The sequence below is a fragment of the Pseudomonas sp. efr-133-TYG-103a genome, assembly GCF_030209235.1.
Classification (GTDB): domain Bacteria; phylum Pseudomonadota; class Gammaproteobacteria; order Pseudomonadales; family Pseudomonadaceae; genus Aquipseudomonas.
The window spans coordinates 1-114879 of record NZ_JARVSK010000015.1; the positions used below are offsets into that span (position 1 = coordinate 1).

At 61.5% G+C, this 114879-nt stretch carries 100 protein-coding genes and 2 pseudogenes (1 of these 102 only partly in view); 54 read left to right on the top strand and 48 right to left on the bottom strand.

Annotated features, from left to right (window positions below; translation table 11 throughout):
* The first annotated feature begins 177 nt into the window (after positions 1 to 177).
* Entirely contained in the window at positions 178 to 1062 is an 885-nt protein-coding gene (rhtA, locus tag QRN36_RS13100) for a threonine/homoserine exporter RhtA (protein ID WP_285424525.1), read from the top strand.
* Between the two features lie 181 nt (positions 1063 to 1243).
* Positions 1244 to 1534 (top strand): hypothetical protein, encoded by a 291-nt coding sequence (locus QRN36_RS13105; RefSeq protein WP_093469841.1) that lies wholly within the window; start codon positions 1244 to 1246, stop codon positions 1532 to 1534.
* A 62-nt stretch (positions 1535 to 1596) separates the two neighbouring features.
* Here the strand turns inward: QRN36_RS13105 and QRN36_RS13110 are convergent, their stop codons facing one another.
* Positions 1597 to 3405, bottom strand: a complete 1809-nt coding sequence (locus QRN36_RS13110) for an aminopeptidase P family protein (RefSeq protein ID WP_285424423.1) — start codon at positions 3403 to 3405, stop codon at positions 1597 to 1599.
* Positions 3406 to 4289: 884 nt separating this feature from the next.
* On the opposite strand from QRN36_RS13110, the gene QRN36_RS13115 reads away from it, so the two are divergent.
* From QRN36_RS13115 to QRN36_RS13190, 16 genes are all read left to right on the top strand, one after another.
* Positions 4290 to 5084 carry a hypothetical protein gene (locus tag QRN36_RS13115; RefSeq protein ID WP_285424424.1) on the top strand — a complete coding sequence of 265 codons (795 nt, stop codon included), beginning with the start codon at positions 4290 to 4292 and terminating at the stop codon, positions 5082 to 5084.
* 84 nt (positions 5085 to 5168) lie between these two features.
* Positions 5169 to 6290 (top strand): DegT/DnrJ/EryC1/StrS aminotransferase family protein, encoded by a 1122-nt coding sequence (locus QRN36_RS13120; RefSeq protein ID WP_285424425.1) that lies wholly within the window; start codon positions 5169 to 5171, stop codon positions 6288 to 6290.
* 45 nt (positions 6291 to 6335) lie between these two features.
* Positions 6336 to 7850 carry a lipopolysaccharide biosynthesis protein gene (locus tag QRN36_RS13125; protein ID WP_285424426.1) on the top strand — a complete coding sequence of 505 codons (1515 nt, stop codon included), beginning with the start codon at positions 6336 to 6338 and terminating at the stop codon, positions 7848 to 7850.
* 3 nt (positions 7851 to 7853) lie between these two features.
* The gene (locus tag QRN36_RS13130; protein ID WP_285424427.1) at positions 7854 to 8783 is read left to right on the top strand and encodes a glycosyltransferase family A protein; all 930 of its coding nucleotides are present in this window, start codon (positions 7854 to 7856) and stop codon (positions 8781 to 8783) included.
* Entirely contained in the window at positions 8773 to 9225 is a 453-nt protein-coding gene (locus tag QRN36_RS13135) for a low molecular weight protein-tyrosine-phosphatase (protein ID WP_093469859.1), read from the top strand. The genes QRN36_RS13130 and QRN36_RS13135 overlap by 11 nt, the downstream gene beginning before the upstream one ends.
* Positions 9226 to 11445, top strand: coding sequence for a polysaccharide biosynthesis tyrosine autokinase (locus tag QRN36_RS13140; RefSeq protein ID WP_093469862.1), 2220 nt, complete (start codon positions 9226 to 9228; stop codon positions 11443 to 11445).
* 27 nt (positions 11446 to 11472) lie between these two features.
* On the top strand, positions 11473 to 12273 hold the full coding sequence (locus QRN36_RS13145) for a WbqC family protein (RefSeq protein WP_285424428.1): 801 nt from the start codon (positions 11473 to 11475) through the stop codon (positions 12271 to 12273).
* A gap of 6 nt (positions 12274 to 12279) precedes the next feature.
* Positions 12280 to 12804, top strand: coding sequence for a transcription/translation regulatory transformer protein RfaH (gene rfaH / locus QRN36_RS13150; protein WP_093469981.1), 525 nt, complete (start codon positions 12280 to 12282; stop codon positions 12802 to 12804).
* A gap of 146 nt (positions 12805 to 12950) precedes the next feature.
* A complete protein-coding gene (locus QRN36_RS13155; RefSeq protein WP_093469873.1) occupies positions 12951 to 13952 on the top strand; it encodes a glycosyltransferase in 1002 nt (333 codons plus the stop codon).
* A complete protein-coding gene (locus QRN36_RS13160) occupies positions 13949 to 15202 on the top strand; it encodes a glycosyltransferase family 4 protein (protein ID WP_285424429.1) in 1254 nt (417 codons plus the stop codon). The genes QRN36_RS13155 and QRN36_RS13160 overlap by 4 nt, the downstream gene beginning before the upstream one ends.
* 101 nt (positions 15203 to 15303) lie before the next feature.
* Positions 15304 to 16626 (top strand): hypothetical protein, encoded by a 1323-nt coding sequence (locus QRN36_RS13165; RefSeq protein ID WP_285424430.1) that lies wholly within the window; start codon positions 15304 to 15306, stop codon positions 16624 to 16626.
* A 104-nt stretch (positions 16627 to 16730) separates the two neighbouring features.
* Positions 16731 to 17852, top strand: coding sequence for a glycosyltransferase family 1 protein (locus QRN36_RS13170; protein WP_285424431.1), 1122 nt, complete (start codon positions 16731 to 16733; stop codon positions 17850 to 17852).
* Positions 17853 to 17861: 9 nt separating this feature from the next.
* Positions 17862 to 18902, top strand: coding sequence for an acyltransferase (locus tag QRN36_RS13175; protein WP_285424432.1), 1041 nt, complete (start codon positions 17862 to 17864; stop codon positions 18900 to 18902).
* Between the two features lie 99 nt (positions 18903 to 19001).
* A complete protein-coding gene (locus tag QRN36_RS13180; protein ID WP_285424433.1) occupies positions 19002 to 20225 on the top strand; it encodes a glycosyltransferase family 4 protein in 1224 nt (407 codons plus the stop codon).
* A gap of 13 nt (positions 20226 to 20238) precedes the next feature.
* A complete protein-coding gene (locus tag QRN36_RS13185) occupies positions 20239 to 21651 on the top strand; it encodes an undecaprenyl-phosphate glucose phosphotransferase (protein WP_285424434.1) in 1413 nt (470 codons plus the stop codon).
* A 161-nt stretch (positions 21652 to 21812) separates the two neighbouring features.
* Entirely contained in the window at positions 21813 to 22895 is a 1083-nt protein-coding gene (locus QRN36_RS13190; RefSeq protein WP_093469893.1) for a polysaccharide biosynthesis/export family protein, read from the top strand.
* A gap of 15 nt (positions 22896 to 22910) precedes the next feature.
* Here the strand turns inward: QRN36_RS13190 and QRN36_RS13195 are convergent, their stop codons facing one another.
* Entirely contained in the window at positions 22911 to 23183 is a 273-nt protein-coding gene (locus QRN36_RS13195) for a hypothetical protein (RefSeq protein WP_285424435.1), read from the bottom strand.
* A gap of 108 nt (positions 23184 to 23291) precedes the next feature.
* Here QRN36_RS13195 and ssuE point away from each other — a divergent pair, with 108 nt between their 5' ends.
* The gene (ssuE, locus tag QRN36_RS13200) at positions 23292 to 23873 is read left to right on the top strand and encodes an NADPH-dependent FMN reductase (RefSeq protein ID WP_285424436.1); all 582 of its coding nucleotides are present in this window, start codon (positions 23292 to 23294) and stop codon (positions 23871 to 23873) included.
* Between the two features lie 96 nt (positions 23874 to 23969).
* Here ssuE and QRN36_RS13205 read toward each other — a convergent pair whose 3' ends face one another.
* The 3 genes from QRN36_RS13205 to QRN36_RS13215 form a co-directional block, all read right to left on the bottom strand.
* On the bottom strand, positions 23970 to 24245 hold the full coding sequence (locus QRN36_RS13205; protein ID WP_285424437.1) for a hypothetical protein: 276 nt from the start codon (positions 24243 to 24245) through the stop codon (positions 23970 to 23972).
* A gap of 203 nt (positions 24246 to 24448) precedes the next feature.
* Positions 24449 to 25819, bottom strand: a complete 1371-nt coding sequence (locus QRN36_RS13210) for a gluconate:H+ symporter (protein ID WP_285424438.1) — start codon at positions 25817 to 25819, stop codon at positions 24449 to 24451.
* A gap of 338 nt (positions 25820 to 26157) precedes the next feature.
* Positions 26158 to 27042 carry a LysR family transcriptional regulator gene (locus QRN36_RS13215; RefSeq protein ID WP_093469907.1) on the bottom strand — a complete coding sequence of 295 codons (885 nt, stop codon included), beginning with the start codon at positions 27040 to 27042 and terminating at the stop codon, positions 26158 to 26160.
* 247 nt (positions 27043 to 27289) lie between these two features.
* Here QRN36_RS13215 and QRN36_RS13220 point away from each other — a divergent pair, with 247 nt between their 5' ends.
* From QRN36_RS13220 to QRN36_RS13230, 3 genes are all read left to right on the top strand, one after another.
* Positions 27290 to 27991 (top strand): CoA transferase subunit A, encoded by a 702-nt coding sequence (locus tag QRN36_RS13220; RefSeq protein ID WP_285424439.1) that lies wholly within the window; start codon positions 27290 to 27292, stop codon positions 27989 to 27991.
* Positions 27992 to 28135: 144 nt separating this feature from the next.
* Positions 28136 to 28792 carry a CoA transferase subunit B gene (locus QRN36_RS13225; protein WP_285424440.1) on the top strand — a complete coding sequence of 219 codons (657 nt, stop codon included), beginning with the start codon at positions 28136 to 28138 and terminating at the stop codon, positions 28790 to 28792.
* Positions 28793 to 29079: 287 nt separating this feature from the next.
* On the top strand, positions 29080 to 30498 hold the full coding sequence (locus QRN36_RS13230) for a TIGR00366 family protein (RefSeq protein WP_285424441.1): 1419 nt from the start codon (positions 29080 to 29082) through the stop codon (positions 30496 to 30498).
* A gap of 51 nt (positions 30499 to 30549) precedes the next feature.
* Here the strand turns inward: QRN36_RS13230 and QRN36_RS13235 are convergent, their stop codons facing one another.
* Entirely contained in the window at positions 30550 to 31038 is a 489-nt protein-coding gene (locus tag QRN36_RS13235) for a MarR family winged helix-turn-helix transcriptional regulator (protein ID WP_285424442.1), read from the bottom strand.
* A 150-nt stretch (positions 31039 to 31188) separates the two neighbouring features.
* On the opposite strand from QRN36_RS13235, the gene QRN36_RS13240 reads away from it, so the two are divergent.
* Positions 31189 to 32760: an MFS transporter gene (locus tag QRN36_RS13240; RefSeq protein ID WP_285424443.1), complete on the top strand. Its 1572-nt coding sequence runs from the start codon at positions 31189 to 31191 to the stop codon at positions 32758 to 32760.
* Here QRN36_RS13240 and QRN36_RS13245 read toward each other — a convergent pair.
* Both QRN36_RS13245 and QRN36_RS13250 read right to left on the bottom strand, forming a co-directional pair.
* Positions 32748 to 33074, bottom strand: coding sequence for an antibiotic biosynthesis monooxygenase (locus QRN36_RS13245; RefSeq protein ID WP_285424444.1), 327 nt, complete (start codon positions 33072 to 33074; stop codon positions 32748 to 32750). The two genes, QRN36_RS13240 and QRN36_RS13245, sit on opposite strands and share 13 nt — an antisense overlap.
* Positions 33071 to 33802: a CTP synthase gene (locus tag QRN36_RS13250; protein WP_285424445.1), complete on the bottom strand. Its 732-nt coding sequence runs from the start codon at positions 33800 to 33802 to the stop codon at positions 33071 to 33073. The genes QRN36_RS13245 and QRN36_RS13250 overlap by 4 nt, the downstream gene beginning before the upstream one ends.
* A gap of 104 nt (positions 33803 to 33906) precedes the next feature.
* On the opposite strand from QRN36_RS13250, the gene QRN36_RS13255 reads away from it, so the two are divergent.
* The gene (locus QRN36_RS13255; RefSeq protein WP_285424526.1) at positions 33907 to 34776 is read left to right on the top strand and encodes a LysR family transcriptional regulator; all 870 of its coding nucleotides are present in this window, start codon (positions 33907 to 33909) and stop codon (positions 34774 to 34776) included.
* A 49-nt stretch (positions 34777 to 34825) separates the two neighbouring features.
* On the opposite strand, the gene QRN36_RS13260 is transcribed toward QRN36_RS13255, so the two are convergent.
* The 4 genes from QRN36_RS13260 to QRN36_RS13275 all read right to left on the bottom strand — a co-directional run bounded on the left by QRN36_RS13260 (position 34826) and on the right by QRN36_RS13275 (position 38415).
* Positions 34826 to 35731, bottom strand: a complete 906-nt coding sequence (locus QRN36_RS13260; protein WP_285424446.1) for an AraC family transcriptional regulator — start codon at positions 35729 to 35731, stop codon at positions 34826 to 34828.
* Positions 35732 to 35827: 96 nt separating this feature from the next.
* Entirely contained in the window at positions 35828 to 36517 is a 690-nt protein-coding gene (locus QRN36_RS13265) for a fumarylacetoacetate hydrolase family protein (RefSeq protein ID WP_285424447.1), read from the bottom strand.
* Between the two features lie 141 nt (positions 36518 to 36658).
* Positions 36659 to 37423, bottom strand: coding sequence for an SDR family oxidoreductase (locus QRN36_RS13270; protein WP_285424448.1), 765 nt, complete (start codon positions 37421 to 37423; stop codon positions 36659 to 36661).
* Between the two features lie 59 nt (positions 37424 to 37482).
* The gene (locus QRN36_RS13275; protein ID WP_285424449.1) at positions 37483 to 38415 is read right to left on the bottom strand and encodes a 2-hydroxyacid dehydrogenase; all 933 of its coding nucleotides are present in this window, start codon (positions 38413 to 38415) and stop codon (positions 37483 to 37485) included.
* Positions 38416 to 38854: 439 nt separating this feature from the next.
* Between QRN36_RS13275 and QRN36_RS13280 the strand changes: the two genes are divergently transcribed.
* The gene (locus QRN36_RS13280; RefSeq protein ID WP_285424450.1) at positions 38855 to 39994 is read left to right on the top strand and encodes a glycerophosphodiester phosphodiesterase; all 1140 of its coding nucleotides are present in this window, start codon (positions 38855 to 38857) and stop codon (positions 39992 to 39994) included.
* 111 nt (positions 39995 to 40105) lie between these two features.
* On the opposite strand, the gene pyrF is transcribed toward QRN36_RS13280, so the two are convergent.
* The gene (pyrF, locus tag QRN36_RS13285; RefSeq protein WP_177182243.1) at positions 40106 to 40804 is read right to left on the bottom strand and encodes an orotidine-5'-phosphate decarboxylase; all 699 of its coding nucleotides are present in this window, start codon (positions 40802 to 40804) and stop codon (positions 40106 to 40108) included.
* A gap of 442 nt (positions 40805 to 41246) precedes the next feature.
* Between pyrF and eat the strand changes: the two genes are divergently transcribed.
* Together eat and QRN36_RS13295 are read left to right on the top strand one after the other, a co-directional pair.
* On the top strand, positions 41247 to 42611 hold the full coding sequence (gene eat / locus QRN36_RS13290) for an ethanolamine permease (RefSeq protein ID WP_093469952.1): 1365 nt from the start codon (positions 41247 to 41249) through the stop codon (positions 42609 to 42611).
* Between the two features lie 172 nt (positions 42612 to 42783).
* The gene (locus QRN36_RS13295; RefSeq protein WP_093469957.1) at positions 42784 to 42951 is read left to right on the top strand and encodes a DUF2897 family protein; all 168 of its coding nucleotides are present in this window, start codon (positions 42784 to 42786) and stop codon (positions 42949 to 42951) included.
* Between the two features lie 119 nt (positions 42952 to 43070).
* Here QRN36_RS13295 and QRN36_RS13300 read toward each other — a convergent pair whose 3' ends face one another.
* On the bottom strand, positions 43071 to 43901 hold the full coding sequence (locus QRN36_RS13300; protein WP_285424451.1) for an ABC transporter substrate-binding protein: 831 nt from the start codon (positions 43899 to 43901) through the stop codon (positions 43071 to 43073).
* Positions 43902 to 43990: 89 nt separating this feature from the next.
* Positions 43991 to 44623: a TetR/AcrR family transcriptional regulator gene (locus QRN36_RS13305; protein WP_285424452.1), complete on the bottom strand. Its 633-nt coding sequence runs from the start codon at positions 44621 to 44623 to the stop codon at positions 43991 to 43993.
* A 304-nt stretch (positions 44624 to 44927) separates the two neighbouring features.
* Here QRN36_RS13305 and QRN36_RS13310 point away from each other — a divergent pair, with 304 nt between their 5' ends.
* Together QRN36_RS13310 and QRN36_RS13315 are read left to right on the top strand one after the other, a co-directional pair.
* Entirely contained in the window at positions 44928 to 45470 is a 543-nt protein-coding gene (locus QRN36_RS13310) for an exonuclease domain-containing protein (RefSeq protein WP_285424453.1), read from the top strand.
* An 88-nt stretch (positions 45471 to 45558) separates the two neighbouring features.
* Positions 45559 to 45846 (top strand): pyrimidine/purine nucleoside phosphorylase, encoded by a 288-nt coding sequence (locus QRN36_RS13315; RefSeq protein ID WP_285424454.1) that lies wholly within the window; start codon positions 45559 to 45561, stop codon positions 45844 to 45846.
* 228 nt (positions 45847 to 46074) lie between these two features.
* Here the strand turns inward: QRN36_RS13315 and QRN36_RS13320 are convergent, their stop codons facing one another.
* Positions 46075 to 47853: an ABC transporter transmembrane domain-containing protein gene (locus QRN36_RS13320; RefSeq protein WP_285424455.1), complete on the bottom strand. Its 1779-nt coding sequence runs from the start codon at positions 47851 to 47853 to the stop codon at positions 46075 to 46077.
* Positions 47854 to 48176: 323 nt separating this feature from the next.
* Between QRN36_RS13320 and QRN36_RS13325 the strand changes: the two genes are divergently transcribed.
* Positions 48177 to 48350, top strand: coding sequence for a PA1571 family protein (locus QRN36_RS13325; RefSeq protein ID WP_177182088.1), 174 nt, complete (start codon positions 48177 to 48179; stop codon positions 48348 to 48350).
* Between the two features lie 81 nt (positions 48351 to 48431).
* Here the strand turns inward: QRN36_RS13325 and pdxB are convergent, their stop codons facing one another.
* Positions 48432 to 49574: a 4-phosphoerythronate dehydrogenase PdxB gene (gene pdxB / locus QRN36_RS13330; protein WP_285424456.1), complete on the bottom strand. Its 1143-nt coding sequence runs from the start codon at positions 49572 to 49574 to the stop codon at positions 48432 to 48434.
* 75 nt (positions 49575 to 49649) lie between these two features.
* On the bottom strand, positions 49650 to 49904 hold the full coding sequence (gene tusA, locus QRN36_RS13335) for a sulfurtransferase TusA (RefSeq protein WP_285424457.1): 255 nt from the start codon (positions 49902 to 49904) through the stop codon (positions 49650 to 49652).
* Between the two features lie 206 nt (positions 49905 to 50110).
* Here tusA and QRN36_RS13340 point away from each other — a divergent pair, with 206 nt between their 5' ends.
* From QRN36_RS13340 to QRN36_RS13365, 6 genes are read left to right on the top strand one after another with little or no spacing between them, the layout of a single operon-like run.
* Positions 50111 to 53053, top strand: a complete 2943-nt coding sequence (locus QRN36_RS13340; protein ID WP_285424458.1) for a monovalent cation/H+ antiporter subunit A — start codon at positions 50111 to 50113, stop codon at positions 53051 to 53053.
* Positions 53053 to 53397, top strand: coding sequence for a Na+/H+ antiporter subunit C (locus QRN36_RS13345; protein WP_081568723.1), 345 nt, complete (start codon positions 53053 to 53055; stop codon positions 53395 to 53397). The genes QRN36_RS13340 and QRN36_RS13345 overlap by 1 nt, the downstream gene beginning before the upstream one ends.
* A complete protein-coding gene (locus QRN36_RS13350; RefSeq protein WP_285424459.1) occupies positions 53394 to 55073 on the top strand; it encodes a monovalent cation/H+ antiporter subunit D in 1680 nt (559 codons plus the stop codon). The genes QRN36_RS13345 and QRN36_RS13350 overlap by 4 nt, the downstream gene beginning before the upstream one ends.
* A complete protein-coding gene (locus tag QRN36_RS13355) occupies positions 55070 to 55558 on the top strand; it encodes a Na+/H+ antiporter subunit E (RefSeq protein ID WP_285424460.1) in 489 nt (162 codons plus the stop codon). Before QRN36_RS13350 ends, QRN36_RS13355 begins: the two co-directional genes overlap by 4 nt.
* Positions 55555 to 55833, top strand: coding sequence for a K+/H+ antiporter subunit F (locus QRN36_RS13360; RefSeq protein WP_093460244.1), 279 nt, complete (start codon positions 55555 to 55557; stop codon positions 55831 to 55833). The genes QRN36_RS13355 and QRN36_RS13360 overlap by 4 nt, the downstream gene beginning before the upstream one ends.
* Positions 55830 to 56195 carry a Na+/H+ antiporter subunit G gene (locus QRN36_RS13365; RefSeq protein WP_285424461.1) on the top strand — a complete coding sequence of 122 codons (366 nt, stop codon included), beginning with the start codon at positions 55830 to 55832 and terminating at the stop codon, positions 56193 to 56195. Before QRN36_RS13360 ends, QRN36_RS13365 begins: the two co-directional genes overlap by 4 nt.
* A 64-nt stretch (positions 56196 to 56259) precedes the next feature.
* On the opposite strand, the gene QRN36_RS13370 is transcribed toward QRN36_RS13365, so the two are convergent.
* A complete protein-coding gene (locus QRN36_RS13370) occupies positions 56260 to 56727 on the bottom strand; it encodes a hypothetical protein (protein WP_285424462.1) in 468 nt (155 codons plus the stop codon).
* Between the two features lie 348 nt (positions 56728 to 57075).
* On the opposite strand from QRN36_RS13370, the gene QRN36_RS13375 reads away from it, so the two are divergent.
* On the top strand, positions 57076 to 57312 hold the full coding sequence (locus QRN36_RS13375; RefSeq protein ID WP_285424463.1) for a DUF2789 domain-containing protein: 237 nt from the start codon (positions 57076 to 57078) through the stop codon (positions 57310 to 57312).
* 27 nt (positions 57313 to 57339) lie between these two features.
* Here QRN36_RS13375 and QRN36_RS13380 read toward each other — a convergent pair whose 3' ends face one another.
* The 14 genes from QRN36_RS13380 to iolC all read right to left on the bottom strand — a co-directional run bounded on the left by QRN36_RS13380 (position 57340) and on the right by iolC (position 74652).
* The gene (locus tag QRN36_RS13380; protein ID WP_285424464.1) at positions 57340 to 57528 is read right to left on the bottom strand and encodes a hypothetical protein; all 189 of its coding nucleotides are present in this window, start codon (positions 57526 to 57528) and stop codon (positions 57340 to 57342) included.
* 120 nt (positions 57529 to 57648) lie between these two features.
* Positions 57649 to 59118, bottom strand: coding sequence for a DUF2235 domain-containing protein (locus QRN36_RS13385; RefSeq protein WP_285424465.1), 1470 nt, complete (start codon positions 59116 to 59118; stop codon positions 57649 to 57651).
* 265 nt (positions 59119 to 59383) lie between these two features.
* Positions 59384 to 61006, bottom strand: a complete 1623-nt coding sequence (locus tag QRN36_RS13390) for a methyl-accepting chemotaxis protein (RefSeq protein ID WP_373568744.1) — start codon at positions 61004 to 61006, stop codon at positions 59384 to 59386.
* A 158-nt stretch (positions 61007 to 61164) separates the two neighbouring features.
* Entirely contained in the window at positions 61165 to 61569 is a 405-nt protein-coding gene (locus tag QRN36_RS13395; RefSeq protein ID WP_093460262.1) for a TraR/DksA C4-type zinc finger protein, read from the bottom strand.
* Positions 61570 to 61889: 320 nt separating this feature from the next.
* Complete coding sequence (locus tag QRN36_RS13400; RefSeq protein WP_093462452.1) at positions 61890 to 62912, bottom strand: ABC transporter permease; 1023 nt, start codon at positions 62910 to 62912, stop codon at positions 61890 to 61892.
* Positions 62913 to 62979: 67 nt separating this feature from the next.
* Positions 62980 to 64548 (bottom strand): sugar ABC transporter ATP-binding protein, encoded by a 1569-nt coding sequence (locus tag QRN36_RS13405; RefSeq protein ID WP_285424466.1) that lies wholly within the window; start codon positions 64546 to 64548, stop codon positions 62980 to 62982.
* Positions 64549 to 64631: 83 nt separating this feature from the next.
* Positions 64632 to 65561 (bottom strand): sugar ABC transporter substrate-binding protein, encoded by a 930-nt coding sequence (locus tag QRN36_RS13410; RefSeq protein WP_285424467.1) that lies wholly within the window; start codon positions 65559 to 65561, stop codon positions 64632 to 64634.
* 58 nt (positions 65562 to 65619) lie between these two features.
* A complete protein-coding gene (locus tag QRN36_RS13415; protein WP_285424468.1) occupies positions 65620 to 65859 on the bottom strand; it encodes a hypothetical protein in 240 nt (79 codons plus the stop codon).
* Between the two features lie 265 nt (positions 65860 to 66124).
* Entirely contained in the window at positions 66125 to 67144 is a 1020-nt protein-coding gene (locus QRN36_RS13420; protein ID WP_285424469.1) for a Gfo/Idh/MocA family oxidoreductase, read from the bottom strand.
* A gap of 161 nt (positions 67145 to 67305) precedes the next feature.
* Positions 67306 to 69237 carry a 3D-(3,5/4)-trihydroxycyclohexane-1,2-dione acylhydrolase (decyclizing) gene (gene iolD / locus QRN36_RS13425; RefSeq protein WP_285424470.1) on the bottom strand — a complete coding sequence of 644 codons (1932 nt, stop codon included), beginning with the start codon at positions 69235 to 69237 and terminating at the stop codon, positions 67306 to 67308.
* Between the two features lie 170 nt (positions 69238 to 69407).
* On the bottom strand, positions 69408 to 70907 hold the full coding sequence (locus QRN36_RS13430) for a CoA-acylating methylmalonate-semialdehyde dehydrogenase (protein ID WP_285424471.1): 1500 nt from the start codon (positions 70905 to 70907) through the stop codon (positions 69408 to 69410).
* Between the two features lie 22 nt (positions 70908 to 70929).
* Positions 70930 to 71739: a 5-deoxy-glucuronate isomerase gene (gene iolB / locus QRN36_RS13435; RefSeq protein WP_285424472.1), complete on the bottom strand. Its 810-nt coding sequence runs from the start codon at positions 71737 to 71739 to the stop codon at positions 70930 to 70932.
* A gap of 2 nt (positions 71740 to 71741) precedes the next feature.
* Positions 71742 to 72662 carry a myo-inosose-2 dehydratase gene (gene iolE / locus QRN36_RS13440; RefSeq protein WP_285424474.1) on the bottom strand — a complete coding sequence of 307 codons (921 nt, stop codon included), beginning with the start codon at positions 72660 to 72662 and terminating at the stop codon, positions 71742 to 71744.
* A 52-nt stretch (positions 72663 to 72714) separates the two neighbouring features.
* Positions 72715 to 74652, bottom strand: coding sequence for a 5-dehydro-2-deoxygluconokinase (gene iolC, locus QRN36_RS13445; RefSeq protein ID WP_285424475.1), 1938 nt, complete (start codon positions 74650 to 74652; stop codon positions 72715 to 72717).
* A gap of 233 nt (positions 74653 to 74885) precedes the next feature.
* Between iolC and QRN36_RS13450 the strand changes: the two genes are divergently transcribed.
* The 3 genes and pseudogenes from QRN36_RS13450 to QRN36_RS27580 form a co-directional block, all read left to right on the top strand.
* Positions 74886 to 75809: a MurR/RpiR family transcriptional regulator gene (locus QRN36_RS13450; RefSeq protein WP_285424476.1), complete on the top strand. Its 924-nt coding sequence runs from the start codon at positions 74886 to 74888 to the stop codon at positions 75807 to 75809.
* A gap of 320 nt (positions 75810 to 76129) precedes the next feature.
* A pseudogene (locus QRN36_RS27575) lies at positions 76130 to 76813 on the top strand (PAS domain-containing protein); the annotation flags it as partial.
* A gap of 105 nt (positions 76814 to 76918) precedes the next feature.
* Positions 76919 to 77350: pseudogene (locus tag QRN36_RS27580) on the top strand (methyl-accepting chemotaxis protein); the annotation flags it as partial.
* Between the two features lie 349 nt (positions 77351 to 77699).
* On the opposite strand, the gene QRN36_RS13460 reads toward QRN36_RS27580, so the two are convergent.
* The 6 genes from QRN36_RS13460 to QRN36_RS13485 all read right to left on the bottom strand — a co-directional run bounded on the left by QRN36_RS13460 (position 77700) and on the right by QRN36_RS13485 (position 83768).
* Positions 77700 to 78707, bottom strand: a complete 1008-nt coding sequence (locus QRN36_RS13460; protein ID WP_285424478.1) for a lysylphosphatidylglycerol synthase domain-containing protein — start codon at positions 78705 to 78707, stop codon at positions 77700 to 77702.
* Positions 78704 to 79954 (bottom strand): cardiolipin synthase ClsB, encoded by a 1251-nt coding sequence (gene clsB / locus QRN36_RS13465; protein WP_285424479.1) that lies wholly within the window; start codon positions 79952 to 79954, stop codon positions 78704 to 78706. The genes QRN36_RS13460 and clsB overlap by 4 nt, the downstream gene beginning before the upstream one ends.
* Positions 79951 to 80745: an endonuclease/exonuclease/phosphatase family protein gene (locus QRN36_RS13470; RefSeq protein WP_373568745.1), complete on the bottom strand. Its 795-nt coding sequence runs from the start codon at positions 80743 to 80745 to the stop codon at positions 79951 to 79953. Before QRN36_RS13470 ends, clsB begins: the two co-directional genes overlap by 4 nt.
* Positions 80742 to 81659, bottom strand: a complete 918-nt coding sequence (locus QRN36_RS13475) for a DUF72 domain-containing protein (protein WP_285424480.1) — start codon at positions 81657 to 81659, stop codon at positions 80742 to 80744. Before QRN36_RS13475 ends, QRN36_RS13470 begins: the two co-directional genes overlap by 4 nt.
* Positions 81660 to 81797: 138 nt before the next feature.
* Positions 81798 to 82985, bottom strand: coding sequence for a hypothetical protein (locus QRN36_RS13480; RefSeq protein WP_285424481.1), 1188 nt, complete (start codon positions 82983 to 82985; stop codon positions 81798 to 81800).
* A 42-nt stretch (positions 82986 to 83027) separates the two neighbouring features.
* The gene (locus tag QRN36_RS13485; protein ID WP_285424482.1) at positions 83028 to 83768 is read right to left on the bottom strand and encodes an SDR family NAD(P)-dependent oxidoreductase; all 741 of its coding nucleotides are present in this window, start codon (positions 83766 to 83768) and stop codon (positions 83028 to 83030) included.
* 734 nt (positions 83769 to 84502) lie between these two features.
* Between QRN36_RS13485 and QRN36_RS13490 the strand changes: the two genes are divergently transcribed.
* The gene (locus QRN36_RS13490) at positions 84503 to 84985 is read left to right on the top strand and encodes a cytochrome b (RefSeq protein ID WP_373568746.1); all 483 of its coding nucleotides are present in this window, start codon (positions 84503 to 84505) and stop codon (positions 84983 to 84985) included.
* A gap of 18 nt (positions 84986 to 85003) precedes the next feature.
* Here the strand turns inward: QRN36_RS13490 and QRN36_RS13495 are convergent, their stop codons facing one another.
* The 3 genes from QRN36_RS13495 to QRN36_RS13505 form a co-directional block, all read right to left on the bottom strand.
* Positions 85004 to 86113, bottom strand: coding sequence for an HlyD family secretion protein (locus tag QRN36_RS13495; protein WP_373568747.1), 1110 nt, complete (start codon positions 86111 to 86113; stop codon positions 85004 to 85006).
* Positions 86114 to 86205: 92 nt separating this feature from the next.
* A complete protein-coding gene (locus QRN36_RS13500) occupies positions 86206 to 87885 on the bottom strand; it encodes an MFS transporter (protein ID WP_285424485.1) in 1680 nt (559 codons plus the stop codon).
* Positions 87886 to 88157: 272 nt separating this feature from the next.
* A complete protein-coding gene (locus QRN36_RS13505) occupies positions 88158 to 89333 on the bottom strand; it encodes an XdhC family protein (RefSeq protein WP_285424486.1) in 1176 nt (391 codons plus the stop codon).
* A 377-nt stretch (positions 89334 to 89710) separates the two neighbouring features.
* Between QRN36_RS13505 and QRN36_RS13510 the strand changes: the two genes are divergently transcribed.
* From QRN36_RS13510 to QRN36_RS13525, 4 genes are all read left to right on the top strand, one after another.
* Positions 89711 to 90067: a DUF427 domain-containing protein gene (locus QRN36_RS13510; RefSeq protein WP_285424487.1), complete on the top strand. Its 357-nt coding sequence runs from the start codon at positions 89711 to 89713 to the stop codon at positions 90065 to 90067.
* A 170-nt stretch (positions 90068 to 90237) separates the two neighbouring features.
* On the top strand, positions 90238 to 92385 hold the full coding sequence (gene egtB, locus QRN36_RS13515; protein WP_285424488.1) for an ergothioneine biosynthesis protein EgtB: 2148 nt from the start codon (positions 90238 to 90240) through the stop codon (positions 92383 to 92385).
* Between the two features lie 378 nt (positions 92386 to 92763).
* On the top strand, positions 92764 to 93858 hold the full coding sequence (locus tag QRN36_RS13520; RefSeq protein ID WP_285424489.1) for an enoyl-CoA hydratase/isomerase family protein: 1095 nt from the start codon (positions 92764 to 92766) through the stop codon (positions 93856 to 93858).
* A 3-nt stretch (positions 93859 to 93861) separates the two neighbouring features.
* Entirely contained in the window at positions 93862 to 95013 is a 1152-nt protein-coding gene (locus QRN36_RS13525; protein ID WP_285424490.1) for an acyl-CoA dehydrogenase family protein, read from the top strand.
* Here QRN36_RS13525 and QRN36_RS13530 read toward each other — a convergent pair.
* Positions 95001 to 100334, bottom strand: coding sequence for a dermonecrotic toxin domain-containing protein (locus tag QRN36_RS13530; protein WP_285424491.1), 5334 nt, complete (start codon positions 100332 to 100334; stop codon positions 95001 to 95003). The genes QRN36_RS13525 and QRN36_RS13530 overlap by 13 nt on opposite strands.
* A 166-nt stretch (positions 100335 to 100500) precedes the next feature.
* Entirely contained in the window at positions 100501 to 101067 is a 567-nt protein-coding gene (locus QRN36_RS13535; RefSeq protein ID WP_285424492.1) for an NADPH-dependent FMN reductase, read from the bottom strand.
* A 315-nt stretch (positions 101068 to 101382) separates the two neighbouring features.
* On the opposite strand from QRN36_RS13535, the gene QRN36_RS13540 reads away from it, so the two are divergent.
* On the top strand, positions 101383 to 101595 hold the full coding sequence (locus tag QRN36_RS13540; protein ID WP_093462469.1) for a hypothetical protein: 213 nt from the start codon (positions 101383 to 101385) through the stop codon (positions 101593 to 101595).
* 54 nt (positions 101596 to 101649) lie between these two features.
* On the opposite strand, the gene QRN36_RS13545 is transcribed toward QRN36_RS13540, so the two are convergent.
* From QRN36_RS13545 to QRN36_RS13560, 4 genes are all read right to left on the bottom strand, one after another.
* Positions 101650 to 102216 carry a GNAT family N-acetyltransferase gene (locus tag QRN36_RS13545; protein WP_285424493.1) on the bottom strand — a complete coding sequence of 189 codons (567 nt, stop codon included), beginning with the start codon at positions 102214 to 102216 and terminating at the stop codon, positions 101650 to 101652.
* A 76-nt stretch (positions 102217 to 102292) separates the two neighbouring features.
* Positions 102293 to 103036, bottom strand: a complete 744-nt coding sequence (gene dnaQ, locus QRN36_RS13550) for a DNA polymerase III subunit epsilon (RefSeq protein ID WP_285424529.1) — start codon at positions 103034 to 103036, stop codon at positions 102293 to 102295.
* Positions 103037 to 103290: 254 nt separating this feature from the next.
* Complete coding sequence (gene rnhA, locus QRN36_RS13555; RefSeq protein ID WP_285424494.1) at positions 103291 to 103743, bottom strand: ribonuclease HI; 453 nt, start codon at positions 103741 to 103743, stop codon at positions 103291 to 103293.
* Positions 103744 to 103785: 42 nt separating this feature from the next.
* Positions 103786 to 104544 (bottom strand): class I SAM-dependent methyltransferase, encoded by a 759-nt coding sequence (locus QRN36_RS13560; RefSeq protein ID WP_093460343.1) that lies wholly within the window; start codon positions 104542 to 104544, stop codon positions 103786 to 103788.
* Positions 104545 to 104655: 111 nt separating this feature from the next.
* Between QRN36_RS13560 and gloB the strand changes: the two genes are divergently transcribed.
* The 8 genes from gloB to fabI form a co-directional block, all read left to right on the top strand.
* A complete protein-coding gene (gloB, locus tag QRN36_RS13565; RefSeq protein ID WP_285424495.1) occupies positions 104656 to 105435 on the top strand; it encodes a hydroxyacylglutathione hydrolase in 780 nt (259 codons plus the stop codon).
* A gap of 99 nt (positions 105436 to 105534) precedes the next feature.
* A complete protein-coding gene (locus tag QRN36_RS13570) occupies positions 105535 to 107151 on the top strand; it encodes a LysM peptidoglycan-binding domain-containing protein (protein ID WP_285424496.1) in 1617 nt (538 codons plus the stop codon).
* 222 nt (positions 107152 to 107373) lie between these two features.
* Positions 107374 to 109203, top strand: coding sequence for an extracellular solute-binding protein (locus tag QRN36_RS13575; protein ID WP_285424497.1), 1830 nt, complete (start codon positions 107374 to 107376; stop codon positions 109201 to 109203).
* Positions 109200 to 111080 carry an extracellular solute-binding protein gene (locus QRN36_RS13580; RefSeq protein WP_285424498.1) on the top strand — a complete coding sequence of 627 codons (1881 nt, stop codon included), beginning with the start codon at positions 109200 to 109202 and terminating at the stop codon, positions 111078 to 111080. The genes QRN36_RS13575 and QRN36_RS13580 overlap by 4 nt, the downstream gene beginning before the upstream one ends.
* Position 111081: 1 nt before the next feature.
* Complete coding sequence (locus QRN36_RS13585; protein WP_093460355.1) at positions 111082 to 112155, top strand: microcin C ABC transporter permease YejB; 1074 nt, start codon at positions 111082 to 111084, stop codon at positions 112153 to 112155.
* A 1-nt stretch (position 112156) separates the two neighbouring features.
* Positions 112157 to 113176: an ABC transporter permease gene (locus tag QRN36_RS13590; protein ID WP_285424499.1), complete on the top strand. Its 1020-nt coding sequence runs from the start codon at positions 112157 to 112159 to the stop codon at positions 113174 to 113176.
* Position 113177: 1 nt separating this feature from the next.
* Entirely contained in the window at positions 113178 to 114788 is a 1611-nt protein-coding gene (locus tag QRN36_RS13595) for an ABC transporter ATP-binding protein (RefSeq protein ID WP_285424500.1), read from the top strand.
* Positions 114789 to 114806: 18 nt separating this feature from the next.
* On the top strand, positions 114807 to 114879 hold the 5' end (the start) of the coding sequence (gene fabI, locus QRN36_RS13600) for an enoyl-ACP reductase FabI (protein ID WP_285424501.1). It continues 722 nt past the right edge of the window; only the first 73 of its 795 coding nucleotides appear in the window; it begins with the start codon at positions 114807 to 114809; its stop codon lies beyond the right edge, outside the window.

Here is a 114879-nt window from a genome sequence, read left to right on the forward strand (position 1 = left end):
GTTTCGTCTGCGCCGGAAGTGGGGCGAATTATAGAGACATTGAGAGGGGCGTCAAGCACTAATTTCAAAATCGACGGGAATAAGATTATTGAGCACTATATTGCTCATTCCTCCATTCTTCAGCATCATGCGCGTCGCTTCCCGACTTCCCCCTTCTGTACGGATTACCACAAAGCAATGAATGCAAAACAACGCAGCCTGAGTTCGATCGTTTTGCCGGTCGGCATGCTGCTTATCGCCATGACGTCGGTACAGACCGGTGCATCACTGGCCAAGTCGCTGTTTCAACTGATTGGCGCCCAAGGAACGACGACACTGCGGCTGACGTTCGCAAGCGTGTTGATGGTCCTGATTCTGCGTCCATGGCGCACCACGTTCACCGCCAGCTCACTGCGCACAGTGCTTATATACGGGATCGCGCTCGGTGGCATGAATTTCCTCTTCTATATGGCTATCCGCACGATTCCGCTGGGCATTGGTGTTGCGCTGGAGTTCACCGGCCCTCTGGCGGTCGCGCTGTATCACTCTCGCAAAGCGACTGATTTCATATGGATCGCCTTGGCGGTTACGGGCCTGGCGCTGCTCATCCCGATCGGACAGGCAGGCGGGCTGGATATGACCGGCGCTCTTTATGCACTGGGGGCCGGGGTCTGCTGGGCGGCCTATATTCTGTTCGGACAGAAAGCCGGCGCAGATCATGGCGTGCAGACGGCTGCCCTTGGCGTCGTGATCGCCGCGATCGTGATGGCGCCCATCGGGGCGACCTACGCTGGCAGCGCCCTGCTCGACCCTACGCTGATTCCGGTCGCACTCGGCGTTGCTTTACTGTCCACCGCGCTGCCTTACACGCTGGAAATGATCGCTCTCACGCGCATGCCCGTTCGGACATTCGGCACGTTAATGAGCATGGAGCCCGCGGTCGGCGCACTTTCCGGGATGATGTTTTTGCATGAAAGCCTGTCGCTGACCCAGTGGCTGGCCATCGGCGCGATCATCGTTGCATCGGTAGGCGCCACCCTGACGACCCGCCCTGAACCGGTCACGCTGGTTCCCGCAGACTAGCCTGTTTTTCATTCGTTACACGATGTCACTAGCATTTGTAACGCCATTGCGCCATGTTTACGCCTGTACGCCTCTCCATTATGAAGCCTCACCAGGAACGGACGCGATTGTCAGGCTTTGGGCATGTGAGCGAATTCAGGCTAGAGACTGAACGGAATTCCCCGCTCAGGTAAGGAAGTGAATGAAGTACTTTTTGATCATCTTGGCAGCGCTGGCTGTCGCGGGCTGTGCGGCTACGTCTAAACCGGTCAAGGGCAAGCGAGGCATTCACATCAACTGTTCCGGCCTGTCTTCCTCGTGGAGCCAGTGCTACGACATGGCGACCAATTCCTGCGAATCCAAGCAATACCGCGTGATTGCCAAATCCGGCGACGCAGCCGAAGACCCGGGCGAATACCCGCTGGGACTCAACCCCGCCGGATACACCAGCCGCAGCATGATCATCATCTGCAAGAAACCGGCGAAGCCCTGAGCCTTGAGCCCTTCATAGGCTGACAGCACCACCGCCGGGAAGGCGGTGGTGAACGACCAGGATCAGACAGCCGTTGTACGAAGGTTCAGCCAGTCAAGCGCGACGCCTTCGAGCAGTGGCGACAGACGCTTCCTGACTTCTGCGTGGTAATCATTCAGCCAGTCACGCTCTTCTGCAGTGAGCAGGTCAATTTCCAGGCAGCGCGTGTCGATCGGGCAGAGGGTCAGGGTTTCGAACTTGAGGAATTCGCCGAACTCGGTTTTCCCCGCCGGCTGGTTGATCACCAGATTCTCGATGCGCACGCCCCACTGCCCCGGACGATAGGTACCCGGCTCGATGGACGTGATCATGCCCGGCAGCATCGCGGTTTGCGGTGTCGCCGGTGCCTGATAGGCGATGACTTGCGGCCCTTCGTGCACGTTCAGGAAATAACCGACGCCATGGCCGGTGCCGTGACCGTAGTTGACGCCCTCGGCCCAGATCGGCGCGCGCGCAATGGCGTCCAGCAGAGGCGACAGAATGCCTCGCGGAAAATGCGCCCGCGACAAGGCGATCACACCCTTGAGCACCCGCGTGCAGTCGCGTTTTTGCTCTGGCGCAGGATTCCCGATCGGGACCATGCGTGTGATGTCGGTGGTGCCGCCCAGGTACTGGCCGCCGGAATCGATGAGCAACAGCCCGTCGCCCTCGATCTGCGCGTGTTCCTGCTCGGTGGCGCGGTAGTGAGGCATCGCACCGTTGCCATTGAAGCCGGCGATGGTGGCGAAACTCTGGGAAATGTAGTCAGGCCGGCGGGCGCGAGCCGCGCTGAGTTTTTCATCAATCGTCAGTTCACTGACCGGCTCGTGGCCCAGCGCGGAGTCCAGCCAGGCGAAGAATTCGCACAACGCTGCACCGTCCTGTTCCATGGCCTTGCGTATGTGCTGCGCATCGGCCTCGCTTTTCTGCGACTTGAACAAGGTGGTGGGATTAAGGCCCTCGACCAGCGTGACCTCGCTGTCCAGATAATCGAGCAAACCGCAGGTAACCCGTGCAGGATCCACCAAAAGCCGGGCATCACGAGGGACTTCGCGCAAGGCAGCGCCGATGCGGGTGTATTCATGCAGCGTGATGCCGTCGTCTTCGAGCACCTTGCGCAGCTGCGGATCGACTTTGTCCGACGCGACGAAAAGGTTGACGCTGTCGGGCCCGATCAACGCGAAGGCAATGAACACTGGGTTGTAGGAAACGTCTGCGCCGCGCAGGTTAAACAGCCAGGCGATGTCATCCAGGGTTGCGAGAAAATGCCAGTCCGCGCCTTTCTCGCTCAACGCCGTGCGCAGGCGACTCAGTCGCTCACTGCGAAGCTCGGTGGCCTGAGGTGCGACGTGCTCATAAACAGGCTGGTTTGGCAGTTGCGGGCGGTCGTCCCATAACTGTGTCAGCAGGTCGAGATCGGTACGCAATCTTGCGCCACGGGCGTAGAGGTTGCTCGCCAATGTGCGGGACGATGCAACGGCCAGCACCGCACCGTCCACTGCGACCACCGAATCGGTCTTCGCCTGCTCGGCGAGCCATTCCAGCGGGCCGCCCTGCCCCGGCTGCAGTTTGACCAGCTCGATGCCGCTGCCAGCGAGTTCTTTGCTGGCCTGCTCCCAGTAACGACTGTCGGCCCAGACGCCTGCGAAATCCTGGGTGACGATCAGGGTGCCGACCGAACCGTGGAAGCCCGACATCCACTGCCGACCTTGCCAGTAACCTGGCAGGTATTCCGAGAGATGAGGATCGGCCGAGGGCACCAGCCAGGCGTCGATGCCTTCACGACTCATCAGCTCACGTGCCTGCGCCAGGCGTTGCGCCACCACTCCAGTGGGTTTGGACTGCGTATTCATTGAATCTCCTGCTGACCCGAAATATTTGCGTCGCACGGCCCCGATAATGGAGCAGGCATGAAGGCTGAGCAACCGCAGCGACGCAACCCGGGATGTCACGACTGCGCTCCCCGACCATTGACTCAATGGAAAGTTTACGACCTGGTCATGAATATTAAATAAATACGGACGGTTTATATCAATCTGCAACATTCATATGAACCACGGTTAAGTTTTCAATTCCCCGGCTATTACGCCTGCCCGAATTAAGACAACTAACGCCCTCGCCAACCGTTCAATTATTGAACGCCATAATTTTGTTACTCCCCTGTCGCGTCCGACTTCTGACGTTAGAAAAATGCCTCCCAAGCCCTTTTTCGACGCTGCCGGCGCCGCCAGGCACCCCGCGGAAAAACGTCATTTAGCTGTGCGAGCACTCCGCTGGATTTTTGACTGCTTTAAAAATCAACTAGTTACGATTGCATTCGGCCCGCTTATCAAAAACTTAACAGAATGTTGGCGAAATAATTTGACAGGAACTGCGCCGCCGTCGATATATAGGCGTGTCCAATGTTTTCCCGTTTTATCAGCGCAGCCAAAGAGCCGCGTGCGGAAGACATTTCGACTTCATCACGTTGTACCTGCCAAAGAAGTTAATGACCTGAACGGTGTGTTTCCTGCGCCGGTGGGCACTTCTTGGGTTCAAGAAATGTTTTTCGAATTGCTGAAAGTGCTCGGCGGGGCGGTAGCTTTGCCCAACGGTTTTCAACGCTCGGTTCCCGGGCGCATGACCGACGAGCATCACCCTTCTGGATACAACGGCAGGATCTGCAGATTCGGGCGGTAGCGTGTCTGGCGCCCGATACCCGGCTGCAACGGTCCACTTGATGCGAGGACGCAACGCAATGCCTTTATCTTTCGACATGGATGAGCAGCTGGCCCGACGCCTGGCTGACGAAATCGATACCAACGGCTTTGCGAAGATGACCGGCGCAGTCAGCGGGTCTGACTTGCAGCAGTTGCGGCTGTGGACCGATGAGCAGGCGCGCAAGCACCACGGCGAATATTTCGCCTACCACGGCGAGGCCAGTCTGGGCGACAGCTTGCTGGCCAGCTACTGGAGCGACCCCCAGTTCAAGGCGCTGCTCGGCCGCCTTTATAAGCATGCCGCCCGACGTGATGCCGCCAGTGAGCGGATCTTCCCGGTGCTGCGTTGCGTACAGGGCAATCAAGGCAAGCGCGAGTCCAATAGCTTCCATTACGACGCGAGCCTGGTCACTGCGCTGATTCCCGTGTTCATCCCCACCGAGGGCGAGGAGCGTGGCGATCTGATGCTCTTCCCCAACATTCGGCGCGTGCGCGCCTGGGTGTTGTTCAACGTGATCGAGAAGGCCTTGCTGCAAAACAAGATCACCCGCAGCTGGATCATCAAGGGCATGCAACGCAACTGGCTCAAGCCTTATGTGCTGCGTCTGGAGCCCGGCAACGTTTACTTCTTCTGGGGCTACCGCACCCTGCACGCCAACCAGGCATGCAGCCCGGGCCTGAAGCGCGCCACGGCATTGTTCCATTTCGGTGACCCGCACACCGGCAGCCTGGCGACACGCCTGATTCTCAGAATCAACCAGAGCCGGGCGCGCCGAATGAGCAACAAGGCGGGCAACCCGCCGCCCGCTTCGACGCCCACGCACACCGATTGAGCCGCTGCACGATGCTGCACCTCACTGCTTCGCATGCCCCTGCCGTGAAAGCTCTCAAGCATTACATCAGAAACGGAGACTTCGATGATCAACGTAACCAAGACTTACCTGGGCGATATCGACAAGTTCAAGACGTACGTCGAAGGCATCTATGCGCGTGGCTGGCTGACCAACCACGGGCCACTGGTGTGTGAGCTGGAGCAACGGCTCAAGGATTATCTGGGGGTCAAGCATGTGATCCTCACCAACAACGGCACGCTGGCGCTTCAAGTCGCATATCGCGCACTGGGCCTGAGCGGCAGCGCGGTCACCACGCCATTCAGCTTCGTAGCTACCAGCAGCTCGTTGCAATGGGAAGGCATCCGCCCCATCTTCGCCGACATCGACGCGCAGACCTGGAACATTTCACCGGAGCACATTGAGAGCCGCATTGTTTCCGACACCACGGCCATCGTCGGCACCCACGTGTTCGGCAATCCCTGTGCGGTCGAGCGCATCGAAGAGATCGCGCGTCGGCGCAATCTGAAAGTCGTGTACGACGGCGCCCATGCCTTCGCCGTGCGCCATGCCGGTCAGTCAGTGCTGAACTGGGGCGACATCAGCACATTGAGCTTCCACGCGACCAAGTTGTTTCACACCATCGAAGGTGGCGCGATCATCACCAACGATGACGAACTGGCGCGTCGTGTTCACCTGTTGTGCAACTTCGGCATCGTCGACGTCGACAAGATCGACGGCATCGGCATCAATGCCAAGCTCAACGAATTCTCCGCTGCGATGGGTCTGTGCATCCTCGACGATATCGAGAACATTCTTCAGCAGCGCGCGGAAATCGCCCAACGCTACACCACTCGCCTGAACGACTACGTCGACCTGCAGAAAGCGGAAAACGACAGTCAGCTCAACAACAGTTATTACCCGATCGCGCTGAGCGACGAACAACAGCTGCTGCGTCTGCGTTCGGCGCTGAACACCAACGGGATCAATCCTCGGCGTTATTTTTACCCGTCGCTGGACACCCTCGAATACCTGCAACCGCAGGCGGCGCAAACCGCTTCGCGCTCATTGAGCGAACGCGTGCTGTGCCTGCCGATTTATCCGGGCCTGCTGCCGGAAGATCAGGAACGCGTGATCAACACGGTGATCGCCGAATGCGCCACGACCCGCATGCCATACCGCGTACCGTCGCTGGCCCAGGTCATCTGACGGCCGACTGCACTTACGCTCACGTTCTGGCGAAAAGGACATCCCATGCAGACCAAGCGCTCAGTCATACGCAACACTGCGTTGAGCTATGCCGGCCAGGCCTACACGCTGCTGATCGGGATTCTGATCATGCCGTTTTACCTTGGCCATATGGGCGCCGAGGCATACGGCCTGATCGGGTTCTTCTCGGTGGTCCAGGCCTGGCTGCAACTGCTGGACGCAGGACTGTCGCCAAGCCTGGTGCGGGCCGTCGCGCACCAGCAGGGCAGCGACCGACTGGACCGTTATTCGGGACGGTTGCTGCGTTCGTTCGAGATCATTTTTCTGCCGTTGGCCGCGCTGTGCTGCATCGCGATGTACGTGGGCAGCCAATGGATCGCCGTGCACTGGCTCAACGCCAAAGAGCTGTCGACCCAGACGCTGGTCGAGTGCATCGGCCTGATGGGCATCGTGATCGCGTTGCGGCTGTACTCGACGCTGTATAAAAGCGGCATTCAAGGGCTGGAACAGCATGCCTGGCTGAACATCGCCAACGTGCTCATCGCCACGCTGCGCTACTTCGGTGGATTGGTGCTGGTCAGCACGATCTCCAACGATCCGGTGACGTTCTTCCAGTTTCAGGTGCTGGTCGGCGTGGTCGAAACAGCGCTCTTCGCGGCCCGCGCCTATCAACAGATGCCGACGCCGTCCTGGCTGACAGGCTTCGACTGGCATCTGGTCAAGCCGATCATACCGTTTGCGGTGAGCATGTCCGGCACCGCGGTGCTGTGGATCGTGCTGACACAGATCGACAAAGTCCTGCTCTCCGAGCTGCTGCCGCTCAATGAATACGGCTACTTCTCGCTGGTGGCCCTGATCACCACCGGGATCATGATGTTGAGCAACCCGCTGGCGCAGACGTTGCTGCCGCGCCTGACGGTGCTGATGGCCGAAGGTCGTCGCGACGAAATGCACACGCTGTTTCTGGCGGCCAACCGGTTCGTCTGCACGTTCATGTTTCCGCTGGCCGCGCTGATTGCCCTGCACCCGCATGACATGGTGTTCGCCTGGTCGGGGGATGAGTCGGCCGCCGCCTGGAGCCGTTCGATTCTGCCCTGGTATTCGCTGGGCAGCGCAATCATGGCCGTCAGTGCGTTTCAGTTCTATCTGCAGTACGCCTACGGGCAGATGCGCCTGCATGTCTGGTACAGCGTCGTGTCGGCGCTGATCACGGTGCCGGTGATGTTCCTGGCGATTCGCGAGTCCGGTGCATTGGGCGCGGCACTGGCCTGGTTCGTGCTGCGGGCCGTGTCCTTCGCCATCTGGCCGATGATCGTGCATCAGCGACTGGCGCCGGGCATTCACGGCCAATGGCTGCGCGACATCCTGCGCATCTGCGTGATGACCGCCGTGGGGCTGGCGATCAGCGAGCCGGTCATGCGCCTGATCGCCAACGAAAACCGCTTCAACCTGTTTATGGGTCTGGCCGTCAGCGGCCTGATCACGCTGATGGTGGTAGCAGCAAGCTACAAGCCACTGGTGACGAAAATTTCCGTCTTGTTCAGCAAAGCGAGTACTTGAGCCATGGATGCCAACAGCAAAAACACGAGCGACGCGCCGGCTGCCGCGCCCTTGGTCAGCATCGTCTGCCCAGCCTACAACCAGGAAGCCTACGTCACTCAGACGCTGGAAGGTTTCCTGATGCAGCAAACGACCTTCGACTTCGAAATCCTGGTCAACGACGACGCCTCGACCGATGGCACCGCCCGCATCATTGCCGATTACGTCAAACGCTACCCGACGCTGATCCGCCCCTTCTATCACGAGACGAACCAGTACTCGCAAGGCAATCCGTCGGTGCCGCGTCTGTTCGGCGAAGCCCGCGGCCGCTACATCGCTTACTGCGAAGCCGACGATTACTGGACCGATCCGCGCAAACTGCAGATCCAGGTGGACTTCCTCGAAAGCCACCCCGATTACGTGCTGACTTATCACGACGCCATCCCGTTCGATACCAATGGCCAGTATCCGATTCAGCTGCAAGGCAAGCTGCGGGGCGATGCCACCGCCCTCGAGCTGCAGAAAGCGCGGCCGATCTCGACCCTGACGACGGTGTTCCGCAATGTCTTCGACACCTTGCCCAAGGAGTTGCAGGCGGCGCCGCTCAATGACTTGGTCTGGTGGTCGCTGCTGGGCGCCTACGGCAAAGGCAAGTTCATGGGTGAGATCAAGCCTGCGGCCTACCGCCTGCACCCCGGCGGCGTGTTTTCGATGCGCTCGAACAAACGCAAATTGCACATGGCGCTGCAGACCTCGGGCGCCCTGGCCAACTACTACAACCGGCTGGGCAATCAGGAGCTGTACGAACACTTCCTGATGGAGCTGGTGGAGTATTCGCTGTCGGCCATCACGCCCAAACGCAAGATGCAGACGCTGCTGGCGGTCGGGCAGAACTTCAGCGCCAACATCAGCAAAAGACTGATGACTCCCTTGCGTAAAGGTCATGTTCAGTAACGTGCTGGTGGTCTGCGTCGGCAACATCTGTCGCAGCCCCATGGCCGAAGCCATGTTCCGCCAACGCGCGATCGACACAGGCGTGACGTTCTCCTCAGCCGGGACCCACGCCATGCTCAGTTCGACCATGGACCCACTGGCGCAGGCCGTGTTGCAAGTCAACGGCGTGCCCGCCCACAAGCATCGAAGCCGACAGATCGACCGGCAGATGCTCCACGACGCAGATCTGATTCTGCTCATGGAGCATCGCCAGGCCCAAAGCGTGCTCAAGCTGGCGCCCGAAGTGCGCGGCAAGACGTTTCTGATCGGCAAATGGCAACAAGAGCTGGAAATCGCCGATCCCTACCGGCGCCCGAAACTAGCCTTTGAACAGACCTACGAGCAGCTCTCGCGTTGCGTCGACGACTGGCTTCCTTATCTTCAGTCAGGAGATCCAAGATAAATGACCGCTATGAACCGTACTTCCCTGGACGAGGTCCAGGACTCCCGGATCGATTTGGCAACTATCTTGCGCACACTTTTCGATCACAAAGGATTGATTGCATCGATCGTCGGCCTCTGCGTCCTGCTCGGACTGACCTACGCGATCCTCGCCACGCCGATCTATCAGGCCAACGCGATGATCCAGATCGAACCCAAGAAAATCGGCATTGAGGGCCGCACCGAGATCAGCACCAAACCGCTGTCGGTGTCTCAGGCCACCACTGAAATCGAGCTGATCAAATCCCGCGCCGTGCTGGGCAAGGTCGTCGATGACCTCAAGCTCTATATCGTGCAGAAGCCCAAGTACATTCCGGGCATCGGGCCTTTCATGGCGCGCCGCTTCAAGCCCGAACGCGAGGGCGCCCAGGCTGAGCCGCTGTTCGGTCTGAACAGCTTCGCGTGGGGTGGAGAGAAGATCGACATCTTCCAGCTGGAAGTGCCTGACGCACTGCTCGGCGAGAAGCTGACGATGGTCGTCGACAAGCCCGGCAGCTTCAGCCTGTACGACGAAGATCACAACAAACTGCTCAGCGGCCCGGTCGGTGAAACCGTCGAAGGCAGTGGCGTGAAGATTCAGGTCGCCGCCCTCAACGGTCGCCCGGGGACCGAGTTCATCGTGACCCGTCAACGCACGTTGACTGCCGCGCTGGAATATCAGGACCGCCTGAAAATCATGGAAGCCGGCAAGGACTCGGGGATCGTCTACCTGTCGATTCAGGACGCTGACCCGATCCTCGCCAAACGCATCCTCAACGAAGTCAGCCGCCTGTACGTGCGTCAGAACGTTGAGCGCAGCTCGGCCGAAGCCGCGCAGCGCCTTGAGTTCCTGCGCTCGCAATTGCCCGCCGTGCGCAAGCAGTTGGAACAGTCGGAAATTGCGCTGAACAACTTCCAGATGGGCGCCAAATCGGTCGACCTGAGCGTGGAGACCAAATCGGTGCTCGACCAGGTGGTCAAGCTGGAAGGCACGCTGTCGGACCTGAAGATGAAGCGCGTCGACGTCGAGCGCCTGTATACGCCGGAACACCCGACCTACCGCGGCCTGATGGCGCAGATCGGTCAGGTCGAAGCGCAGAAGGCGGCGTTGCTGAAGAAAATCGAAGCCTTGCCCGCCACGCAACAAGAGCTGCTGCGTCTGAACCGAGACATGCAGGTGACCTCGCAGACTTACACCCTGTTGCTGGACAAGAGTCAGGAGCAGGACATTCTTCGCGCCGGCAGCATCGGCAACGTGCGCATCATCGACAACGCGGACGCCAATGTCGAAGAACCGGTCAAGCCGATGAAAAAAATCATCGTGCTGGTGGCGGCGCTGGTGGGTCTGCTGTTGGCGGTTGCCACTGTGTTCGTGCGCCAGGCGTTCTATCGCGGCGTCGACAACCCTGAAGTCATCGAAAACCTCGGCATGCCGGTCTATGCCTCGCTGCCTTATTCGCGCCATCAGGAACGCATGGACAAAGCGGTCGCGCAGAACCGCTCGGCGAACAAGGAACCTCGCCTGCTGAGTGTCAGCGCGCCGACGGAACTGGCCATCGAGTCATTGCGCAGCCTGCGCACCAGCCTGCATTTCGCCATGCTCGAAGCGCGCAACAACGTGCTGATGATCTCAAGCCCGACGCCGGGCGTGGGCAAGTCGTTCGTCTCCAGCAACCTGGCGGTGATCATTGCCCAGACCGGCAAGCGCGTGCTGTTGATCGACGCCGACATGCGCAAGGGTTATCTGCACAAGATGTTCAACCTGACGCCCAAGCACGGCCTGTCCGACACGCTGGCGGCGCGCCTGACCAGCAAGGAAGTGATCAACCACACCGAAGTGCGCAACCTGGATTTCATTTCCTGCGGTTTCGCGGCGCCAAACCCGTCGGAGCTGTTGATGCACGACAACTTCAACAAGCTGATCTCCGATCTTTCGCCGCTGTACGACCTGGTGATCGTCGACACCCCACCGATTCTGGCGGTGACCGACGCGACGCTGGTGGGCCGCCAGTCCGGCACCTGTTTGCTGGTGACCCGCTTCGGCCTGAGCACGGCCAAGGAAATCGAAGCCTGCAAACGCCGCCTGATGCACAACGGCATCGTGATCAAAGGGGCGATTTTCAACGGCGTACTGCGCAAGGCTTCGACCGCCGACTACGACTGCGCAGCGTATGGATACGACTACACCACGGTTCGCAAGTAAACCTGTTCCGAAGTAAAGGAGACTTAAATGGCCAGGACCATCGCAGTGATGCAACCTTATTTATTTCCGTACCTGGGCTACTTCCAGCTCATCGCGGCCGCAGACGTCTTCGTCCTGGGAGACGATCTGCAATATGTGCGGTCGGGCTGGGTCAACCGCAACCGCATTCTGCAGAACAACGAAGCTCGGCTGATCACCTTTCCCCTGAAGAAAGACCGCTTCCAGCTGCAAATCAATCAGCGGCAATTGTGCGATCACTTCAGTGACGAGGCCGAAAAACTGATCCGGCTGATCGCCGAGTGTTACGAGCAAGCGCCCTACTTCGCTCAGGTCATGCCTCTGATCGAGCGGCTGATCCGTTTTCCGCAACAGAACATCGCGCTGTACGCCGAGCATGCGATTCGCGAATTGTGTGCTTATCTACACATCGTCACACCGATCATGCGCAGTTCGGACCTGATTCTCGGCAACCCCGTCGACAAGCAGGAGCGCATCATCCGCATCGCGCACACGTTCGAGGCGACGACGTTCATCACGCCAGAAGGCGGTTCGGTGGTCTACGACCGCGATCACTTTGCGCGCAACCGGCTGCTGATCAGGTTTTTCCGGATGGATCCGGTGGAGTATCGGCAGTTCAGGCAACCTTTCGTCGCGAACTTATCGATTATCGACGTACTGATGTTCAACTGCGTCGAGCAGGTGCAGCAGATGCTGACCGAGTATCAGCTGGACAAGCATCCGCCGCAGACCGAACCCGGCGCGATGTGCAGGATGGCGCAATACCCTGACGTTGTTTCAACTCTGTCAAACCGGATTGCAGTGGAGTAAATGGACATGCCTCAAGCCGCCAGCCTTTCAACCAACCCAGCGCGTTGGTACCTGATCCAGACCAAACCCCGTCAGGAAGCCCGCGCCCAGGAGCATCTGCAACGTCAGTTCTTCGAGTGCTACCGCCCGGTCAAGCACGGCGAGAAGAAACGCGGTTCGCGAGCCCCCGCCGAAGAGGAGCTGTTCCCTGGCTACCTGTTCATTCGCATGGACCAGACCAGCGACAACTGGTATCCGATCCGTTCCACCCGTGGCGTTGCCCGCATCGTGACGTTTGGCGGCCTGCCGATTCCGGTCAAGGACGAGTTGATCGAGCAGATTCGCGAACGCTTGCTCGCGCCACCCGCGAAAGTCGAGTTCCAGCAAGGCGAAGCGGTGCGCATCACCGCAGACGGGTTCAACGAAGTCGAGGCGATCTTCCTGGCGTGCGACGGTGATGAACGCGCCGTGATTCTGCTCAACCTGCTGCACCGCGAACAGAAAGTGACCTTGCCGGTCAGCAGCCTGACGCGGATGGAAGCGCGGGTCTGATCCGGGATTCACCGCGCTCCAACGGTAGGAGCGCCACCCCGGTCGCTCCTGCAAGGGCCCGCCGTTACGCTCCCCTGATCCACCCAACCTGACTTCCCAAGGCTGACGCTTTCAGCCTCTTGAACCCTCTTTGCCCGGAACTCACCATGACCCCTAAAACGACTCTGGTGACGCTCACCTATGGTGACCGTTTCAACTACCTGCACACGCTGGTCAGCCGTTCGCTGGAAAGCCCGCTGATCGATCGCGTGATCATTGTCAGCAACGCGTCCACGTCGCCGCTGGACACCCTGCGCCGCACCTGGCCGGACCAGGTCAGTGTCATCTACATGCACGAGAACACCGGGTCGGCACGCGGTTATTCGGTGGGTATCCAGGCGGCGCTGGATGCCGGCGCCGAGCACATCTGGCTGATGGACGACGACAATGCGCCGACCATCAATGCCATCGCCACGCTGCATCAGGTGCTCGATGAGCGCAAACGCCTCGACGGCGAAGACAAGGCCGCGGTATTGGGCTTTCGTCCGACCCATCAGGCCGACATCGCAGCCGGTGTGCCCGAGCGTTTCGCCATTCAACGGCGGTCGAGTTTCTTCGGTTTCCACATCGCGCAGCTGCCTTACAAGATCTGGCGTCGCCTGCCGTGGGGCGCGCCGCAGAGCCCGCACAGCAAACTGCCGATGGTGCAGCTGCCGTTCGCCACTTACGGCGGCTTGCTGGCCCATCGCAACCTGTACCGGCGCATCGGCCTGCCGCTGGACGCACTGATGCTCTACGCCGACGACAGCGAGTACACCTGGCGCATCACGGCCGGTGGCGGACGGATTTTCCTGGTCCCCGACGCGTTGCTCGACGATCTGGAAAACTCGTGGAACATCAAGGCGCGCACCAACAATATCTACGAAAGCTTCCTGTTGGGCGGTTCTGATCTGCGTGCCTATTACGGCGCGCGCAATCAGGCCTGGTTCGACAAGAACATCTGGGCCAACTCCTCGCTGCTGTACAGCCTCAACCGCTGGGTGTTCTTCCGCCTGCTCAGGCTCATCGCCAAGCGGCGCGGCGCCGAAGAGCGTCTGGGTCTGATCGAAAAAGCCATCCGTGACGGTGAGTCCGGCGTACTGGGTCTGAATCAGTCGTATCCATTATGAAAATACTGTTCATCAGCAGCCTGTACTCACCCCACGTCGGCGGCGGCGCGGAAATCATCCTTCAGCGCACCGTCGAAGGGCTGCAGCAACGCGGCTGTCAGGTCAGCGTGCTGGTGACCGGTCCTGACGCGGGCCTGGCCGTCGACAGCGTCAACGGTGTCAAGGTCTACCGCGCTGGTCTGCATAACTTCTACTGGCAGTTCAGCGCCCAGCGCCCCGGCCGTCTGGCGCGCCTGGGCTGGCACCTGCGTGACCGCTACAACGGCGCGATGCGCAGCTACGTCAAGGAGGTGATCAACGACGAACAACCGCAACTGGTCGTCTGCCACAACCTGGCAGGCTGGTCGGTGTCGGTGTGGGACGAAATCACCGCCGCAGGCCTGCCGATCGTTCAGGTGCTGCACGACATGTACCTGATGTGCCCCAGCAGCAACATGTTCAAGCGCGGCCAGTGCTGCCAGCAGCAATGCGGCACCTGCCAGTCCTTTCGCAAGAACCATGATGCCCGCTCGGCTCAGGTATCGGCCGTGGTCGGGGTCAGCCAGTTCATCCTCGACAAGCTGCAAAAGCGTGGCTATTTCAGCGCCGCGAAAAATTACGTGGTGCACAACGCCAGCCCCTACACGCCGGTTCACAACGCGCCGTACAAGCAGCGCCAGCGCGATCCTGCGCTGAAGAAGGCGCCGTTGCGCTTCGGCTACATGGGCACGTTGTCCCAGCAGAAAGGCGTGCGCTGGCTGATCGAGCAGTTCCAGCGTCTGCCGTTCGACGCCACGCTGCAGATCGCAGGACGCGGACAGGCTGAAGACGAGGCCGCATTCAAGGCACTGGCCACCTCACCGAACATCCGTTTCGTGGGTTACCAGAAGCCCGAGGCGTTCTACAGCCAGATCGACGTGGCCGTCGTGCCGTCGGTGTGGAACGAGCCGTTCGGCATGGTCGCGGTCGAGGCCTGCGCCCATTCGGTCCCGGTGATCGCCAGCCGCATGGGTGGCCTGCCGGAAATCATTCAGGACCCGCTCAATGGTCTGCTGTGCAGCCCCGATGACCCGGATTCACTGGGCCACGCCATGCTCAGGTTGCATCAGCAGCCGGAGTTGCTGGCCCGCCTGAGCGGTCAGGCGCGGGTGAGCGTCGCGGCGCTGCTGGACCTGGAACTGATGCTCGACAGTTACGAAAGCATCTTCGCCCAGACAGTGCTGGACAACTTTGCCCAGCGCGACCAGAACGTCATGCCGCATCCCGTCTGAAGATGGCCGGCATGCCTGGACGCGATGCCACACCGATACCCGACGGCCCGAGACCTACCTGAGCAAGCGCTCCGGACCGTGCCTCTTCATTGAGACGAACCATGCCCATCAAACACCTGACAAGGTTACGACGACCATTGACGGTCCTGTTGCTGGGCTCATTCATCAGTTGCTCCGCTATTGCCGACGAAACATTCATCATCGGGGTCGACACGCACCTGATGAATAAAAACACCACCTCGGCAAAAGCCCTGCAATTGCTCGAAGCGGCGGGCGTAGATTCGGTTCGCGATGACGCCTACTGGTCCAGCGCCGAGCCCCGACGAGGGGTCATGAGGATTGAACCGGCCTGGCAGGCCTATTTGAGCAAAGCGCAAGAGCATCATTTGCGGCCCTTGCTGGTGCTCGGCTACGGCAACCCGTTTTATGACAACTACGCCAAGCCACGAAAACCCTCGGTGCGCGATGCTTACGGCAACTATGCAAGCTTCGTCACCCGGCAACTCACCGACAGCGTGGATTTCTACGAAATATGGAACGAGTGGGACAAGGAAAACCCTGTCGATCCGGCCTTCGCCAAGGACTACAGCGTATTGATCGAAGAGACGTCCCGGCGCATTCGTACCAATCAGCGGCCGATGGTGATCCTGGCCGGTGCCGTCACCAGCCAGGGGATGGACCTGGGGTTTGCCGACCGGCTGGTGGAGTCGGGGATTCTCAATCATGTCGACGGCCTGTCGCTGCACCCGTATGTGCACTGCCGCTCCGACGAGCGTAACACGCCGGAGAACTGGATCGCCTGGCTGCGACGGATCAGCGAAGACCTCAAGGACAAGAGCAGAAACAAAAGCCCGGTGCCGCTGTACTTGACGGAAATGGGCTGGCCGAGCAACGACGGACGTTGCGGCGGCGATGAAAAAACCCAGGCGGCGTTTCTGGCACGAAGCTTCTTTCTGGTCCAGACGATGCCCAATATCAAGGGCATGTGGTGGAACGGCCTGCTCAATGACGGCCCCGACGACAGCGACCCGGAACAGAATTTCGGTCTGCTCAATCAGGACCTGAGCATCAAACAGGCATATCTGACGCTCAAGGCCATCAGCCCTACCTTGCATCAATACCGTTACGACGCCGAAAAGAGCCGGGAAATCGACTCGCAATACCTGCTGCGTTTCGCCAAGGGTTCAGAGCAGATCATCGTTGCCTGGACTGCCGGCCTGCCCCGATCGATCAAGGTCGAAGCCAGCAGCGTGCTGCACGGCAACGTGCAATACCTGGACACCCGTCAGCCGCAAAGCGGCGTGGTCGACAGCGGCATCCCGTGGAATTGCAACGAGGGGCGTTGCTCGGCACAAGTGCCGATCGACGATTTCCCGAAAATAATCAGCCTGGGCACCCGCCCGGCATTGTTCGCCTTGCCCTGATCTCGCTTCACCGATTTGCGGTCCGCAGCATAGAGCACCGGTTCATTCGCCGTGCTCCCGGACCTTGTGCACGAGCCCTTCACCTCTTCAACAGGTCGACCACAATGATTGTGATCAATGCACGCTTTCTTACTCAGGAACTGCGCGGCGTTCAGCGCTTCGCGGAACAGACCTGTCTGGCGCTCAGGCAACTGCGGGACGATGTGGTATTCGTCGCGCCGCATGGCATCAAAATGCACGACACGGCGCGCGTCCTGGACGTGCAATGCATCGGCCGGAACAGCGGCCATCTGTGGGAACAAGTGGACCTGCCGCTGTACCTGCGTCGCCACGGCAACCCGCTGCTGGTGTCACTGTGCAGCACCGCACCGTTGTTCTACGGCAACCAGATCGCCACCCATCACGACGTCACGTACGTCCGTCACCCGGAAAGCTACACCCGCACCTTTCGCCTGCTGTATCGGACCATGACGCCGATCATGCTGTCGCGGATCAAGGCGCTGATCACGGTCAGCAACTTCTCCAGAGGCGAAATCGCGCAGTTCTACAACTACCCGGAAAAGAAGATCTTCGTGGTGCCGAACGCCGTGAGCGAGGCGTTTCAGCCCGGACCGCCGCTCAAGGATAAACAGGACTATCTGCTGGCGGTGTCCTCGCCCAGCGCGCACAAGAACTTCAGCCGGATGATTCAGGCGTTCCTGATGCTGCGCAATCACGATGATCTGCAGTTACACATCGTCGGCGGCGCCAGCGACATCTTTTCCGACGACAACCTGCAACGCCTGGCCAGTCGCGATCCGCGTATCCGCTTCCTCGGACGTCTGAGCGATGAACAGTTGATCAGCGAATACCAGGGCGCCACCGCGTTCGTGTTCCCATCGCTTTACGAAGGATTCGGCATCCCGCCCCTTGAAGCGCAAGCCTGTGGTTGCCCGGTTCTGGCGGCCAACGCGGCCTCGATTCCCGAAGTGCTGCAAGCCAGCGCCCTGTATTTCGATCCGCTGGACGTCAGCCACATGGCCGCCGCCATGGAACGCATTCTCACGGATCTGCCGCTGCGCCAGTCACTGCGTCGCCGAGGCCTGAACAACGTGACGCGGTTCTCCTGGGATGAATCGGCACGTCGTGTTTCCCAGCGCATCGATGCCTTGCTGAGCCAGTCTCGCGACCGCCGCAGCAGTACGAGCAGTGACGCTCTGCGTCGTGAATCTTCCAGCAAGCTTTGAGGCACGCCCATGAATCGCCTGGCTTATCTCGATGCGCTACGCGGCATCGCCGCCTTGTTGGTGGTGTTCACCCATTTGTTCGTGCCGGTCGTTGGCCACGTCTGGGTGTTCGACAACCTGATCGATCCCGGAAAACTGGGCGTGCTGTGGTTTTTCATGATCAGCGGCGTGGTGATTCCGTACAGCCTCAAGCCGGTTGCGGACGGCGCCCAGCGGTTTCTGATCTCGCGCTTCATGCGCTTGTACCCGGCCTACTGGCTTTCACTTTTACTGTTTGTATTGATGCTCAAACTCAGCGGGGCGACGTTGCCGTCCTGGCCGCAGATCGTGGCGAACCTGACGATGGTGCAGGCGGCACTGGGCTTTGATGATGTCGTCGGGCTGTACTGGACGCTGTTCATCGAGCTGGTGTTCTACGCACTGTGCCTGGCGCTTTTTCTGGCCGGCAAGCTGTACGACCTGGTGTTTCGCGCGCGCTGCTCGCTGGCGTTTCTGCTGCTGGGCCTGGCGATGGCCGCGGTGCGCGAAGTGACCGAACGCAAGCTGCCGGTGGCCTTGCCGCTGGCCTTGTCGCTGATGTTTTTCGGCTCAGTCTGGCGCCAGTGGCTGCTCGCCGAACACAGCCCGACGCTGACCCGACAGCTGAAGAGGCTGCTGATCGCGTTCGCGGTGTTGCTGCCGCCGACCTTGATCATGGCTTACAACAAAGACATGGGCACCGGGGAAACCTGGGGCCGCTATTGCTTCACCTACGCCGTGGCCATCAGCAGTTTTCTGTTGCTGACCCGCAGCGTGCGCCTGGACCACCCCGCGCTGGTGTGGTTGGGCGCGGTGAGTTACTCGCTGTACCTGCTGCACCCGTCGATGGGCATGCTCAGTGAATTACTGCTGGGCAAGACCGGAGCGTCGGCGCTGGTGATCGCGCTGTGCGCCACGCTGTTGACACTGGGCGCCGCTCACCTGTGCTTTCGCTATATCGAACATCCCTTCATCCAGCTTGGAAAACGCCTCAACAATCGCAAAGCCAAGACGCAGCCGATCAGCGTCTGAAGTAGCGCCTGCGCAAATGGAAAGGCTTTGAGAACACCCCTGCGAGCTTCGCTCGATGTGCCGGGTTTCCTTCAGCCGTTAATGCAGAGAAGAATTCCAATGAAAATAGCAATCGTCCACGACTGGCTGGTGACGTATGCCGGTGCCGAAAGGGTTTTGGCATCGTTGATCAAAATCTGGCCCGAGGCGGATCTGTTCTCCGTCATCGACTTCCTCAGCGATCAGGACCGCGCGCAACTGGGCGGCAAGGTCGCCAAGACCACCTTCATTCAGCGCCTGCCCAAGGCACGCACCAAATATCAGCGCTACCTGCCCCTGATGCCGATGGCCATCGAGCAACTGGATCTTTCCGGTTACGACCTGATCATCAGCAGCAGCCACGCCGTGGCCAAAGGCGTGCTGTGCGGGCCTGACCAACTGCACATCAGCTACGTGCATTCGCCGATCCGCTATGCCTGGGACTTGCAGCATCAATACCTCAAAGAGGCCAACATGAGCATGGGCCTCAAAGGCAAGGTCGCGCGGATGATCCTGCACTACATGCGCATGTGGGATCAGCGCACCGCCGCCGGCGTCGATGACTTCATCGCCAACTCGCACTTCATCGGCGCGCGCATCACCAAGTCTTATCGTCGCGAGTCCACCGTCATCTATCCACCTGTGGACACCCGCGGCTTCACCCTGCAGGAAGACAAGCAGGACTACTACTTCACGGCCTCGCGCATGGTCCCGTACAAGCGCATGCCGATGATCATCGAAGCCTTCGCAGCCATGCCGGACAAGCGTCTGGTGGTGGTCGGCGAAGGCCCCGAAATGGAAAAGGCCAAAGCCGTCGCCGCCCATGCGCCGAATGTCACGCTGCTGGGCTTTCAGCCGTTCGCGGTGCTGCAGCAGCACATGAGCAACGCCAAGGCGTTCGTGTTCGCGGCCGAAGAAGACTTCGGCATCAGCCCGGTGGAAGCGCAAGCCTGCGGCACGCCGGTCATTGCCTTCGGCAAGGGTGGCGTGCTGGAGACCGTCTGCGGCCTGGACCACCCGCAACCGACCGGCGTGTTCTATCCCGAACAGACCGTGCCCTCGCTGATGGCCGCCGTCGAGACCTTCGAGGCCAACCGCTCGCGCATCACCGCCCAGGCGTGCCGGGCCAATGCCGAACGGTTCAGCGAAGCGCGCTTCGAGCTCGAAATGCGCCAGTTCGTCGAAGTGCGCCTGACTGCGGCGCGCCAGACCCGTCACCCGGTGCCGATCCGGACCATTCAGATCAGCCCCGCGCTGGTCGCCAACGAACTCTCCGCCCGCGTTGTTCCGATCAAATCCGTCTGAGCGAGCCTTGAACATGAGCACACCATTACGCGGCATCCTGCACGCTCATCAGTCATCGCTGTCCGTTGCCCATCGCCTGCTCGATCTGGCGGTCATCGCCGTTGGCGGTTATGGCATCAACGTGTTGACCGGCGTGCCGATGGGCACTGAAGCCTGGATGCAGATCCTGCTGGCGACCGTGGCGTTTCACTGGCTGGCGGAATACCACCAGTTGTACGGCTCCTGGCGCGGGGAACGCATCCTGCGCGAGGTGCTGAAGGTGGCCAATTACTGGGGCCTGGCGTTCGTCCTGCTGTTGTTCGTCGATTACATGCTGCTGCAACCGGACGACCTCGCCAATGACAGTCAGATGGCATGGTTCGCCACGGTGCTGGTCGGGCTGTGCGGGTATCGGCTGGCGATTCGCAGCCTGCTTCATGCGCTGCGCAGCCACGGTTTCAACACCCGCCGCGTGGCGGTGGTGGGCACCGGGCACTGCGGCGAGCGTCTGGCGATGTCGATCGAAAGCGCGCCGTGGATGGGTCTGAATCTGCTGGGCTTTTACGACGAGTCGCCGGAGCAGATGGACCTGGCGCGCATCGGTCGGCGCATTCCGGTGCTCGGCGATCTGGATCAACTGATTCAGGACGCCCGCGACGGCAAGATCGACAAGGTCTACATCACCCTCACGCTGGGCGCCCAGGCCCGGTTGCAGGAACTGATCAAAGGCCTGAGCGACACCACGGCGTCGGTGTACGTGATCCCGGATGTGTTCATGTTCGAGTTGTTGCATGCGCGCAGCGAAAGCATCAACGGCTTGCCCAGCATCAGCATTTTCGACTCGCCCATGGACGGCGCCTGGAGCATGGTCAAACGCATCGAAGACATCGTGCTGTCGAGCATGATCCTGACCATGATCGCCCTGCCGCTGACGCTCATCGCCTTGGCGATCAAGTTCACTTCGCCCGGCCCGGTGCTGTTCCGACAGCGTCGTTACGGGCTGGACGGACGCCCGATCATGGTCTGGAAATTTCGCAGCATGAGCGTGCAGGAAAACGGCGATGTGGTGACGCAGGCCACTCGTAATGACAGTCGCATCACGCCGCTGGGGGCTTTTCTGCGACGCACCTCGCTCGACGAACTGCCGCAGTTCTTCAACGTGCTGCGCGGCGACATGTCGATCGTCGGCCCCCGCCCGCATGCCGTGGCGCACAACGAGCAATACCGCAAGCAGGTGTCCGGCTACATGTTGCGACACAAGGTCAAGCCGGGCATCACCGGCTGGGCGCAGATCAACGGCTGGCGTGGCGAAACCGACACGCTGGACAAGATGCAAAAGCGCGTGGAATTCGACCTGCAGTACATCGAGCACTGGTCGGTCTGGCTGGACATGAAAATCATCCTGCTGACGCTCTTCAAAGGCTTCGTCAACAAAAACGCTTTCTGAATAACAACATCTGCCAACGAAAAAAGACCGGGCCAGAGACGCTCGGCAGGAGGTGCATGGGTGTGTGAAAGAAGTTAATCCGCTGTTCGGTGTTGGTAAGGGATGCAACGAAATCACTGCGGTGCCAGTACGCACCTTTTAGGATTAGAAGGAACATTCATATGAAAGTAACGTTAGCGGTAGTGCTGCTTTCCAGTCTCATTTTGCAAGGCTGCGCATTCGCCCCGGGTCAATACATGTCGCTCAGTGATGTCACGGACAAGGATCCGGACGGTCCGGATGTCACGCTGGTCAATATCACGCCGACCACCCTCGCCCAGCAAGAGAAAAACGCCGCCGCGACGGCAAGACCCATCGCCCCTGAGTTGTTCACCTACCGGCCCTCGGAGTACATCGTCGGCCCTGGCGACACCCTGCTGGTGACAGTGTTCGAACACCCTGAACTGACCGCCCCCGGCTCGCAGGACCAGCTCGACGCCAACAGCCGCGAAGTGCTGAATGACGGCACCGTGTTCTTCCCGTATGTGGGCCGCGTGCAGGCAGCGGGCAAGACTGTCGCCGAGATTCGCGAGCAACTGCGCATGGGCTTGCTGCCCCAGTACACCGAGGTCAAGGTCGACGTCAAAGTGCTGCGTTACAACAGCCGCCGCGTCTTGCTGTCCGGCTCGTTCAAGACACCCGGCCCGCAACCGATCACCAACATTCCGCTGACACTGGTGCAGGCCATCAGCCAGGCCGGGCTCGATCTGACTGACGCCAACCTGGCCGGACTGACCCTGCGTCGCGATGGCAAGGATTACGTCATTGACGTCGACGCGCTCAACCGCAAGGACTCGCAGCTGAGCAAGATCTACCTCAAGGACGGCGACTACTTGCACCTGAACAGCAACTCGAAGAACAAGATCTACGTGCTCGGCGAGGTTCAGCGTCCGCAAGTGATTTCCTTCAGCACCACCAGCGTCACCTTGCTTGAAGCGCTCGGCACCTCGGGCGGTCTGAGCCCGGACGCCGCTGATGGCGAAGCGGTGTATGTGATCCGCGCGATGGAGGGTAACCGCGCCGCCACCGTGTATCACCTGAACGCCAAGAAGCCGACCAGTTATGCGCTGGCCAAGGGTTTCGAGCTGGCTGCGCAGGACGTGGTCTTCGTCGGCCCTGCGAACATCACTCGCTGGAGCCGTTACGTGAGCCAACTGCTGGGTTCGAACAACCTGATCCAGACCGGTGCCATGTTCCGAAACTGACGCCGGCCGCAAGCTTCACGCGGTCAGTTGAAAGCAAAAACAAAATCCTCGCAGCGGCCGGCTGCGGGGATTTTTTTTGCCCGGCATCCGGCAATCGAATTCGCTCGGGCGGGGAAAAGCATCAGGCCTGGCCTGCGCGCAATCGCCGCTCAAGTGTTGCCCACGCAACAGTCGATCAACAGATACCCCGTTGCAGGTCAGCTCGGCCGGCGTGAGCACGCTGCGCGGATTCAGGCGCGACACCCGGTTTCGCAGGCCGTCGGATACATTGATGACGCTGGCACGCATGCTGCTTTGAAGCTGTCATAAGGGTCTATCCGCCCCATCACCATCGCGTTACTCGCGGCCTGCACGGTGCTGATGCACCTCGGGTGACTGACCCCAAGGAATCAAGGCATGTTGGTAGTTTCAATTTCAGGCAGTCCTTCGACCCGCTCGCGCTCCGGTGTGGTACTCAAGCACGCCGCGCAGTGGCTCAAGGATCGCGGCGTCGATGTGAAGAGCGTGCGCATTCAGGATTTCAACGCCGAGGATCTGCTGTACGCCCGCTTCGACAGCCCCGAAGTGGTCGCCTTCATCGAGGCCGTTGCCAAGGCTGACGGCCTGCTGATCGGCACGCCGGTGTACAAGGCGTCATTTTCCGGCGCGCTGAAAACCCTGCTCGATCTTCTGCCGGAGCGCTCGCTGCACGGCAAAGTGGTATTGCCGCTGGCAACAGGCGGCAGCATCGCGCACATGCTGGCGGTGGATTACGCGCTGAAACCGGTGCTGTCCGCGCTCAAATGCCAGGAAGTGCTGCACGGCGTATTCGCCATCGACAGCCAGATCAGCTACGGCGAGAACGAACTGGGGGGAGAACTGGACGAATTGCTGACCCAGCGTCTGCACGACGGGCTTGAGCATGTTCATCTGGGGCTGCAACACCGGATGAATGCGCGCCACAAGGAAGCAGGCGGGCATTTGAAGCTGGCGTTGTAAGCGCTGATCGTCTACGGACGGACTCGTGAAGAGTCCTCGTCGTCTTGAAGGGTCGAACCGGGAAGTGTCGAGCTGCGAAGTGTCGCGGCAGGCGCCTTAACCCTGGCGGGCTGGCGATGCCGTGCTGACTTCAGCGCTGACTTCACCCCGGTTATCGAACTCATGGGCCTGTTGCATCTGAGGCTGCGCCATCAGTTGGGCTTTGCGAACCTGGTATTCGTCGTATGACAGACCGCGACGGTTCAGGTCTTCAAGGGCCAGCTGATGAGTTTCCTCAGCGGTGTAGGGACGCAATTCGGGGTGATTGCCAGCGGCACAGCCTGAGAGAACGGCGACTGAAAGCAACATGGCGAGGGCAAGAAGACGGTTCATGGGAGCCTCCATTCGGCTCGTTTCTGGAATGAAGCCAAGGCTACGCCCCGGCCCTTTCCAGCAGAAATCAGTCGTCTTGATAGTCGGTATCGGCTGCGCAACGGTTAGCACTGCTGTTCGCGCGTTGTCCTGTGATTGTCTTCTGTTGGTCCTTCGGCAGAACACCCGCTTCCTTGCGGGATCTGTGCACACAACGGCAAGGTTTACACCAACCAATGCCACAGCAGCGAGGTGCCGATCAGGCCGACCACCGATACGATGGTCTGCAATACCGACCAGACCCAGAGGGTCTGCTTCAGCTGCAAGCCGAAATACTCGCGGACCATCCAGAAGCCCGCATCGTTGACGTGGCAGAAGAACACCGAACCCGCACCGATCACCAACGCCACCAATGACGCTTCCACTGGCGCAAGCCCGGCCATCATCGGCGCAAGAATGCCCGCAGTAGTGGTAGTCGCGACCGTCGCCGAGCCTGTCGCCTGACGCAGCGCGACCGCGATCAGCCATGCCAGCAACAGGTACGGCATGTGCGCGCCCTCGGCCACCTTACTGATGGTCTGACTGACGCCGGCATCGAGCAGCGTCTGTTTCAGGCCGCCACCGGCACCGATGGTCAGCAACAGAACGGCAATCGGCGCCAGGCTTTTACGCAGCGTGTTGCCCACCCGCTCGCGGGAAATGCCATTGGCCCAACCCAGACAGACCGTCGCCGCCAGCACGGCAATGCCCAACGCCACCAAAGGCTCGCCGAGAAACTTCAGCGCCAGTGCCGCGTTGCTTTCCGGTTCCATGGCCACCTTGGCCAGCGTGCTGCCGAGCATCAGGATGACGGGCAGCAGAATGATCAACAGCGAAATCCCGAAACCCGGCTGGCGGGTCACGGTGGACTTGGCCGAGAACAGCTCACCCAGCTCAGCCGGTTCCTCAATGTGCAGCCGCCTGGACAGCCAGTTGCCGTAGAGCGGACCTGCGAGGATCACCGCGGGCACCGCAATGCAGAAGCCCAGCAACATGGTCAATCCGAGATCGGCGTGCAACGCACTCACGGCAATCAAGGGGCCTGGATGCGGAGGCATCAGGGCGTGAAGCGTGGTCATGCCGGCCAGCGCCGGAATGGCGATCTTGAGCAGCGGCTGGCCCGACTGCCGTGCCATGACGAAGATGATCGGCACCATCATTACCAAGCCCACTTCGAAGAACAGCGGCAGGCCGATGACCATCGCCACCAGCGCCATGACCCACGGCAATGTCTTGCCCTTGCCAAGGCCAAGCAGGGTCGAGGCGATGCGATCAGCCGCACCTGACTCGGCCATCAACGCGCCGAGCATCGCGCCCAGCGCAATGATGATCCCCGCTTCCCCGAGAATCCCGCCCGCGCCCTTGCTGAACGCTTTCGCCACAGCCTCCGCCGGCAATCCTGCGCCTATCCCTGCGATGAAAGTCCCCACCAGAATCGACAGAAATGGCGGGAGTTTGGTAGCGCTGATCAGCACGATAATCGTGGCAATGGCGATCAGGCAGCAGATGATCAGACGGGTGTCATGGAACACCCACGCAGCAGACGATAAATCCAATGCGGAACCCCTTATCGTTCGATTTTTATTGAAGGTTGGCCTGAAACAATTTGTTTCAGGTGGCCAAACGATACCGGATGCGGCAAGACGTCGCAGTGATTTTTTCGTAGAAAGTGGCCGAAACGGCCTGCCATTCATCCATTCATTTAAATGAATCTGCGTTCCGCACGGGCCTCTTCCCGGCTGAAGCCGGTCCTACAAGCGCCGCAAGTTTTTCGTAGGACCGGCTTCAGCCGGGAAGGCGTCGGGCATCACGCCGTCGATGGAAGGGGCGTTGAAGACCGTTGGCTCACGCCCATAGAAACCGCAATGTCGCTCGTGGACAAAGGGTCGCCAGATCACGCTTGCGCGCATTCGATCAACACGTCGCGCAATGCCTGCGCGGCCGCCGAGAGTTTGTGATCGACCTGGGTCATCAGTCCGATCCGGCGTTCGATGCGCGGGCCTTCCAGTGCGATGCACCGCGCGCCCAGTTCTTCCATCTGGCTGATGCACAACGACGGCACGGCGCTGACGCCCAGGCCGTTGGCAACCATGCGCCCGACCGTTGAAAGCTGATGGCTCTCGAACGCCACCGACAATTTGCCGTGTTGCGTGTGCAGATCCTGTTCGAGCAGCAGCCGCACCGCCGACGGTCGCTGAAGGGTGATGAAGTCGTGACGCAACAGTTCGTCCCATGCGACCACGCCGCGTTCGGCCAATGGCGAATCCATCGGCACCACTGCCACGAAGCGGTCCATGTAGAACGGGGTGAACGTCAGGTTGTTGCTCGACTCCGGCTCGAACCCGACACCCAGCTCGACCCGTCGATGGTCTAGCATCTCAAGCACCTGTTCGTTAATGACGTCGTGCACGGCCACGTTGACCCGCGGATAGCGCTCGCGAAAAACCTTGAGCGCGATCGGCAGCAGATTGCCTGCAAACGACGGCATGGCCGCGATGGTGACCTTGCCCATCTGCAACGTGAAACGCTGACGCAGCAGCTCTTCGGTGTTGTCCCAGTCGGCCAGCAGCTGTCGGGCCAGTGGCAACAGGGCCTCGCCTTCGGGCGTGAGACTGACATTGCGTGTGGTGCGGGTCAGCAGTTGGCCGCCCAGATCGTCTTCCAGCGCCTTGATGGTCAGGCTCAGCGCGGGTTGCGACAGATGCAGCCGCTCCCCTGCCTGGGCAAAGCTCAGGCACTGGGCAACGGCCAGAAACGCACGCAGCTGTTTGACGTTCATATATTTGGTTTACTTATCAATCCATGAAAAAAACAAAATTAACAAATCACTGAGTGCGAGAGAAGATGCGGTGAACAACCTCCAGGCAGCATGAGCACCTCACGGCGCAGGGAAGACAACGCAAGAACAGGCGTAAAGCGGAGTTCAGGCTCCTGAACGAGCCCGTTCGTAGCCGTGTCCCCATGCACTGTTTTAGGCGCCTGGCGACAGATTGTCGGACATAAATATAACAAGGCGGGATATCACCATGGCTGGACTCGACAAGCGAGTTGCAACGTACGAAGAAGCCCTTGCCGGGCTGACCGACAACATGACCGTGCTTTCCGGTGGCTTCGGTCTGTGCGGTATTCCGGAAAACCTCATCGCCGAAATCAAGCGCCGTGGCGTCAAGGGCCTGACCGTTGTCTCGAACAACTGCGGTGTCGACGGGTTTGGGCTGGGTATCCTGCTGGAAGACCGGCAGATCCGTAAGATGATCGCTTCTTACGTGGGTGAAAACGCCCTGTTCGAGCGTCAGTTGCTCAGCGGCGAACTCGAAGTCGAACTCACGCCGCAAGGCACGCTGGCTGAGAAGATGCGCGCTGGCGGCGCCGGCATTCCTGCTTTCTACACCGCGACCGGTTACGGCACGCCTGTGGCCGAAGGTAAGGAAACCCGTCAGTTCAACGGGCGCAACGTCATCCTGGAAGAAGCCATCACCGGCGACTTCGCCATCGTCAAAGGCTGGAAAGCCGACCATTTCGGCAACGTGGTGTACCGCCACACCGCGCAGAACTTCAACCCGGTCGTGGCCACCGCTGGCAAGATCACCGTGGTGGAAGTCGAAGAAATCGTCGAACCCGGTGTCCTGCTGCCGACCGAGATCCACACGCCCGGCATTTACGTGGATCGCGTGATTCTGGGCACGTTCGAGAAGCGCATCGAACAGCGCACCATCAAGAAAGCCTGACGCCTGCTGCCGGTCTTCCATCGACCGGCAGCCCATTCATCCGTGGCAGGCCGGTGCGCCGGTCGCAACTGATGCAGGGCCACGCCCGCGCCAGTTGCCTGCGACGGAATCGGTCACCGGACACAATAAAAGAGACCCAAGATCATGGCACTCTCCCGCGAACAAATGGCACAGCGCGTAGCGCGCGAACTGCAAGACGGCTTCTATGTGAACCTGGGCATCGGCATTCCAACCCTGGTCGCCAACTACGTACCGGACGGCATCGACGTGATGCTGCAATCGGAAAACGGCTTGCTGGGCATGGGCGAATTCCCGACCGAGGAGACCATCGACGCCGACATGATCAACGCCGGCAAGCAGACCGTCACCGCGCGCAAAGGCGCGTCGATCTTCTCCTCGGCCGAGTCGTTCGCGATGATTCGCGGCGGCCATGTCGACCTGACCGTGCTCGGCGCATTCGAGGTCGATGTCGAGGGCAACATCGCTTCCTGGATGATCCCCGGCAAGCTGGTCAAGGGCATGGGCGGCGCGATGGACCTGGTCGCCGGTGCCGACAACATCATCGTCACCATGACCCACGCGTCCAAAGACGGCGAATCGAAACTGCTGTCGCGGTGCAGCCTGCCGCTGACGGGCGCTGGCTGCATCAAGAAAGTGCTGACCGACCTGGCCTACCTCGAGATCGAGAACGGCGCGTTCATCCTGCGCGAAACCGCGCCGGGCGTGACCGTCGAGGAGATTATCGCCAAGACCGCCGGCAAACTCATCGTTCCTGACGATGTGGTCGAGATGAAGTTCTGAGCGCACTGAGTGGCCGCGTTCCCCTGTAGGAGCGCGCTTGCCCGCGATCAAAGCCCGTTCATTCACCCACGCAGTGTCTGAACAATCGCTTAGCGGATAAGCGCGCTCCTACAGGGTACGCGTCCGCCCAAGTCTGTCGTTACACCTGCGTCATATCGTTGTGCCATATTGCCTCTTCATCCGTGAAGGGGCTTTGCTGTATCTAGCGCCTGACTTTTCGCATCACTGCCAACACTAAAAACAGCTATTCGAATAGCACCTGACAATAACTCCAAGAGGTAGAAAACGTGGCCGCCGATATTGAAGAAAGCCGCTCCGCCCGATTTGCCCTGCGTTGTGCCAAGTGGGCAGAACGCTGGTTCCCCGACTCCTGGGTGTTCGCCGCCCTGGCAGTCGTCATCGTCACCCTGGCAACGCTGGCCATCGGGGCGAAACCTGCCGACACCGCCAAGGCGTTCGGCGACGGTTTCTGGAGCCTGATCCCCTTCACCATGCAAATGGCCTTCGTGGTCATCGGCGGCTACGTCGTCGCCAGCTCGCCTCCGGCGGTCAAGCTGATCGACCGCCTGGCGCGCATCCCCAAGAATGGCCGCTCGGCGGTCGCCTGGGTCGCGCTGATCTCCATGGTCGCCTCGCTGTTGAACTGGGGCCTGTCGCTGGTTTTCGGCGGGCTGCTGGTACGCGCGCTGGCCCGTCGCACCGATCTGAAAATGGACTATCGCGCAGCCGGTGCTGCCGCTTATCTGGGTCTGGGCGCCGTGTGGGCGCTGGGCTTGTCGTCGTCGGCTGCACAGCTGCAGGCCAACCCGGCGAGTCTGCCGCCTTCGATTCTGGCCATCACCGGGATGATCCCGTTCACCCAGACTATCTTCCTGTGGCAGTCGGGCGTGATGCTGCTGGCGCTGGTGGTGATCTCGATCATCGTCGCCTACGCCACGGCACCTGGCCCGGCCAACGCCCGGGACGCCAAGGAATGCGGCGTGGATCCGGCGTTCAGCCTGCCGCCGCTGCCACCGCGCACCCGCCCTGGCGAGTGGCTGGAATACAGCCCGCTGCTGATCATTCTGATGGTGATTCTGGCGTCGGGATGGTTGTACAACGAGTTCAGCACCAAGCCTGCGATCACCGCGATTTCCGGCCTGAACACCTATAACTTCCTGTTCATCATGGTCGGTGCGCTGTTGCACTGGCGTCCGCGCAGCTTTCTGGATGCGGTCGCGCGCGCCGTGCCGACCACCACCGGCGTGCTGATCCAGTTTCCGCTGTACGGCTCGATTGCCGCGCTGCTGACCACGGTCAAGGGTGGCGACGCACAAACCGTCGCGCATCACATCTCGACGTTCTTCACCAGCATCGCCTCTCACGATACGTACGCGCTGCTGATGGGCGTGTACTCGGCGATTCTCGGGTTCTTCATTCCGTCCGGTGGCGGCAAGTGGATCATCGAAGCGCCGTACGTCATGCAAGTGGCCAACGATCTCAAATACCACTTGGGCTGGGCTGTGCAGATTTACAACGCCGCCGAAGCGCTGCCGAACCTGATCAATCCGTTCTACATGCTGCCGCTGCTGGGCGTGCTGGGCATCAAGGCGCGTGATCTGATCGGATTCTCGTTCGTGCAACTGCTGGTTCACACGCCGCTGGTGCTGTTCCTGCTGTGGGCGCTGGGCACGACACTGGCCTACATCCCGCCAGTGATGCCGTAAAACGAGTACGCAGCAGGGCTTGTTCCCCGCCTGCTGCAAACCTGGCGTCGATCACACCGGATCGGCGCCTTCATATTCGCCTGCTGCCACATCGATCAGCGCCTGGCGCAACGCCACGGCACGTTCGGCGCCGTAGGTCTTTTCAAAACTGGCTTGGGCCTGCTGCCAGAGCGGCTGGGTCTCCAGCAATTTATCCATGCCCGCCCGCGTCAGGCTGACCAGACGGCTGCGCTTGTCCGCCGAATCCACCTGCACCTGCACCCACCCTTCGCGCTCCAGTGGCTTGAGGTTCTGCGCCAGCGCCGAACGGTCGATCAGCAGCAAAGCCGCCAGTTCCGACATGCTCGCCACCTCGCAGCGGGCGATCTGCATCAGGATCGAGCGCTGGGTCGAGCGCAGACCCGATGGCGCCAGCAATGCGTCGTACAGCAAGGTGATGCGTCGGGTCGCCTTGCGCAGGTAAGTGGCGTGGCAGGTCGCTTGCGGCGGGATATTCAGGCCCTCCGGTATTGCGACGCTGCGTTTCTGTCTGTCGTTCATGAACCTTCCTTCGAGCCATGGGCGCACGCACCGGTCCAGCACACGATCGTGCTTTCAAAAATATGCCTTGACCAATGCTGGCATATCCCCGCAAATTGAAAAAGGAGCATATACCGCTAATTGGTAGATTGCAGGTCATCGAGACTGGAAATGAGCACCGAACATCTGTCGCCCGCCGAGGGCTTGCACCGAATCCTGATCCTGCTGTGCGTGTCGGTTCCGTCCTTCATGATCAACCTGGACTCCAATATCGTCGCGGTTTCGCTCTCCTCCATCGCCCAGTCTCTGCATGCCGACTTCGCCGACATCGAATGGGTGATCAGCGCCTACACGCTGACCTTCGCATCCTGCGTCATGCCGGCCGGCGCACTCGCCGATCGATACGGGCGTAAACGCATGCTGCTGATCGGCCTGAGCGTGTTCACCGGCGCCTCCCTGATCTGCGGTGCAGCGGGCGATGTGCTGCTGCTCAACGGCGCGCGGGCGCTGCAGGGCATCGGCGCGGCGATCTTGCTGAGTTCGGCGCTGGCCACGTTGTCCCATACCTTCCGCGGCGCACATCGGGCCAGAGCCTTTGCCTTCTGGGGTTCGGTCATCGGCATCGCGACCTCGCTGGGGCCGGTGGCCGGCGGGTTCATCACTCAGCATTTCGGCTGGCAATGGGTGTTCTACATCAACATCCCGATCGGCGCCGCGATGTTCGCGCTGACCCTTTACGCTGTCGATGAGTCACGTGATCCGCACGCACGCAAGGTCGACGTGCCGGGCTCGTTGACGTTTTCCAGCAGCCTGTTCCTGGTGACGCTGGCACTGATCACCGGCAACCACGAAGGCTGGGGGAGCAACGGGATCGTGCTGGAATTCGCCTGCTCCGGCGCGCTGTTCGTGCTGTTCCTGCTGGTGGAAACCAGGCAGCAACGTCCGATGCTCGACCTGAGTTTCTTCCGCCGGCCCACCTACATCGGCGCCAATATCGCAGGGCTGGCCTATGCCGGCGGTCTGCTGACCATGTTCACCTACTTGCCGATCTACTTTCAGAGCGGCCTGGGCCTGAGCCCGCAGAAAGCCGGACTGCTCATGCTGCCCATCGCCCTGCCGTTGTTCATTGTGCCGCGCATTGTCGCCACCTGGCTGACACACCGTTTCAGTGGCCGGGCATTGCTGACGGTCGGCCTGGCCACCATCGGCGTCGGCCTGTCATGGCTGGCGATGCAAGCGCTGCAGTTCGATTACGCGTCCATGTCGGCAGGGCTGCTGATCGCGGGAGTGGGCGCGGGCATTCTCAATGGCGAGACCGCCAAGGTGAGCATGTCGGTGATACCGCCCGAGCGTGCCGGCATGGCGTCCGGCGTCTCCGGTACGGTGCGGTTCAGCGGCATCGTCGTGGGGTTTGCAGCGTTGGGCGCGATTCTGTTCTCACGCGTCTCGGCGACCCTCGCCGAAAGTCTGCCGCCAGGTTCGGACATCGACCCGGTGGCACTCACGCGCAGCATCGCGGCGGGGGATCTGTCCGCCGGCCAGCAGGCGATGCTCCCCGGCATCGACCTGCACGCACTGGCGCTGCACAGTTTCGGCAGCGGCTATCAGGCGATCCTGTGGGTGGGCGCTGCAATCGCCTTCAGCGCGGCCCTGCTGACCTGGCTGCTGGTGCGCAGCAGCGACACCGCGCCGACGCCACGTCATGCCAGCAGCGCCAGCGTCGTTGCGCCTCAGGTGGAATAGCGGTAATCACGCTCGACTTTGCTCACCCGCGTGGTGCAGCTGCGGTACCACGTCGAGCGGCCAAGCTCACGAATCGCACGGTGCTCGGGGTGTTGCTTCCAGGCCAGAATCGCCTCCTCGCTCGACCAGTAGGAGACGGTGATGCCAAGCCCGTCTTCACCCCGCGCCGACTCCACGCCGAGGAAACCCGGCTGCTCGCGCACCCGATCAAGCATTCGCAACGCCGCGCGCTGATAACCCTCATCGTCCGCGGTCGTGCGCACCGAGGTGAAAATCACCGCGTAATACGGTCGGTCGAAGGTGTCGGTGATCATCGTGTTGCCCTCAAGGCGGAACAGGCCATGACGAAGGCCTTGACCAGCGGCGGCGTCGTGGCCGCCCCGGTGTCGCTTGCCAGCGCTGCGCGTTCAGGCTGGAACAGCGTGGCGAGGAAGAACGGATGGTCATCCCGTTCAATCGCCCGAACCTCGTCGTCGGCGTCGTACCCGCACACCTTCAGCGGGCCGGCGAACATTGCGGCCTCCAGCGACTTGCGCAAACCGTAACGGCAGCGGTAGCGCTCCCGGGTTTCCTGCGCGCCATAAGCCTGGGCGATGCGCGAACCCGGCAGCAGCCGGATCGGCGCGAACGCTTCCACCAACGAACAGCTCAGCGGCGTGATGATCGCCTGCTCGGAATCCGGTGCTGTCTCGGCGTGCTCGGCGTCCGTCCAGCCCAGCTCATTGCGTGCGTACTCGAGCAAGGCATGCTGAAAGCCGCCGCAGGTGCCTAAAAACGGCACGCGCCGGGTGCGAGCGAAACCGATGGCGGTCAGCGCGCCGTTCATGTCGCGATAGGGGCTGGCCGGTACGCACCAGATGCCATCGAAGGCTTGTAACAACGCGCCGTCAGCCACCTCTGGAGTCGGCACCCATTGATATGTCAGAGGCGTCCCTGACTCCGCCGCGACCCTGTCCAGCGCGACCGGAATGGCCAGATGCGCGGGTACGTTCGCGTCGTAATCGCCGACCAATGCAATGCGAATAGCCTGTTGCTGCTCCATGACCGCTCCTTGATGTCAAAACGCTTTGCCGTGTGGCTGAACGGCACTATAAGCTTGCGGCCTTGCAATCAGAATGGGCGCCCAAGCAAGTGATCAATGCAGCGATGCACTATCGAATCAATCATGCCGACCTCACGTTGATCCTCGCGCTGGTGCGCGGCAAGACCCTGTCCCGCGCTGCGGAACTGCTCGCCGTCGACGTGTCCACCGTGTTCAGGTCAGTGCGTCGGCTCGAGGCAGCGGTGGGCACCGCACTGTTCGACAAAAGCCGCGCCGGCTATCAACCCACGAGCGCCGCGATCGCGCTGGCGCAACAGGCCGAAAGCGCCGAGCAGGCGTTGACGCTGGCGCAGATCAGCCTCGAGCAAGGGCAGCACATCGTCAGCGGCACGGTTCGCCTGACTTGCACCGAAGCGGTGTTGCAAAGCCTGTTGTTGCCTGCACTCACGCGGTTCATGCCGAACTATCCCGGGCTGCAGCTGGAACTCAATACGTCCAGCACCTTCGCCAACCTCAGCCGCCGCGATGCGGACATCGCGCTGAGGCTGACCGACGCGCCCCCGCAGCATCTGGTGGGCACGCGCCTGGGAACGGTGTCGTACCGCGTGTGTGCCAGCGAGGACTATGTGGCCCGCCAGGACAATCTGGCGCTGGAGAACCTGCACTGGATCGCCCCAGATGATTTCCTGCCCGATCACCCGACCGTGACCTGGCGCCGACAATGGTTGCCGAAGGTCAAGCTCGCCTATCGCTGCAGTTCGATGCTGGCGGTGGCGCAACTGGCGCGTGCAGGCATGGGCGTCGCGGCGCTGCCTGACTTCATGTTGCGCGACGCAGGCTTGCAGCAGTTGAGCGGGCCGTTGGAAGGTTATGACACCGCGCTGTGGGTACTGACGCGACCGGACTGTCGGGCATTGCGATCAGTGTCGGCGCTGTTCAGCGAACTGGCCCGCACGATTCGACTGCACGACTGACCGGGCTGTGGCGGTTCAGGCTGAGCAATCCGATAGCAGGCAACAGGCGTCAGACGCCGCGATGTTCGCGCCGGAACTGGCCGGGCGGGACGCCATGGGCCTTGCGAAAACGTCGGGAGAAATACGCTTCGTCCGCAAAGCCGCAGGTGTCAGCGATGTGACTCAGGGGCTTGTCGCTGTTCATCAGTTGCGTGCGCGCCAGGCGCATCCGGCGTTCGAGCACCAACTCTGAAAACGTGCTGCCGGTTTCCTTGCGCAGCAGGTGCGTCAGGTAATTGGGCGAAAGAAACGCGGCCGCCGCGGCATCGGTCAGGGTCATCGTCGACTCGGCGATGTGCTCGCGGATGTACGCCATGACCCTGCCCATGGCGTCGCGGCGCCCTCTGCGCTCGGCCTTGTTCGCCGACAGCGCCAGCAACGGCGCCTCGAACAGGTTGCAGACCTTGCCGATCAGTTGCAGCAGGCAGCCGCGCAAAATCGATCCGGAACCCAGCTGGCGCGTCTGATCCAGCTCGCGCATCTGGGTCAGCAACGCCGTCACGTCGCCGAAGTCAGCGTCGTCGAGAATGAAATCCAGATGTTCCTGAAAGCGGAACGGTGCCAATTCCGGCGCCTCGGCCAGCGAGACGTCTTCGAGGTCCATCGGATCGCACTGCAGATGTTGCAGGAGAAACTCCTGCGAGAAGTTGATCAGCACGAAATTGCCGTCCTCCGGATGCGGGATGACGTGCAGCCGGTGCGGCAGGATGAATGCCAGGGTGTTGCGCGGGAATGGCCGGATGGCGCCGCCAATATGCTGCACGGTGTCGCCGCCGAGGTTGATCTGGATCTGGAAGTATTCGTGGCGATGGGGCGCGGTCAGCGCCGGTCGCGCCGACTTGTCACGGATATAGAAATCCATGCGGTCGCTGCGCTGCTGCATGCCGTAGGTCTGGATGCGGGAAGGGTTGGCCATCGCGGACACCTGAGTCGCCGGTTCGAACCGCCGCATGTTAGGGCACGTGCGGCCGTCGAACCAAGCGATTGTTGTGTCACGGCAGGTGCGTGGCGGTCAGTCGAGGGTCAGGCTCAACTCGGCGACGCCTTCGATCCCGGCCGTGACTACATCACCGCGCTGCAGCGCGCCAACGCCCGCCGGCGTGCCGGTGTAGATCAGGTCACCGGCTTTGACGCCAACCGATTGCGACAGGTAAGCGATGACGTCCTTGACCGGCCAGATCTGGTCGGCCAGGTCTCCGCGCTGGCGGCTCTGGCCGTTCACGTCGAGCCAGATTGCGCCGGATTCCGGATGGCCGACCTTGCTCACCGGCAGCAGCGCCGTGGCGGGTGCCGACGCATCGAAGGCCTTGGCCCATTCCCACGGACGCCCCATTTTCTTGGCTTGCGCCTGCAGATCGCGGCGCGTCAGATCCAGACCCACGCCATAGCCCCATACATGGCTCAGCGCATCCTCCGGGCTGATGTTCACGCCGTCCTTGCCGATGGCAACGACCAGCTCGATCTCATGGTGCAGGTCTTCGGTCAGCGGCGGATAGGCAATGCTGCCTTCGGCCGGAACCACGGCATCGGCCGGCTTCATGAAAAAGAACGGCGGCTCGCGATCAGGATCGTGACCCATTTCCCGAGCGTGCTCGGAATAGTTGCGACCGACGCAGAATACGCGGCGGATCGGAAAGCGGCTGGTGGTCCCGGCCACCGCCAGCGATGGCGTGGCGACCGGTGCGATGACGAATTCACTCATGATCATGTCCTCGTTTGAAGTGGATCGGCATGGCGCCATTCTGCGCATACATGGATCGACCGGGTTGGACAGATCCCACAGGATATTGGACGAAACAACGGTGGGTGAGCTTACGGCGGGCGGCTGCCTGCGCCCGCTGCCTCAGCCACGCCCCACGAACGGCATGCTGCTGGCCATGACGGTCATGTTCAGCACGTTGGCCGACAATGGCAGCGCGGCCATGTAGCTCACGGCGTCTGCCACATGCTGGACGTTCATGGTCGGCTCGACTTCCAGCGTCCCGTTGGCCTGCAACACGCCTTTGGTCATGCGATCGGTCATCTCGGTGAGCGCATTGCCGATGTCGATCTGACCGCAGGCGATGTTGTAAGGCCGGCCATCCAGCGCCGTGCTTTTGGTCAGCCCGTGCACCGCATGTTTGCTGGAGGTATACGGCGAGCTGAACAAACGCGGGGTATGCGCCGAGATCGAGCCGTTGTTGATGATCCGCCCGCCCTGCGGCACTTGCCGGCGCATCAGGCCGAATGCGCCGCGCACGCACAGAAACATCCCTGTGACATTGGTGTCGATGACGTTCTTCCACTGCTCGACCGACAACTCGTCCATCGGCACCGCAGGCGCGCCGATGCCGGCGTTGTTGAACGAGACATCCAGTCGGCCAAAGGTGTGTTCGATGGCGGCGAACAACGCATCGACACTGGCCGGATCGCGCACATCGGTGGGCACCGCCAAGGCTTGCTGCCCCGCCGCTTTCGCTTGGTCCGCCAAGGCCTGCAACGGTTCGGGACGTCGCCCGGCCAGCACCACCGCGAAACCGTCGGACAGCAACTGCAGCGCCACGGCGCGGCCAATCCCGCTGCCGGCACCGGTGACAAGGGCGACTTTCAATACCGCTGGAGCAGACATACACGTTTCCTTTTGTTGTAAGAGTGAGCATCCGATTGCGAACGGACGCGTGCGCAGCGTCAGCTGTAAACAGGCGTCAGCACCGGCTTGCCCGCGTAGAACGCCAGCAGGTTGTTGGCGACCATCTGCACGGTGTCCCGCGAGGCCTCAGGCGACAGGCCCGCCAGATGCGGCGTCAGCACCACGTTGTTCAGGGTTTTCAATGCATCGGGAACCTGAGGCTCGTCGTCGAAAACATCCAGCGCCGCCCCGGCCAGGCGGCCGTGCTGCAACGCGTCGATCAGCGCCTCGGTGTCCACCACGCTGGCCCGCGCGATATTGACGATGAAGCCCTCGGGGCCCAGCGCCTCGATGGCGGCAGCGTCGATCAAATGTCGGGTAGAGCCGCCACCCGGCGTTGCGACCACCAGAAAATCGGAGTCGTGGGCCAGTTGCAGAGGCGTCGCGCAGTAGTTGAAATCGACATCCGTTCGCGCCGAGCGGCTGTGATAATGGATCACCATGTCGAAGCCCAGCGCCCGCCGGGCGATGGCCATGCCCACCGCGCCCAGACCAAGAATGCCCAGGCGTTTGCCCGCGAAGGACGGCCGCGAGACTTTGCGCCATTCATGGCGACGTACCGACGCGTCGCTCTGCGCGATGTCGCGCACCAGTGACAGTAACAGCGCCATGGCGTGATCGGCGACGCTCGGCGCATTGACCCCGGCGCCGTTGGTCACGGTGATGCCCCTCGCCTCGGCGGCCGCCAGATCGACTTGCTCGTAGCCGGCACCGAGGACGCAGATGATCCCGAGTCGCGGCAGCGCGGCCATCTCCTCGGCGGTAAATCCCAGCGGCCCACGGGTCAGCACCGCGTCGATCTCATCGCCCCCGCTTGCCACCGCTTGCGCCCGCATCGCCGGGGTCGGGGCCAGAATCAGGCGAAACCCGCTGTCTTCCAGAATCGGCAAATACTCGTTCACGCTTTCAACCAGCACCAACACCGTCTTCATCTTCACTCCGCTGCGCACATTGGGATGGACAGACAGTAGCGTGACTCCCCGCGGTTTTCACCTCTGATCTCGATTTGCGTCACCCCCCGCCCCGCACGCGCTAGCGTCTGGCACAGCGGCTGCGAGGCGATCCGGACGGCCTGCGCCGCGAAGGCAGCGGTGAATCAGCGACGCGTCAGGCCGCGTCATGCGCAGGCACGCTTGAGGGTTGAAAAGTCGCGGCAGGACGTTTTAGCGTCATGAAAAATGCTGACACTGCACAGACCATCTCTCGTTACGACAACGTGTCTGCGTCAACGACAGCCGGGTTGCCCGCACCGACGCCAGCTGTTATTGGTCACAGCGATGGGCTGAACGATCAGTTGCGACAACGATGTGCCATGCAGTGCCCGATCTCACTGCGCCATGAATGAACATGCACAAAAGGAACGTCAAAACCATGTTGAAAGGAATAATCAGAACGTTGAGCACCGCCGCCATTGCCGGTGTGATGTTGTCGTCAGGGATGGCGCTCGCCGCCAGCGAGCCGGCCAGCAACCCGGGCAAGGCTCTGGCCGCGAAGGCCGGTGTGCCCTGGCCTGCGGTCATCGCCCACCGCGGCGCCTCGTTCAACGCGCCTGAGGAAACCATCCCCTCTTACACGCTGGCCCGCGAACTGGGCGCCGACTATCTGGAAATGGACATCCAGCGCACCAAGGACGGCGTGCTGATCGCGCTGCATGACGACACGCTGCAACGCACCACCAACATCAACGAGGTCTTTCCGGACCGGGCGACTCAGCCGGTGAGCAGCTTCACCCTTGAGGAACTCAAGCGTCTGGACGCTGGCTCCTGGTTCAACAAGGCCTACCCGGACCGCGCCAGAGCGAGCTACGCCGGGCTGAAGATTCTGACCCTGGATGAAGTGATCGACATCGCCGAGGGCGGCAAGAACAAACCCGGCCTGTACATCGAAACCAAAGTGCCGACGCAGTTTCCCGGCATCGAAGAAGACCTGAAAAAGAAACTCGATCAGCGCGGCTGGCTGAGTGAGCGTCCGGCTGCGGAAAAAGGCCATGTCAACGTCGCCCACCTGCCCGGCCGGGTCGTGCTGCAGACATTCGAGAAATCGAGTCTGGAATTGCTGCAGAAGAGCATGCCCGACACGCCTAAAGTGCTGCTGCTTTGGTTGGGCGATGGCTCGATTGCCGCTGCTTCCGAGACGTCCTTCAAGGATTCCGGGGCCAAGGACAAGGCGAGCTTTTATGCGAGCCAGCAGGTGAAGTCGAAAGAGGAGTTCGCTGCCTGGATGGACTGGGCCAAGGAACACGGAGCCATAGGCACCGGCCCCGCCTCTGCGCTGAAAAACGGCGGGGATCAGAGCTACATGGACCTGGTTAAACCGTGGATGAACAAGATGGCTCATGACCGAGGCCTGATCATCCATCCCTACACCGTTGACGACGCGGTGGATTTCAAGGCGATCAGTGCCAACGGCGTGGACGGCTTCTTTACCAACCGCACCTCGGAACTGCTGAAGTTCTACGGTCGGCCGTCGAAGGAAAGCATGGCGTCGATCCTGAAGCGGATCGGCTACTGACGGCAACGGGTGCAGCGCACCCGTCTCTGCTGACGACGCGGCCGTGCGCTGGCTGACGATTGGCCGGACAGCGGCATCAAGCGGCTGCTGAATGCCCGCGTTGCGCCAGCGTCACGCCAGTTCGGCCACCACCGCCGCCAGCGCCTTCGCCGGGTCGGCGGCCTGGCTGATCGGACGGCCGATGACCAGATAATCGGAGCCGGCATCCAGCGCCTGACGAGGCGTGAGGATGCGGCGTTGATCGTCCTGCGCGCTGCCTGCCGGGCGAATGCCCGGCGTCACCAGTTGCAGCGACGGGTGCGCGCTCTTCAGCGCCTGGGCTTCCAGCGCCGAGCACACCAGGCCGTCCATCCCGGCCTTTTCCGCCAGTGCCGCCAAACGCAGCACCTGCTCCTGCGGCTCGATGTCCAGACCGATCGCCGCCAGGTCTTCACGCTCCATGCTGGTCAGCACCGTCACGCCGATCAGCAGCGGCTTGTGCCCGCTGCGCTGATCCAGCACATCGCGACACGCGGCCATCATGCGCAGGCCACCGGAGCAGTGCACGTTGACCATCCACACGCCCATCTCGGCGGCGGCCTTGACCGCCATCGCCGTGGTGTTGGGGATGTCGTGGAATTTCAGGTCCAGAAACACTTCGAAGCCCTTGTCGTTGAGGGTTTCGACAATGCCCGACGCGCTGCTGGTGAACAGCTCCTTGCCCACTTTGACCCGGCACAGTTTCGGGTCCAGTTGATCAGCCAGTTTCAACGCGGCTTCGCGGGTCGGGAAATCCAGGGCGACGATGATGGGGGTCTGGCAAGCGGACATGAGCGGGTTCTCTGGCAAGTCGAAATCGGCGCGCATTGTAGCTGAACCAGCCCTGAGACGGGACCCGGTGATCGGTAAATGGCGCAAGGAATCTGCCGCCGTCGGCTGCACCTCATCGCCGATACCGTCCAGACGCTGCGGCTCGCGAAGTCTGCTGTGGGGCGAGCTGATTGGCGATTAGCCTGCATGAACGGTTCACGTCGTACGTGCGAACCATCGTCCGCGAGTCAATTCGTGCCTGCGAGCGCCGCAGGCTTCAGTGCCTCTAAAGCAGCCACGCCGCGGCATTCTGCTCACAAATCGCGCACGATGACGCCGCATTCGCCGAATAAGCATCCCGTAAGCGACCCGATTGGAAACATTACGACATCGCTTCCGGCCACTGGCATGACCGCTGCAACGCGCTACCTCCCGATGATCCAATCAATCCAGGGAGTGACGCATGAATACGCAACTGAAGCCCACGCTGGGCACGCTGCATTTGTGGGGGATCGCTGTCGGTCTGGTGATTTCCGGTGAATATTTCGGCTGGAGCTACGGCTGGGGAGTCGCCGGAACGCTCGGGTTTCTGCTGACGTCGCTGATGGTCGCGGCGATGTACACCTGTTTCATCTTCAGTTTCACCGAGCTGACGACCGCCATTCCCCATGCCGGCGGACCGTTTGCCTACAGCCGACGTGCGTTTGGCGAGAAAGGCGGCCTGATCGCAGGCCTGGCCACGCTGATCGAGTTCGTCTTCGCGCCGCCGGCCATTGCCCTGGCGATCGGCGCCTACCTGAACGTGCAGTTTCCCGCCCTGGACCCTAAACATGCAGCCGTCGGCGCCTACATCGTGTTCATGACCCTGAACATTCTGGGCGTCAAACTGGCCGCGACCTTCGAACTGGTCGTCTGCGTCCTCGCCGTCCTTGAACTGCTGGTGTTCATGGGCGTGGTCGCGCCTGCATTCAGCTTTTCCAACTTCGCCCTCAACGGCTGGGCCGGTTCGGACAGCTTCGGCGCCCCGGCCATTGCCGGGATGTTCGCGGCCATTCCGTTCGCCATCTGGTTCTTCCTTGCGATCGAAGGCGCGGCGATGGCGGCCGAAGAAGCCAAAGACCCCAAGCGCACGATTCCGAAAGCCTACATCAGCGGCATCATTACCCTGGTTTTGCTGGCGATGGGCGTGATGTTCTTCGCAGGCGGCGTGGGTGACTGGAAAGCCCTGTCGAACATCAACGACCCGCTTCCACAAGCGATGAAAGCGGTCGTCGGCGAAAGCTCGGGCTGGTTGCACATGCTGGTGTGGATCGGCCTGTTCGGTCTGGTGGCGAGTTTCCACGGCATCATCCTGGGCTACTCGCGACAGTTCTTCGCGCTGGCCCGCGCGGGTTACCTCCCCGCTTCGCTGGCGAAGCTGTCGCGCTTCCAGACGCCCCATCGGGCGATCATCGCCGGTGGCCTGATCGGCATCGCGGCGATCTACAGCGACGGCCTGATCAATCTGAGCGGCATGACGCTGACAGCGGCCATGATCACCATGGCCGTGTTCGGCGCCATCGTCATGTACATCATGAGCATGTTGAGCCTGTTCAAGCTGCGCAAGAGCGAGCCGCTGCTGGAGCGCACCTTCCGCGCGCCCGGCTACCCGATCGTGCCGGGGATCGCGCTGGTGCTGGCGGTGGTCTGCCTGATCGCGATGGCCTGGTTCAACGCGCTGATCGGGCTGATCTTCCTGGGGTTCATGGCCGCCGGTTTCATCTACTTCGGCATGACCGGACGCGCGCGTTCGGCTGCGCCCGCCGACTCGATGCTGACCGGCGTCTGAATCGACAGCCCACCGCTGCAGCGCGGCTTGCGCAACTGACGGCAAGCCGTGCCACAGCGACGCCCCCCTGCCGGCCACTGAAGTGACTTCCGTGGTCAGGCCGGACATCTCCTACAATTGAACCACTGGACAGCGCCGCTGCTCCAACCGGTATCACAAGAAGGAGAGCCCTATGCCCTGGTATGCCTGGTTAATTCTGGTAGTTGCAATCGGCTCGATCGTCGGCGGTCTGCTGATGCTCAAGGATTCAGCAAAAAAACTGCCCCTGACCGAAGAACAACTCAAGCGTGTCCATGAGCGCAACGCTGAAATGGACGCCAAGGAAGCGCGGGACCGTTGATGAACCGTGTGGGAGCGCCAGACCGCGCTCCCACTCACCTCGCTGCGATGCGCCCCTCACCGATGACTGCTCGGGCCAGCGCAGTCGCCAGCCTGAGTCACCCCCTCGCCTTTACCCTCTCAATCGCCGTCGCCTGAACTGTCCAGCGCGATGGAGTGATGCGTGGCTTGTGGCGTTACGGCGATGCGAAACGGCTGGAAGATCTTGAACATCTGCCCGTTCTCGCGCAGTTGGTTGAGCAGCAGGCTGAACTGCTCGCCGGTGATCGGCGCATTCGGGCGTAACAGCGCGAAGTGGCGGTAGACCTGATCCACGCGGTCCGACACCAGAAACTGGTCGGCGTCCTGGGGATTGTTGGCCATGAACGTGCTGAGGTAGGAACGGGTCACCAACGCGACATCGGCGCGATCACGCATCACCATCAACAGGTTGCTGTCGTGGGAATACGTCAGCGACGCGTTGTAGTGCTCGGCAAGGAATTTGGGATCGGCGTTGAAATCCGCGAACGCGTAGTGATAGCCGCTGAACAGCGCCAGCCGCTTGCCGTGCAAATCGTCGAAAAACGCCTGAGTGCGTCCGGGAATCTTGTGGGCCACGAAGATTTCGGCGTCCTCAAGGCCCATGTCGACATCCTCGTGAGCGATGCCCTTCCAGCCCCAGGCGGGGTTTTCGAAAATGGCCATGTCGAATCGCGCCTGCTGAAAGTCGCGGAACCGACGCGGGATCGAGGTGGGGACCATCTCGAACCGGTAATCGCTCTGCATGGCGTTGAGCGCACTGACCATCTGCGGCAGCAGCCCGGTGTCTTCCCCGCGTTCAGGGCGAATCGTATAAGGCGGAAAGTGCGCGGCACCAATGCGCACGACCTGCGCCGCCCCCGCCTGCCAGGCCCACAGGGTCGTGGTCGCCAACAGCAGCGTTTTAAAAGCCATCCGCACCGGCGTAGACATCAAGACAAGGCACCTCATGCGAATCGGAGTACGTAAGCTATGCGTTTGCGAACAATTAGACAACGGTCAAAAAGACGTAAAAATCACATTTATTCACACCTTGCTTCTTTGAGCAGCAACATCAGTGCCTGCTCGGCAAGTTGTTCCAGCGTCAGGCTGCCGCCGGTGCGAAACCAGGTGGTGGTCCAGGACAACGCCCCGGTCAGAAACCGCCGGGTGACGAACACATCACTGGCAATCAGCCCGGCTTCCTCGGCTTCTCCCAGCACCTGCAGCCACACCTGCTCGTACGCGTCGCGCAGCACCAGGATTTTCGCCTGCCCATCGGCGGACAGCGAGCGCCACTCATAAACCATCACGGCCATGGCCTCGCCGGTACCGCCCATGATCGACTGCAACTCGCATTTGATGAGCGCCAGCACGCGCGCCCGGACACCGGTGGCTTTTTCCAGCGCGGCGCGCATGAGCGCCGTGTTGTAGATTGCCGTCTGCTCCATCACCGCGCAGAGAATCTCGTCCTTGCTGCGAAAGTGATGAAAGATGCTGCCGGACTGAATACCCGCCGCGGCCCCCAGATCCCTCACGGTCGTGCGCTCGTAGCCCTTGTGATGGAACAAGTGCGCCGCCACCTGCAGCAACTTGCCGCGGGCGCTGTCGGGATCCGTGATCAGACCCTGCTCGACCAGGTCGCGCATGACCGTCCAGGCACTGTGTTCGTCCACCGTGAGCCCCCGGAAATGGCGAAGGAAATTTCTGACAGAAACAGCAAGGGTCGCGCGGCAATTTATGCCGAGCGCGTCAACCAAGCAAGCGCTCGGGCGACCACTGGCGCGTTGTTCGTGGTAAAAATTCCCACACGGAGCAAACAATCGCCTGCCGCGCGAGTCCCAGACTGGATCATTCCGCGTCGCCGAGGCTCTTTCGCCGGTCCCGATGCGGGACGGACAAAGACAGTTTTCTTACCGTCCGGACCGAATATGACTACGCTCCATGGCGGCGCCACGGGTTAAAAGACTGGAGTTAGAGATGCCCCACTGGTTGGTGATAGATCTGGAGGCCACCACCGAAGAGGGCGGATGGCCAGTGGCAGAAATGGAGATCATTGAGATCGGCGCGTCGGTGGTCAATCACACCGGGCGCGAGGTCGACCACTTCGAGCGCTTCGTGCGGCCTGCGCGCAGGCCGCAACTGACGCCGTTCTGCCGGGAGCTGACGCACATCCAGCAGAGCGCCATCGACACCGCGTCGCCACTGACCACGGTCTGGCCGCAGTTCGAGCGCTGGCTCAGTCATCATCGCGCGCGGCTGGTGGGCTGGACGAGCTGGGGCGACTACGACCGTCAGCAACTGGAAGTGGAATGGCAGCAGCACCAGTTGAGCAGCGAGCTTTCACGGCTTGCGCACATCAATCTCAAGCAGCGCTTCGCGCAGGCACGCCAGTTGAGCAAACCCTGCGGCCTGAATGCCGCGCTGCAGCTGGCGGGGATGCATTTCAACGGTCAGCAGCACCGAGCGTTGTCGGACGCGCGCAATACCGCACGGTTGTTACCGTTAGTGATTCCGGGCTAGGTGTGACGCAATTATCAAAGCGGATGACGGCCTTTTGTACGTTGGGCATACTGTCCGACCTTTCGCACCCCTTCCAAGGAGATCAGCCATGTTCAAGGTCAACGAGTATTTCGACGGCACCGTCAAGTCCATCGCCTTCCAGCAAGCCGAAGGTGCGGCGACCATCGGCGTCATGGCTCCCGGAAAATACAACTTCGGCACCGCTGATCGCGAAATCATGCACGTCATCTCGGGATCGCTGAAGGTCTTGCTGCCAGGCAGCAACGATTGGGAAACCTTCGAGGCGGGCGACCAGTTCCGCGTACCGGCCAACAGCAAGTTCGACCTGGAAGTCAGCGTCGAAACCGCTTACCTGTGCGAATACCGCAAGGACTGATCGGGCAAAACGCAGCCTTCCCGGCTAAAGCCGGTCCTGCGAAAAGCCTGCAACGTCCGTATGACCTGGGTTCCCGGCTAAAGCCGGTCCTACGAAAAGCCTGCAATGTCCGTAGGACCGGCTTCAGCCGGGAAGAGGCCGGTTCAGGCTGTGCAGATGGAGTGGTTGGGCATCAGTCTGCGTCCGATGGCGGCCCCGAGCAACCTCAGTTCCACAGGCAAACCAGCATCACCCCACCCGCTCCGCTCCCGCATTGAACTGCAACGCCGCCAACCGCGCATACAGCGGATTGCTGGCAATCAACTCCTGATGCGTCCCCACCGCCACCAACTTTCCCTGGTCCATCACGGCAATCCGGTCAGCGTTCTGTACCGTCGCCAGACGGTGGGCGATCACCAGCGTGGTGCGACCTTGCATGAGGGTCGGCAGCGCCTGTTGAATCAGGTGTTCACTTTGCGCATCCAGTGCGCTGGTGGCCTCGTCGAGCAGCAGAACCGGTGCATCCGCCAGTAGCGCACGAGCAATGGCCAGTCGCTGACGCTGCCCGCCGGACAGGCCCATCCCGCCATCGCCCAGATGGGTCTGATAGCCCTGCGGCAGCAGCTGAATGAATTCGTGGGCGTGGGCGGTACGCGCCGCCGCTTCGACCTGCTCGACACTCGCGGCGGGGTTGCCGTAACGAATATTGTCTTCCACGCTGCCGAAGAACAGCGCGGGGGTCTGCGACACCCAAGCGAAGCAGCGACGCAGGTCGAGCGGGTCCAGACGCTGCGCCGGCAGGCCCTCGATCAGAATCTGCCCATGCTGCGGATCGTAGAAACGCAGCAATAAATCGAACAGCGTGGATTTACCCGCCCCGGACGGTCCGACCAAGGCCAGCGTTTCACCCGCCTGGATGGTCAGGGTCAGGCCGTCGACGGCATTGCGTTCAGGCCGGGAAGGATAAGCAAAACTGACGTTTTCAAGCGCAAGTTGCCCGCTGATGCGTTTGGGCAGCGTCAGCAGGTCAGCCGGGGGCGCGGTGATTTCGCTGCGCGCCTGCAACAGCTCGGTAATGCGTTCCGCCGCACCGGCCGCTCGCTGCATCTCGCCGATCACCTCGCTGAGGGTGCCGAACGCGCTGCCGACAATCAGGCTGTAGAACACGAAAGCTGCCAGCTCGCCGCCGGAGATTCGGCCCGCAATGACGTCCATGCCCCCGACCCACAGCATCACGCCGACCGCGCCAAGCACCAGCACGATCACCAGCGTGATCAGCCAGGAACGTTGCAGAATGCGTTTGCGTGCCGTGTCGAACGCGTCCTCGGCGGTCCGCGAAAATCGTTCGCGATCCTGTTGCTGATGGTTGTAGGCCTGCACGGTCTTGATCTGCCCGAGCGCTTCGGAGACGTAACTGCCAACGTCGGCCACCCGATCCTGGCTTTCCCGCGACAGGCTGCGCACTCGACGCCCGAAGATCAGGATGGGTGCGACCACCAGCGGCAAGGCGATCACCACGATGCTGGTCAGTTTCGGATTGGTGAAAAACAGCAGTATCACGCCGCCGATCACCATGAGCGCGTTGCGCAGGAACATCGACAGCGACGATCCGATCACCGACTGCAGCAACGTCGTGTCCGCGGTCAGCCGCGACTGGATTTCCGAGCTGCGGTTGTTCTCGTAAAAGCCCGGATGAAGGCTGACCAAATGGTCGAACACCTGCTTGCGCAGATCGGCAACCACTCGCTCACCGATCCAGGACACCAGATAGAAACGGGTAAACGTCCCCACCGCAAGGGCCAGCACCAGCACCATGAACAGTGCGATGGTTTCGTTGAGCAGCGTCGGCGAGCGGGTCATGAACCCCTGATCGACCATGAGTCGAATGCCCTGGCCCATCGACAACGTGATGCCTGCAGTGACGATCAGCGCCACCAGCGCGGCGATGGCCTGTCGGCGGTACGGCGCGAGCATGCGCATCGCCAGACGGATGGCATGGCGCTGACGCCCGGAAAATACTGAAGCCATTTGATGCACCCATAAGACGAGCCAGCCGCCAAGCCTACACCGCCCATCCTTGCTACGCTCGTCGTGTTTCGCTGAACTCATGGCGTCCGACCCAGTCATCTACTGGGTGCCCACGCTGCTACTTGAGCCGCGTCATGAACAGCGACAGCGTCTGTCGGTGGAACGGCCAAAGCATTCGGTATGAGCAATCGATCTAACCGAAGGCTGGAGATTCGAGGCGGATTCTGGTGCACTGAGTCAACGCTTTCGGCGCTCAAGGATGTCATGGCGCGATCATGCAAGCGTGGGTAAATGAAGCGCACAACCTGATGAGGAGACAGGCCATGAGCTTGCACAGCAGCAGTCAAGAACCCGTCGTCCGGGCCCAACCCAAGCTTCAGCTGGGTGGCGCCATTCTCGACAAGGACGGGAAAGAAGTCCTGATTACTGAAGAAATGGTTCAGGCCGCATGTCAGGAATGCGAAAAGTACTGGGTCAAACCCGAAAAACAAGAGTGATGATCAGACTCACTTGAAACCCGGCGCATCAGCCGGGTTTTTTATGCCCGCCAGACGGCCGGGAAGTCCGCCGCGATGCCGTTAAATCAGCGAAGCCCCCAGCGCCTGAACGATCTGCGTCAGCGCGGCGGACTCGCCATTGATGCTCACGCGCAGCGCATCGATTTCCCGACGCGGCGGGTAATGCTTGCGCAGTGCATCGAACGCCAGACGCTGGCTGTTGACGTCGCCCACCAGGCTGCGACGGAAGTCGGCATCGTCGCGGCGCGGGTCATAGACGCCGCGGCACAGCATGTTCAGCGCCCAGGCCGGGTCGGTGGCCGCATCGAGCGTGACGTTCGCCAGCCAGGGCCGGGGCAGCAGATCGGCGAGTTCGATCGTTGCCGGTTGTCCGAGGTGCGCGCACAGCGCCTGATAGATCTGCGCAGTGCCGCGCTGGCGGCCGTCGAGGCTGTAGCCGGCGATGTGCGGCGTGCCGATGACGCACAGCTCGGCCAGTTCGACATCCACCACCGGCTCTTTTTCCCAGACATCGAGTACGGCCTGAAGGTCTTCGCGCTCAAGCAGCACCTCGCGCAGGGCGCTGTTGTCCACGATCGGGCCGCGCGCGGCGTTGATCAGCCAGGCGCCGTGTTTCAGCTGCTGCAAACGCGCCCGGTCGAACAGATGCCAGGTCGGCAGATCGCCGGTCTTGTTCAGAGGCGTGTGCAGACTGATGACGTCACAGCGCGCGACGATCTCGTCAAGGCTGACGTAGTCGCCACCCTCGGCGGCCTGACGCGGCGGGTCGCACACCAGCACATTCCAGCCCAGGCCGCGCAGCACCTTGATCAGTCGACCGCCGACCTGCCCCGCGCCGACGATGCCATATGTGCGCGAAGCAAGCTCAACGCCTTCGATTTCCGCCAGGGTCAACAGGCTGCCCAGCACGTAGTCCACCACCCCGCGGGCATTGCAGCCAGGGGCGCTGGACCACTGAATGCCGGCCTGATGGAAATAATCGAGATCGAGATGATCGGTGCCGATGGTGCAGGTGCCCACGAAGCGAACCGGCGTGCCTTCGAGCAGTTCGCGGGTGACTCTGGTCACCGAGCGCACCAGCAGAATATCGGCATCGGCGACCGCGGCGCGATCCAGGGTGCGCCCCGGATAGCGGTGGATATCACCGAAGCCGGAAAAAAAGGCGTCGAGCAGTGGAATGTTTTCGTCGGCAACTATGCGCATGTCAGGGCTCCTGGAGTCGCGGCAGTGTAGGCGCTAGAGCACCGCGCAGCCAGCCTGATGCGTCAGCGACGGGACTCAATCCTGCTTCTTGCGGATCCAGTAGAGGAAAACGCCGTCGCCGGCGTGCTTCTCGATCAGGTCATGACCGAGAAAAACACAGAACTTTGGAATGTCGCGCTGGGTCGACGGATCGGTGGCGATGACCTTGAGCAAGCCACCGGCCGGCAGGTCGCGCACTTTCTGATGCAGCATCATGACCGGCTCAGGGCAATTGAGACCTGTGGCGTCAAGGACGGCATCAGCGCAAAGGCTTTCGATGGATTCAGACATGAGGTGCTCCGGAAACTGGCGGGCATTGTCGCTTAAATGAATTAATGAGCCAATCGTTACTGCTCTTGAGCGCGTCTGACGCCTGTTCACGCAGGTCAACTACGCTGCTGCCTACTGACTTTGTAGGATTCTGCGACATCTTGGTGGTTGGTGATGCTCCACCCGGCACGTATGATCCTTGACATTTTTGCGCAGATTAGAAACCTATGTCCCTGATAGTTCTACTGCTTCTGCCTTTCATCGGCAGCTGTCTGGCGGCGCTTTTGCCGCACAACGCACGCAACACCGAATCCCTCCTCGCCGGCCTGATCGCCCTGATCGGCGCCGTGCAGGTGGCGTTGTGGTATCCGCAGATCGCCCACGGCGGGGTCATTCGCGAGGAATTTTTCTGGTTGCCCAGCCTTGGCCTGAACTTCGTCTTGCGTCTGGACGGGTTTGCCTGGCTGTTTTCCATGCTGGTGCTGGGCATCGGCACGCTGGTGTCGCTGTACGCCCGCTACTACATGTCTCCGGACGACCCCGTACCGCGATTCTTCTCGTTTTTCCTGGCGTTCATGGGCGCCATGCTTGGCCTTGTGATGTCCGGGCACCTGATTCAGATCGTGTTTTTCTGGGAACTGACCAGCGTCTTCTCGTTCTTGCTGATCGGCTACTGGCACCATCGCGCCGACGCCCGACGCGGCGCCTACATGGCACTGATGGTCACCGGCGCGGGCGGTCTGGCGCTGCTGGTCGGCGTGATGCTGCTGGGCCACGTCGTCGGCAGCTACGATCTGGATCGCGTGCTGGCGTCCGGCGATGCGATTCGCGCCCACGCGCTCTACCCCGTTCTGCTAACTCTGATTCTGATTGGCGCGCTGAGTAAAAGCGCCCAGTTCCCGTTCCATTTCTGGCTGCCTCACGCCATGGCGGCGCCGACCCCGGTCTCCGCGTACCTGCATTCGGCAACCATGGTCAAAGCCGGGGTGTTCCTGCTGGCGCGGCTATGGCCTGCACTGTCCGGCAGTGAACAGTGGTTCTGGATCGTCAGTGGCGCGGGCGCCTGCACCCTGGTGATCGGCGCCTATTCGGCGATCTTCCAGACCGACCTTAAAGGCTTGCTGGCGTATTCGACCATCAGCCATCTGGGTCTGATCACCTTGCTGCTGGGGCTGAACAGCCCGCTGGCGGCTGTCGCTGCCGTGTTTCACATTCTCAACCACGCCACATTCAAAGCTTCGCTGTTCATGGCGGCCGGGATCATCGACCACGAAAGCGGCACGCGGGACATTCGCAAACTCAGCGGCCTGATCAGGCTGATGCCCTACACCGCGACCCTGGCCATGGTGGCCAGTGCGGCAATGGCTGGCGTGCCGCTGCTCAACGGTTTCCTGTCCAAGGAAATGTTCTTCGCAGAGACCGTTTTCATCACCTCCACTGCCTGGGTGGAGACGGCCTTGCCGATCATTGCCACCATCGCCGGCACCTTCAGCGTCGCTTATTCACTGCGTTTCACGGTCGACGTGTTCTTCGGCCCGAAAGCCACCGACCTGCCGCACACGCCCCACGAGCCGGCTCGCTGGATGCGCGTGCCGGTCGAACTGCTGGTGCTGGCGTGCCTGATCGTCGGGATTTTTCCTGCGCAGTCGGTTGGCCCGCTGCTGGCCGCCGCCGCGCAACCGGTGGTCGGCGGCGCGCTGCCCGAATACAGCCTGGCGATCTGGCACGGCTGGAACGCGCCGATGATCATGAGTCTGATCGCCATGGGCGCCGGCATCGTCCTGTATCTGCTGCTGCGGCCGCGCTTCAAGCGCGACCGTTTCAAGGGTCCGCCGCTGATGTGGCGACTTAACGGCAAGCGCCTGTTCGAGCGCTCGCTGGTGAACATGTTGCGCACCGCGCGCCTGTTCGAGCGCCTGCTGACGACCCGGCGGCTGCAGGCCCAGCTGTTTCTGATGGTGCTCGCCGCGCTGGTGGCAGGCTTCGTGCCGATGTACGACGGCGGGCTGACCTGGGGCGAGCGGCCGAAGATTCCGGGCTCCGGCGTGTTCGTCATGCTGTGGCTGATCGCGATTGCCTGCGCCCTCGGCGCGGCCTGGCAAGCCAAGTATCACCGCCTCGCAGCCGTGACGATGGTCAGCGTCTGCGGCCTGATGACCTGCGTCACCTTCGTCTGGTTTTCCGCGCCGGATCTGGCACTGACCCAACTGGTGGTGGAGGTGGTGACCACCGTCCTGATTCTGCTGGGGCTGCGCTGGCTGCCACGACGCAATGAAAACGTCGCGCCAAAGACTCGCTCGCGCAACCGCGCCCGGGCACGACGCGTGCGTGACTTCATCCTGGCCGTGGCGGTCGGCGGCGGCATGGCGCTGCTGTCCTACGCCATGCTCACGCGCCCGACGCCCAACGTGATTTCCGAGTTCTATCTGAGTCGCGCGCTGTCACAGGGCGGCGGCACCAATGCCGTCAACGTCATGCTGGTGGATTTCCGCGGCTTCGATACGTTCGGCGAAATCACCGTACTGGCGGTGGTGGCGCTGACGGTCTTTGCCCTGTTGCGGCGTTTCCGCCCGCCCAAGGAGAGCATCGCCCTGCCCGCGCAACAACGCTTGCTGGCCCGCGATGTGGTCACCGATCTGGTGAACCCGCGAAACGCCAAAGACACCGCGCTGGGCTTCATGATGGTGCCCGCGGTGCTGGTGCGCCTGCTGCTGCCGGTCGCGTTCGTGGTGTCGATGTACCTGTTCATGCGCGGCCACAACCAGCCGGGCGGTGGCTTTGTCGCCGGGCTGGTGATGTCGGTGGCGTTCATTCTCCAGTACATGGTCGCCGGCACTCAGTGGGTCGAGGCGAACATGAGCCTGCGCCCGCTGCGCTGGATGGGAACCGGGCTGTTTTTCGCCCTGGCAACCGGGCTGGGTTCGATGGCGCTGGGTTATCCGTTCATGACCACCCACACCGCGCACCTGCATCTGCCGCTGCTGGGCGATGTTCACGTCGCCAGTGCGCTGTTTTTCGACATCGGCGTGTACGCCGTGGTGGTCGGCTCGACGCTGCTGATTCTGACCGCGCTGGCTCACCAGTCGGTGCGCAGTCATCGTCCGACCTCGCTGCCGCAGCCGATCGAACCGGCTGAACCGGCCAGTCCCGTTTCCCAAGGAGCCATCTGATGGAAGAAGTCATTGCCATTGCCATCGGCGTGCTCGCCGCTTCCGGGGTGTGGCTGATCCTGCGCCCGCGGACCTTTCAAGTCGTCATGGGCCTGTGCCTGCTGTCGTACGGCGTCAACCTGTTCATCTTCAGCATGGGCAGTCTGTTCATCGGCAAGGAGCCGATCATCAAGGACGGCGTGCCGCAGGACCTGCTCAACTACACCGACCCGCTGCCCCAGGCGCTGGTGCTCACGGCCATCGTCATCAGTTTCGCCATGACCGCGCTGTTCCTGGTGGTGCTGCTGGCCTCTCGTGGCCTGACCGGCAATGACCATGTGGACGGCCGGGAGAGCAGTGAATGAGCTTCATGAATCAACTGATCGTCGCGCCGATCCTGTTGCCGGTGCTGACCGCTGCGCTGATGCTCTGGCTGGGGGAAAAACACAGGCCGTTGAAGGCGCGCATCAATCTGCTCTCGACCGCGCTGGGCCTGGGAATCGCCATCACGCTGATGATGTGGGTGCAGAAAACCGGCACCACCGGATCGATCGGCGTGTACCTGCCGGGCAACTGGGAATCGCCCTTCGGGATCGTGCTGGTGGTCGATCACCTCTCGGCGCTGATGCTGGTGTTGACGGGCATCGTCGCCTTCTGCGCGCTGTTGTTCGCCCTCGCACGCTGGGACCGGGCCGGCGCCAGCTTTCACGCGCTTTTCCAGATCCAACTGATGGGCCTGTACGGCGCGTTTCTGACGGCCGATCTGTTCAACCTGTTCGTGTTCTTCGAGGTGCTGCTGGCGGCATCCTACGGCCTGATGCTGCACGGGTCGGGCCGCGCGCGGGTGTCGGCGGGCCTGCATTACATCACCATCAACCTGCTGGCCTCGTCGTTGTTTCTGATCGGTGCGGCGCTGATCTACGGCGTCACCGGCACCCTGAATCTGGCCGACCTGGCCGTGAAGATTCCGCAGGTGCCGGACGCTGATCTGGGCCTGCTGCACGCCGGCGCTGCCATTCTGGCGGTGGCGTTTCTCGCCAAGGCCGGCATGTGGCCGCTCAACTTCTGGCTGGTGCCGGCCTATTCTGCCGCCAGCGCGCCGGTGGCGGCGCTCTTCGCGATCATGACCAAGGTCGGCGCCTACACATTGTTGCGTCTGTGGACGCTGATGTTTTCCGGGCAAGCGGGCGCATCGGCGTTCTTTGGCGGTCAGTGGCTGATCTGGGGCGGGATGGCGACGCTGACCGTGGCAGCCGTTTCGGTGGTGGCCGCCCAGCGCCTTGAGCGCATGGCCAGCTTGAGCATTCTGGTTTCGGCAGGGATTCTGCTGTCGGCCGTCGGCTTCGCCCAGCCAAGCCTCACGGCCGGCGCGCTGTTCTATCTGGTCAGCTCGACCCTGGCACTGAGCGCGCTGTTCCTGCTGGCCGAGCTGATCGAGCGTTCGCGCTCAGCCAACGACATCGCGCTGGAAGAGGACGCCGACCAGTTGCCCAAGGCGCTGGAATCACTGCATCCCGTGCCCGGCACCAACCTGGACGATGAACAGAAAGCGCTGGTCGGTCAGGTGATCCCCTGGACGATGGCTTTTCTGGGCCTGAGTTTCATTGCCTGTGCGCTGTTGATCATCGGCATGCCACCGCTGTCGGGCTTCCTCGGCAAACTGACGCTGATCAGCGCCCTGCTCAATCCGCTGGGCCTGGATGTGGCGAAAGACGAGGCCATCCGGGGTGACAGCTGGACGCTGGTGGCGCTGTTGATCGTTTCCGGTCTGGCGTCGCTGTTTGCCTTTGTGCGCGTCGGCATCAAGCGCTTCTGGACCCCGCAGGAACGCCCTTCGCCGCTGTTGCGCCTGAACGAGTGCATCCCCATCGCGATTCTGCTTGGCTGCTCGATCGTGCTGACATTCAAGGCTCAGGCGCTGTTGCATTACACCGAGGACACCGCGCAGGCGCTGCATGACCCACAGCAATACGTGCTGTCGGTCATGGCCGCTAAACCGGTGCCGGGTCCGATCACCGCGACGTCGGAGGTGCAGCCATGAAGCGCCTGTTCCCCGCTCCGCTGCTGTCGCTGTCGCTGTGTGCCCTGTGGTTGTTGCTCAACCTGTCCCTCAGCGCCGGCAACCTGCTGCTCGGCCTGCTGCTGGGGCTTGTCGCGCCGTTGATGTTCGCCCCGCTGCGGCCGCTGCCGGTGAGCATTCGCAAACCGTTCGTGGCGATCAGAATGTTTGTGCAGGTGGGCCGCGACGTCGTGTCGTCGAACCTCGCCGTGGCCTGGGGCATTCTGCGCGCGCGCAGCCGGCCGCCACGCTCAGCCTTCGTCAAGGTGCCGCTGGACCTGCGCGACGCCAACGGCCTGGCGGCCCTGTCGATGATCTGCACCGTGGTGCCCGGCACCGTGTGGTCGGAACTGGCGTTGGACCGCAGCGTTCTGCTGATGCACGTCTTCGATCTGGATGACGAAGCCCGGTTCATCGAACACTTCAAGACCACGTACGAACGCCCTTTGATGGAGATTTTTCAATGAGCGGCCTGCTCACTCAAGCGATCCTCTTCAGCCTGTCGGTGTTCGCGTTCGCCATGGTCCTCACCCTGATCCGCCTGTTCAAGGGACCATCGGCGCAAGACCGCGTACTGGCGCTGGACTATCTGTACATCCTGGCGATGCTGATGATGCTGGTGCTGGGCATCCGCTACGCCAGCGATACCTACTTCGAAGCCGCGCTGTTGATCGCCTTGTTCGGCTTCGTCGGCTCGTTCGCGCTGGCCAAATTCCTCTTGCGTGGCGAGGTGATCGAATGAATTCGCTGTACGTGTTGCCGTTCTGGGTTGAGGTACTGACGGCAGTGTTACTGGTGCTGAGCAGCCTTTTCGCGCTGATCGGTGCGATCGGACTGTTGCGGATGAAGGATTTTTTCCAGCGCATGCATCCGCCGGCGCTGGCGTCGACGCTCGGCGCCTGGTGCGTGGCACTTGCCTCGATCATCTACTTCTCGGCGATGAAGAGCGCGCCGGTGCTGCACGCCTGGTTGATCCCGATTCTGCTGGCGATCACGGTGCCGGTGACGACGCTGCTGCTGGCCAGAACCGGCTTGTTCCGCAAGCGCATGGCCGGTGACGACGTGCCGCCGGAAGTTTCCGAAGGGCGCCACGAGGGGAAATGATCGTCAGTGGCAACGCCGCGCGCTGCCCGACCCGAACCAGGATCACACGCTCTGCCGACGTGCCTTACTCGCTGGCCTTGAACACCAGTTCGCCTTTGCGCCACTTGGCGGCCTTGGCGGTAGCGGACTTGAGCACTTTGCTCAGGCCGGCCTGAATCTGCTCATGGGCGGCAAATACCATGAACACGCTCTGGGATTCCTTGAACACGATGCCGTGGCCTTCCGGCACTTCAACGAACGCGTATTCGCCCAGGCCATAAATGGTCATCTTGATGTCGCGGAACCTGATTTCAAACTTGCCGCCTTCACGGCTGGGCAGTACCGAGGCGCGGAAATGGTCACCCACTTTCAATTCCAGACGTGGCTTGTCGTCAACCACCAGAGCCGTCTCGGTGTCGATTTCAGACATGTAAATGCCTTCGGGGGACTGCTCGATAACGTAAACGAAACGTGCCTGGAACTGCTTCACCAACTTCGCGCGCAAATCTCCCAGCACGAATAACGCATGGGTATCCAGATTACTTACTGCCAATGTACAAGCTCCCAACCTGATATGAACTTGCCCGGCCAAGGGCCAGGCAAGGAAAAATCGACATGAAAAAAGTGCGCCCCTGAAGCCGGGCGCTGGCATGAACGTGGATTCTACCGGCAGTGAGTCTATACGGGATATATGCCTTTCGTCCGTAATCTCGCTGATTTTGTACACGAATGTCACCGACACCCTGTGTGCAATCGATTCCATGCGTGCGGCCGTTCGAGGCTGAATCGATACGGCAGATCGTTAGAACTCTTGTCGCTCCCCGATACTCACATATGCACGGAGTCGATGACGCCAATCACTCAGTACATTTCGGGCGTCGAGCCCATCGAGGAGAAAGACATGGACATGACTCAAAACACACTCGAAACTCTATTCGATCAGTTGGGCCTGGCTTCGGACGAGGCCAGCATCGACGCATTCATCGCAGCGCATCAGTTGCCGGACGATGTGAAGTTGATCGACGCGGATTTCTGGACACCGCAACAGGCCAGGTACCTGAAGGAAGAGCTGCGCGCCGACGGTGAATGGGCGATGGTGGTGGACGAGCTCAACGAGCGGCTTCACCCGAAAAAGTAAGCAGGCGTAAAAACAATGGCGGGCCGGTCAGGCCGCCATTGTCAGTTGTCGCATCCACGCACTGCGGCACTCTTCGGCCTCCGCACGGCTTTCGAACGCCGTGCCGCGCGGCTCTCCGTTGATCAGCACGACCCAACAGACGCGCAGGCCTCGCTTGCGAAACGACGGGGGCACGCCCTGACCGATCATCGCCGCGATATCGATATTGCTTCGCATGCCATCCTCCGGGGATCTCTTGAGCATTCAGCGATGGCGCCATGATAAGGGCGGCCCGGCGTCGGAAAAAGCTATCCCCGGCATAGGTGACTTGCATGATCGGTAACAAACTTACGGGCCTCAATGTGGATAACCGGGCTGCCCGACATTCATGAAAGCCTGTCGGCCATTGTCGCCGGGCGCGTGCACGAACAGGTTGCCCATCAGGGAATCACGACTGCCTAACGAGTTGTTCCAGTGGGCCGAGCAGTGGATGTAGCGTCGGTACAGGATCGTCATGTCCGCCTCGTCGAGCGGCGGGGCTTCGCCCATGCCGAAAGCGATCAGTCGGCTGGCGATCCCGCGCAGCTCCGGCGGCAGGCTGGTTTCCGGTGAATCCACGATCGCCTCGAAGGGCACGCCTTGCGCACACGCCAGCGCGTGCATGAGCCTCAGGTAAATCCGTGACAGATGGCCAAACACCCGCCGTTCGAGCATGACCGTGGCCACGACGGTCTTCATGCCACGCACCCGCTGCCCTACCCGTTCGATGCACTCGACGCCAAGGCAAGCGCTGTCGTCGTCGGGGTCGAGCCAGCGCTGGGCGTTCAGCCCGGAGAGCTGCGCATGGGCCTGCAGCCAGGCGTCGGTGGTGTCGAACGGTGTATCGGCGCTGACCAGACTGCGCAGTGGCCGGCTGAGTGCTACCCGCTCAAACGCCTGGGGCTGATACCCGCCCCCCACATCCGAATGGCTGCCGGGCAGAACGATCTCCATTTCCCAGTGCGGCTTGATGCTGTTGAGGGCGAAATTTCGCCGATGCTCGTCGGCCGCAACCAGATGCAGCACCTGCTGTGCGCATCCGGGGGGTAAAAACAGGTTGACCCGGTTATTCACGCTGTCCCGGACATTGCCCAGATCGGAAAACCCGCCCACTGCCGCCACGGTGTCGAACAGGCCTATGACCTTGAGCCGGACGTGGCCGCCGGACCAGGAAAAGTCAGGCACCAACGGCAACTTGCGGGCGTCGAGCACCCCGTCGAGCGCGCCTTTGGCCTGCTTGAGCACTTCATTGGCAAAGTGACGCGCCGACGCCGCGCCCCGGCTGAAACCGAAGACGTCGAACTCGAGCGCGGCGATGACGCAACCGGGGTTGTCGCCGCGAAAGGTGGCAAGCACATCGGCGACCTTCTTGATGCTTTTGGACACTTTTGCGACGACACCGGTCGTTCCGCGACCGAAGCCCTGGCCGGAGAGTCTTGAGTCTCTGCCGCCCGACGTCGTGCCGACGCCGCTGATATAAATCGACCGATAGACTTTCAGCCCATCGCCCGCGTTATGGGCGCGAGGCTGATCACGGTAAAGCGCCGCCAGCCTGGCGATATTGGTGAGATCGTTCGCATAACTGCTGTCGGGGTCGCTGTGGCGCCCTCCGCATTCCTTGATGTGGGCATTGGCATACACTTCAGACATCGCCTGACAATCGGCGCCGATCTGACTGTTGACGCGGTTATTGCCGGTTCCATCGAAGAACAGGCCGATCCGCACAGTGACCTCCAGGGCGTTGAGCAAGGTAGCGTCAGCGTGCGGCTTCAAAGGGGTGGTTTTCATGAGAGTCATCCTTGAGTACTGGATCCCGCCCGGACCTACATATCCGGACACATACCCACAGAATGCTCGCACTCGAAACATCGTCAATTGGCCAGACAACGCTTCAGAAACTTCCCACTTGAATCTCAGACCGATAAAGCGCTCAGAGGCTGTTCAACCTACAAACCCCAGCGCTTTATCCACCGCGTTAAACACTTGGAATAGAAATTGAACGGACTCACGTTGAGCCCCGCTCAGATTTCACCGCCGCCCAAAACACCTGGGCTCAAACCTTGCCGGCGACACTGGCTTCTGGCCGATACCCCAGGCGCAAGCCACCCCAGTGGCGTCCCTTGACCATGATCGGCACCGACAGATCGTGCATCAGTTCGCCGGTGTCGCGGGTGTAGGTTTGCAGAAGAACCGGCTGCTGGTGGCTGCCGCAGCGGACTCCCGTGCGGTCGTCGAATTTACGCTTGGTGCGATTCTGTACCGTATCGACGGCGACATCGCCGGTCAGTGGGCGGCTGAACGCCTGATTGTGCGTAGGCACATACCCTTGCTGCGTGCAGGCAATGGCAAACACCAACCCCTCGTGTCGGGACAGCAAAGGCTCCTGAATGGCGGGCAGGACTTGATCGGTGTAACGGTCGAAACGGGTCTGGTACTTGACCGGCGAAGTGTTGGCGATCGGTTGATAACTGCGATCGAACAGATCCGCGAGGGCCACGCGCCCTTGGTCGATATCCTGCTCGAATTGGTGCGCGATCTGCCCGGCGCCCTCACGGGCCAGATCGTAGATGCGCTGGTGATAATCATCCAGACCGACCTGGGCGAGCCGTTCGCTGATGGTCTCGGCCTGCCCTTCCATCTGCACCGCCGACTGCGCCAGACGCCGGGTCTGATCGTCACTGATGGCGAGGTCGCTGCGCATCTGCTCGACGGCCACGAACAGGCTGCTCAGTTGCTCCTGATTGGTCTGGGCCCCGCGGGCGATTTCGCCGACCTGACTTTCCACGTCCACGGCCAGCCGGGCAATGCTGCCCAGTTGCTGGCCGGTGGTTTCGACCTGCGCGACGCCGCCATCGAGATCGCCGGACAACTGACGGATCTGCTCCACCACCTGAGCGGTACGCTGCTGGATATCGGCAACCATCGCACCGACCTCACCAGTGGCCGTTGCGGTGCGTCCCGCCAGCCCCCGCACCTCGTCGGCGACCACCGCAAAACCGCGACCGTGTTCGCCCGCGCGAGCGGCTTCGATGGCGGCGTTCAGCGCCAGCAGGTTGGTCTGGCTGGCGATGGACTGAATGACGGCCGTCACCCGCTGAATGTCCTCGCTGCGCAGGCTGAGCGCCTCGATCAACTGGCGGCTGTCATCGGCGCGCTGGCTGAGCTGATGCATCAGCTCGATCGACTGGTTGAGCACGGCCAGCCCGGCGTCACTGCTTTCCCGGGCCTGACTGGCGGCGCCCAGCGCCTGCTGACTCAGTGCGGAGGTTGCGCGTTCGGTGGCGATCATCACATCGGCGCTGCTGACGATCTGTTCAGCCGCGTCCACCTGGGACTGCAACTTGCTCGCCAATTGCCTGACGGAAAACGCCACGGCGGCGGCCGACAAGGCATTGTGGCTGGTGCTGCGGGAAAGATCGCGGGTCAGGCGGTTGATCGCCTCTTCGCCATCGCCGTGCTCGACGACGGGCGCCTGCGGCGTGAAAAAACGCGGCAGCCAGATCGCCAGCAAGGCCAACGGCAGCGCGAGATAAACAGGGGCGTCGGCCTGGATCATGGCCATGAACGACAGGCCGACGGCCAGACTTTGCAGCGTCGGCGTCAGCCAGGCTCTGGCGGTGTGCCGGCCAGCGGCCGGTTGCGGGGCGAACGTGTCCATACTTCCATCAGCAGCCATACCTGACCCACCCTGCTTATCATTATTTTGAAAGCATTAAACGCCAGATAGCGGCCATGCGCTATCAACCGTTGGTGGTAGTCGGTCGGATTTTTCCGGGCTGGAAGCGGCCGTTCATGCGGTTCGACTGCGCGGATAGGGCAGCCGAACCCGGATCGTCAGGCCTGACGCTGGTGGCGATCGATCTGCTCGTGACGCTCTTGAGCTTCGATGCAGTATTTGGTGGTCGGGCTGATCAGAAGGCGCTTGAGGCCAATGGGCTCGCCGCTGTCGTCGCACCAGCCAAAGGTGTCTTCGGCAATGCGCGTCAGGGCCATTTCCAGCTGTGGCAGCATGCGCTGATCGCGATCGATCACGTTCACCAGCCAGTGGCGCTCTTCTTCCACAGAAGCGGCATCGGCAGGATCGGCCGGGGTGTCCAGGCTTTCAATCGCAATACGGCTTTGCTCGATGCGCTCATGGATTTCCACTTTCATGTCTTGCAGCAACGCGGTGAAGAAAGCGTGCTGCTCGGCGTTCATGTAGTCATCGGCCGGCATCGCCAGCAACTTTTCCTTGGTCATTGATTTCTCTATAAAAAAACGTGCATTAAGGCGAATTAAAGGAGCGCCTCAGCGTAACGACGAAAGCGCCATAGTCTCCAAGCGCCACCTGGCACTCAATTTACGAGGGGCGGCAGTCTAAGGCCGGGTTCCGTACTCGGCAACATAATTGATCAGGATTCGCTCAACAAGCCCCGTAATCCCCGGTGGCATTGAGTGAAACCGGTGTCCGGGGCATTTTCGCACCGACGGTCTCTGACCGGTCGCCTCACCTTCGGTTCAAATCCGCAGCAAAACAAAAAGGGCCTGAAACCAGGCCCTTTTCACTCTTCATCTTGGCGTCAGCGCTTGAGTTTGCGCTTGTTGCGGTATTGGTCGATGACCACCGCAACGACGATGATCAACCCTTTGATGATGTCTTGTACATAGGCATCGACACCCACGAAGGTAAATCCGCTGGCCATCACGCCCAGAATCAGCGCACCGATCACCGTTCCCGTGATCCGCCCGACCCCGCCTGACAGACTGGTGCCGCCGATCACCGCGGCGGCGATGGCGTCCAGCTCATAGGACACGCCCATGCCGGCCTGCCCCGTGGCCGCACGAGCCGAGGCAACCACACCGGCCAGGCCCGCCAGCAACCCGGCGATGCTGTACACGATCACCAGATGACGCTTGACGTTGATTCCCGACGTGCGCGCCGCCTGCATGTTGCCGCCGATCGCGTAGGTGTATTTGCCGTACTTGGTGTAGCGCAGGGCGATGTGGAAGATCACCGCCACCACCAGGAAAATGATCACCGGCATGGCCCCCTGTCCGATGGCGGTGTAGGAATCGTTGAGCATGCTCACCGGCTGACCGCCGGTATAGAAGCGCGCCAGTCCGCGTGCCGACACCATCATGCCCAGCGTGGCGATGAACGGCGGAATGCCGGTGATGGCAATGATGCTGCCGTTGATCGCACCGGCCAGCAAGCCGACGCCCAGACCTGCGATCACCGGTATCCAGACCGGCAGGTCGGTCAGCGACGGAAACACCGCGCGGCTGTAGTCGGAGGACTGCGCAAGGCTCGCCGCGATCATCGCCGTTAGCGCCAGCACCGAGCCCGATGACAGGTCGATGCCGGTGGTGATGATCACTTGCGTGACGCCAATGGCGATCATGCCGATGATCGACACCTGCAGAATCATCAGCACCAGACGCTGAGAGTTGAGCAGAAAGCTCTGGTCGCGCACCACCCAGCCGAAGACCTCGAAGATCAGGCCGATGCCGATCAGCACCAGGAAAATGCTCAGTTCGGTCGGCCACCGGCGTTTATGTCGATTGGGCGCCAGCGCGGGTTTGTTTTCCAGGATCGCGTTCATCTTCATTCGTGCCTCTTGTTCTTGTTCGGACCCGAAACGGGCCGTCGGCAGTCGGCGGGTGCGCCGCTCAGTGGAGAGCGTTACCGGACGCCAGGTGCATGACACGCTCTTGAGTCGCATCGGCGCGGTCCAGGGTGCCCATCATTTCGCCCTCGTGCATGACCATCACCCGGTCACTCATGCCGAGCACTTCCGGCAATTCCGAAGAGATCATGATCACCGCCATGCCTTGGCTGGCGAGCAGGGAAATCAGCCGGTAGATCTCGGCCTTGGCGCCCACGTCGATGCCCCGGGTCGGCTCGTCGAGAATCAGCACGCGGGGGTTGGTCATCAGCCAGCGCGCCAGCAGGGCTTTCTGTTGATTGCCGCCTGACAAGGTGTCGATGCATTGTTCAAGCGACGGCGTCTTCACCCGCAGTTTCTTGCACATGTCTTCGCACAGCACGCGCAGCGCTTTCTGATGCACGAAACCGTTGCCGACGTAATGCGGCAGCACGGCCATTTCCATGTTTTCCAGCACCGAGAGACAGGGAAACAGACCACTGAGCTTGCGGTCCTCGGTGAGCAGCGCGAAGCCTTTTTCTATCGCCAGATGCGGGTCGCCGATCCTGACCGGCGCGCCGTCAAGGATGATTTCCCCTGCCGTGCTGGGCGTAATGCCGAACAGGGTCTCGGCGACATTGGTGCGCCCCGACCCCATCAGGCCGGCGATGCCAAGCACTTCGCCGGCATGCAGGTCAAACGACACGCCTTCGAACACGCCTTGCAGTGAGAGATCGCGCACGGACAGCAACAGATCGCCGATCGGCGTTTCGCGCTCGGGGAACAGTTGGGTCAATTCGCGGCCCACCATCATCGAGATCAGGCTGTCGCCGTTCATGCTGTCGGCACGCTGCAAGCCGATGTAAGCGCCATCGCGAAACACCGCCACTTCATCGGCGATGGCGAACACTTCGTTCATTTTATGGGTGATATAGATGATGCCCTTACCCTGCGCGCGCAGGTCGGCAATGATCGAAAACAGGTGGGCGACTTCTTTTTCGGTGATGGCCGAAGTCGGCTCATCCATGATCAGCACGTCGGAATCGTAGGACACCGCCTTGGCGATCTCGACCATCTGCCGCTCGGCGATGCTCAGATTGCCGACCTGTTCCTCCGGGTCGAGGTTGATGCGCAGGCGTTCCAACAGTTGCGCGGTGCAGCGGTGCATGGCGCGATGGTCGACCATGTGCAGGCCGTTGAGCTGCTCGCGACCAATCCAGATGTTCTCGGCGATGGTCATGTGCGGCATCAAGTTGAGTTCCTGGTGAATCATCGCGATGCCCGACTGCAGCGCCGTCAGCGGCGTGTCGAACACCACCGGCTTGCCGCGCAGGAAGATCTCGCCGGCGTCGGGCTGGTAAATGCCGGCGATGATTTTCATCAGGGTGGACTTGCCCGCCCCGTTCTCGCCCATCAGCGCCAGTACGCTGCCGGGCCGCACGCGCAGTTGCACGTTGTCCAGCGCCACCACCCCGGGAAATCCTTTGCTGATATTGGTGATTTCCAGCAGGTACGGATGCTCGGCGTCGACGATCGTCGACTCCATCGGGGCATCGCTGCGCGGAGCGGTCGAAGCAGTAGCGGAAGCGAACATGGTCCAGGCTCCTCAGTTGACATCGGCAGCAGAGCGACGGCGCGCCGCCCTCTGCATCCTGTCAGTCGTCGTCGGGTGAGCGGTTACTTGAACGTGCTGACGTTTTCCGGGGTGATCAGCCTGAACGGGATCACGATGGCCTGCTCGGGCAACGTCTCTTTTCTGGCCAGTTTCACGGCGGCATCGATGGAACCTTCGCCCTGGCCTTTGCCGTCCTGGAACACCGAAATCGTCAGGTCGCCTTTTTTCACCGCCCTTAACCCGTCCGGCGTGCCGTCCACTCCCGCGACCAGGACGTCACCGGGTTTCTTGCCCGCCTGCTTCAAGGCCATGGATGCGCCGATGGCCATTTCATCGTTGTTGGAGACGACGGCGCTGAAATCACGGCCCTGGGTCAGCCAGTTATTGGTGATGTCCATGCCTTTCTGCCGACCCCACGCGCCTTCCTGCTCTTCAGCCACTTTGATGTCGGGGTAATTTTTCAGCACTTCCTTCACGCCTTCGGTGCGGTCGCGAGTCGAGTTGTTCGACAGCTCGCCCAGCAGAATCACGATGTTGCCCTTGCCGTTCAGCTTCTTGGCCAGGTACTCCATCTGCATGCGACCGGCTTCCTTGTCGTCGGAGGTGACCGAGGCCACGCCCGCCGGAAGCTTCGGATCATCAGGGCGGCGATTGACGTAGACCAGCGGAATGCCGGCTGCGGTGGCGGCTTTGGTGATGCGCGCAGTCGCTGCGGTGTCGACCGGGTTGACGATCAGGGCATCGACTTTCTTGCCGATGAGTTCCTGAACCTGATCCAGCTGTTTGTTCACATCGTTGCGGCCGTCGACGAACTGCAGATCGACCCCGCCCATGGCCTTGGCTTTTTTGCCCATGTCCTCGCGCATGTAGGTGAGGTAGGTGTCATCGAACTGCGACATGGCCACGCCGATTTTCAGATCGGCCGCCAGCGTAACGCCGCTGCCGAGCATCAGGGCCAGTGCGAGGGAGGTGAAGCTAAGCTTGATGTTCATGAACGGTCTTTCTCCAAATTCTTGTTGTTGTAGTGAATTGGCTAACGACTGCTGGTGTTCAGAGCGACTGTTGCGGACTGGAAAAATGCGGGTTCGTGAAGTGCGCGACCGAGGCAGCGGACGCGCCGCAAACCATCACGCCGTGGCTTTCGACGCACAGCACTCGGGCAGCGGCGGCAAGCGCGCGATCGAGCAAAGGAGCAGTGATGACGGTGACGCGGGAGGCGGCGCGGAGGATGGCGCTGGCGGCGTGTGAGGTTGAACGGCAAGCCTGGGTGGCATGTTTGAGAATGTTCATCGACGGTACCTGTCTGCTGTGACTTTCTTGTTTTTGTGTCGCTCGTCGAGCCTGATGCGGTGGGCTTGGAAACAGCTCCGTCACCGGGCCTGGACGTCGATAGTCGGCAACCTGGAAATGACTCTATTGGAAAATAATTTCCAATTCAACCGATTTTAGAATTTATTTCTATTTCCATTTTTCGAGGTGCATTCGCTCGATCCGGCAGCAGGCACGGGCCCGCTGCGGTGGACGATCCAGACCGCTGAGCGCCGCTACAGCGCCGCTACAGTCCTACTACCCTGCCCTCTAGCGCACTGGTCCGCGCGGCGTCGAGGACGCGGGCCGACGCCACGGCATCCCGGGCATCCACCGGATTGCGGCCCTGACTCATCACGGCATCCTGCAATTGCCGATAGAACTCCGGCCAGCAACCGCGCTCCGAAGGCACCCGTTCACGGTGTTCGCCCTGCTCGAACCAGCCCCAGCGCCGGTGCTCTTCAACGCCCCAGCGATCGCCTTCGGATTTAGGCGACAACCCCGCCAGCGCGGCCTCTTCCTGACCATCAAGGCCCTCAACGGTATAGCAGCCCTGTGAGCCGTTGACCCGGAAACGCGGACCTTTGGCGTTTTGCAGGCAATTGCCCCATAAATGCGAGATCACACCACTGGCATGGGTCAGCGACACGAAAAAGCCGTGATCGACCTTCTGCTCCGGGGTGGCGAATTCAAGCTCGGCATACACCCGCGTAACCGGACCGAACAGCAGCAGCGCCTGATCGACGAGGTGACTGCCCAGGTCGCGCAGAATGCCACCGCCGCTCTCCTTGCCCACCGAGCCCGGCGAATAACGCTCGACCCGGGATTCAAACCGACTGATCCGGCCCAGCACGCCCTGATCGATCAGTTTGCGTACGGTGAGAAAATCCGAGTCCCAGCGGCGGTTCTGATAGACGCCCAGCAACACACCGCGCCGCTCGGCAGCGTCCACCAGCTCCTGTGCCTGCCGGGCATCCGGGGCAAAGGGCTTGTCGCTGACCACGGGCACGCCGAGTTCGATGGCTTCCAGAATCAACGCACGCCGGGAAGCCAGCGGCGTGGAAATCACCACCGCATCAATGCCGGCCGCCACCATGTCGGCCAGGCTGTCGAAGGCCGGCACTTTGGGATGGTCCTTGTGCAGGTCCTGCCGACGCTCGGGCGAGCGAGTGACCACGCCCGCAAACGTTGCGCCGTTCAGGCTGGCCAACAAGGGCGCGTGAAAATAGCGCCCGCCCTTGCCGTAGCCGATGAGTCCGATTTTCATGAGATCTCCTTTGTACATTGCATCTGCGCCATGCACCGGCCTTTTCCCGGCTGAAGCCGGTCCTGCAGACGCTGCACGCTTTTCGTAGGACCGGCTTCAGCCGGGAAGAGGCCGAGTCAGTCGGCAAACAATGTTGAGCCCTACCCGCGACCGACCATTCATCAATATTTACGGGCTTTTGCCAGCATCGCTTTTTGCCGCTCGTGCGCCTCAGCGGTTTTATCGCTGGTCGACACCTCGGCCACGCCCACGCGCCACCATGACAAATACCCATGGATCATTGTCTTGGGCAGGACCTTGATGTCGATCAGCGTCGACACCGTCTGCTTGCGCGCATCGGCCAGCGCCGCCTCCAGCGCCTCGACGGTCTTGACCGTGTAGGTCTTGCAACCGTACGCCGCTGCACTCATGGCGAAGTCTACCGGCACGAAGTCGCCGTCGAGCTGCCCCGTCTCCGGATTGCGAAAGCGAAATTCAGTGCCATAGCTGCCCATGCCGTTGCCCATCTGCAGGTTGTTGATGCAGCCGAACGCCATGTTATCCAGCAGCACCACATTGATCTTGCGCCGCTCCTGAATCGACGTCGCAAGCTCGGAATGCAGCATCATGTAGGAACCGTCGCCGACCAGTGCGTACACCTCGCGCTCGGGTGCAGCGATCTTGGCGCCGAGCGCGGCGTTGACCTCGTAACCCATGCACGAATAGCCGTACTCGACGTGATAGCTGTCCACGCTCATGCTGCGCCACGCCCGTTGCAGATCGCCCGGAAGGCTCCCAGCCGCCGCAACGATCACCGCATCGTCCGGCAGGTGCTGGTTGAGCACGCCAAGCACGCGGCTCTGGGTCAGGCACGACCCGGTCATCTCGATGAAATCGCGCAGCACTTGCGGGTCCAGATGGCCGCTGACTTCAGGCTCGAAATCTTCGATCTGATAGTCCACGGCGTATAAACGATCAACCTCCGCATCCAGCGCCGCCCTTGCCCGCGCAGGTCGATCGCCCCACTGCGCACGATAATCGCCCATGTGCCCGGCGATCGAGCGCAGCGCCAGGCGCGCGTCGGCGAGCACCTGCACGCCGTCGAGCTTCTGCACGTCGAACGCGCCGACATTGAGGTTGAGAAACTGCACGTCGGGATTCTGGAACAGTGACTTCGAGCCGGTGGTGAAATCACTGTAACGGGTGCCGACACCGATGATCAGGTCAGCCTCGCGCGCCAGCGTATTGGCCGCCAGCGAACCGGTTTCGCCAATGCCGCCCATGTTGAGCGGGTGCGCGGACACAATCGCGCTCTTGCCGGCCTGGGTTTCAGTGAACGGAATATCAAAGCGCTCCGCGAACGCCTGCAATTCGGCCGCCGCGCCGGAGTAACGCACGCCGCCCCCGCAAATCAACAATGGCTTGCGTTTGCCCCTGAGCAGCGAGACGGCGTCGGCGAGCATCGCCTCCGTGGCTGGACGGCGATCGATGCGATGCACGCGTTTTTGCAGAAACGAATCGGGGTAATCGTAGGCCTCGCCTTGCACGTCCTGCGGCAGCGCGAGGGTGACCGCCCCGGTCTCGGCAGGGTCGGTGAGCACGCGCATGGCATTGAGTGCGGCACTCATCAATTGCTCGGGCCGGTTGATGCGGTCCCAGAATTTGCTGACGGCCTTGAACGCATCGTTGGTGCTGATGCTCAGGTCGTGGAATTGCTCGATCTGCTGCAACACAGGATCCGGTTGACGACTGGCGTAGACATCGCCGGGCAGCAACAGCAACGGAATGCGGTTGGCCGACGCCGTGGCCGCAGCGGTGAGCATGTTCGCGGCACCCGGGCCCACCGACGAGGTGCATGCGTAGATCTTGCGCCGCAGGTGCTGCTTGGCGAACCCCATGGCGGCGTGGCACATGCCTTGTTCATTGCGGCCCTGATGCACGACCAGATCGCCGCTGTCCTGCTCCAGCGCCTGGCCCAGCCCTAGCACGTTACCGTGGCCGAAAATCGTGAACACCCCGGCGACGAATTTGCTCTGCACGCCGTCGACTTCGACGTACTGGTTATCGAGAAACTTCACCAAAGCCTGGGCCATGGTCAGTCGTGTCGTGGTCATGCTTGCACCTTGTTTTTATTGGAGGTGATGGTTCGGCTCACGCATTGATCGTTCCCACGCTCTGCGTGAGAACGCATCACGGGACGCTCCGCGTCGATGGTCTGACGCGGAGCGTCAGTGGCGGCGTTACCACGCGGAGCGTGGGAACGATCATTCCGCTGCTCAGACGCTTACTTCGCCGTCGGCATGCTGAATTCTGCGCCTTTGGCGATGCTGTCCGGCCAGCGCTGCATGACGCTTTTGTAGCGGCTGTAAAAGCGCAGGCCTTCTTCGCCGTAGGCGTGATGGTCGCCGAACAGCGAGCGCTTCCAGCCGCCGAACGAATGCCAGGCCATCGGCACCGGAATCGGCACATTGATGCCCACCATGCCCACCTTGATGTTGCGAGCGAACGCCCGGGCGATGCCGCCGTCGCGGGTGAAACACGACACCCCATTGCCGAACTCGTGAGCGTTGATCAACTCGACCGCATCGGCGAAATCCGCCACATGGACGATGCCCAGCACCGGACCGAAAATCTCTTCCTTATAAACAGTCATGTCCGGGGTCACGTCATCGAACAACGTCGGGCCGACGAAAAAGCCACTCTCGGCGCCCGGCACATTGAACGGGCGGCCGTCGACGATCAGCTTCGCGCCCTCTTTCACGCCCTGATCAATGTAGCCCTGCACCTTGGCCTTGTGCGCCGCCGTGACCAGCGGGCCCATGTCGGAATCGGCGTTCATGCCGTTGCCGACCTTGAGCGAATCGATGCGCGGCAACAGCGCATCGATCAGTTTCTGCCCGACATCGCCCACCACCACGGCAATGGAAATCGCCATGCAGCGCTCGCCGGCCGAACCATAGGCGGCGCCGATCAGCGCATCCGCCGCCTGATCCAGATCGGCATCAGGCATGACGATCATGTGATTCTTCGCCCCGCCCAGCGCCTGTACGCGCTTACCCTGAGCGGTGCCTTGCTGGTAGATGTACTCGGCGATCGGCGTGGAGCCGACGAAGGAAATCGCTTCGATGCCCTTGTGCTGCAGCAAGGCGTCCACCGCCACCTTGTCACCCTGAACGACGTTGAACACGCCGTCCGGCAACCCCGCCTGCTGGAGCAGGCGCGCCATCAGCAACGACGCCGATGGGTCGCGCTCGGACGGCTTGAGGATGAAACAGTTACCGGTGACCAGGGCCATGGGGATCATCCACAGCGGCACCATGACCGGAAAATTGAACGGTGTGACGCCTGCGCACACGCCCAGCGGCTGACGCAGGTTCCAGTTGTCGATGCCGCCGCCGATGTTGTCGCTGAAATCGCTTTTCAACAGACTCGGCGCGCCACAGGCGAACTCGACGATTTCAATGCCGCGCACCACCTCGCCCTTGGCATCGGAAAACACCTTGCCGTGCTCGCGACAGATAATCTCAGCCAGCTCATCGTGGTGCTGATCGAGCAGTTCCTTGAACTTGAACATGACCCGCGCGCGACGCAACGATGACTGATCGGCCCACGCCGGAAACGCCGCCTGCGCCGCCGCCACGGCCTGATCGATGGTGACCGGCTCGGCCAGCGCCACCCGCGCCTGGACTGCGCCTGTGGCCGGGTTGAACACATCGCTGAAACGCTCGCTGGCGTCGTGCACCTGGCCGTTGATGTAGTGGCCGATAATCGGGGCGTTGCTCATGGTGGCTCCTTGAGAAATGGCGTTAAAGATCCAGCAACCACTGATGCTCGGGATCGTTGTGAAATTGCCAGGCGCGTTTGGGCCCCGCCATCACATTCAGGTAATACGACTCGTAGCCATAGGGCACGCTGACCGGGTGATACCCCTTGGGCACGGTCACCAGATCATTGTTTTCCACTGCCATGGCCTGATCGATGCTGCGATCGTCGGTGTACACGCGCTGAAAAATGAAGCCCTGGGGCGGGCTGATCTGGTGGTAGTAGGTTTCCTCCAGAAAACTTTCGTGGGGCAGATCGTCCTTGTCGTGCTTATGCGGCGGGTAGCTGGACGAGTGCCCGGACGGGGTGCGCACTTCCACCACCAGCAGCGAATGCGCAGGCTCGCTGTCGGGCAAGATGTCGCAGACGTAGCGGGTGTTCGCCGATTTGCCGCGCACACTGCGCTTCATGGTTTCAGGCCGGATCAGCCGCGCTGGCAACCCCTTGGAACGATCGCCGGGCGCTGCGCACACCGCAATTTGAACGGCACTGAGGGCCGTGACCTGCGCCTGGCTGTCAGGCGGCAGATAAACGGCAAAGGGCGATTTTTCATCGAACACCGACTGCCGATCACCGATGTTCTCCCAGCTGAAACTGCCCTGCCCCGGCGATTCGCCGCTGACGCTGACACGTCCGCTGAGCAACACCAGGCAGATTTCTTTGTCACCGCAGCTGACCGGCAGCCGTTCGCCCACCGTCAGGCGATGGGCAGAAAAACCGACGTATTCCAGCACGCCCTCGGCCAGCGCCACGACATCGCGGCCTTCGGCCTTGCTCTTGACGAGAAGATTCATGCTCACAGGCTCCTTTGTGCAGGGTTGTGTTCGTGTGCGGCGGCCAGCAGATTGCGCAGCGTCTCGAAGCCTTTTTTCGCGTACACGTAACTGGGCGCAACGGCCGGATCCTGCTCGGCTTCGACCACCAGCCAGCCTTCGTAACGGGCCTGCATCAACACCTCGAGCAACGCGGCGAAATCGATGTCGCCATCGCCGGGCACCGTGAACGTGCCGTTGACGATACAGTCCGGGAAACTCCAGAGGTTGTTGCGCGCCAGTTGCACGACCGGTTTGCGCACATCCTTGAAGTGCACGTGACAGACCCGGTCGATGTGCTTGCGCAACACTTGCAGCGGATCGCCGCCGCCCATGTAGCAATGGCCCGAATCGAACAACAGCCCGACTTCGCTGCCGGTGCGGGCCATCAATTGATCGATGTCATCGGGTGATTCGACATACGCCCCCATGTGATGGTGATAAGCCAGACGCACGCCTTGCGACAGCGTGAAGCGCGCAAGCTCGGTCAGCTTGTCGGCGTACACTTGCCAGGCGGTGTCACTGTGAAAGCGCGGGCGCTCGACCAGCCGGATGCGTTGCCCCTGAATCGAGTCGGCGACTTCGCCATACACCAGCACGCTGGCGCCATTGTGCTTCAACAGCTCGACATGGCTGGCGATGGCTTCGATCTCTTCGGCCACCGAGCGGCTGGCGAGCCGGCTCGAATACCAGCCCGAGACCAGCGCCAGACCGTAAGGCCGAAGCACATCGGCCACGCCCTTGGCGTCCTTGGGGAACTTGCCGTTGAGCTCGAAGCCTGCATAGCCGATTTCCTTGCCTTCGCTCAGCGCCGTGCTCAACGGTGTTTCTCCTCCCAGCGCGGGCAGGTCGTCGTTGCTCCAGGAAATCGGGTTGATGCCAATTCGGATTGCGGAAGCGGGCATGGCTGCACCTTTTTGTTGTTATCGCGTATTGAAAATACCGACTGCGCCCGGCTCACGCCCGCGCATCACGCCAGGACTCGATCAGGAAACCGAACGTGCTCTGCACCCGACTGATGAGCCCGGCGTCGTCGATTTCGCCTTCCAGCCACGCACGGCTGGGCTCGTGAAAAATCGTCCGGCCCACGGCAAATCCCCGGCACGTGGTGCTTTGGCTGGCTTCACGAAAACCCGCGGCCAGGGTTTCCGCCGGCGCATTGAGCCCCAGCAGCACCACGCCGCGGCAGTACGGATCACGCGCCTGGATCAGCGCATCGAGTTGCTCCCAGACGTGAGCGGGTTGGGATTCGATCTTCCACCACGCCGGGTAAATGCCGAGGTTGTAGAGGCGCTTGATCGCGCGATAGATCACATCCGGGTGCGTTGAAGGGTGATCCTTGGGCGGGATGACTTCCAGAAGCAATTCATGACCGCTGGCCTGAGACGCCTGATACAGCCCCATCAACTGCGCTTCCTGCTCCAGACGCAACATCGACTCGTCGTCCGGATGGTATTGCACCAGGCATTTGATGATCTGCTCCTGGGGCCACGTCTGCAGGTTGCTGCCGATCGAGCGGCCATGCTCGAACGCCAGTGGCCGCGAGCCCTGCACCTCCACCGGCCGGGCGATCCACCAGCCCCGGCCGGTGGCGGCGTTGAGCGAGTCCTGACCAAAGCGCTGGTCCGCCAGCAGACCGACATCGGCGGCGATGCCGCGCTTGCGCAGATCCGCCTCGACACGCTCGACCGCCTGAATGAACAATTGCTTGAGCTGACCGATGCAGGCCAGGTCGCGCCCGGCCTTCTGGGCGAGCTCGACCAATTGCCCACGATGATCGAACGCAAAAATGAACAGCTGCTGCCATTGCTTGCGTGGCACGCTGACCCGGTGCAGACGCTGCAGCACCGCGTCCTGATCAGGCCGGGTGATCGGCACCGGACTGCTGAACAGATAATCCAGCTCGGCCAGGGTCGGCATCGCCGGCGCACAGGCATGGCGCGACACGACCAGGCCGCCACAGGCATTGGCCAACTGGCAGCAGCGCTCGTCGCTGTCTTCGTTGAGCCAGCCCTTGAGAAACCCCGACATGAAGGCATCGCCGGCGCCAAGCACATTGAGGACTTCCACGCGTACACCGGGGTAAATCGCGCCGTCTTCCAGTCGTGATGGAATCGCGCCATGGATCACCGTGCAGCCTTGCGGCCCCAGCTTGACCACCAGTGTTGCGTCGGTCAGCCCGCGCACCGTGCGCAACGCGGTCAGCAGATCGGTGGCTGCGCCGGCGATCAGGAATTCTTCCTCGGTGCCGACGATCAGGTCGAAGCGCGGCAAGATACGTTGCACATGCTGACTGACCTTCTGGTCGGCCACGAACCGGGTCTCACCATCGGCCTTGCCGGTCAAGCCCCACAGCACCGGCCGATAGTCGATGTCCAGCACACGCCTGACGTCGTGCTTCTCGGCATAGTCGAGCGCCTGGCTGCTGGCCTTGAACACCTGATCGGTGGAGAAATGCGTGCCGGTGATCAGCAACGCTTTGCTCAAGGCAATCTGCGCCTCGTCGATGTCCTCGGCCTGCAGCGCCATGTCGGCACAGTTTTCGCGGTAGAAGACCAAGGGAAAGGTTTCGCGATCCTTGATACCGAGCAGCACCATCGCGGTCAGGTGCTCGGGGTCGACCTTGATGCCGCTGACGTCGCAGCCTTCGCGGGCCAGGGACTCGACGAGGAAGCGGCCCATGTGGTCATTGCCAACGCGGGTCAGCATGGCCGACTTGACGCCCAGCCGTGCGGTGCCGAACGCGATGTTGGCCGACGACCCACCCAGGTATTTGGCGAAGCTGCCGACATCTTCCAGACGCGCGCCGATCTGCTGCGCGTAAAGATCGACGCCCAGACGTCCGAGGCAAATCACGTCCAGTTGGCGTGCGCTGGCAAAACGAGTCTGGCCCATGCTGGCTCCTTTTATTTTTATTAAGCCCGGGCTTGCGAGAAGCCCTGTTCGTGAATGCAGACTAGAACGCTGCAAGGCAAGGAGCAATGATTTTTTCTATATTTTTTTCAAGTAGAATATTTTTTCCACTTTGCGCAAATGCCCATCCTTCGTGCTAAACAGAGGCAAGTCGCAGCCAAGCCACGCTAAACTGCCAGCCGCGTTTACAAGAACAAGCCAAAGGATCCATCCGTATGCCTCGCACCGATCAGCCCTCCCTGCCCGAGACCGACGACAGCGCTGCGTCGCCCATCATCGCGCCGGACACGGCTGACGCCTTGCTCAAGCTGATCACCGCCGAGTACGAAAGTCTGCCTCGTCAGCTCAAGCGGATTGCCAGTTACATGAGCCAGCAGAGTGATCGGATCATGGTCGACCGCATCAGCGACATTGCCCGTGAATGCGAGGTGCATCCGTCGGCCATCGTGCGGTTTTCCCAGCGCTTCGGTTTCAGCGGTTTCAGCGAAATGCAGTCGTTGTTCCGCGAGGCGTATACGCACAAGGCAACGCCGGTGCAGAACTACCAACAGCGTATTCGCAGCATGATCGCCAACAAATCGCAGAAAGCCAGCGGCGGCGACCTGGCGCGCGAATGCGTGAACGCCACGCTGTCCGGGCTCGAGCGGCTGGCGCTGGAACTGGACGACGAAGCGTTCGAGAAGGCCGTCGACCTGGTCGTCAATGCCGACAATATCTATGTGGTCGGCGTGCGCCGATCGTTCGCCGTGGCCGATTACCTGGTTTACAACCTGCAGCACACCAACAAACGCATTCACCTGATTTCCGGACTCGGCGGCAGTTACCGCGAGCAGATGCGCAGCGTGCGCGCCAACGATCTGGTCATCGCCATCAGCTTCACGCCGTATGGCAAGGAAACCCAGCACTGCCTGCGCATCGCGCAACACCATCAGGCCAAGACGCTGATCATTACCGACAGCAACCTGTCGCCGCTGGCCAAGCGCGCCAACTCGGTGCTGCTGGTCAACGAAGGCAGCTCGTTCGCCTTCCGCTCCCTGAGCGCCACGCTGTGCCTGTGCCAGGCACTGTTCATCGCCGTGGCGTACCGGCTGGAGTTGAAGGTGGACGAGATGTCGGAACAGGTGGGTTTCGAGGATTGAACAGCCGAGCGCTCGGCCAGTTCGGTGAGAATGGCGGGTGCAGAATTCGACGCCGCTTGACCAACCTTGTACAAAACCGACGAGCTGTACAAGATGTAAGTAGCTTTTTGATATCACGTTTGTGATGATATCTGCGCTGCTCACGGAAACGGCAGTTGAGCCATCACCGCGCTCACAGGGTCAGGGAACACGACCGCTCCGTCGTTCCACCTGCGAGAGCCGCCATCATGTTTTTCGACTCGTCCAAGAATAAAGTCATCCAGACCCTGCAACACACTGTCTCCCATCAAACCAGCCTGCTGGAAGCGATCAACCGCTCGATGGCCAGCATCGAGTTCGACCTGCACGGGGTTGTGCTCAGCGCCAACGACAACTTCTACCGCGTCATGCACTACCGCCCCGAGCAGGTGATCGGCAAGGAACATCGCATCTTCTGCACCGCCGAATACGTGCGCAGCAGCGAGTATTCGCAGCTCTGGGCGCGGCTGCGCACGGGCGAGTTCGTGTCGGCGACCTTTCAACGGGTGGCGGGTGACGGACGCACGGTGTGGCTGGAGGCCAGCTATAACCCGATCAAGGATGCCGAGGGCAAGGTGATCAAGATCGTCAAATACGCCGTGGACGTGACGGAAAAACTTCAGAACGAGCGCGAGTCGCAGAACAAACTCCAGGCCATTGACCGGGCCATGGCGGTCATCGAGTTCGGCCTCGATGGTCAGATCATCGCGGCCAACGACAACCTGCTGCGGCTGATGGGCTACAGCCGTCAGGAACTGCTGGGCAAAAACCACCGGATCCTGTGCCCCGCCGAACTGGTCAGCAGCGGCGAATACCAGGATTTCTGGCGTCAGCTGAACAAAGGCGAATTCTTCAGCGGCCAGTTCAAGCGCGTCGGCAAGCATGGTCAGACACTCTGGCTGGAAGCGTCCTACAACCCGGTGTATGACGCCTGCGGAAAGCTGTGCAAAGTCGTCAAGTTCGCCTCTGACGTCACGGCACGTATCGAGAAACACGAGCAGGACTCCCACAGCGCGGCGCAGGCGTATCACATTTCGGTGCAGACCCAGAAATACGCTGAGCAAGGCACGCAGGTGATCCAGCAGGCCGCCAGCGAAATGCGCCAGATTTCGCAGAACATCGATGATTCATCGCGGATCATCGGTCAACTGGGCGAGCGCTCAGAGCAGATCACGGCCATCGTCAACACCATCCACGGCATTGCCGACCAGACCAACCTGCTCGCCCTCAACGCGGCGATCGAAGCCGCGCGGGCAGGCGATCAGGGGCGCGGATTCGCCGTGGTGGCCGATGAAGTTCGCCAACTGGCAGGCCGCACCAGTCGCTCGACGCAGGAGATCTCGGAAATGATTCAGGTCATCCAGAACGAGACGCGCCAGGCCATCGTCAGCATGGACAACACCCGGACCAACGCGGCCAAGGGCGTGGACCTTGCGGATCAGGCCGGTAGCGCGATCGTGCAGATCAGCGCCGGAACCAATGACGCGGTGGATGCGGTGAGAATGTTTGCAGGCAAGGACTGATCGCGGTGACCCGGTCCATTGTGGCGCCAGCAAGCTGCCGCCACGGAGTTCTTTCTCTGGCCGGAGCATTCGGGAGTGCCCGCAGATCCCTGTGGGAGTGAGCTTGCTCGCGAATTGGCCGGTGTGTCCGATGCATAGGTAATGACCGGAATATCGTCATCGCGAGCACGCTCGCTCCTACAGGATTTGTGCCCTAGTGCCGAAACCAATCCGCGTCGCACAACCTCTGTAGGAGCGCGCTTGCCCGCGAAGAGGCCGGTAAGTCCGCTGCACCTGCAATGACCGGAATACAGTCATCGCAAGCAAACCGGTCCACAAGTCTGACCGCAGCGCATCAGGCGTTTCGCAGTCATCCTTCCCGGCGCGCTTCGTTCTTGCTGCGCATGGCTTTGGCGCGCTTTTCCAGCACCAGATACACCACCACCGCCAGCATCAGCGGGATCAGGAAGTAGATCACCCGGTAGCCGATCAGCGCGGCGAGCAGTTGCCCCTTGCTGAACTGATGCTGCATCAGCGTGATGAATACGGTTTCAAGCACGCCGAGCCCCGCAGGAATGTGGGCGATCACCCCGGCGATGCTGCTGATCAGAAGAATCCCCAACACAGCGGGATAGAATGCTTTTTCCGGCAGGAGCACGTAGATCAGCAGCGCCATCAGTCCCCAGTTCAGCGCGCCGAGCAAGGCCTGACGCAGCGCCTGATTGAGTGACGGCAGGACCAGTTGCTGCTTGCGAATGGTCCAGGTCCTGCGCTTCGAAAAACGGCAGGCGAGGAAATAGCTGAAACACACCGCCAGCAACACGAAGCCGATCAACTGCAACGTCGTGTCGCCTATCTTCCAGCCATCGGGCAGATCGATGAAATCACCGGCGAACACAAAGCCTGCCAGCAGCATGTAGCCCAACCAGTTGGTGATCAGGCTCAGGCTCAGAATGCGCGTAATGGTCGGCACGTCGAGCCCGAGCCGCGAATACAGCCGATAACGCAGCGCGATGCCGCCTACCCATGAACTGAGGTTGAGGTTGAAGGCGTAGCAGACGAACGTCACCGGCACGATCTGAGAGACCAACAGTTTGTGCTCGGTGTAACGCCGGGCCAGCACATCGAAACCGCAATAGGTGAGGTAACTGCCCGCTGCAATCAGAAAGCCCAGCACCAGCGTGCTCGCCTTGTAGGACTGCAGCGCATGGCTGACCTCTTTCCAGTCCAGGTTCTTCATCAGGGTGAACAGCAAGACCGGCACCGCAATGAAGAAAAACACTGTCACTCCGCGCTTGGCCCACGTCAGCCAGGGCCGGTTCTTGCCGTTGTGCTCCTGATTCTGTTCGCGGGTCGGGGCTTGTGAGACTCCATTCATAGCGACTTCTCCTGATCGGCCGACAGCTCGTTTTTCAATTCCGCCGCTTCTGGAATCACCTCCGGCGCCCGCACCGGCTTCAGGCGTGGGCCATGCACCGGAAACAGCCCGGCAATCGCAGGAAAGTGGCGCAGGAAGTGGAAGCTGAAAAAAATCATCGGCGCACGCCACCACTGCCCCTTGGCCAGGCCTTTGAGATTGACCTGCTTGCTGTGCGCAAGGGCCAGATCCCGCAAGTGCTCGTGCAGGCGCTGATTAAGTGCGTGATCGCGAATGAACAGATTGGCTTCCAGATTCAGCGCCAGGCTCAAGGGGTCAAGATTGCTGGAGCCCACCGTCGACCACTCGTGATCGATGAGTGCGACCTTGCCATGCAACGCGCGCTGTTTGTATTCATGGATCACCACGCCTTCGCGCAGCAGCCAGGTGTAGGTCAGCCGAGAGCACATGCGCACGAACGGCATGTCGGGCTGACCTTGCAGAATCAACGTGACCTTCACCCCGCGCCGCGCGGCGTTGCGCAGCTCACGCAGGAAGCGGTAGCTGGGGAAGAAATACGCGTTGGCGATGGTGATGCGCTGGGTCGCGTTGCGCATCGCCAGCAAATACTGCTCTTCGATGTCGGTGGTGTGTCGGCGGTTGTCACGCTCGGCCATCAGCATCCGCGCGCTGCCCGCCTGACGGGTCACCGGTTTGAGCGGCGTGAACGTCTTGCGCACGGCCGGGCCGAGCATGTTCAACGTCGAGCGGTAAATGTCGGCAACGATCGGCCCGCGCACGAGCACGGCGTAATCCTGCTTGGCGGTGATGCCGGTGTCGGCCATGTGGTCGACGCTGTAATTGATGCCGCCCATGAACGCCAGTTCGGCGTCGATGACCACCACCTTGCGGTGCAGGCGGCGGAACAGGTTGGTGCGCATGCCCATGAGTTTGGGGCGCGGGTCGAACAGCTGGATTTGTACGCCCGCCTCGATCATCTGCGCGACGAATTCGGAACTCAGATCACTGGTGCCATAGTCATCGACGGTAATGACCACGCGCACCCCACGACGAGCCGCCTCGATGACCGCCTGTTGCAGGCCCTCGCCGACGCGGTCTTCGAAAATGATGAAGGTTTCCAGCAGGACTTCCTGCCGGGCAGCGCGAATGCTGTCGAAGACCCGGGCGAAGAAGTCCTCGCCATTGATCAGCAACTCCACCGAATTGCCGTCTTGCCAGACGCCACACATGTCACTGAAAGCCTTCATAGCGTCACCTCCACCGCCAAAGGCGCATGATCGGAAAGATGCGACCAGGGCCGGTTCGACAGAACCTTGGGCGTCCTGACTCGCGCATTGCGCACGTAGATACGGTCCAGGCGCAGCAAGGGGAACCGTGCCGGAAAACTTTTCGCAGGCGCCCCGAACGCCTCGACGAACACTTCGCGCAGCCCTGTTGGCGTCAACACGGCATCGGCCTTCTTGCGCCAATCGTTGAAGTCGCCAGCGATGATCACCGGCGCCTCTGGCGGCAGGCGACCGACCAGTTCGGCAAGCAGAGTGAGCTGCTGCTGGCGATGATGTTCCTTGAGCCCCAGATGCACGCAGACCGCATGCACCTCGCCAAAGTGCGGCACCTGCAGGACGCAATGCAGAAGGCCGCGTTCTTCGGTGCCGAGAATCGAGATGTCGAGGTTTTCATGGCGCACGATCGGGTACTTGGACAGCAACGCGTTGCCGTGATGCCCTTGTGGGTAAACGGCGTTGCGTCCGTAGGCGAAATCCTTCCACATGCTGTCGGCGAGGAATTCGTACTGCGAGGTGGTCGGCCAGTTTTTCACGTTCTGCGCATGATCCTGGTGCTCGCCATGGACCTCCTGCAGGAACACCACGTCGGCCGACACGCTGCGCACGGCATCGCGCAGCTCGGGCAGAATGAACCGCCGATTGAGAAAGCCGAAGCCCATGTGCATGTTCATGGTCAGGATATTGAGCGTGACGACGGTCGAGGCGCTTTGACGTCGACCGCCGATCTCGTCAGGAATCAGGGCGCTGGTCAAAAGCTCACTCCTCGTAGATCGCCGGGCGCGACTTCCAATGCATCGGCCAGCTCGAAACGCTCCAGCAAGGTGTGCGCGTCGTAAGGCGCACGGACTTTGAGGTCGTTGTCGAAATAGCAGTAGATGTCTCGGGATTTGCGCGCCTTAGGCGCTTTGTCCAGCGCGACGTGCGCGTCTTCGGGCTGGGCGCCCTGGCGCCACGTGTCGATCCGGTCGCCCCAGTGTTTCAGCGCTGACGGTGTGTAACCGCTGGCGTATAACGCTTTGTCGCCGTGCAGACGCAGGTAAACGAAATCGCTGGTCAGGTCTTCCAGATACGGCCATTTGCCGGCGGTGTCGGCCACCACCAGCGCAACCTTGTACTTGCGCAGCAGCTCGATGAACGCCGGCACGGCAAAACTTTCGTGACGGATTTCCACCGCGTGGCGCAGCCTGGCTTTGGTCGGGATGTCCAGATACCCCGGCTTCTCCATCCGCGCCGCACACTTTTTGGCGAGGGCCTTGGCGGACTTGCCGTCATGGGGCAGCAGGCTGAGGAAGGTCTCGAAACGTTCGGGGTCGAATTTGAATGCCGGTGGGAATTGCCAGAGAATCGGGCCCAGCTTCTCGCGCAGCCGAAAGATGCCCGACGCAAAGAAGTTCGCCAAGGGCTCTTCGATGTCCTTCAGGCGGCGGACATGGGTGATATACCGAGGGGCTTTAACACTGAAGACAAACCCCTTGGGCGTATCGGCATACCAGCGCGCGTACAGGTCTGGCGACTGCAGGGAATAGAACGAGCCGTTGATTTCGATGCTGTTGACCGCCCGGGAGGCGAACTTCAGCTCGTTCTTCTGGGCCAGGCCTTCAGGGTAAAAGTCGCCTCGCCACGGCTCATAGCGCCAGCCGGAAATGCCGATGTGGATATCGCTCATGCAAGGGCTCTCTCATGTTCTGCCGCGACACCTGCCGCAATCATCCTGAACAAGAGATAAGAAGCTTGAGACCGGGCCAGGTTCCATGGTTTTTTGCGTCTTGCCGCGCGCCGATCCGAATGATTCGGCGTTCATCGCTCACCGGGCAAATGCAGGGGAGCCGCCAACCGGGAGGTGGCTGGCGGTCTGTCGCGAATCCTGGGCATATGCGCGGAATTTGCAGGCCAGTTCCCGCGCCCACTCGGCCGCATCACCGACCTTCATGTCCGTCATGCGAAAATTCAACAGCTTGCGCATCAGCTCGCATTGCTTGTCGCCGAACACAACCGTGCCATCGGCCAGGATCGACTGGATGCCGTCCTGTCGCTGGCCGGCCTCATTGACCTGAATCGCCTCCTCGCGACGCACCCCGAACGGCAGATCCAGCAACACTTTGCCCATGCCGACCTTGATCGGGTAACCGCCCGGCAATCCGTGCGGGCCTGGCGCGTGGACGCGCACCTCGATGTCCGAATAGAGGTTTTCCAGCACTGCGACGGCCGACATCGCCGTCAGGTAATGGGCGTCCACACCGCCCAGTCGTCGAAATTCGTCGGCCACGCAACCGAAGATCACCTCCTCGCTCCATTCGTCCGTGTATTCGTGGCCGTCGATCCAGTAACTCAGGCTGCAACCCTGCTCCGGCGCATCGACCGGCAGCCCGAAGCGCGGCACGTACTGGCTGAAATAGTGGTGACCGACCAGCTTGACGCACACCTTCACCGGATCGGAGCCAGACAGACGAGCGATGGCGCAACGGGTGGCGGGAACCAGATTGGCGATGTTGCCGATACCGACATCCGGGGCCATGCCGACCTTGTAAAGTACAGCGTTGACAGCGTCCGGATACGCAGCATTGACCACCAATGCCTTGGGGCAAGACTGTTTGACTGCACGCATCAAGGCGTAAGCCGGGGCCAGATGCAACGGCAGCCAGGGTCCGAAGCCGGCCTGGTCCAGCGCGTCGAATTTTTCCTTGTCCAGGGCCGTGAGCTCGGATGTCGACTGAAGCGAGGCGCAGTTGAGGACGATGTCCGGTTTGATCTTCGAGAGCGTTTCGGCATTGCAGCCGATGCAGGCGTCCCGCAGGTCCATCGCCCAGCCGCGAATCTGAACCACCACATTCAGCTGCAACGCCGCCTGGCGTACCAGATTGCACAGCCGCGTGGCCTGTTCCAGATCGCGGCTTGCTACGTGAAATTCGAACTGATTGCGCGGGGCCAGGACCTGCAGGATCTGCAGGCACAGCCTGCCTGCTCCAACGATAAGCAGCTTTTTGCGTTGCATGGTGTTCTCCCTGAAATCCGAGGGGCCTCGGGTTCCTGATCGCTAGAAAGGGTGAGTGGCATTGCCCGCGACAATGACTTTTCCCGTCAGTGGGTGGCTGTGCTCGGACAGCAGGAACATGACCGCATCGGCCACGGCGCCTGGTTGGAAGGAGGTAGTGGCGAATCGCTGTCGCTCGTGCTCGTACGCAGGTTGCCCAAGCCAGTTTTCGACGCTTTGCTTCGCCGCGAAGGCGTCCGGATTCAGCGGCGAAGACACCGCATTGACGCGCACCCTGGGCCCGAAACTCCATGCATTGGCGCGGGTCAGGTCGATCATCCGGGCGCCGGTTGCATGATAAAAGGCCTCCTCGCCCGCGCCTTCGCTCGCAGCGTTGATGTTGACGATGCTGCGCGTATGCGGGGCATCGGGTTCCTGTCGGGCGAAATCGGATGACAGATTCATCAGCGAAGTGAAATTCACCTCATGCAACGCCGCGATGTCCTGCTCGCTGTACGCCGCGCGGCCCTGGCCAGTTTGCGCGCCGACATTGTTGACCAGCGCATGCAGGGTGCGATGTTTGTGGGTGGCGTAGAGATCGCTGATGAACCCTTGGCTGAGCTGCGTGCCGGACAAGTCGACCAGATGGGTTTCCAGCCGATGGACCGGCAGCTGCGCCTGTAACGTTTTGAGCCCCACTCGGTCGCTGTCTGCCGCAATCACGTAGAAACCTGCACTGACGCAGGCAATCGACGTAGCCATGCCGATTCCACTCCCGGCACCGGTGATGACGACTTTCTTCATATGCAAATTTTCCGGGCGAACGGGTCCACGTAGTGACATCTCCAGTGGCCCGTCACGAAGTGAACGTCAGGCTGCCGGTGACGGGTTTTATAAAAGCGCGATTCATGGAACGAAAATAACCGGCGTACAAAGCGTCTTGTACAGATACTTTCTTGCAGACGAACGAATACCGAAACTTCCATGTCGAAGCGCCTCTTGATCATACGAAACTTAAGCGAAAACTCTGGCGAACAGCAGGCAAACTGCCAGCCCGAATGGACTGCCAGGCCGGGACTTCCAGCCTTCGGGGGATAAAGATGGATCCATGCGGATGCGCTGTCAAATCCGAATCGAGGGATTTTCAATGATTAATAACGCGGTCTGCCTAACGGTCCATCGTTCTCTCGATAAAGGTCCTTTAAAACATTAACAGTCGTTTTTCGGATAACTTCAAACGGGTGAAAGTTAGGACCCTCATTAAACTATCGAACAGACAGAACAATGGACTGAGATATTCACGGGCGCTGATTTATCCATGTTTATTTGGATGATACATCTCATGTATTGTTAGAAACAATTTGTATCATTGGCAGCTTGCAAAGTCGACGCTAAGTCCCCGCCGGCTCGACAGTACCATCGCATTGGGTTATCAACGGCGCAGCAGAACCAGAAAAATCAAAACGAGAGGCCTGACCGTGAGTACACCTTCCAACCCCGAACGCTACAGTTACAAAGCCCGCTGGTTTCATTGGGTCATGGCGATCCTGATCGTGCTGGCCTATGCCCTGATCCTCAGCCGCAGCCAGTTTGCCCGGGGCAGCGACCCGCGCACGTTCGTCGTGCAAACGCATTTCTGGGTAGGCATCGTGGTGTTGATCATGGCGTTTTTCCGCGTGGCCGAGCGCCACCGCCACGCACCTCCGGGCATCACTCCGCCGCTGGAAGGTGCGCTGCGGCTGGCAGCGACGCTGTCGCACTATCTGCTTTATGCCTTTCTGTTCGCGCAGCCTTTGCTGGGGCTTTTTACCGTCCTCCTGGAGCGCGGCGCGTTGCCGGTTCCGCTCACTTCACTGGCGATCCCGGCGCCGTTCGACATCTCCAAAGAGACCGCCGAAAACCTGGAGCACTACCACGTGCTGCTGGGGACGATCTTCTACTACGTGATCGGCCTGCACGTGATCGCCGCGATCTGGCATCACTTCGTGCGCAAAGACAACACGGTGCGACGCATGGTCTAGCCCGACCGCGCCGGACGGTCAGCGCGGCGAATCCACCGTGCCGTCGACTGGGTCCGGTGGCACCGGGCCGTCCTGGCTGGTGTCAATGCTGACCACCACCGACATTCCCGGGCGCAACCGATCGACATCGTCCTGATCGTTGTCGATCGTGATGCGCACCGGAATGCGCTGGGCGATCTTGACGAAGTTGCCAGTGGCGTTGTCGGCCGGCAACAGGCTGAATTCGGAGCCTGCCGCAGGCGAGATTCGTTGTACCCGCCCTCGCATCTTGCGGTTTTCGAGCGCATCGACCGTAAAGCTCACCGGCTGTCCAAGGCGCACGTTGGCCATCTGGGTTTCTTTCATGTTGGCGATGATCCAGCGGGGACGCGGCACCAATGCCATCAACTGAGCACCGGAGTTGACGTACGCGCCCAGGCGCACGCCAATCTGCCCCAACTGACCGTCGCGCGGCGCCGTGATCCGCGTGTTGCTGAGGTCGATACGCGCCAGCTCGATCGCCGCTTCGGCATTCTTGACCGACGCCTCCAGCGAGCCGCGATTGACGATCACGGTCTGCAGGTCCTGGCGGGAAATTTCCAGCGACGCGCGCGCTTCGGCCAGCGCCGCGCGGGCCTGAGCGTCGGCGGCACGGGTGACGTCCAGTTCGCTTTTCGACACCGAGCCGTCCGTGACCAGCGCCGAGCTGCGACGCAGATCCGCCGCGGCCTTGTCGCTCTGCGCCAGCGCGTTGGCGACCGCGGCCTGGCGCTGAACGATGGTCGCTTCGGCGCTGCGACGTTGCTGCAGGTTATTGTCCAGCGCAGCTTTCTGAATGCCCAGCTGCGCCAGCCCCTGGTCCAGGTGCTGCTGATAGATCCGGTCGTCGATCCGGACCAGCAGGTCGCCCTCCTTCACCCACTGGAAATCCTGAACCGGCACCTCGTAGACGTAACCGCTCAATTGCGGACCGATGAGGGTGGTCTGACCGCGCACCAGTGCGTTTTCGGTGCTTTCGATGGGGCTGCTGAACGGCGGCAGCTGCCAGGCGTAGAGCACAATCAGCACGCCGGCCAGCGCAACGCCGCCGAACAGAATCGATGACACCAGCCTGATGCGTGCCGACCGAGGCTGGGTCGTGGCCGGCATGACCGCCGGGGCCGGGGCTGGCCCTGCCGACGCTGCCTGATTGGGCGCCGACGAAGCGCCGGAAGTGCTGCCAGAAGGATTGCCAGGTTCAGTCATGAAGAAGGAGTACCGGAAGGTTGAACGGGAGATGCGCCTGGCGTCGCCGGTGTAAAAGGCGCGACCGGCTCGGTGGTGATCCACAGCCAGGTTGCCCGGCTGGTGATCCAGATCGCTGTCAGCACGGCGATCAGCGCAATCAGCATGAAGACGTCGTTGTAGGCCAGCGTATTGGCCTCGCGCGTGGCCGCCGTGGCCAGCGAGCGAATGCCCTGATTGGTGCGTGCCGACGGATCGGCGATGGCGGAAATGTACGCGCCGCTGGCGCTTTGCAGGCGCGACTGGACCTGCGCGTTGAGGAGCGTGACGTGCTCGACGATGTGCGCTGAGTGAAACTTCTCGCGCCAGACCTGAAAAGTGCCCAGCAGCGCCGAGCCGATCAGACTGCCGACGTTCTGGGTGATCCCGAACAGCACGGAAAAGCTGACCATGTTGCGCGGGTTGCTGATCACCCCGCTGATGCCCAGCACCAGCGTCGGGCCGAGAAAGAAGGTCCCCCCGAACGCCAGCAGAAACTGGCTGAAATACATCTGCGGGCCGCGGGTCAGGCTGGTGGAAAAACTGTCCATCGTCGAACCGATCGCCATCAGCGCCAGCGAGATGATCAGCGGCTTGAACAGATGCTGCGGGTTGATCGTCATGGCACTGACCAACAACCCGGCGACGCTGCCCAGCAGCATGAAGAAGTACAAGGTATGCAACTGCTCGGTGCCCTGGTTCATGCCCTGAAGAAAACCCACGGCGCCAGTGGACTGCTCCGACAGCACGATGCGCGTCAGCAGCACGCCCATGGCGAAGCGGATCATTCGTCCGCTGCCCAGCCACCGGGTAATCAGCAGCGGGCGGGTGCGGTTATGTTCGATCGCCAGCCCGGCGAGAATCAACACGATCGATGACGCCAGCGCAATGCCGATCCAGGGCTCTTCCAGCCACCATTCGATCCGCCCCAGCGACAGCGCCGCACACAACGCGGCGAAGCCTGAGGCGAGCAGCGCGAAGGTCAGGAAGTCGAGTTTTTCGAACGCTTTAAAGCGATCGCCCGGCGGCAGCTTGAGGATCAGCACGCAGCCCAGGGAAAGCAGACACATGCCCAGCTCGAACAGATACAGGCCACGCCACTCGGCGATCTGCAGCAAGTCTTCCGACACCAGGCGCGCCAGCGGCGTCGCCAGTTGCGCCGTGCCGAGGCCGAGCACCAGCGCTTTCATTCGCCATTTCTGCGGAAAAGCCTGAATCATGTAGTACAGACCCAGCGAACTGAGCGCTGCCCCCACCATGCCGTGAGCGGCGCGCACGGCGATGGCCGATTCGATGTCATTGACGAACAGATGGCCGAAGGTGACCAGGGCATACAACACCAGAAACACTTCGGTGAAGGCGCGCAACCCGAACTGCTGACGGAACTTGACCAGCAGCAGGTTCATCGAGACGTTGGTCATGACATACGCGGCGGGCAGCCAGGCAATCTCCGCCTGCGTCGCGCCCAGCGCGCCCTGCAGGTATTGAAGGTTGGCGACCACCAGCGCATTGCCCAGTCCTCCGGTCAGCGCGACGATGACCCCGACGATCGCGAACGCCCAGCGCTTGGACACCGGATGCAGGGGCGTTGAGGGAGAACCGGGCAGCGTCGGTCGCTCATGAGGCGCCCAGTCGTGGGGTGTGTACTTGTCGTTCATCGAGCGGACCTGGTGGATTCCGTGCTGAGACCATGGGCAGAACGATATTACTCACGAGACGGTCAGCTCACGCAGCGTCAACGAACATTTGTCGCGCCGAAAGCTCACGTCAGGCTTTCGACGGGCGTGACCAACGCAATTGATTCTAGCGACTTTGTGGCGGGCGCCACTTCTTCAGACTTTGCCCATGGCTGTGCTGCAGGCATGCGCCTGAAAACGGCGTGTGCAGCCCGACGCACCGAGGCGCGGCGGGCTGGAAGGTCGCGTCGGGACTATCCGATCATCTTCACACGAGGCTCTTGTGCATCGAGCGTCACGTCCACGGCGTGAATACTGGCCTGACGGTGTTTGAGCATGCCGCCGGCGCGGCCGTTGAACACCGCATTGACCTCGGAAAGAATCGACAGCGCCACGCTGTGGGGTGCATCGCCGCCCAGATCCAGCCCGACCGGGTAATGCAGCCGCGCAAACGCATCGGTGTCGCGCAGCGATGGCGGCAACTCGTCCAGCAGCCGCTCAGTGCGACTGCGCGGGCCCAATTGCCCGATGTAGCGCGGCGCGTGCTGCAAAACTTGCCCGAGCCAGTGGCGGTCCTGCGTCAGGCTGTGGGTCATGACCACGACCGCCGCGTCTTCCACCAGGGTCGCCAGTGCCGGCAACGGCTCCAGCGGCAACGCCAGCACATCGTCAGCGTCGGGAAAACGTTGCGGCCGGGCAAAGTGACTGCGGGCATCGATCACGCTGATGTGCCAGCCCTGCACCCTCGCCATGTTCACCAGCGGCATGGCGTCATGGCCAGCGCCAAACACCACCAGACGGCGAGGCGCGGCGATGTATTCGAGCAGGACTTCGACCGGCCCGTCCGGGCCTTCGTAGGTGCTCGTTGCCGAGCGGCGGACATCCAGCACCGTTTGCAGATCCTCGGCAATGGCCGCTGCCAGCCAGCGCTCGCGCATCTGCACCTGCACACCGCTGGACGGCGAAATGGCCACTCGCTCACCCAACGCCACATGACGCTCGCTGGCCGAGCCGATCACCGTCGCCAGCGCGGCATCGCGGCCGCTGGCCTTGACCGCACGCAGGACATCCACCACCAGACTCGGTGTCTGAGGGTGGATGCGCTCGAACAGGATGTGCACCGTACCGTTGCAGCCCAGACCGAAACTCAGCTCGGCGTCCTCGAGCTCATCGTCGTCTTCGCCGGTGGTGTAGCTGCGCATCGAAGGCTTGCCGGTTGCGGTCAGCCACCAGGCTTTTTTGCTGACATCGCTTTCCAGACAACCGCCGCTGACGGTGCCTGTGGCCTCGCCCATCGGCATGATGATCATGCGCGCGCCCGGACGGCGATAGGCCGAACCCTCGACCTTGACCACCGTGGCGATCACCGCTTCCTGCTGCCCGGACTGCGCGACATCGAGCGCCTCGAGCAGGCTGGATAAGTCGTTCATGTGTGCCCCCGAAAACTGACTCATTCACGCTGGCATGGCCAGTTCTGACGTTAAAAGGCCCCGTGCGTGGTACGCCGGCGCCTCTGTTGCGACTGTCAGTGGCGCCTCAGGTTCAGGCTTTCGACAGTCGCGGCGGCAGGTCAAAACAACAAACGCAGTCCGTTGCGCGAGCTCCGTTGGTCAGCCACGCGGCGCGAGCGCCGTGCAGATGCCCGGAAACACAATAATATGAGCCCCAGCATTCAAAGGCCCGTTTGTAATACGCTCGTTCCCGGCGTCGGGCGAATACTACACTGGCTGTTCACCTCGGCCATCTGTCCGCAGGTATGGTGCCTGAACGGTCGACTCGATCCCTGTGAATAAAAGGAGTCATCGCCATGAAAATCCCAGGTCCTGATCACCCCATCACCATCGCGCCGGTCACTGGGCGCGTCACCGTCCAGTTCAAGGGCGTGCGCGTGGCGCAAAGCGACAAAGCGCTGGAACTCAAAGAGGCTTCATACCCTGCGGTTATATACATCCCGCGTTCGGATATTTCGATTGAACATTACACGCGATCCGAGCATCGAACCCATTGCCCTTACAAGGGCGACGCCAGTTATTTCAGCCTCAACGCCAATGGCGAGGTCGCTGAAAACGCTGTCTGGACCTACGAACAGGCGTATCCGTCGGTCAAGGAAATCGAAGGCCATGTCGCGTTTTACCCCGACAAAGTGACCCTCGAAGTTCATTGATTCGACGTCGAAGCAGTCCACCGCCCTGTCGCTCCACCGCTTTGGCAACACGAATCCGGGCTGCAACAGCGCTGTTGCGGCCCGGTCATGAGAAGAATGCAGGAAAGCCGTACCGCCTGGCTGCATGGAAATCAGCCCACCGGGCGTCGGCAAACTCCGGAGAACGCCCGATGACGCGCCATTCACGCCAGCTACGCGACACCCCTGTCACCCACGTGCTGTATCAGCGCTATCAAACGGTTCGCGACCGTACCGAACATCTGGTCGAGCCGCTCAGCGCCGAAGACATGGTCGTGCAGTCGATGCCCGACGCCAGTCCGGCCAAGTGGCACATGGCGCACACCACCTGGTTCTTCGAGACCTTCCTGCTGGCACCGAACGTCGACGATTACACCCCGTTCGACCCGACCTTCGGCTACCTCTTCAACTCCTATTACGAGGCCGTCGGCCCCCGTCATCCGCGCCCGCAGCGCGGCCTGATGACGCGGCCCAGCGTCGATCAGGTGCTGGCGTACCGCAAACATGTCGATGAGCACATGGCAGCGTTGCTGATGACTGAGGTGTCCGATGACATGGCGAGCCTGATCGAGCTGGGGCTGGCCCACGAAGAGCAGCATCAGGAACTGCTGCTGATGGACATCCTGCACCTGTTCAGCCTGTCCTCGCTCAAGCCGGCCTACAGCCCGCGCTGGCCGAAAGACGCTGGCGGTCGCCGCGGGCGGTTCAAGCCGCTGAGCGCGGGCCTGACGCAGATCGGTCATGACGGCAGCGGCTTCGCCTTCGATCACGAAGGTCCACGCCACACCACGTATCTGCAGTCTTTCGAAATCAGCGATCGCCTGGTCACCAACGGCGAATGGCTGAGCTTCATTGCCGACGGCGGTTATCACACGGCCGCGCTCTGGCTGTCCGAAGGCTGGACGTTGATACAGGAAAACGGCTGGAACGCTCCGCTGTACTGGTACCACGACGACAACGGCTGGAAGCGCATGAGCCTGCGCGGGCTGGAAGACATCGATCCAGCTGCCCCGGTCACTCACATCAGCTATTACGAAGCGGCGGCGTTCGCGACGTGGGCCGATGCGCGTCTGCCCACTGAGGCTGAGTGGGAAGCCGCCGCGCGCGCCGGCCTGCTGGAACAAGTGGACAGCGTCGCCTGGCAATGGACACAAAGCGCCTACAGCGCCTACCCGGGCTTCAAACCCTCCGCAGGCGCTGTGGGTGAATACAACGGCAAGTTCATGATCAATCAGATGGTCCTGCGTGGCGGCGCCAGCGTGACCTCGCCGAATCATTGCCGACTGACCTACCGCAACTTTTTTCAGCCGGACAAGCGCTGGATGGTGGCTGGCCTGCGCCTGGCACGGGACAGCCGCCAACCCGGCGTGGTCAATCCCCACGACAGCGAGTTCGCCCGCGACGTGCTGGCCGGGCTGTCAGCGCCGGCGAAAAGCCTGTCGCCAAAATACTTCTACGATGCGGCAGGCTCCGACCTGTTCGAGGCCATCTGTGAGACCGCCGAGTACTACCCTACTCGCGCCGAAACCGGACTGCTGACGCGCATCGCCGGGCAGATCGCCGCGACGATTCCCGAAGGCGCGGCGCTGGTGGAGTTCGGCAGCGGCGCCAGCGAAAAGACCCGACTGGTGCTGGACGCGGCCCCGCACATCGCCGTCTACGTGCCGATCGACATCAGCGCCACGGCGCTGAACAAGGCCGCGCAGTCGCTACGCCAGCAATACCCGACACTGACCGTCGCGCCGCAGGTGGATGATTTCACCCGAGTCCTGACCTTGCCCAAGGAAGCCGATGGCCACACGCGCGTCGGCTTCTTTCCCGGCTCGACGATCGGCAACTTCACCGATCAGCAGGCGGTGGATTTCCTTCACGCCGCCCACGACGTGCTGGGCGAAAACGCGCACTTCATCGTTGGCGTCGACATGGTCAAAGATGCCGACACGCTGGTAGCGGCGTACGACGATGCCGAAGGCGTGACGGCGCGCTTCAACAAAAACCTGCTGACGCGAATCAATCGCGAATTGAACGCCGACTTCAACGTCGATGCGTTCGACCATCTGGCCGTTTGGAATGCGCAACAGGCGTGCATGGAAATGCATCTGGTCAGCCGCCAGGAACAGGTGGTGAGCGTGGCCGGGCACAGCTTCCGTTTCGCTGCCGGTGAGCGTTTGCACACGGAGAACTCGCACAAGTTCACCGTGCAGTCCTTCACCGATCTGGCGGCACGGGCGGGCTGGACGGTCAGTGAGCACTGGGTGAGCGATGCGCCCGAGGTGGCGTTGTTCAGCCTGCAGGCATGATTCGCGAACGGCGTGCCAGGCATGCTGGTCACGGCAGGCCTTGAAGATCAACGAAAGGCGACCATCCGGTCGCCTTTTTCGTTACTGGCCAAGGCGCAGCGTCATTCATTGGCACTGCAAAGTCTGCGCAGCGTCGTCCCGTCGTTGTTGCACTGACGTCACAGCCCCTTCCCCGCTTGGTCATGGGTGCAAACCTCAGTCGGCTGCCGTGCGCCCTGGGAAATCAGGCAAATGGCCATGCATTACTGCACAACGGCGCTGCAGGATTCTTCATTGTCATTTGCAAAATTGCGCTGTTAGCATCCGTGAGCACCCTCACGGATCACGGCCGTTTTCGGCCGATGAATGAGCAAAACAAAAAGTAACAGGGAGTCAGCGATGACGGCACAGGTAGTATCGGCCCAGTCTTCAGGCCAACCGGCCTGCGACACCGTTCTGTCCGAAGTACGCAATCATATCGGTCACATCACCCTCAACCGCCCGCAGGGCTTGAATGCCATCGACCTGGACATGGTTCGCCAGCTGCAATACCAGCTGGACGCATGGGCGCGGGACGAGAAAGTCTATGCCGTGGTCTTGCGCGGCGCTGGCGAGAAAGCGTTCTGCGCCGGTGGCGACATTCGCTCGATATACGACAGCTTCAAAGGCGGTCACACCGAACATCTGGACTTCTTCGCCGAAGAATACGCGCTGGACCTCACCCTGCATCATTACCGCAAACCGGTCATGGCGCTGATGGACGGGTTCGTGCTGGGCGGCGGCATGGGGCTGGCGCAAGGCGTTGACCTGCGCGTGGTCACCGAACGCAGCCGTCTGGCGATGCCGGAAGTGGCCATCGGCTATTTCCCTGACGTCGGTGGCAGTTATTTCCTGCCCCGCGTCCCAGGCGAACTGGGCATTTATCTGGGCGTGACCGGCGTGCAGATTCAGGCGGCAGACGCGCTGTACTGCGGCCTGGCGGACTGGTGCATCGACAGCGCCCGGCTCGATGAACTGGATCGTCAGCTTGACCTGCTGAAGTGGAGCCTGACGCCGCTCAAGGATCTGCAAGGCGCACTGGCGAAACTGGCGGTGCAGCAATTGCCCGAGCCGCCGCTTGCGAAGTTGCGCCCGGCCATTGATCATTTTTTCGCGCTTCCGGATATCCCCAGCATTATCGAACAGCTGCTGCAGGTGAACGTCATCGACAGCCACCGCTGGGCCGTCGATACCGCTAACCTGATGAACACCCGTTCGCCGCTGGCGATGGCGGTCACGCTGGAGTTGCTGCGGCGTGGTCGTCACCTGCCGCTCGAGACCTGCTTCGATCTGGAGTTACACCTTGATCGACAATGGTTCGAACGGGGCGACCTGATCGAGGGCGTACGTGCCCTGATCGTTGATAAAGACAAGAAACCGCAATGGAACCCGTCCACTGTGCAGAGCCTCGAGGCCGAGCATGTGGCGAGTTTTTTCAGCGGTCATGAGGCGTGACCTATGCAAGATCTCGAACTGACCGAAGAACAGGTAATGATCCGCGACATGGCGCGGGAATTTGCGCGCAATGAAATCGCTCCCCATGCCCACGCCTGGGAGAAAGCCGGCTGGATCGACGACGATCTGGTCGACAAACTCGGCGAGCTGGGCCTGCTGGGGATGATCGTGCCGGAGCAATGGGGCGGCACGTACATCGACTACGTGGCGTACGCCCTGGCGGTGGAAGAAATCTCCGCCGCCGACGCTGCGACCGGCACCTTGATGAGCGTGCACAGCTCGGTGGGCTGTGGGCCGATCCTCAATTACGGCAGCGAGTCGCAAAAGCAGCAGTGGCTCGAGAAGCTGGCCAGCGGCAAGGCCATCGGCTGTTTTTGCCTGACCGAACCCCACGCCGGTTCCGAAGCCCATAACCTGCGCACCCGTGCCGAACTCAAGGACGGCCAATGGGTGCTCAACGGCGCCAAGCAGTTTGTCAGCAACGGCAAGCGCGCGCAGCTCGCCATCGTCTTTGCGGTGACCGATCCGCAGCTGGGCAAACGGGGTCTGTCGGCTTTTCTGGTGCCCACCGACAACCCCGGCTACCGCGTCGACCGCATGGAACACAAGATGGGCATTCGCGCTTCGGACACCTGCGCGGTGACCCTGAACGAATGCCGCATCCCTGCCGACAACCTGCTGGGCGAACGCGGCAAAGGCCTGGCAATCGCCCTGTCCAATCTGGAGGGCGGCCGGATCGGCATTGCCGCCCAGGCGCTGGGTATCGCGCGCGCCGCGTTCGAAGCGGCGCTGGCGTATGCCCGCGAGCGGGTGCAGTTCGACAAGCCGATCATCGAGCACCAGAGCATTTCCAACCTGCTGGCCGACATGCACACGCGCATCAATGCCTCACGTCTGCTGGTGCTGCACGCCGCACGCTTGCGCACGGCGGGCAAGCCCTGTCTGTCGGAGGCGTCGCAAGCCAAGCTGTTCGCCTCGGAAATGGCCGAGTGGGTCTGTTCCAAAGCGGTACAGATTCACGGCGGCTACGGCTATCTGGAGGACTACCCGGTAGAGAAATTCTACCGGGACGCGCGTATCACTCAGATCTACGAAGGCTCCAGTGAGATCCAGCGCCTGCTCATCGCCCGCGAGCTGCGCAACTACGCGCTCTGACCGGGCTGTGGTGCCGAAGCCTCAGGCGTCGGCACCACGAAATTGCGCCGCCCGAGCCGCAGAATCAGCAGCGTCAACGAGTCGGCATTGCTGAGCATGACCTGACTGCGTTTAGCCACATCCGTCAGAAACACATGCCGGGCCTCGTCCAGACTCTCTGATTCGGTCAGCGCCAATATCGTATCGTAACCCCGATTGTCGTCCGGCCCGATGTCGCGCCATTGCCCGCCGTCGAGCATCAGAAACAGCGCCCGGCGATCGCTCTGGCCGGACAGCTCGCGGGTCTGAAAACGCTCGATATCCGCTTTCAATCGGACATTGCTCGCGTCGTCCTCCGCGATCAGGTCCGCATACGGCGCCGAGCTCTCCAGATACGCGATGTCGTGCGTGTTCAGCGCCAAGTGGGACAACTCGTGGAGCAAGGTGGCAGCGCGGTAATGCGGCCCCAGATCGAACCCTTCCGCGGCGGCGCGGGCATTGAGCCGATACGCCGGCACCTGAAAGAAGCACTCGGTCAGAAAGATTCGCTTCTGCGGGTCGGTCTTGTACACAAAACCGATGGTGGTCTGGGCACCGGGCCGGTTGGTGCCGACGACGAAACGCGACGACGAGAATGGCGCCAGCGAAGCGTCCATGAGCGCGTTGAACAGCGCCTTGATCGCCTGCTCGGTTCGCTCCAGCAACGGCCGGTCGAGCGTGCGGGTGCCGTAGAACTCAGTGAGAATCGCGGCCACGCGCGGGTCCAGCGGTTCTGTGCGCTGATGCGCATTGAGATTGTCCAGGCACGTTTCAAGGTAGCGCTTGGCGCGCAAATGCGCCTGACCGATGCGTCGCGCCTTGTCACGAAACAGCGCGCGAATCTGCGGCATGCCCTCGGCTTCGATCACCATGACGTCGCTCGCATCGACGGTCGTATAACGTTCGCGAAGCCGGCTGACGAAACCTCCGCCACCTTTAAGGCCAACGCTCAGATCCATCTGCCAGCGCTGGTCGTCGTCGAGGGTCAGTCGCGGTCCCGCCGCGCCATCGCTGCCGACGATCATCCAGCGTCCTTCCCGGTCGTTGCGCGAGACCCGATAGATGCGTCCGTTCACTGCGGCGTAGGTGGCATCGCTGCGCGGGTCGCGGTACAGGCTCAGCAACTCGTCGCGACGCAGATCGTTGAGCGCGACGTTTTTCACTTCCAGCGCTTGCAGGCGCCGCAATTGCTCGCCCGACAGGTTTGCGCCGGACCAGCCAAGGTTGGTCGCCGCCTTTTCCTCTTCCGTGACCCTTGCCGTATGCGGCTGGTCGGACGCCAGTTCTTCTCTGACCTGTTCATCCAGCGCCTGGCCACGGGCGGTCGCCATCACACCCAGCGCCGCGGAAAACTCCGACAACGCCTCGCCCCAGCGTTTTCCGGAAGCCGAATTGAAGGATGCCCGCACCAGCGAGTGGCTCTGCCACAGCGACACCAGTGCCGCGAGTTTGCCAGGCAACAGGCTCAGTGCCTGTTCCATGCCCAGCGTCATGAGAAAACGTCTGGACGCCGCGTCGGCTTCAAGCGTCGTCACCGAATTGCTCATGCCGATGTCCAGGAGCAACTCACAGGTGTCCGTGAACAGCATCAGCAGCGCATTGCCGCGCACCTCCTCCACGGCCAGGGTCACGGGGCCAGGCTTGCGCAGCGGCACATCACCCATGCTCGCGGCGTAGAACGGCAAATGCGGCTCGTTGAACCCGCCATTGTCGTAGCGCTTGCGCACGTCGGGGTCCATGCGCGCCAGCAGCAGCGACTGAAGTTCGGTCTCCGTCCGAATGGCCTGGACCACTGCATCGCGGCTGTCGAATTCGCGAAAGGTAAAGCCGGAATTTTGCAACGCATACAAAATAACGGGCCCCGCTTGCGCATCCGCCGACCCGATGAGGTAGAGGCCCAGGCATCGGTCAGGGCTCATCCCCGCATCGGCGACCAGTTGCAACGGGCTGATGATGACGCGGGTGTCACCTACAGGTTCCCGGGCGATGCCGTCGGGCATGTCACCGACCTGAGCGATGAATTGAAACGCGGTGTCGCTCAGGGATTTTTCCAGTTTCAGTTGATAGGCAACGACCTGCATCATCGTGGGCAACTGATTGATGAACAGCCGCTGGCGACGCGCGTAGTCAGCGCCGTCCTGATTCAGACCGTCACGCAGCAAAGTCATGAAGCCTGCGCCGACATCGAGCTTTCTGACCAGCTTGCGCAGGTAATCCGGAGTCAGCAACTTGGCCGCTTCGGCCTGCTCGACCGAGTCGATGCTCAGCACGGCGTCTTGCAGGTCGACGAAGCGATTGGCCGAGTATTCGGTCAGCGACTCCTTGCGAATGATGGTCGCCGCCGGTATCCCTGACGGCGTCTGCCCCGCCAGCACTGGCGCGGCAACGAAATGTCGGGCGGTCACCGTGATCAGGTCGGGATCGAGCGTCTGGTCGATGAAATCCAGTTTGAGCTGGGCCACCAATTGCGCGTGGGCGAACTCGAACAGCGAGGGAATGCCGAAGAGGAAATCTTCCCCGCCTTCGCTCGCCCGATACAAACGGCGCCAGAGTTCCACGTAGACAAACAACTGGTCGAGTGAGGCCGCGGTCAGCCAAGGCGGGAGCATGGCCTCGAACAAGGTGCGGCTGATGCCCAGAGACAGGCCGTCGAGCATACCGTCCAACTGTTCGTCCACTTGCGCGGCGCTCGCCAGGCCCAGGAACAACCGCGCGTCAAAGCGGCAGCGCACGGCACGTTCGCACAGCGCTTGCAGATTCAGCTCTTGCCTGCGCAGGACGCCGCCCTGCAATGCTTCGAAGGCGTGTCCGTCGACCCGATCCAGGCGCAGGCGCAACGAGCTGTCGGTGGCTTTGTGCAGATGCACGCGCAACGGAGCGCGCTGCGTTTCGCCCACCAATCCCAGCCATAACTCGCTGTAGCGTCCGTGAAAATGCGCTTGCAGTCGCGTTTGCAGATGTTCGAGGGAACGATAATGCCGCCAGCCGTGCAGGCTGCTCCAAAGCATCAGCCCGGCGCCGGTCTGAGCCGGTTGCGACACCACCATCGTGTCACTGAGCTGAGCCACCGCTTGACTGCCGTACAGCAGCGAAATCGAAAACACCTCGGTGGTCGGGCCTGGGCTGTCGATTCGCTGAGCGCGCACGGGACGGTCCAGCACCTGCCGCGCGATACCCACGCCGGCCGGCGCGATGCTCGCCAGACGCTCGGCCAGCGCAAGGTCGATACGCGCGGTGTCGTGGCGCAAGTTAGTCGCCACGATAACCGGCTGCCAATGCCTGTCATTCGTCCGGGCCATGGAGGTCTTTGACTGCCGGAAATAACCGAGGTACGACGCGGTAAAGTCCTGTGCAGCGCGCTCGAGCACATGCTCGAGCACACCTTCGCCGGACAGTGCCCGGGCGACCGCCGCAGGCGAATACGTCAAGCCCGACAGGCCAACCGTTGTCGGACGCAGCCCGCTGACGCGCTCCAGCAGCAACGACAGCAGATCCGACGTGCGCGTTATCGTCGCCGTGGCGATGTTCGCGCCCTCCAGCCCATCGGCCCCGGCTGCGGCTTCCCGCCATTGCACACTGACCCCTCCGGCCCTGACCGCCAGTGGCGTCAGCACGCACAGACGGCGCTGCAACGCCAGCTCGGCGTACTCGTACAAGCCCTGGTTCTGCTCGTGCAGCTCGCCGGCCAGCCAATCGGCGATCCGCGTCTGCTCACGCCATGAAGGGGTGAACATCGCCCGAGCGGAGGCTTGCGAGATGTCGTCTTCCTGCTCGGCGAGCCCATCTTCCTCATCCGGCGGCGAAACGGCGACCAGCGCCTGGCCCTCGGCATCGAACTGCCAGATCCCGGTAAAATCGAAAGGTGCCGCCTGACGCCAGCGACCGCTGCCGAACGGCAACAGGCGCGGGTCGAGCAAGGCACGCACGTCCAGTGCATCGTCGAACATCGATGACATCGCATCCGGGGCATTCGACAAGCGCGCTGCATAAGCAAGGTTGGCTTGCTGCAAGGCGATGATCGAATCAACACGGTCAGCGAATACCGCCCCCGTGATGTCTTCGAGCGTGACGTTCAACGCATCGCTGCCGGTCAGCAGCGACTGCTGCTCGATGGCCAGCGCCCCACGCAGCTGCTCACGCCCCGGCGCACTGTTCAGGTGGGCGCCGAAGGACACGGGATCATTGAAGCGGTGCAGGCTTTGCGCTGGCGTGAACCACCAGACCGCGCTGTCGCCCGACAGCCCGAGGCGCAAGACGAACGTGGCTGCCAACGCATGGCGCGTGCCACTGCCTGCGCGGATCGACAGCCGCTGACATTGCACGCCGTACCCGTGGGGCAGCGTGCCAACGAGCGATTGCAGGAGCGGCCGCAGCGCCTTGAACTCCTCCGGCGTGAGCTGACCACTCTGCTGACAGCGATAGAGCGCGTGAACAACGCTGTTGTTGAAGTTCGCGACGGCCAGGTCGCGTCGACTCTGCACGCCCTCTCTTGTGTCTAGCCAGAATGAGTCGAGCAGTTCGCCAAACTGCGCGGCAACCAGCCCCACCGAATCACTCAGCGCCTGCGCCAGTCGCGCCGCCTCTTCTGCATCCACGACGCGCCCATCGACATCGAGAAAACGTCGCTCGATCCCCTCCATCAGGCCGTTCTTGCAGTAGTCATCGAACGCGCACTGGGCCAAAGACTGCGTTGCCAGCACCCGCTCCGGATTGTCGCCGGACGCGGTCTGGACGATCTGCAAAAGATGCGTTGCCGGGTTTTGCTCGCGCAGGGGCAAGGTCTTGGTCAAGGTTCGTTCGAGCGCCGCCGTGGTGGCATTGATCAGAAACGGCATGCCTTTGAGTTGCCCGGTCAGCTGACTCACGGTCTGGGCCTGCGCATCCAGAATCGCGAACATCTGCGCCTGAAACGGATCCGTTTCGATTCGCTCGTACTCGAACGGAGCGTTTGCCTGGCCTTCGGCAAAACGCGCCGACAGGGCGACCAGCAGCGCGCGGCGATCGGTGAAGGATTCCAGGCCGGCCGCCAGGCTGTGCACGTACACGCGCGGATGGGTGGCAGTCGTATGACTGAGCATCCTCGCGGTGGACATGTCGAAAGGCGCAGCGCGTCCGTCATCGAACAGCAGGCGGTCGACCCGCACTGGGTCAGGATTATCGGGGGTCGGGCGATGGTTCAGCGACAGCAGCCACTGTCGCTCGTCAGCATTCAGCGCGCCGGCCAGAAGCGCGGCTTCGACATCATCGGTGAAGCGCTTCCTGAGCGCCGTGGTGTGAAAGTAATCGGCTATTGCGGTGGACATTAGAGCTCCTCATGCACAAACAGCCCCGCCCGGCAATCGACCGGTCGGGGCAAGAAAGGCAAGGAGCCTACGGAGAAATCTGCCGGTGGCTGCGTTACATAACGCTGCACAAAGCCACGGCAATTTGGGGTTGACTGGAAGGGCCGCTACGGCCGTTTTGGCCGGCTCATACGGCCTTGACGGTACGCGCCACGTGCGCTGCAAAAGCGTCGATGATGCCTTGCAAGAACGGCCGGGTCTTTTCACTCAGTTTGCCTTGCTCGTCGAAGAACGTGCCGGCGTTGCCCAGATACGCCTCGGGCTGCTGCATGCACAGTACGTCGAGGAACACGAAGCTCTGACGCAAGTGCTGGTTGGCGCCGAAACCACCGATGGCGCCAGGCGAGACGCTGACCACCGCGGCAGGCTTGGCCTTGCCCCACGAACTTTTGCCGTACGGCCGCGAGCCCACGTCGATGGCGTTCTTCAATGCGCCTGGTACTGAACGGTTATATTCGGGAGTCACGAACAGAAAGCCGTCTGCGCCTTGCAGGGCCTGACGGAACGCGGTGTAGGCGGCCGGTGGGGAGTCAAGGTCGATGTCTTCGTTGTACAGCGGCAAATCGCCGATTTCGACGATGCTCAGTTTCAGGCTGGGCGGTGCGAGCTCGGCGAGTGCGCGGGCCACTTTGCGGTTGAGGGAGTCTTTGCGCAAGCTGCCGACAATCACTGCAATCGAATGAACCTGGCTCATGAAGCTGACCTTCTTCTGTTGTAGGAATGCACAGTTATAGATGAAAGACGCGAAACATTCCCCGCTGTTTTTCAGTTGCGAATCATCGAATCAGCCGATGTTCTTCCTTCTTGCTTCTTCGGTCTTCATACCGTTGGTCGCGACTATTTTTCCGGCGTCCGAAAACTACCCTTCAAAACGGCGGTCTGAGAGCCTTGAGCGACGAAGGTACCGACCCGCCTGACAGAATTACCTTACAAGCGGACGCGGATCATCGGCTTGCAGTGTTACGATGCGAGCGAAAACGAGCAGTTATTTCCAGAGGTTACAAAGCAAATGGCTTCAGTTCTAGTTGGGCAGTTTCATGCCAGAGATGCGGAAGGCCGTATCTACCCGGTGCATGAATTCCGTGAATCACAGCCCGATGAGGCTGACGGCAAGGAGCCCGTTTCCACCTATCGCCTGGCCATTGGCGACCGCGTCAACCATTTGGGCGGCGACGAATTCGAACTGCTGCAATCGGGAATCAAACTGACCCGGGTCAGCTGAACCGCCGCTGCAAGCCGCCACCCAATGCTGCGCACCACGTGAGGCTTGCAGCCTTCAACCGGCGACCTCGTCGCCAAGCATCAAATACCAGAATATCGCTGCTTCTTCGGTCGTCGGATCAATGGCGCGGTAGCGCAGATAATCCACACCTCCCGCCACGAATCCATATCCCTCGTACAGCTTGCAAGCGGCCAGATTGTTGTTCTGGGTTTCCAGCATGATCCCCGGCAAATGGTGTTTGCGGCTCCAGAACTGCGCCACGTCGAGCAACTTGCGGGCGATGCCGTTGCGCCGCGCGGTCGCGTCCACTGCCAGCTCGTCGATGTGCGCAAAACCGTTCCAGTGCTTGCTGATAACGATGTGCCCCACCGGTTCTTCGTCCAGCCAGGCCACCAGTACGGTGCTGTCGGCAGCGTCGCGGTAGTTGCAGAACTCTTCGGAATCGATGCCGTAATTCTTCAGATAGGGTTCGACCGGGTCGATGCGCCATTGCGCCACGGGCTGGCCAAGTTGCACCTGGGCATAGCCGCTGACCATGAAGGTGAATTCGCTGTTGAGGATGTAATCCTCGAAGCATTCGTCAGCGACACGAATGCTCAGGGTCGGCGTCGACATTGTCATCCTGCGCTCCTGCGCCATCGATGAAAGATTACATCACGCGCGCCGAACGACCTGCCCGCCGCCCGCCGCCTGGAGATCACTGAGCCTGGCTCTGAGACTCGAGCAACTGCGTCCACAACGCCGGAGCGCCCGCCGACTTGGCAATCACGGCCAGACGCGCTTCATGCTCGGCCAGCTCCGCTTCGCTCGCCACGACAATACGGCCCGGCGCGCGATTGAGGATGTGGCGCACTTCCGTCGGCCGGTCCGCGCCACCCTCGCCATCGTTATTCCCTGCCAGCGACAGCGTCGTCTGGCCACCGGTCATCGCCAGATAGACATCCGCGAGGATCTCGGAGTCGAGCAAAGCGCCGTGCAGCTCGCGACCGGAGTTGTCGACATCGTAACGCTTGCACAGCGCATCCAGGCTGTTGCGTTGCCCCGGGTGCCGTTCGCGGGCCATCGCCAGGGTGTCGAGGATGGAGCAATAACTGGCCAAGTCAGCCCGATCATGCTGGCCGATCAGGGCAAACTCGTTGTTGAGGAAGCCGACGTCGAACGCCGCGTTGTGGATGATCAGCTGCGCGCCTTTGATGAACTCATAGAATTCGTCAGCCACTTCGCCGAAACGAGGCTTGCCGATCAGGAACTGGTCAGTGATGCCGTGGACGCCGATAGCGCCCTCGTCACTTTCCCGGTCCGGCTGCAGGTACACGTGGAAGTGCCGCCCGGTCAACCGCCGGCCGATGACCTCGACGCAGCCGATCTCGATCACGCGATGGCCGTCAGTGACAGGCATACCGGTGGTTTCGGTGTCGAGGACGACCCGTCGTTCAGTGATGATATTTTGTACAGTCATTGCCTACCGCCTCAGCTTCAGGCGCGGATATTAGCATGGGAGTTTTCGGGATGTGCGCGCCGGCGACTGACTGATGCAGGACCTGAGGTGCGCGTGCCCAAGAAGGCTGAACTCAGCGCCGTGCATCCGCTGGCGGGAGTGGCCCGTTCGTGAGCCAGCTCATTCCCACGGCAGCCGGCGCGTGATGGCCGGCTACAGCAGACATCCCAGTGCGGACCACGCATCGGCGCTGGCCATCAGCCGTGCCTGATCCCGCGAACCTCGTCCACGCCACGGTTGGCCAGTTGGTCAGCGCGCTCGTTGCCAGGATGGCCGATATGACCGCGGACCCATTTCCACGTGACCTTGTGGCGGTTGACCTGCTCGTCCAGTTGCATCCAGAGGTCGGCGTTTTTCACCGGCTCCTTGGCCGCCGTCTTCCAGCCACGCTTCTTCCAGTTGGGCATCCACTCGGTGATGCCCTTCATGACGTACTGCGAGTCCGTCACCAGCGTCACCTCACACGGGCGCTTCAACTCTTCCAGGCCACGAATGGCGCCGAGCAGCTCCATGCGGTTGTTGGTGGTGTTGGCTTCACCCCCCCAGAGTTCCTTTTCCACGCCTTTGCACACCAGCAAGGCGCCCCAGCCGCCGGGACCGGGGTTGCCCTTGCAGGCGCCGTCGGAGAAGAGTTCTACGGTATCGCTCATTACGGATTTTCCAGATGTGAGAAAGCGCGCGCAGCACCGGGACTAAGGCTCGGGACTGCGCCGGTTGACCTTGGCCATCGGCAGCGGCAACAGCTTGCCCATCGGTTCGCGACGGGGCATGCGCACGGGGCGAAGACCGACCACCAGCTTGCGCGCTACCAATAAATAGAAGCCGCCGCCCGGGCTCTGCCAGCCATCGGCAAGGCGCTCCAGACCGGACAGCCGGGACTGCCACTTGGGCGAAGCAAGCGGCGGACGATAGCACCCGAAGCGACGTTTCTCCAGCGCGAAGCCCAGCAGGTTCAGCCAGTCGCCGACGCGCGACGGCGAGATGCAACGTGCCCGGCGCAAGGCATCATTGGTGAAGAAGTGACGCACGCCCCACGTGCTCCAGGGGTTGATTCCGATGATCAGCAGATGGCCTCCGGGGCGCACGCTGCTGGCCGCCTCGCGCAACAGGCCATGCGGAGACAGGCAGAAATCCAGCCCGTGTTGCATCACCACCACGTCGGCGGCATGTTCACTCAGCGGCCAGGCCTGCTCTTCGCAGACGATTTCAACGCCCGGCAACGGGGCACCGAGGCGCACGTTGCGCTGCACTTGTTTGGCGGCGGGCGGCGTCTGCGCCGAAGGCCCGTAATGCACCAGATAGCCGCCAAAGAATCGCTCGAGCTCTTCTTCCAGAACCCGCCGCTCTTCTTCCAGCAACAGCTGCCCCAACGGCCCGGACAACCATTCACGGGCCGCGCTGATCAACTCAAGCCATTCAGGGTCGGCCTGGGCGAACGCTTCATCGGTCATTTCCGGTCTCCATGAGGTAGTCCCGCAAGTTGATCCCGTGCGAGATGCTCGCCTGGAATCTGTTCAGACTCTAAGATGCCTCTCATTGTTTCCAGCCGAGCGAACCGCGCCATGATACAGATCGATGCCCTGCCCGCTTTCAACGATAACTACATCTGGTTGTTACAAGACAATGCCAGCAAGCGTTGCGCGGTGGTCGATCCCGGTGATGCAGCGCCCGTGCAGGCCTGGCTGCAGCGCAATCCAGAGTGGCAGTTGAGCGACATTCTGATCACCCATCATCACGCCGACCATACCGGCGGTGTCGAACAGCTCAAGCGTCAGACGGGCGCCACCGTTTACGGTCCGGCCAACGAGAAAATCCCGGCCAGGGATGTCGCGCTGTCCGACAACGATCATCTCACCGTACTCGGCCTGGCCTTCGTCGTCCATGCGGTTCCTGGCCACACCCTGGGCCACATCGCCTTCTACCACGACGATCCACGACAGCCTTTGCTGTTCAGTGGCGACACCCTGTTCGCGGCCGGTTGCGGTCGCCTGTTCGAGGGCACGCCGGAGCAGATGCACCACTCCCTCGGTCGTCTGGGCGCGCTGCCCGACAGCACCCTGGTGTACTGCGCCCATGAGTACACGCTCAGCAACCTGCGTTTCGCCGTCGCGGTCGAGCCAGAAAACCCCGACGTCACGGGGCGTTTCGAGGAGGTCACGCGGCTGCGTGAACAAAACCGCATCACCCTGCCTTCGAACCTTGCCCTCGAGCGCAGGACCAATCCGTTTCTACGCGTGTCGATCGACGCTGTGAAACAAAAAGCAGACGAACGGACCGGTACAGACAACGCATCGCCTGCAGCGGTTTTTGCGGCCCTGCGCGCATGGAAAGATAAGTTCTAAACGGGTGGCGAATCGGTACGAAAATTCTGAAAGGTTGACCGTTCTCAAGACGCTTTCTAGAATCGCCCGACATTTTCGACTGGAACTATCCCCCAGCCAATGTCGTCATCTATACGCAGAACCTTTAATTCCGACGCATTGACTCGGTTAGCGCAGGCGATCGCGGTGGTCGCGAGCGCCACTCTGGCGGGCTGCCAGACCACCAGCAGCCTGGAGCCTGCCGGCTCCACGAACGCTTCCCACTCCCCTGCCGTACCGAAGCCAAAACCGGTTTTCGTGGCGCGCAAGCCTGCGCCACTGGCCCCGCCCCATGACGTCTGGGAACGCATGCGCCAGGGCTTTCAATTGCAGGACGGCAACGACCTCAACCCGCGGATCGACCAGCAGCGCCTGTGGTTCGCCAACAACCCGTCGTTTCTCGAAACAGCCGGTGAGCGTGGCAGCCTGTACATGCACTACATCGTCGAGCGCCTGGAAGAACGCAACATGCCGCTGGAACTGGCACTGCTGCCGGTGATCGAGAGCGCCTACAACCCGATGGCCCTGTCGCGCAGCGATGCCGCCGGGATCTGGCAGTTCATCCCGTCCACCGGCCGCTATTTCAACCTGCGCCAGACCAACTTCTACGATGGCCGTCGCGATATCACGGCGTCCACCACTGCGGCGCTGGACTACCTGACCAAGCTGCATGACATGTTCAACGGCGACTGGCTGCTGGCACTTGCAGCCTACAACGCCGGTGAAGGCACGGTCAGCCGCGCCATCGAGCGCAATGAACGGCTCAACCTGCCCACCGATTACTGGAACCTGCCACTGCCGCAGGAAACCCGTGACTACGTGCCTAAACTGCTGGCGCTATCGCAGGTGGTGATGTCGCCGCAGGCCTACGGGGTCAACCTGAACCCCATCGACAACAAGCCTTACTTCGAAGTCGTCGAGCTGAATCAGCGCATGGACCTGACCAAGGTCGCGCAAATGGCCGACATCGACGAAGACGAGCTGATGCAGCTCAACCCCGCCTTCAAGAAACGCCTGACCATCGACGGCCCGCAGCACTTGCTGGTGCCGACGTCAAAATCGCAACTGTTGACCGCCAGCCTGTCGAACATGAAACCCGAAGAGCTGGTGGACTGGCAGCAGTACCGCGTACGTCCGGGCGACAGCCTGGCGAGCATCGCCAGTCGCTATAAAGTCTCGACCGGCACGTTGAAGGACCTGAACAAGCTGTCCAGCAACCACCTCAAGCGTGGCATGGCGTTGACCATTCCGGTCCAGCCGGGCATGAAAACCACGCTGCCGGTGTTCGAAGAAGTCGCCGAAGTCGATGAGAAGCCTGCGCGCACCCGCACCTATAAAGTGAAAAAGGGCGACAACCTCGGGCAGATCGCCCGGATCAACAAGGTTGAAGTCAAGGATCTGCAGCACTGGAACAAACTGTCCGGCTACAACCTGAAAGTCGGTCAGACGCTGGTGATGCAAGACAACAGCAAGCCAGCCAAGGCCAGCACCCGCGCGGTCGCCAAAGCCGACACCGGCACTGCCAAGGGCGAGGACGCCGACAAGAAATCCATGCAGTACAAGATCCAGAAAGGGGATTCGCTGTATCTGGTGGCCAAGCGGTTCAACGTTGAAATGCAGCACCTCAAGCGCTGGAATCCACGCAGCGGACAGGCGCTGAAGCCGGGCCAGACGCTGACGGTTTATCTGCCGCATTGATTGGCGCAACACCGAACAGCATTTACCGATTGCCCGCGCGCAGAACGGTCTCTTTGTAGGGGCGCGCTTGCCGCGATTGCGGTGTGTCAAACGACAGATGTGTCATAGGCATACCGTGTTCGCGGGCAAGCGCGCTGCAACAGGCGAGCATCCAAGACGACCCTTTTTCCAGCCCATACAAGCTGTTACTGTGACCGACCGCTGCCTGGATCGAACGCCGACTTGATACGCACCCTGCTGCTGATTTTCAGCCTGGTCTTGAGCACGACAGCCGCCGCGACCATCAGCGAAAGCCATGGTTATGCACAGTTCGGCGTTCTCAAGTATCCGGCCAGCTTCACTCACTTCGACTGGGTCAATCCCGAGGCGCCGAAGGCTGGCACCTTGCGAATTATGGCGAACGGTACCTTCGACACGCTCAACCCCTACACCTTCAAGGGCAGCAGCCCGATCTCGACGCCGAATTTCGGCCAGTATGGCGTCAACGAGCTGAACGAGCCGCTGATGGTCGGCACCGGCCAGTACGACCCTTCCGGCGACGAGCCGACATCCAGTTATGGCCTGATCGCCAGGTCCGTCGAGTACAGCGAGGACCGTAGCTGGGTCGTCTTCAACCTGCGGCCTGAGGCGCGCTTCCATGACGGCAAGCCGATTACGGCCTACGACGTCGCCTTTTCCTACAGAACGCTGCTGAAAGACGGTCACCCTCAATACCGCACGGCGCTTCAGGAAGTGCAGCGGGTGGACATTCTCAACCGTCACCGCATCCGTTTCGTGTTCAAGCGGTCCGGCAATCCATTGCTGATTCTGCGCCTCGGCGAGCTGCCCGTGCTGCCGCAGCATTACTGGAAGAATCGCGATTTCAAGGCGACCACGTTCGAACCGCCGCTGGGCAGCGGCCCCTATCGCATCACTCAGGTGCGTCCGGGCCGCAGCCTGGTGTTCGAGCGGGTCAAGGATTATTGGGGCAAAGACCTGCCGGTCAACCGCGGCAAGTACAACTTCAACCGGGTCGAGGTCGAGTTTTACCGCGACGCGGACGTTGCCTTCGAGGCATTCAAGGCGGGTGAATTCGACATCTACATCGAACATCAGGCCAAGAACTGGTTCACCGGCTACGATTTTCCGGCCGTGGCCAGCGGCAGCGTGATCAAGGCGCAGATCGCCCATCAGATCCCGACCCAGACTCAGGGACTGTTCATGAACACCCGACGCGGCAACTTCGCCGACATCAGGGTACGTGAGGCGTTGGGGCTGATGTTCAACTTCGAGTGGACCAACCGCACGCTGTTCAACAACGCCTACCAGCGCTCGACCAGTTACTACCCCAACAGTGAATTTTCCGCGACCGATGTGCCGGCCGGTCGCGAGTTTCTGGAACTTGCGCCCTATCGCGAGCAACTGCCGCCCATATTGTTCACGCAGCCATTCACGGTTTCGAAAACCGATGGCGGCGGCGTGCCGCGCGACACCATTCGCAAAGCCCTGGGTCTGCTCGCCGAAGCCGGCTGGCATTTCACCGACCGAGGCCTGATAAACCGCGATGGCCAGCCGTTGCGTTTCGAAATACTTCTGGTCAATCCGAATCTAGAACGAATCCTGCAGCCCTACATCGAAGACCTCACGCGAATCGGCGTCGATGCACATCTGCGCACGGTTGATCGCGCTCAATACAAACAGCGCCTGGACCAGTTCGATTTCGACATGATTCTGATGACTTTGAACCAGACGCTCAGCCCGGGCCTTGAGCAGTGGCAGTATTTCCATTCCAGTCAGGCCAATGTCAAAGGCAGCAAGAACTACGCCGGCGTCGCCAATCCTGTGGTGGACAACCTGCTCAACCGGCTGCTGGCCGCAAAAACCCGCGATGACCAGGTGGCGGCGACCAAAGCCCTGGACCGGGTGTTGCTCTGGCAGCATTACATGATCCCCAACTGGTACCTCAACAATCATCGTCTGGCCTACCGCAACCGGTTTGCCATGATCACCACCCCGCCCTATACGCTGGGGCTGCGCGCGTGGTGGCTCAAGCCTTCGGAGAAAAACCCATGACTGCCTTGCGCTCACTGCGGGCTGGCGGCCTGTTTCTGCTCGCCCCGCTGTTGCTCGGCGTGGCCTGCCCGTCGCAGGCGGCGCCGCAACACGCCATCACGCTTTACAACGAAGCGCCCAAATACCCGGCCGACTTCAAGCATTTCGATTATGTGAATCCCGATGCGCCAAAGGGCGGGATTCTGCGCAGCGCAGGCTTCGGTGGTTTCGACAGTCTCAACCCGTTCATCAGCAAAGGCGTGCCCGCCGATGACATCGGCCTGATCTACGACACGCTGATGCGCCAGGGCCTGGATGAACCCTTCACTGAATACGGCCTGATCGCCGAGAAAATCGAAAAAGCCCCCGATAACAGCTGGGTACGTTTCTATCTGCGGCCTCAGGCGAAATTCAACGACGGCCACCCGGTGCGCGCCGAAGACGTGGTCTTCAGCTTCGAAACCCTGATCAAGGATGGCTCCCCGCTCTACCGCAGCTATTACGCCGATGTCGATCAGGCGGTCGCGGAAAACCCGCTGACGGTGCTATTCAAGTTCAAACACACCGATAACCGCGAGCTGCCGTTGATCATCGGCCAGTTGCCGGTGCTGCCCAAGCATTGGTGGGCCACCCGTGATTTCAGCAAAGGCAATCTTGAAATCCCGCTGGGCAGCGGGCCGTACAAGGTCGCTGAGGTCAAGGCCGGACGCTCGGTGCGCTACGAGCGGGTCAAGGATTACTGGGGCAAGGACCTGCCGGTCAATAAGGGTTTTTACAACTTCGACAAGCTGTCCACTGACTATTACCGCGACAACACGGTTGCCCTGGAAGCGCTGAAGGCGGGCGCATTCGATTTCTGGCAGGAGATGACCGCCAAGAACTGGGCGACTGCCTACGACGTACCGGCGGTCAAGGAAGGCCGGCTGGTCAAGGAAGAGATTCCCAATGGCAACCCGCAGGGCATGCAGGGTTTCATCTTCAACCTGCGCAAACCGATGTTTCAGGATGCCCGCGTGCGTCAGGCACTGAGCCTGCTGCTGGACTTCGAATGGACTAACAAACAGCTGTTCTTTGGCACTTACACGCGCACGAAGAGCTATTTCGACAACTCCGACATGGCCTCCCGCGGCCTGCCTTCGCCCGCCGAGCTGAAGATCCTCGAACCGCTGCGCGACAAACTGCCTGCGCCGCTGTTTACCGAAGAATTCAAGTTGCCGGTCACCGACGGCAGCGGGATCATTCGCGAGCAGCAGCGCAAGGCGTTCGCCCTGCTCAAGGAAGCTGGCTGGAAGATCGTCGGCGACAAGATGGTCGACACCGAAGGCAAGCCGGTCAGCATCGAGTTCCTGCTGGCCCAGACCGAATTCGAGCGTGTGCTGCTGCCGTTCAAGCGCAACCTGGCGGACATCGGCATCAATCTGGAAATCCGTCGCGTCGACGTGTCGCAGTACATCACCCGCCGACGCTCGCGCGACTACGACATGATTGTCGGCAGCTTCCCGCAGTCCAGTTCGCCCGGCAACGAACAGCGCGAATACTGGGACTCGTCGGCGGCGGACCGGCCGGGCAGTTATAACCTGATCGGGCTCAAGGATCCTGCAGTCGACACGCTGGTCAGCGGCCTGATCAATGCCGACTCCCGGCAAAGCCTGATCGATCACGCCCGCGCGCTGGATCGCGCGCTGCTGTGGGGCTACTACGTGATCCCCAACTGGCACATCAAGACCTGGCGTCTGGCTTACTGGGACCATCTGGGCCATCCGGCCAAGTCGCCGCTGTACGACATCGGCACCATGACCTGGTGGGTCAAGCCGGATGCGACGCCGGCCATTCCGGTGCAGACCGACGCCGGGCCGACCACGCCTGAAGCGGAACCCTCCAAGGGCACGGAGCAATAACATGCTGGCGTACATTCTGCGGCGCTTGCTGCTGATCGTGCCGACCCTGTTCGGCATTCTGCTGATCAACTTCGTGATCATCCAGGCCGCGCCGGGCGGCCCGGTGGAACAGATGATCGCCAAGCTCGAAGGCTTCGAGGGCGCCACCAGCCGCATCGCCGGCGGCGGCGCCGAGGTCTCGGTGGCGGGCTCGACCTATCGTGGCGCACAAGGGCTGGACCCGGCGCTGATCAAGGAAATCGAGCACATGTACGGCTTCGACAAGTCGGCGCCGGAACGCTTGTGGATCATGGTCAAGAACTACGCCCGCCTGGACTTCGGCGACAGCTTCTTTCGCGACGCCAAGGTCATCGATCTGATCGTCGAGAAGATGCCGGTCTCGATCTCACTGGGACTGTGGAGCACGCTGATCATGTACCTGGTGTCGATTCCGCTGGGCATCGCCAAGGCCACGCGTCACGGCAGCCACTTTGACGTCTGGACCAGTTCGGCAATCATCGTCGGCTACGCTATTCCAGCGTTTCTGTTCGCCATCCTGTTGATCGTGGTATTTGCCGGCGGCAGCTATTTCGACTGGTTCCCGCTGCGCGGCCTGACTTCCAGCAACTTCGACGAATTAAGTTGGCTGGGCAAGGTGGGCGATTACTTCTGGCACCTGGTGCTGCCAATCACCGCGCTGGTGATCGGTAACTTCGCCACCATGACCCTGCTGACCAAAAACAGCTTCCTCGATGAAATCGGCAAGCAGTACGTGATCACCGCCAAAGCCAAAGGGCTGACCCAGCGCCGCGTGCTGTACGGGCACGTATTCCGCAACGCGATGCTGTTGGTGATCGCTGGTTTCCCGTCGGCATTCATTGGCATTTTCTTCACCGGCTCGTTGCTGGTCGAAGTGATCTTTTCCCTCGACGGCCTGGGCCTGATGAGCTTTGAAGCCGCGATCAACCGCGATTACCCGGTGGTGTTCGGCACCCTGTTCATCTTCACCTTGCTGGGCCTGGTGGTGAAGCTGATCGGCGACCTGACCTACACGCTGGTTGACCCACGTATCGACTTCGACCGCAGGGATCATTGATATGACGTTGTCCCCTCTCAATCGACGCCGTTTCGAACGCTTCAAAGCCAACAAGCGCGGCTGGTGGTCGCTGTGGCTGTTCCTGATCCTGTTCGGCGCAAGCCTGGGCGCCGAGTTGATCGCCAACGACAAGCCCCTCGCCGTGCGTTACGACGGTCAATGGTATTTCCCGGTGTTCGAGCGCTACCCGGAAACCACGTTCGGCGGCGAATTCCCGCTGGAGGCCAACTACAAGAGCCCGTACATCAAGGAGCTGCTCGCGGCCAAGGGCGGCTGGACGCTGTGGGCGCCGATCCCGTTCAGTTATCAGAGCATCAACTACGACCTGAAAGTCCCGGCGCCTGCGCCGCCCTCGCGGGATAACCTGCTCGGCACCGATGATCAGGGACGTGACGTGCTCGCGCGGGTGATCTATGGCTTCCGGGTGTCGGTGCTGTTCGCCCTGACGCTGACCGTGCTCAGCTCCGTCATCGGCGTCATCGCCGGCGCCCTGCAAGGCTTCTACGGTGGCTGGGTCGATCTGGTCGGCCAGCGCTTTCTGGAGATCTGGTCCGGCCTGCCCGTGCTTTATCTGCTGATCATCCTGGCCAGCTTCGTGCAGCCCAATTTCTGGTGGCTGCTGGGCATCATGCTGCTGTTCTCCTGGATGAGCCTGGTGGATGTCGTGCGCGCCGAATTCCTGCGTGGTCGCAACCTGGAGTACGTGCGCGCGGCGCGAGCGCTGGGGATGCAGAACGGCGCGATCATGTTCCGCCACATCCTGCCCAACGCCATGGTCTCGACCATGACCTTCATGCCTTTCATCCTCACCGGCGCGATCGGCACACTGACCGCGCTGGACTTCCTGGGTTTCGGCCTGCCTGCCGGCTCCCCCTCGCTGGGCGAACTGGTCGCGCAGGGCAAATCCAACCTGCAGGCGCCGTGGCTGGGCATCAGTGCCTTTGCCGTGCTGGCGATCATGTTGAGTCTGCTGGTGTTCATCGGCGAATCCGCCCGTGACGCATTCGACCCGAGGAAATGAGATGAATCAGGACAATCTGATCGAAATCCGCGACCTGGCCGTCGAGTTCGTCGCAGGCCAGAACACTCAGCGCGTGGTCGAAGGCATCAGCTTCGATATCCGTAAGGGCGAGACCCTGGCGCTCGTCGGCGAAAGCGGTTCGGGCAAGTCGGTCACCGCCCATTCGATTCTGCGACTTCTGCCCTACCCGCTGGCCCGGCACCCGTCCGGCACGATCCGGTATGGTGGCCACGACCTGTTGACCGCCAGCGAGAAACGCATGCGGGCGATTCGCGGCAATCGCATCGCGATGATCTTTCAAGAGCCGATGACGTCGCTCAATCCGCTGCAGTCCATCGAAAAGCAGATCAACGAGGTTCTTGGCCTGCACAAAGGCCTGACCGGCAAAGCGGCGACGCGTCGCACCCTTGAACTGCTCGAACTGGTCGGCATTCCCGAACCGTTGAAGCGGCTCAAGGCGCTGCCTCACGAATTGTCCGGCGGCCAGCGACAGCGCGTGATGATTGCCATGGCGCTGGCCAATGAGCCTGAGCTGCTGATCGCCGACGAACCGACGACCGCGCTGGACGTCACCGTTCAGCTGAAAATCCTCAAGCTGCTGAAAGAATTACAGGGCCGGCTGGGCATGGCGCTGTTGCTGATCAGTCACGATTTGAACGTGGTTCGACAAATAGCTGACCGAGTATGTGTCATGCAGCGCGGTTGCATCGTCGAACAGGCATCGTGCGAGGAGCTGTTCCGCGCACCGCAGCATCCGTACACCGTCGAGCTGCTCAGCGCCGAGCCCAAGGGCGGACCTTCGGACAATGCGCCGGGCGCGCCGATGCTGGAAGTCGAGGACCTGAAAGTCTGGTTCCCGATCAAGAAAGGCGTGTTCAAGCGGACCGTCGATCACGTCAAAGCAGTCGACGGCATCCACTTCAGTCTGCCCAAGGGCCAGACGCTGGGGATTGTCGGTGAAAGCGGCTCGGGCAAATCGACGCTGGGTCTGGCGATTCTTCGATTGATTCGCAGTGAGGGCGAGATACGCTTTCATGGTCAGTCGCTGTCGACGCTCAATCAGCATCAGGTTCGACCGCTGCGGCGGCAGATGCAGGTGGTGTTTCAGGACCCGTTCGGCAGCCTGAGCCCGCGCATGTCGGTGTGTGACATCGTTGGCGAGGGCCTGCGCATCCACAAGATCGGCACGCCGGTGGAACAGGAGGCGGCGGTGGTTGCGGCGCTCAAGGAGGTCGGTCTGGACCCGGAAACCCGGCACCGCTATCCCCACGAGTTTTCCGGTGGGCAACGGCAAAGGATCGCCATAGCCCGGGCATTAGTGTTAAAACCGGCGCTGATTTTGCTGGACGAGCCGACTTCGGCCCTCGACCGCACCGTTCAGCGTCAAGTGGTGGAGCTTTTGCGCTCCCTGCAAACCAAGTACAACCTGACGTATTTGTTTATCAGCCATGACCTGGCGGTAGTCAAAGCGTTGAGCCACCAACTGATGGTGGTCAAACAAGGCCAAGTGGTCGAACAGGGTGTGGCAGAGGACATCTTCGCCGCACCGCAACATCCTTATACACAGCAGCTGCTGGAGGCCGCCTTCCTGGCGCCGGCAGCTGTCGATTAACCTGAAGAGGAACAAACCATGGGTTTTCTCGCCGGTAAGCGCGTCCTGATCGTCGGTGTCGCCAGCAAACTGTCCATCGCATCCGGCATCG

What these genes read in the sequence shown, in the direction of transcription:
- rhtA (WP_285424525.1), top strand. Translation starts at nt 178, where the DNA reads ATGAATGCAAAACAACGCAGCCTGAGTTCGATCGTTTTGCCGGTCGGC.
- QRN36_RS13105 (WP_093469841.1), top strand. Translation starts at nt 1,244, where the DNA reads ATGAAGTACTTTTTGATCATCTTGGCAGCGCTGGCTGTCGCGGGCTGT.
- QRN36_RS13110 (WP_285424423.1), bottom strand. Translation starts at nt 3,405, where the DNA reads ATGAATACGCAGTCCAAACCCACTGGAGTGGTGGCGCAACGCCTGGCG.
- QRN36_RS13115 (WP_285424424.1), top strand. Translation starts at nt 4,290, where the DNA reads ATGCCTTTATCTTTCGACATGGATGAGCAGCTGGCCCGACGCCTGGCT.
- QRN36_RS13120 (WP_285424425.1), top strand. Translation starts at nt 5,169, where the DNA reads ATGATCAACGTAACCAAGACTTACCTGGGCGATATCGACAAGTTCAAG.
- QRN36_RS13125 (WP_285424426.1), top strand. Translation starts at nt 6,336, where the DNA reads ATGCAGACCAAGCGCTCAGTCATACGCAACACTGCGTTGAGCTATGCC.
- QRN36_RS13130 (WP_285424427.1), top strand. Translation starts at nt 7,854, where the DNA reads ATGGATGCCAACAGCAAAAACACGAGCGACGCGCCGGCTGCCGCGCCC.
- QRN36_RS13135 (WP_093469859.1), top strand. Translation starts at nt 8,773, where the DNA reads ATGTTCAGTAACGTGCTGGTGGTCTGCGTCGGCAACATCTGTCGCAGC.
- QRN36_RS13140 (WP_093469862.1), top strand. Translation starts at nt 9,226, where the DNA reads ATGACCGCTATGAACCGTACTTCCCTGGACGAGGTCCAGGACTCCCGG.
- QRN36_RS13145 (WP_285424428.1), top strand. Translation starts at nt 11,473, where the DNA reads ATGGCCAGGACCATCGCAGTGATGCAACCTTATTTATTTCCGTACCTG.
- rfaH (WP_093469981.1), top strand. Translation starts at nt 12,280, where the DNA reads ATGCCTCAAGCCGCCAGCCTTTCAACCAACCCAGCGCGTTGGTACCTG.
- QRN36_RS13155 (WP_093469873.1), top strand. Translation starts at nt 12,951, where the DNA reads ATGACCCCTAAAACGACTCTGGTGACGCTCACCTATGGTGACCGTTTC.
- QRN36_RS13160 (WP_285424429.1), top strand. Translation starts at nt 13,949, where the DNA reads ATGAAAATACTGTTCATCAGCAGCCTGTACTCACCCCACGTCGGCGGC.
- QRN36_RS13165 (WP_285424430.1), top strand. Translation starts at nt 15,304, where the DNA reads ATGCCCATCAAACACCTGACAAGGTTACGACGACCATTGACGGTCCTG.
- QRN36_RS13170 (WP_285424431.1), top strand. Translation starts at nt 16,731, where the DNA reads ATGATTGTGATCAATGCACGCTTTCTTACTCAGGAACTGCGCGGCGTT.
- QRN36_RS13175 (WP_285424432.1), top strand. Translation starts at nt 17,862, where the DNA reads ATGAATCGCCTGGCTTATCTCGATGCGCTACGCGGCATCGCCGCCTTG.
- QRN36_RS13180 (WP_285424433.1), top strand. Translation starts at nt 19,002, where the DNA reads ATGAAAATAGCAATCGTCCACGACTGGCTGGTGACGTATGCCGGTGCC.
- QRN36_RS13185 (WP_285424434.1), top strand. Translation starts at nt 20,239, where the DNA reads ATGAGCACACCATTACGCGGCATCCTGCACGCTCATCAGTCATCGCTG.
- QRN36_RS13190 (WP_093469893.1), top strand. Translation starts at nt 21,813, where the DNA reads ATGAAAGTAACGTTAGCGGTAGTGCTGCTTTCCAGTCTCATTTTGCAA.
- QRN36_RS13195 (WP_285424435.1), bottom strand. Translation starts at nt 23,183, where the DNA reads ATGCGTGCCAGCGTCATCAATGTATCCGACGGCCTGCGAAACCGGGTG.
- ssuE (WP_285424436.1), top strand. Translation starts at nt 23,292, where the DNA reads ATGTTGGTAGTTTCAATTTCAGGCAGTCCTTCGACCCGCTCGCGCTCC.
- QRN36_RS13205 (WP_285424437.1), bottom strand. Translation starts at nt 24,245, where the DNA reads ATGAACCGTCTTCTTGCCCTCGCCATGTTGCTTTCAGTCGCCGTTCTC.
- QRN36_RS13215 (WP_093469907.1), bottom strand. Translation starts at nt 27,042, where the DNA reads ATGAACGTCAAACAGCTGCGTGCGTTTCTGGCCGTTGCCCAGTGCCTG.
- QRN36_RS13220 (WP_285424439.1), top strand. Translation starts at nt 27,290, where the DNA reads ATGGCTGGACTCGACAAGCGAGTTGCAACGTACGAAGAAGCCCTTGCC.
- QRN36_RS13225 (WP_285424440.1), top strand. Translation starts at nt 28,136, where the DNA reads ATGGCACTCTCCCGCGAACAAATGGCACAGCGCGTAGCGCGCGAACTG.
- QRN36_RS13235 (WP_285424442.1), bottom strand. Translation starts at nt 31,038, where the DNA reads ATGAACGACAGACAGAAACGCAGCGTCGCAATACCGGAGGGCCTGAAT.
- QRN36_RS13240 (WP_285424443.1), top strand. Translation starts at nt 31,189, where the DNA reads ATGAGCACCGAACATCTGTCGCCCGCCGAGGGCTTGCACCGAATCCTG.
- QRN36_RS13245 (WP_285424444.1), bottom strand. Translation starts at nt 33,074, where the DNA reads ATGATCACCGACACCTTCGACCGACCGTATTACGCGGTGATTTTCACC.
- QRN36_RS13250 (WP_285424445.1), bottom strand. Translation starts at nt 33,802, where the DNA reads ATGGAGCAGCAACAGGCTATTCGCATTGCATTGGTCGGCGATTACGAC.
- QRN36_RS13255 (WP_285424526.1), top strand. Translation starts at nt 33,907, where the DNA reads ATGCACTATCGAATCAATCATGCCGACCTCACGTTGATCCTCGCGCTG.
- QRN36_RS13260 (WP_285424446.1), bottom strand. Translation starts at nt 35,731, where the DNA reads ATGGCCAACCCTTCCCGCATCCAGACCTACGGCATGCAGCAGCGCAGC.
- QRN36_RS13265 (WP_285424447.1), bottom strand. Translation starts at nt 36,517, where the DNA reads ATGAGTGAATTCGTCATCGCACCGGTCGCCACGCCATCGCTGGCGGTG.
- QRN36_RS13270 (WP_285424448.1), bottom strand. Translation starts at nt 37,423, where the DNA reads ATGTCTGCTCCAGCGGTATTGAAAGTCGCCCTTGTCACCGGTGCCGGC.
- QRN36_RS13275 (WP_285424449.1), bottom strand. Translation starts at nt 38,415, where the DNA reads ATGAAGACGGTGTTGGTGCTGGTTGAAAGCGTGAACGAGTATTTGCCG.
- QRN36_RS13280 (WP_285424450.1), top strand. Translation starts at nt 38,855, where the DNA reads ATGTTGAAAGGAATAATCAGAACGTTGAGCACCGCCGCCATTGCCGGT.
- pyrF (WP_177182243.1), bottom strand. Translation starts at nt 40,804, where the DNA reads ATGTCCGCTTGCCAGACCCCCATCATCGTCGCCCTGGATTTCCCGACC.
- eat (WP_093469952.1), top strand. Translation starts at nt 41,247, where the DNA reads ATGAATACGCAACTGAAGCCCACGCTGGGCACGCTGCATTTGTGGGGG.
- QRN36_RS13295 (WP_093469957.1), top strand. Translation starts at nt 42,784, where the DNA reads ATGCCCTGGTATGCCTGGTTAATTCTGGTAGTTGCAATCGGCTCGATC.
- QRN36_RS13300 (WP_285424451.1), bottom strand. Translation starts at nt 43,901, where the DNA reads ATGTCTACGCCGGTGCGGATGGCTTTTAAAACGCTGCTGTTGGCGACC.
- QRN36_RS13310 (WP_285424453.1), top strand. Translation starts at nt 44,928, where the DNA reads ATGCCCCACTGGTTGGTGATAGATCTGGAGGCCACCACCGAAGAGGGC.
- QRN36_RS13315 (WP_285424454.1), top strand. Translation starts at nt 45,559, where the DNA reads ATGTTCAAGGTCAACGAGTATTTCGACGGCACCGTCAAGTCCATCGCC.
- QRN36_RS13320 (WP_285424455.1), bottom strand. Translation starts at nt 47,853, where the DNA reads ATGGCTTCAGTATTTTCCGGGCGTCAGCGCCATGCCATCCGTCTGGCG.
- QRN36_RS13325 (WP_177182088.1), top strand. Translation starts at nt 48,177, where the DNA reads ATGAGCTTGCACAGCAGCAGTCAAGAACCCGTCGTCCGGGCCCAACCC.
- pdxB (WP_285424456.1), bottom strand. Translation starts at nt 49,574, where the DNA reads ATGCGCATAGTTGCCGACGAAAACATTCCACTGCTCGACGCCTTTTTT.
- tusA (WP_285424457.1), bottom strand. Translation starts at nt 49,904, where the DNA reads ATGTCTGAATCCATCGAAAGCCTTTGCGCTGATGCCGTCCTTGACGCC.
- QRN36_RS13340 (WP_285424458.1), top strand. Translation starts at nt 50,111, where the DNA reads ATGTCCCTGATAGTTCTACTGCTTCTGCCTTTCATCGGCAGCTGTCTG.
- QRN36_RS13345 (WP_081568723.1), top strand. Translation starts at nt 53,053, where the DNA reads ATGGAAGAAGTCATTGCCATTGCCATCGGCGTGCTCGCCGCTTCCGGG.
- QRN36_RS13350 (WP_285424459.1), top strand. Translation starts at nt 53,394, where the DNA reads ATGAGCTTCATGAATCAACTGATCGTCGCGCCGATCCTGTTGCCGGTG.
- QRN36_RS13355 (WP_285424460.1), top strand. Translation starts at nt 55,070, where the DNA reads ATGAAGCGCCTGTTCCCCGCTCCGCTGCTGTCGCTGTCGCTGTGTGCC.
- QRN36_RS13360 (WP_093460244.1), top strand. Translation starts at nt 55,555, where the DNA reads ATGAGCGGCCTGCTCACTCAAGCGATCCTCTTCAGCCTGTCGGTGTTC.
- QRN36_RS13365 (WP_285424461.1), top strand. Translation starts at nt 55,830, where the DNA reads ATGAATTCGCTGTACGTGTTGCCGTTCTGGGTTGAGGTACTGACGGCA.
- QRN36_RS13375 (WP_285424463.1), top strand. Translation starts at nt 57,076, where the DNA reads ATGGACATGACTCAAAACACACTCGAAACTCTATTCGATCAGTTGGGC.
- QRN36_RS13380 (WP_285424464.1), bottom strand. Translation starts at nt 57,528, where the DNA reads ATGCGAAGCAATATCGATATCGCGGCGATGATCGGTCAGGGCGTGCCC.
- QRN36_RS13385 (WP_285424465.1), bottom strand. Translation starts at nt 59,118, where the DNA reads ATGAAAACCACCCCTTTGAAGCCGCACGCTGACGCTACCTTGCTCAAC.
- QRN36_RS13390 (WP_373568744.1), bottom strand. Translation starts at nt 61,006, where the DNA reads ATGGCTGCTGATGGAAGTATGGACACGTTCGCCCCGCAACCGGCCGCT.
- QRN36_RS13395 (WP_093460262.1), bottom strand. Translation starts at nt 61,569, where the DNA reads ATGACCAAGGAAAAGTTGCTGGCGATGCCGGCCGATGACTACATGAAC.
- QRN36_RS13400 (WP_093462452.1), bottom strand. Translation starts at nt 62,912, where the DNA reads ATGAACGCGATCCTGGAAAACAAACCCGCGCTGGCGCCCAATCGACAT.
- QRN36_RS13405 (WP_285424466.1), bottom strand. Translation starts at nt 64,548, where the DNA reads ATGTTCGCTTCCGCTACTGCTTCGACCGCTCCGCGCAGCGATGCCCCG.
- QRN36_RS13410 (WP_285424467.1), bottom strand. Translation starts at nt 65,561, where the DNA reads ATGAACATCAAGCTTAGCTTCACCTCCCTCGCACTGGCCCTGATGCTC.
- QRN36_RS13415 (WP_285424468.1), bottom strand. Translation starts at nt 65,859, where the DNA reads ATGAACATTCTCAAACATGCCACCCAGGCTTGCCGTTCAACCTCACAC.
- QRN36_RS13420 (WP_285424469.1), bottom strand. Translation starts at nt 67,144, where the DNA reads ATGAAAATCGGACTCATCGGCTACGGCAAGGGCGGGCGCTATTTTCAC.
- iolD (WP_285424470.1), bottom strand. Translation starts at nt 69,237, where the DNA reads ATGACCACGACACGACTGACCATGGCCCAGGCTTTGGTGAAGTTTCTC.
- QRN36_RS13430 (WP_285424471.1), bottom strand. Translation starts at nt 70,907, where the DNA reads ATGAGCAACGCCCCGATTATCGGCCACTACATCAACGGCCAGGTGCAC.
- iolB (WP_285424472.1), bottom strand. Translation starts at nt 71,739, where the DNA reads ATGAATCTTCTCGTCAAGAGCAAGGCCGAAGGCCGCGATGTCGTGGCG.
- iolE (WP_285424474.1), bottom strand. Translation starts at nt 72,662, where the DNA reads ATGCCCGCTTCCGCAATCCGAATTGGCATCAACCCGATTTCCTGGAGC.
- iolC (WP_285424475.1), bottom strand. Translation starts at nt 74,652, where the DNA reads ATGGGCCAGACTCGTTTTGCCAGCGCACGCCAACTGGACGTGATTTGC.
- QRN36_RS13450 (WP_285424476.1), top strand. Translation starts at nt 74,886, where the DNA reads ATGCCTCGCACCGATCAGCCCTCCCTGCCCGAGACCGACGACAGCGCT.
- QRN36_RS13460 (WP_285424478.1), bottom strand. Translation starts at nt 78,707, where the DNA reads ATGAATGGAGTCTCACAAGCCCCGACCCGCGAACAGAATCAGGAGCAC.
- clsB (WP_285424479.1), bottom strand. Translation starts at nt 79,954, where the DNA reads ATGAAGGCTTTCAGTGACATGTGTGGCGTCTGGCAAGACGGCAATTCG.
- QRN36_RS13475 (WP_285424480.1), bottom strand. Translation starts at nt 81,659, where the DNA reads ATGAGCGATATCCACATCGGCATTTCCGGCTGGCGCTATGAGCCGTGG.
- QRN36_RS13480 (WP_285424481.1), bottom strand. Translation starts at nt 82,985, where the DNA reads ATGCAACGCAAAAAGCTGCTTATCGTTGGAGCAGGCAGGCTGTGCCTG.
- QRN36_RS13485 (WP_285424482.1), bottom strand. Translation starts at nt 83,768, where the DNA reads ATGAAGAAAGTCGTCATCACCGGTGCCGGGAGTGGAATCGGCATGGCT.
- QRN36_RS13490 (WP_373568746.1), top strand. Translation starts at nt 84,503, where the DNA reads ATGGCGATCCTGATCGTGCTGGCCTATGCCCTGATCCTCAGCCGCAGC.
- QRN36_RS13495 (WP_373568747.1), bottom strand. Translation starts at nt 86,113, where the DNA reads ATGCCGGCCACGACCCAGCCTCGGTCGGCACGCATCAGGCTGGTGTCA.
- QRN36_RS13500 (WP_285424485.1), bottom strand. Translation starts at nt 87,885, where the DNA reads ATGAACGACAAGTACACACCCCACGACTGGGCGCCTCATGAGCGACCG.
- QRN36_RS13505 (WP_285424486.1), bottom strand. Translation starts at nt 89,333, where the DNA reads ATGAACGACTTATCCAGCCTGCTCGAGGCGCTCGATGTCGCGCAGTCC.
- QRN36_RS13510 (WP_285424487.1), top strand. Translation starts at nt 89,711, where the DNA reads ATGAAAATCCCAGGTCCTGATCACCCCATCACCATCGCGCCGGTCACT.
- egtB (WP_285424488.1), top strand. Translation starts at nt 90,238, where the DNA reads ATGACGCGCCATTCACGCCAGCTACGCGACACCCCTGTCACCCACGTG.
- QRN36_RS13520 (WP_285424489.1), top strand. Translation starts at nt 92,764, where the DNA reads ATGACGGCACAGGTAGTATCGGCCCAGTCTTCAGGCCAACCGGCCTGC.
- QRN36_RS13525 (WP_285424490.1), top strand. Translation starts at nt 93,862, where the DNA reads ATGCAAGATCTCGAACTGACCGAAGAACAGGTAATGATCCGCGACATG.
- QRN36_RS13530 (WP_285424491.1), bottom strand. Translation starts at nt 100,334, where the DNA reads ATGTCCACCGCAATAGCCGATTACTTTCACACCACGGCGCTCAGGAAG.
- QRN36_RS13535 (WP_285424492.1), bottom strand. Translation starts at nt 101,067, where the DNA reads ATGAGCCAGGTTCATTCGATTGCAGTGATTGTCGGCAGCTTGCGCAAA.
- QRN36_RS13540 (WP_093462469.1), top strand. Translation starts at nt 101,383, where the DNA reads ATGGCTTCAGTTCTAGTTGGGCAGTTTCATGCCAGAGATGCGGAAGGC.
- QRN36_RS13545 (WP_285424493.1), bottom strand. Translation starts at nt 102,216, where the DNA reads ATGACAATGTCGACGCCGACCCTGAGCATTCGTGTCGCTGACGAATGC.
- rnhA (WP_285424494.1), bottom strand. Translation starts at nt 103,743, where the DNA reads ATGAGCGATACCGTAGAACTCTTCTCCGACGGCGCCTGCAAGGGCAAC.
- QRN36_RS13560 (WP_093460343.1), bottom strand. Translation starts at nt 104,544, where the DNA reads ATGACCGATGAAGCGTTCGCCCAGGCCGACCCTGAATGGCTTGAGTTG.
- gloB (WP_285424495.1), top strand. Translation starts at nt 104,656, where the DNA reads ATGATACAGATCGATGCCCTGCCCGCTTTCAACGATAACTACATCTGG.
- QRN36_RS13570 (WP_285424496.1), top strand. Translation starts at nt 105,535, where the DNA reads ATGTCGTCATCTATACGCAGAACCTTTAATTCCGACGCATTGACTCGG.
- QRN36_RS13580 (WP_285424498.1), top strand. Translation starts at nt 109,200, where the DNA reads ATGACTGCCTTGCGCTCACTGCGGGCTGGCGGCCTGTTTCTGCTCGCC.
- QRN36_RS13585 (WP_093460355.1), top strand. Translation starts at nt 111,082, where the DNA reads ATGCTGGCGTACATTCTGCGGCGCTTGCTGCTGATCGTGCCGACCCTG.
- QRN36_RS13590 (WP_285424499.1), top strand. Translation starts at nt 112,157, where the DNA reads ATGACGTTGTCCCCTCTCAATCGACGCCGTTTCGAACGCTTCAAAGCC.
- QRN36_RS13595 (WP_285424500.1), top strand. Translation starts at nt 113,178, where the DNA reads ATGAATCAGGACAATCTGATCGAAATCCGCGACCTGGCCGTCGAGTTC.